Below are 114,046 nucleotides of genomic sequence, written 5' to 3' on the forward strand. Positions count from 1 at the left end.
CCACGCCGTTTCTCGACCAGTTCGATCCGGCCGAAGACCCGGCGCAGGTCACGCTGGATTGCCGTCACCTGAGCTTTGTCGATTACTCGGCCATCGCGGCCCTCAAGACCCTGCGCGAGCGCTACACCAAGGCAGGCAAACACCTGCGCGTGGTGCATTTGTCCGAGCGTTGCAGGCGGCTGCTCAAGCGCGCGGGCGTGCAGCACGCCTGAACCTGTATATGCTGAGTGTCTTTTCTGCTGCCAAAGGTGTGTGATTGATGGACGCCATGTCTCCTCTGGATGCTTACGAACGTGCGGTCCAGCGTGGCTTTCAGCCCGATGAGGCGCAATTGCAGGCGGCCCGGCAACTGCAGGCCTGCTACCTGGCGCTGGCCGAAGCACGTGGTCGGGCGCAGGGTGTCTATCTGTGGGGGCCGGTGGGGCGTGGCAAGACCTGGCTGATGGACCGCTTCTTCGAGAGCCTGACTGTCCCGGCCAGGCGTCAGCACTTTCATCACTTCATGCGCTGGGTCCACAAGCGCATGTTCGAGTTGATCGGTACCTCGCAACCGTTGACCGTGGTGGCCAGAGAGCTGGCCCGTGACGTGCGGGTGTTGTGTTTCGACGAGCTGTTCGTCACCGACATCGGCGATGCGGTGATTCTTGGCGGCCTGTTGCAGGTCATGTTCGAAGAGGGCGTGGTGCTGGTCTGCACTTCCAACCAGCCGCCCGAGCAGTTGTACAGCCATGGTCACAATCGCGAGCGCTTCATGCCGGCAATTGTCGCCATCCAGAAATACATGAACGTTGTCGCGGTCGATGGTGGCGAAGACCATCGGCTGCATCCCGGCCAGTTGCATCAGCGTTATTGGGTCGCCGAAGCCGGACGTCCCAGTGCATTGCAGGGGATCTTCGACGCGCTCAGCGCCGGCCAGCCGGTGCATGATTCACAAGTCATGCTTGGCTATCGCAGCATCAATGTGGTCCAGCACTCGGATACGGCGGTGTGGTGCCGTTATCGCGACCTGTGCGAACAGCCGCTGGCGGCGATGGATTTCATTGCCCTGTGTGACCGCTTTTCAGTGATCCTGCTCAGTGAAGTGCCGTCCCTGAGCGCCGCCCAGCGCGAATCGAAAATCGCCCGTGGCACTGAGGATGGCGTGGAGCAGGTGGCGGCGGGGGATCGTGAGCTGCCGCAGTTGTCACCTCACGATGACGGCGTGCGGCGCTTCATCGCGTTGGTCGACGAGTGCTACGACCGACGCATTCCGCTGTATGTCGAAGCCGCTGTGGCAATGGACGAGCTGTACACCGAGGGCTATCTGTCGTTCGCATTTCGCCGCACCCTGAGTCGCCTTCAGGAGATGCAACTGGAGCGTTTCACCGAGCATTGAGGCTCAGGCCGCATCCCGGCGGCGCTGGGCCAGCATGTGTTTGGCACCTTCCAGAATCAGCACGCCCACCGCCAGCCAGATCGGAATGTAAGTCAGCATCTCGTCACGGCTGATGCTTTCGCCCAGCAGCAGTGCGACGCCCACCAGCAGCACCGGCTCGACATAGCTGAGCAGCCCGAACAGGCTGAACGGCAACAGGCGGCTGGCGATGATATAGCTGACCAGCGCCGAGGCGCTGATCACGCCTAACAGCGGGATCAACAGGTACAGCATGGGCGTCTGTTGAATCGCCATCGGATCGCCGCGGGTGATGAACCAAAGGCCGATGGGCAGCATGAACAGCATGTCGAACCACAGCCCGCCCAGGTTATCGGTCTTGAGCTTGCGCCGTAGCACGAAGTACAGCGGATAGCCTCCAGCGACCAGCAGCGTCTCCCACGAGAAACTGCCCAGTCGCCACAGCTCATGGCCCACACCGATCATTGCGAAAGCGGCCGCGACCTTCTGCAGGTAAGACAGGTGTTCGCCGTACACCAGTCGGCCGGTGAGAATCATGCTCAAGGGCAGCAGGAAATAGCCCAGCGACACTTCAAGACTGCGGCCGTGCAGTGGCGCCCACATGAAAATCAGCAACTGTGCGCCCAACAATACGGACGACAGCAGCAGCCCGAAGAACAGCGCCGGTTGTTGGCGCAGCCTGGCTGCGAGCGCATGCACCAGCTTCCAGTCGCCGCTGATCACCATGAACAGTGTGGCGCAGGGCACGGTCAGCAGCATGCGCCAGCCAAAGATTTCCTGGCCGTCCAGCGGCTTCATCAGCGACGTATAGAAATACATGACCCCGAACAACACCGACGCGAGGACCGACAGCACGACACCTTTGTACACAGCGGCCTCTTTGTGGCATTCAGGAAAAGGAGCTGCCCCGGTTTGGGGCAAGCGGCTGCCAGTTTAGTGTGCGGGCGTGGAAAAAGCTTCAGGGCAAATGGACTATCACGCTGCCGGTTTAAGAAACTGCCACAGTGCATCCGCCTCGAAATCCCGGATCACACTGCGCGCACCGGCTTCGCGGAGTTGATCTTCCTGCAATCCTGAAAGCATGCCAAAGGTATGAATGCCTGCCGCGTGGGCCGATTGAACACCGGCCAGGGAATCTTCGAAGGCGATGGCATCCTCTGCGCTGACGTCGAGCAGTTCCAGTGCGGTCAGGTAGGGCATGGGGTGAGGCTTGCCGTGGGCCAGTTCCCCGCCGATCACGATGACCTCGAATCGATCGGCAATGCCCAGGCCGGTCAGCATGGCCAGGGCGTTTTCCCGAGGTGCGTTGGTGACGACCGCAGTGCGCAGCCCGCGTTGTTCTGCATGGTCGAGGAGGTGAAGTACGCCTGCGACGGGAATGGTTTCACCGAGCCGGGCGCGGAACATGGCTTCTTTTTCCGCAGCAAGGGCCGGGTAGTGCGAAGGGGCAAGGTCAGGAAAGAGACCGGCAAAAATCATGTTGTCAGGAAAGCCCATGACGTGTGCCTTGTAGTAGCCAATGTCCATCGAGCGGCCCCAGCGAGCCAGCAACTGGTTGAAGGCATTCAAATGCAGCTCATCGGTGTCGATGAGGGTTCCATCCAGATCGAACAACAGCGCAGACAGGGCCATTGAGTCTTGCTCCTTGTGATTGGGTGTCTTCGTGGCCTCCCCGCCGAATCTTGCAGCAACGGGCCGTGGGAGGGGAAATCTAGACCAGCCCCTCATTTTTTGCCATGCGCCGGGCGCTGTCTGAGGACAGGCGTTTGGTTAATCCATCAGCTTTGTTAGTCTGTCGCGCTGGCCGGCTCTTTTGCGCGTGGCCTTCAAACCGTTTCCACAAGGAGCATGCATGACCTCTTTCAGCACCGTAGCCCAGGATGCCAAGGCTCGGGCCGAACAGTCCTCGACGCGCATTGCGTTTTTCATCGCAGGTTTCAGCGTGGCGTCCTGGGCGCCGTTGGTGCCTTACGCCAAGCAGCGGATGGGGCTCGACGAAGGGACGTTGGGCTTGCTGCTGCTGTGCCTGGGGGTGGGTTCGATCATCGCCATGCCGCTGGCCGGGGCGCTGGCGGCGCGTTTTGGTTGCCGGCGTCTGCTGGTCTGCTCGACACTGCTGATCTGCCTGTGCCTGCCGCTGCTGGCAACGGTGTCGAGCCTGCCGCTGCTGATCGCTGTGCTGTTTCTGTTCGGTGCCAGTATGGGCGGTGTGGACTGCACGGCCAACGTGCAGGCGGTGATCGTCGAGCGAGCCAGCGGCAAGACCATGATGTCAGGCTTTCATGGCCTGTTCAGTCTGGGTGGTATCGTCGGTGCTGCCGGGGTCAGCGGCCTGCTCAGTCTGGGTATTTCGCCGTTTGCCTCAATGCTGGTGGTGGTTGCGCTGACACTGTTGGCGTTGGCCAAGGCCGCCCCCAATCTGCTGTCTTACGGCAGCCGCTCCGATGGACCTGCGTTCGCGATCCCGCATGGTGTGGTGCTCTTCATCGGGCTGTTGTGCTTCACGGTGTTTCTGGCCGAAGGCGCGATGCTGGACTGGAGTGCGGTGTTCCTCACCTCGCTGCGCGGCGTCGAAGCGTCCTATGCTGGTCTGGGCTACGCAGTATTCGCGGTGACGATGACACTGGGGCGCCTGTTTGGCGACGCAATCGTACGACGGGTCGGCTCCAATCGGGTCATCATTCTCGGCGGGCTCTGTGCGGCGGCTGGCCTGGCTGTGGCCACGCTGATCCCTGCGTGGGAAGCCGCGTTACTGGGCTATGCACTGGTGGGAGCGGGCTGCTCGAACATCGTGCCGGTCTGCTACAGCGCCGTCGGACGACAGAAAACCATGCCGCAAAGCGTGGCAATCCCGGCGATCACCACGGTGGGTTATGCCGGGATCCTGATCGGGCCGGCGGCCATCGGCTTCATCGCCCATGTCAGCAGCCTTGAAATCGCCTTCATGATCGTGGCTGTCATGCTGCTGGGCGTGGCGGTGGGCGGCAGCAAGTTGCGGACCTGAACCCTAGAGCCTGCGCGCCATGCCCGACACGCGGATCGAACTGCCGGTCTGTTCCGGTATCTCGGCACGCAGGCGCGAGCGGCTGCCCATGTCCTCGCCTTGCAGGACGTCAATCATTCCGCCATGCGGCCAGCCGATGTCGCGAAGATAGCCGCCCAGTGCCGCAGTCGCCGCGCCGGTCGCCGGGTCTTCGTACACGCCGCCGAAGGCAAACGGATTGCGGGTATGAAAAAACTGCTCGCGCTCGGCATAGGCCAGAAGAATCGTGGCCCAGCCTTCACGAACCATCAGGTCATGCCCGGTTTGCTGATCGTAGTGCATGGCCTTGAGCCTGGCCCGGCTGTTCAACGCCAGAATCAGGTGCCCGGCACCGCCATTAATGTGAGCAGGCGGGATACGCTGATCCAGATCGTCATGGGTGTAACCGAACAGCGCCAGGGCCTCGTCCAGCACCTGTGTGCTGATCGGCTTGCTGTGGGTTGCAGGTGATTGCAACGCCGCCGAGGTCAGCGAGCCCTGCGCGTGGCCTTCGACGGTAATCTGCGCGTGATTGAGTGTCAGGTTGAACACTCCGTCGCCTTCCCGAGCCGCCAGTGCTGCACCCAGCGCGATGGTCGCGTGACCACAGAACGGCACTTCCGCCAGCGGCGAGAAGTAACGCACCCGCCAGCCATCGTCGACAGGTGCTGCAAATGCCGTCTCGGAAAATCCGACCTCAGCGGCGATCTGCTGCATGACCTGCTCGTCGGGCAACGCTTCGCCGATCCATACGCCAGCCGGATTACCACCCTGATCCCCGTCGCTGAACGCAGCCAGTTTGAGTATTTCAGTCGCCATTATTGCGGGTCCTTTGCCGTGGTCGTGGGCTGACAGTGTGCTTGAGTGGCGAGCCGATAATCCAGCCAGACGTTTTGATGCTGCGCATCTGCGGGATTGATGGATGACTGGTCCTCAAAGCGCTTCGCATTTCGCAGGACGGCGCTGCGAGACCCGCTCACGTACCTTGTCGTAGGCCCAATTGAACAGCATGGTGTACGGCAGGAACATCAGCAGCAGGCCGATATCCAGCAGGAAGGCCTCGAACAGGCTGATCGACAGCCACCATGCAGCCAGCGGCACGACCACCAGAATCAACCCGGCCTCGAAGCCCATCGCATGCAATGCGCGGGTCAGCAGGGTCATGGCGAAGCCGAACCGGGTCCGCAGGCGGTCGAACAGAGCGTTGTAAACCATGTTCCAGAGCATGGCCACCGTGGAGATCATGATCGTCATCGCACCCATCATTGCCAGCGAGTGGTTCATCAACCAGGCGAGCAGTGGCGCGACCAGAATGACGCCGCCCACTTCGAACAGGGTGGCGTGCAGCGCGCGCTCCTTGATGGATTTGCTCGGTACTTCAGTCTGGTCCCGGGTGGTTTTGACGGTGCGACTCATGACGCGTCTGTCCTTTTTGCTCATTCGTGGCCGCATTATCATCGGTCATTGCGTTAAGCTGAAAATCATTACCATCGGCAAAACCGATAGAGGCGACCATGAGTTACTCACCTGAAGCACTGGAAGCGTTCGCGCAGATCGCGGCATTGGGCTCGTTCAGCGCCGCTGCGCGTCGTCTGGGCAAGAGCCAGTCGACCATCAGCGAAGCGATTTCCCGGCTGGAAATTGATCTGGGCCTGGAGCTGTTTGATCGCTCCTCGCGCCAGCCGGTGTTGACCGAGGCAGGCAAGGTGATGCTCGGTCGGGTTGACGACGTGCTGTGCGCGGCCGACCGGTTACGCCGGGCGGCTGGCCGACTGGTCGAAGGCGTCGAACCGCGGTTGACGCTGGTGCTGTCGGATGCCAACCAGTTTGCCGATTTCGAACGGCTGATGACTGAACTGGATCAGCGCTTTCCCGAGCTTGAGATGGAGTGTGTGTTCGCCGAGCACGGCGATGCGATCAGCCTGGTGCAGTCGGGCAGGGCGTCGTTGGGATTGCTTTCGGCACAGGCCAGTTATCCGCCCGAAATCGGCCATGCAACCATCGACGAGAGCGCGGACTTCGGTCTGTTCGTCTCGCACAACCACCCGCTGGCCGCGCTGGAGCGGGTGGATTATCAGCAACTGGCGCGCTACCGGGCACTACGCCTCAACACACTGGTCGAGCAAAGCATTCCCACCGACGACTTGCCGACCAGTGGCCACCGGCACTGGTCAGCGCCCAATTACCTGTTGCTGATGGACATGGCCGCGTTTGGCTTCGGCTGGTCGGCATTACCGCGCTGGCTGGTGTCGCGCTACTCGGGTGGACTGTTGAAGGAACTCAAGGTTTCCGGCTGGCCAAGACGCTCGGCGGTGGACGTGATCTGGTCCTTTCAACGCAGCCTGGGACCTGCGGGGTCGTGGTTGCTGGATTCGCTGGTGCCGTTTGCCGGGGAGTAAGCAGGGGCACAGCCACGCCTGCGCCGCCAATCGCAGGCGATGAGTCAAAGTGATAGCCGTCTGCCATAATGCCGCCGTCGCAAGCACTCCCCACCATGAAGTCGCCCCATGCTCCTGAACGATCCTTTCACCTTGCTGCTGCTCATCACGCCGTTCGGGTTGATGACGGCGATTCTGCTGTGTCTGTCCTGCATGAGCCTGAGCCGCCGTAATGCGCCGCTCTACTGGTGGCTGGCCGGTGACCTGGTGTTGACCGCCTACCGCGTGGCGGACATGCTTCAACCCGGCCTGCTGGCACCCGATTATGCCTGGCTCGGTATCTTTTCCCCGGAGCAGGCATTGCTGGCCAGCACCGGCTTGCTGCTGGTGGCCATCGGTTGCCATACAGCGGCGCTGATCCAGTTTCACGAGCGCACCGGTGACCGTTATTTTTACGCCACCGTGGTGCTGACGCCGGCACTGCTTTACTGCGTGATCGCCGTGCTGATCCTCAGTACTTCCTGGCTGCTGCCGTGGTTTTCATTCATGGCGCTTTTGGTCATCGGCTATCAGTTCAAGGTGTCCCTGGGGTTGAAGGACCGTTATCGCGGAGCGTGGGGGTTGTTGGCCGGGCAGGCGGTGGTCATGTATTTTCATGGTTCTTCAGCGCTGCAACTGATCATCGAACCCATTGGTCCGCTGCCATTCGACGAACCTGACATGCTTTCAAAAGGCGCGCTGGCCATGGACTTCATGGTCTCGTTCCTTTTTACCTTGAGCTTCGCCTTGATGCTGCAAGAGCAACTGCGCATGCAGCTCTACACGCTGGGCGTCACCGATGCGCTGACCGGCGCAATGAACCGCCGCGGTGCTGCTGCCACGCTGGACCGGGAATGGGCCCATGCCTCAAGTGGCAAATACCCGTTGGCGGTGGCCATGATCGACCTGGACAATTTCAAGGTCATCAACGACACGTTTGGTCATGCGGTGGGCGATACGGCACTGCAATGCTTTGCCCAGACCGTGTTCACGCTCAAGCGCAGCCCCGACATTTTTGTGCGCTGGGGCGGTGAAGAGTTTCTGTTGGTGTTCCCGCGCACCAGTGCCCGGCAGGCGCAGGATTTTCTTGATCGATTGCGCGATGTACTGAAGGCCCGCGAGCTGGAACCGGGCCTGCCGTTACGTATTGGGTTCAGTGCCGGGCTTGCCGAAACCACCGTGGATCATCACCCCAGCTTCGAGCGCCTGCTGAGCGCCGTCGACAAGGCGTTGTATCGCGCCAAGCAACACCGTGACCGGATAGAGGTTGTGACGACAGCTGACCTTTGAAACGGCCTGCCCGCCTAGGTTTGTAAGGTTTCCTGCATAAGGCTCAGAAGCGTCTGACAGATCCCCTTGAGTATCTCCTTTAGCTTCATCACCCCCTGCATCTGCGCAGGGTTTGCGTGATGAACAAAAGGACCCCGCATGATTCCCTCCGCACGCCAGGGCGACCTGCACGTCTGCCCGATTCCGGGTCACATCCCGACACCTATCGTTACGGCCTCCAGCGATGTACTGGCCAACGCCATGAACGTCGCGCGGGTCGGCGACGTCTGTGCCTGCGGCGCTGTTATCGTCGCGGGCTTCCCGTCGATACTGGTCAACGGCCGCCCCATGGCCCATCTGGGCAGCCCCAGCAGCCATGGCGGAATGATCGTCAACGGCAGCCCGGATGTGGTGGGTGGGTTTAACGCGGGTGTTGACGGTGGGGACCGTGTGGTGAATTTTTCGCGGCTTGGGATGTTGCGTGACGACGGCACTTTGGATGAGTCGCGTTTGAGTGAACTGGTGAGCGATCCGGAGTTGCTTCTTAAGGCGCAGGCGGCTGGTGCGGTGGTTGACTCCGACAAGCATCAGGACGCAGATATGTCGCGGTGACTTGTATTCATCCTGATGAGCTGAATGATTTGTCTTGTTATATCGCTGGAGAAATCAACCGCAATCGGTGCCATGCCGTCGTGTTGAATATGAGGAAACTGCTTGATTATGACGTTGCAGAGGAAACGCGGAAGTGGATGGAGTTACCTTGGTATTCCAAGGTAGGAAGTGCAAATAATCCACAGGTGATGGGGAACACCTACAAGGTTGCTGCGTTGATGATGTGGACGGAAAAAGTTGGCCAAAATAGACCCTGGGACCACAAATCGCTGATAAGAAAGATGTATCGCGGACGTGCTTGGCATAAACAGGGTGCCTACATGTATTTTCATGATATCTGGTCGAATATTCATTACGGATACGTGGGTATGGCTGCTGGGTTGTCTGAACAACTCCTGCTGGACGGAGCCGGTTTGGAGCAAATAGGTTCTGATACCTTGCGCAAAATGCAGAATTGGAAAAAGAACCCTGGCCCTCATCGCTCAGATGATATCACCGGATTTCGCGCCTGGGACGATGCACCTGATCGGATCTCGATTCAAATCGGAGTTGATTTATACACATGTTGTCCTGATGGCGTTAGTGCAAGCCAGGTGATGAAAAGCGTCATGTCGGTAAGCCCCGAAGCCTGGGGCGAAGGCATTAGGTTTCATGATTGCAACAATTCGAACCACACACGCTGATGGACGCCAGGTTCAAATTCCTGATGCTGCTTTCACCTTTCGCGGTGTGGCAAGTCTCTACGCCAAGTGTGACGCTTCATTACTCTGAAAGCGCAACGAGCGAGTTGAGTTATATCTGGAATACCCATCATCGTACATTCAAACGCCGTTTGCTTCCGGGCGAAACGACGGGTGATTACGGAGCGATTTATGAGGGCGAGGACTTCTTCATGGAGGTCTATTGGTGGGACAACGGGAATATCAGCGACTGTGTTCGAATCGATCCCAAGTGGCACGAGACGCATATCTATCTGAAAGCTGATGGTCGAGTTGATACATCGCCTGCAGGTGGCACGGATGTGGACCGGCTGTACCCTTGCCTTGGGAGCGATATTTAGCGCAGGCGGATTGTATTTGCAGGTGTGCCCGGTTTCGTCATGGAGATCTCTGTCGTTGGCCCGCAAACGCATGCGCGCTCACGGGCCACGACCTCATCTTACGCGCTGATCTCGATCTCGACCCCGCTCAGCCAGAGGTCGTTCACGGTCTTGGCCAGTTCGACCAGATGCGTGACCGCGAACGCCAACTGGCGATCGGTTCCGCTCAGACGGTCGCCGCTTTCGTAAGTTGTGGCAGCGGCGCGGCAGAGCAGTTCGGCGTCGTAGTTCAGGGATTGTTCGAGGGTGGCGAGAGGGCGTGGCGGGTTGGCGCAAGGGGGCAGGGTTTTCTCGGAAATTTCATTCAAGAGAAAGAGAAATGTCCATTCAAGGGCCTGAAATGAACTGACGAATTACCTACAGTGAAGGGCTTTTGCTCTCATGTGAACAGCGCCTGACTCGTGGTTACGTCAGAATCGCGCTATAACAGATCGCGTTTCCTTTATGGATGAATCGGACATGGCATTCGACTGGCATAGCGATGTGATTACCCGCGACACCGCTGTAGATGCGCACTATCGAAATACTCAGAACGTGCGGCGTTTCATGACCGAGCAGTGCGGTTCGCAGTTCAGGTTCGACAGACCCTTCATGGCGTGGATTATCGACGACACACCCAAAAGCATGGGGCAGGTAGTGGATGAGTGGCTGCGCAGACATGCGATGGCACACTGATGAACCTGTGTGCACTCATAAAGGTGACCGCAGCGTCATGATCGGCCTGCCCGCGTAGAGACCCGTACATCCAGTCGAGATGTTGCGTGTGAAACATGGGCACCGATCATCGCTCTTCACCGCTTTTTTGCGCAGCAAATTGCCATTACTTTTGCCAGCGAGGCGTTTTTCTCGTAGCGTGCTCATGCCGGCCTGTTGAATGGGAAAACGGCGACGATCATTCCCCAGGTGCCGCTGCTTTGACCCCGACTGAATTGCAAGATCTCCAGAACCGATTAAAGGCGCTGGAAGATGAAAATACCCTGCTCAAAGAACGACTGAGTGTCGATGGTCGCAACGCCGAGCATGCATTGGCATTGTCTCAGGAACGCTACCGTTTTCTGTTCGACGCTATGGACGAAGGCTTTTGCGTCATCGAGTTTTTTGACGGTCCGCATGGCCCGCTCAGTGACTACATTCACGTCGAAGCGAACCCGGCCTACGAGTACCACGCCGGCATTCCCAACGTGGTCGGCAAGAAGCTGCGCGAGATGGTTCGCGAAGAGGCCGATGACTGGGTGCGGTTCTACGGCAAGGTGCTGGCCACCGGCGAGCCTATCCGTTTCGAGCGTGAGCTTGAGGCGACCGGACGCTTTCTGGCCCTGACTGCTTTTCGCATTGAACCTGCCAGTCGCAAGCAGGTGGCCGTGCTGTTTCAGGACATCACCGAACGCAAGCGTGCCGAGCGTGCTCTGCAGCAACTCAATGAAACCCTCGAAGCCCGCGTTGTCGAGGCTGTCGCCGAGCGTAACGTGCTGGCCGATGTGGTGAACGGCACCAATGCCTTCATTCATGTGATTGACTTGAATTATCGCTGGGTGGCCATCAACGGCTCGGCAGCGCGCGAGTTCGAACGTCTGTTCGGCGTTCGGCCCAAGGTGGGCGACAACATGCTTGAGTGGCTTGACGACCGGCCCGAGAGCAAGGCGGGGATGCGTCAGCGCTGGGCGCGAGCGCTGTCGGGCGAGGAGTTTGCGGAAAGCGTGAATTTTCCCGATTCGACCGACCCCGCCCGTCATTTCGAAATGCGCTACAGCACGTTGCGCAACGCCGATGGCCAGCCCATCGGCGCCTACCTGTTTGCCTACGATGTCAGCGAACGACGGCGCGAGCAGGACCGACTGAGTCAGGCCGAAGAAGCCTTGCGCCAGTCCCAGAAAATGGAAGCCGTTGGCCAGTTGACCGGCGGTATCGCCCACGATTTCAACAACCTGCTGACCGGTATCACCGGATCTCTGGAACTGCTCAAGAGCCGCCTGAGCCAGGGTCGCTTCACCGAAATCGATCGTTATGTGGCCGCTGCCCAGGACGCGTCCAAGCGGGCCGCGTCGTTGACCCATCGCCTGCTGGCGTTTTCCAGGCGCCAGACGCTGGACCCCAAACCGGTCGATATCAATCGACTGGTGGCGGGTATGGAAGAATTGATCCGTCGTACCGTGGGGCCGCACATTACGGTGGAAGTGGTGACATCGGTCGGGTTGTGGTCAACCTTCATCGACGCGCCGCAACTGGAAAACGCGCTGCTCAACCTGTGCATCAATGCCCGTGACGCCATGCCGCAAGGCGGGCGGATCACCATCGAGACGGCCAACAAATGGATTGATGAGCGCGGCTCCCAGAGCCGCGATCTGTCGCCGGGGCAATACCTGTCGCTGTGCGTCAGCGACACCGGCACGGGCATGACCCCTGAGGTGATGAACCGCGCCTTCGATCCGTTCTTCACGACCAAACCGCTGGGGCAAGGCACTGGGTTGGGCCTGTCGATGGTCTACGGCTTCGTACGTCAGTCCGGCGGGCAGGTGCGTATCTATTCGGAGCCTGATCAAGGCACCACGATGTGCCTCTACCTGCCGCGTCATTACCTGGGCGCGCCGGAAGAGGTCGAGGCTGTGGAGGCGTCCGGGGACGTGCGTACTCAGAGTTCGCGCACCGTGATGATCGTCGACGACGAGCCGACCATTCGCATGCTGGTGGCCGAAGTGCTCCAGGATGAAGGCTATATCGCCATTGAGGCGGGCGAGGGTGCATCGGCGCTCAAAGTGCTGGAAACCGATACCCGTATCGACTTGCTGGTCACCGACGTCGGGCTGCCGGGGGGCATGAACGGCCGACAACTGGCCGATGCCGCACGCGTCGTCCGGCCTGACCTGAAGGTGCTGTTCATCACCGGTTACGCCGAAAACGCGATCATTGGTAACGGTCATCTTGACCCGGGCATGTGGGTGCTGACCAAGCCCTTCACCATGGAAGCGTTTGCCAGCCGCATCTACGAAATGATCGAGCGCGAGGGCTGATCGCGCAAAGCTTTCTGTTGCATCAGTCATCCCGATTGCCGGCCCTGAATCTCAGCGCGTCGGCAGCGCCTGGAATTCGCCTTTTGACAATCCCTGCACATCGTTGCCCATGCTATCGCGCAGGCTCAGGTCGGCGCCTTTGTCAGTCAGCTCCTTGAGCACTTCGGTACGCTTGAACAGCGCTGCGTACATGGCGGCAGTCTGGCCGGCATTGTTGGTCAGGTTTGCTCCGCAGTCGGCCTGCACCAGACGTTTGGCGATGCTCAGCTCACCCTTGAAAATCGCCCCCATCAGCGCAGTATTGCCGCGGTTGTCCTTGGCGCAAGGGTCGGCGCCAGCGTCTATCAGGCGCACGACGGAATCTTCATGACCATGGTAGGCCGCGAGGATCAGGCCGGTGTAGCCTTGTTCGTCCCGAACGTTGAGGTCGTAATGCGCTTCGATGAAGGTATCCAGCATGGGGTTATTGCCTTCGCGAGAGGCATCGAAGAACAGCGTGCGCAACTGGTTTGCGGTCTGTTGCGCATCAAGAGGCTGCGCCGCTGTGGGTTGTTCTGCCTGAGCAACGGCGCTCAACAGCAGCAGCCCGTATAGAAAGGTTCTCACTGGCGTTCTCCGGGTCTGAACCACCCCTGCACGCATGCGCAGGGGCGGGACATCAGATCATCAGTCTTTGAGGCTGGCAGCCAGCGATTTGACTTTGCTCAGATCGCCTTTGGCCACTTCGGTCACCCGGGTGCCGTAGGTGGGATCGGCCTTGTACAAGAACGACAGCATGATGTTCTTGCTTTCGGTATCGGTGTCCGCCAGCGACTCGCCGAAGCTCTGAACCAGATCGGTCTGCTCTTTCGGGCTGTACGAGCGGTACAGATCGCCAGCCTGCTTGAAGTTCTGCTCGCGGGTGATCCTGGCCTGCTGGGTGGTGCCGCTGACCGGCAGCTGACTGTAACGCGCACTGTCTTCGGCAGGACGCGGTTCCAGACGGCTCGGCTCATAATTGACGCCGCTGGTGGTGTGGCCGGTGTTCAGCGCGCCGTCCTGGTTGCCATTGTTCACGGCTACTTTAGGCTGGTTGACCGGCAGACTCAGACCATTGGCGCCCAAGCGATACATCTGGGTGTCGGCGTAGGAGAACACCCGGCCCTGCAGCAGACGGTCTTCGGACGGCTCGATGCCTGGCACCAGGTTGGCGGGCGCCATGGCGACCTGCTCGGTTTCCTGGAAGAAGTTGTCGACGTTCTTGTTCAGGACCATCTGGCCGATTTTCTTCTCGGGAACGTCAGGCCAGATTTTGGTGGCGTCCAGGGGGTCGAATTCGAACTTGGCCAGATCTTCAGGTTTGAGCACCTGAATGTAGAGGTCCCATTTCGGGAAATCGCCTTTCTTGATCGCGCCGACCAGGTCGTTGGTCAGGTGGCTGTAGTCCTTGGACTGGACCTTGGCCACTTCGTCCGGGTCAAGGTTCTTGATGCCTTGCAGGGTTTTCCAGTGGAACTTGACGTAGTGCACTTCGCCTTTGGCGTTGACCAGTTTGTAAGCGTGTACGCCGTTGCCGTCCATGAAGCGATAACCGGCTGGCGTGCCTTCGTTGGAGTACAGCAGGGTCAGGGTGCGCGTGGCTTCCGGGACATGGGAAAAGAAGTCAAAGCGACGCGAGTCGTTGTCCAGGTTGGTGCGCGGGTCTGGTTTGAAGGCGTGAACCATGTCCGGGAACTTGATGGCGTCGCGGATGAAGAACGTCGGGAAGTTGTTGCCTACCAGGTCCCAGTTACCGTCGGCCGTATAGAACTTGGTCGCGAAACCGTGAGGGTCACGCAGGGTTTCAGGCGAGTGATTACCATGCACCACGGAAGAGAAACGCACGAAGACCGGGGTTTTTTCACCGGATTTGAAAACGGTTGCCTTGCTCAGGTCGCTGATATCCGCCGATGCGGTAAATTCGCCTTTCACGCCTGTACCACGAGCATGCACCACACGCTCAGGGATGCGTTCGCGGTCAAAGCGCTGCAGTTTTTGCAGCAACTGCACGTCTTGCAGCAATACCGGACCCTGGGCACCCGCGGTCTGGGAGTTCTGGTTATCTCCCACTGCCGCGCCATTGTCGCGGGTCAGGGTATCGGCTGCGTAGGCAGTCGGGATACTGATAAGGCCGACTGCAGTTAAACAAACCATGTTTCTGGACCAGTTTAATAACGGCATTTTGATTCCCTCATATTTTTTTAGTAGGCCGGGCAATGTTAGGCGCGCGGGAGGGAAGTCGATGATTATAAAAATCAATCGGGGTGATTAAGATAAATATTGAGCGGGAGCGGGAACCGCGCGATGACGCAGCTTAGAGGGAATAACCCGCGCCGTTAACATCAGCGATGCGGGAATTTAAAAATGTTTTTCTTGTACTTTCTATGATGCTCGTAATTCTTTAACCTGTTGAATTTTAATGCATTTAAATTCTATTTGATCTGGTGGTTGCTTCCATTGATTAGCGTTATCAGGGTTGCATCACCTTAATCATGAGTGTCGATTAATGGCTGGATTTTTGATAGTAGTCTTGTAAGTTTCAGTACGGGCGTGCCAGTTTAAGTCACACTTTATTATTGGGTTGATGGCGTGTTGATATTATTTTAGAGGTGGAATGAAGTTCAAGCGACCGTGGGTGACAGCGCAGTAGGAAATAAGACCGTCATGGACAACACACTACGGCAATCCTGTTCTGGCCTGCGGTGACTGCGATCTGCTCTCCACACCCTGACGCGGTATCATGGCGCGTTACCCGCCTCAGGCACGCCTTACCCCTTGGAGCCAGACGTTCAATGTCTACCGTCATGCTGTTGCAAAGCCCGCCACCCGAATTCATTCGTAGCCAGATCCAGCAGATGGTGGTCGATTACGTCACCGACATCAGTCTGGTGGCCATCGCGCCGGGCAATCCGCTGTACAACCTCTATCAGTATGGCGTTGGTTATGAGGTGCATCTGTACCTCAATGCAATGGATGGCTCCGGCAGCATGGCCGTCGAACTGATCGTGGCACTGGATGACGATGACCCTGAAACCGTGCTGGGTTTCCTGCTTTATCTGCCCGTGCAGAACGATCCGAACGCATGTGCCGTTACCTACCTGGCGGTCCGGGAGAGTCATCGGGGTCAGGGTATTGCACGCGCGATGCTCGACAAAATGATCAGTCGCTATCCGCATGCCGAGTTGTACTGTGTGGTCGACAAGGTGCCGTATTTCGAGTCGCTGGGCTTTCAGGTGCTGGGTACACGCGGGCCGCATGTGGTCATGAACACCCGTGATCACGGCACTGAAGGACTCCTGGCGGTGATGGACATTGCGCCGATCTACAGCTCGGTTGAGGTGCGGCAAATCCATGCCTACCTGCTCAAACAGCATGGAGAAAGAGCGATGGCGGAGGCCGAGAAGGAACGCGATCAACGTCTCGACCGGATGACGCGAGAAGCGAAGGTCTTTGTGCAGCAGCGGCCGGCCCAGGACGGGGCGCGTCAGCCGAAACTGCTTCACTGATCATCAGCCCCTTGTATTCCTGAGGCTCAGACGAATGCTTTGCAGCAGATTCTGCTGATCTGTAACTTATTTTGTACCGTTTGGAACGTTTGCTTTATCGGTGAAGTCACTATGACATCATTGCTGAATGGGTAAACCCTTTCAGCTTAGTCGTCATTCCCCATTAAGCAACGGCCCACCCTATGAATATCCTGCGTCAGTCAAAGTTTTCGACCAAGCTCCTCTCTGCGTTCATCATTTGTGCGCTTATTACGTTGGCAGTGGGCGGGTTGGGCATGACGGGTGTGACCCGTCTTGGCAATGCGCTGGAGCTGACGTTTTCCAATAGCCTGGTGTCGGTGAGCAACACCAACGAAACGCTGACCAGCCTGACGGCGCATAACCGTGGTCTCTATCGCCTGCTGGATGCGCAGGACGGCGGCGTTTCGGAAACCGACAAGGAGCGCGTCAGGCAAGCCCTGGCCGATGACCTGGCCCGCGCTCAGAAAGTGTTCTCCATCTACCGCGCAACGCCATTGGAGGACGACGAGCGTGTTGCCGGCGACCAGCTGGAGCAATTGCTGCCCTCGTACATTGCCGGTTCCCAGCAGGTGGTCGAGCTGATTCGGGCTGGCGATCTGGATAACGCACGTTCTCGCCTCAATACACTGTCTAGTGAGGGCTTCGTCAAGGTTCGCAGTTACCTGCGCACCATGATTGACTCCAACAATCGTCAGATCAAGGAAGGCGCCGTTGCCGCCGCAGAGCTGAGGAACAGCTCTGTGCTGATGCTGGAAGCCGGCGTTGTGATTGCTTTTATCGTGGCCATTCTGTTGGGGATCTTCATTACTCGCATGATCACCCGGCCGTTGGCAGTGGCCGTGGTCAGCGCTCAACGCATTGCTGGCGGTGACCTGACTCAGCCGATCGTCTCCACCAGTGGCGATGAAGCCGGGCAGTTGCTTGATGCGCTTTCGCACATGCAGACCGGTTTGAAAAACACGATTCAGCAGATCGCCAGTGCTTCCGATCAGTTGGCATCGGCGGCCGAAGAGCTGAGTGCCGTGACCGACGAGAGCACGCGTGGATTGACCCGCCAGAATGACGAAATTCAGCAGGCCGCGACTGCGGTGAATCAGATGACGGCGGCTGTGGAAGAAGTGGCGCGTAATGCGGTGTCTACCTCCGAAGCCTCGAAGACCGCGACCGAAGATGCTGTCGATGGACGTGGACAGGTTGACCATACGGTCAAAGGCATCACGACCATGGTGCATGAAATCACCGAGTCCACCGAGGCCGTTTCCGAGCTGGCCGGGCATGTACGTGAAATCAGCAAGGTGCTGGACGTGATCCGCAGCATTGCCGAACAGACCAACCTGCTGGCGTTGAACGCGGCCATCGAGGCTGCACGTGCCGGTGAACAGGGTCGCGGTTTTGCGGTGGTGGCTGACGAAGTGCGCGCACTGGCTCACCGCACCCAGGCTTCTACGGTGGAAATCGAAGGCATGATCAGCACCGTGCAGTCAGGTGCTGACGGCGCTGTGGCGGCCATGGGCAAGAGCCTGTCGCTGGCCACCAATACGCAGGAGCTGGCGTTGCGTGCAGGCTCTGCGCTGGAGAAGATCACTCAGGGTGTTGCGACGATCAACGAGCGTAACCTGGTCATTGCCTCTGCCTCTGAAGAACAGGCCCAGGTGGCCCGCGAAGTGGACAGAAACCTGCTGAACATTCAGGACCTCTCGACCCAGAGCGCGGCGGGTGCCAACCAGACCAGCGCGTCGAGCCAGGAGCTGTCGCGTCTGGCCACGTCCTTCAATGCGCTGGTGGCGCAGTTCAGGCTGTAAGCGATCAGACGATACGTTTTCGTCCACAGACAACGCCTGGTTAGTAGACGAAACACTACTGCTGGCGATGGCATCTGCTCAGTGGATGAGCGGATCGTTTGAAGGGCCGTATCACCGGCAAGCCGCCTTCCACCTTCGGGTTTGTGCTTCGAAACAGCGCAGATTCCGAGAAATATCACTGCGTTTTCTGCCTGCTCACTGGGCAGTAAACGCGGTAACAGTCGAAAAAAGCAGTTGCACGCCACCGGGTGAGGTCGCGCATGATAGGCGCACTCAATTCGCCGGAGGTTTTCATGCGTTTCACCACGTCCATCTTGCGCATAGCGACGTTGTCGTTGGGGGTCTTTATGGCCCAGTCGGCTCTGGCCTCCGATGAGACGCAACTGATCGATTCGCTCAATACCTGGCGGGGTCAGGTGCAGCGTTGCGGTGATCAGGTGTCCATGGAGCTGCCGCCGCTGGTGAGCGACGCGCGTCTGGTTCTGCCTGCCAGTGGCAACCTGAATCTGCAACAGGCGTTGTCGCGCACCGCGTATCCGATGGTCACCGTACAGGCCATCACCCTGTCCGGACCGCGCGATGCGGCCTCGGCCTTGAAGGCCGTTCAGGAAACGTTCTGTCACGTGGTGCTGGATCCGCAGTTCATTGATATCGGCGTAAGCCGGGAAGGGCGCGACTGGCGCATCGTGCTGGCGCGCTCGCTGTTGGCGGCGCGTCTGGGTGACTGGCAGGCTGAGGGGCAGAAGGTGCTGGAGATGATCAACGTTGCCCGCGGCACGGCACGTCAGTGCGGGGCTCAGTCCTTCGCCGCAACCACACCGCTCACCTGGAACGCTATGCTGGGCACGGCCGCCCAAGGCCATTCCCAGGCGATGGCCAACCTGCACTTTTTCGATCACAAGGACCGGGAAGGGCGCACGCCCGGTGATCGTGCCGAACTGGCCGGTTATGTCGGTCAGCAGGTGGGCGAGAACATTGCGGCGGGTCAGGACTCGGCACGCAAGGTCGTGGATGGCTGGCTGGCAAGCCCGGGGCATTGCGCCAACCTTATGAATGCAGGGTTCCGGGAGCTGGGGGCCGCTTACGCAACCGATCCCAAGAGCGATGCAGGCATTTACTGGACTGCGATGTTCGGTACGCAGCAGTGAAGGGTTTCGCTCGCTGCGTACCGGCTGACGCGTGTCAGAAGCGGAATGCCTGGCGGCCGATCAACAGCCACTGACCTTTCTGCTTTTGCCAGATCTGGAAGTTCTCGATTTCGGTGGGCACCACTTTGCCGCTGTTCACGGCCTGGGCCGAGAAGTGGTTGCGTACCAGGGCGACGTCGTCGGACATCGTGATCTTCTGGTTGAGCATTTTCAGGTCATTGAAGGCGCTCTTGCCGGTTTCGATATCGGCAATGAACGCCTGCTTGTCCTGAATAGTGCCGCTGGAATGTCCGTAGGTGAGGTTGTCGGCGGTCAGCGCCTGAAGCTGCGCGATATCCTTGTGCCACATGGCCTGGGTCAGCTTATCCACCGCCTGGGCGACATCTGCCTCATCGGAGGGCGCGGCAACCACATAGCCGGTAAACAGGCACACAAAACCCACCAACAGTTTGAGCTTTCTCATGTTCGGTCCTTTTTCTTGTCGTTGTCTGGCGTGAGCGAAGCGCGACAGAATTACACTCTTATCTGTCGTCGTACAACTTAGTTCAAGGTCGTGGCTGTGACAAGAGGATTGCAGGACAGAGGAGCGCTGAGGGTGTGAAGCAGGCTGCCGAAACCCGATGTTCCGGCAGCCGTTCGTTCAGGACATCCTGAATTGGCGGGTCAGGCGGTTGAGGTCGGCAGCCAGCGTCGACAGTTCCGCTGTGGCGATGGCCGTCTGGTTGGAGCCCTCCGAGGTCTGGCTGGACAAGTCGCGAATGCTGACCAGGCTGCGGTCCACTTCTCGCGCAACCTGCGCCTGCTCTTCTGCCGCAGTGGCGATCATCAGATTGCGCTCGTTGATCTGGCTGATGGAGTCGGTAATGTCGAGCAACGCCTTGCCTGCGCCATTGGCCATTTCGAGTGTCTTCTGCGCCTGAACGCTGGTCTGCTCCATCGCAGTGACGGCATTGCCGGTACCAGACTGGATCGAGCTGACCATCGTTTCGATTTCCCGGGTCGACTGTTGAGTGCGATGGGCAAGCGCTCGCACCTCGTCAGCTACCACGGCAAAACCGCGTCCTGCTTCGCCTGCACGTGCGGCCTCAATGGCCGCATTGAGTGCCAGCAGGTTGGTCTGTTCGGCGATTGCCCGGATCACGTCCAGCACTTTGCTGATGTCCGTGGCCATGACAGCCAGACCCTGAACCTCGGTCGAGGTGATCTGCACCTTGGACACCATCAGATTGATCGCCGTGACCGTCTCGTCGACCTGCGTACGTCCGGCCATGGCCGCCGTGCTGGACTGGGAGGTCACTTGCGAGGCAGAGGCGGCGTTGCTGGCCACTTCCTCGACCGCAGCGCTCATCTGATTGACCGCCGTGGCGGCCATTTCGATTTCGTTGCTTTGACGCAAGATAGTGCGTGAGGCGTCTTCGGTGACCGCGTGCATCTCTTCCGACGTAGCCGCCAATTGCGTCGAGGAGTCTGCGATCAGCGTCAACGCATTACGCAGGTTGGTCTGCATCATGGCCAGTGCGGTGATCAGTTTGGCTGCCTCGTCGCTGCCTTCAACCTTGATGTCCTTGCTCAGGTTATTGGTGGCGATGCGTTCGGCAACCTCTAGGGACTCACCGATAGGTACGGTCAGGCTGCGGGTATAGAGCAAGGCAAGCAACAGCGTCGTGAAGACGCCGACGGCAATGAAAATACCGACCAGCCAGATCGTCTGATCGTAAGCGGCGTCTGCACTGTCTCCGGCTTTTTGTGCCTTGAGTTCGTTAATCCCGATCAGTTTCTTGAGTGAGGCCTCGACCTGGTCGGCCGCGCTTTTCATTTCGTTGTTGGAAATGGCCACCGCATTTTCGAGATTTCCGCCGGAGACGGAGGCCAGGTAGCTGTTCTGAGTACTCTGGTAGTCGGCGCTTGCCTTGTTGAATTCATCGAATGCCTGACGCCCTTGAGGCGTCACGATCAGTTTGCCCAACCCTGTCGAGTAGTCGCTGATCAATGAGCGTGACTGCTGAATATCAGCGAGCGCCCTGGTTTTGCGATCCTGAGGTTCAAGAGGATTACGCAGGCGGGCGTTATTGCCGCGTATCCCGACGAACTCCCGGTCCAGCGACCCGAGCAGCTTGACGCTGGGCAGTACATTGGTTTCGATGAATTTTTCGGCTTCGTTGAGGATCTGGGCTTGCCGAAGTGATAGCAGGCCCAGCGCTACGATTATCAGACAGAAAAAACCGAAGCAGAGGGCCGAGCGTGGGGCGAGGTTAAGTTTGCGCAGGATCATGAGCGTTCTCCGAGAGCGACCTAATGCCTATCGCCTGTCCCGGACGTTTCTTGACCAGATTGCGCAAATGAGTCGTGCCGTGTGTCGGAAGTGCAATGTTGCACCCAAAAAGAACGCACTCAGGCCTGGTGGATCAGCGCTGTCCCATACCGAGCAGGAACGTATCAACGGCTCGCCCGACCATCTGATGGATACGCTCCAGGCTCAATGGCAGCGGATGTTCCTGGTACAGACGAATGTCGGTCTCGGCCGTCAGGAGAGAGGTCAGTTGCAAGGCCGCCACATGAGGATCGGCGGTGCGCAGTTCTCCACGCTGCATGGCCGATTCCAGCAATGTGGAGATGGTCTGCAGGCACTCGCGAGGCCCTGATTCATAGAACAGCATGCCGATGTCCGAACGGCCTGACTCGGCGACGACCATCCGGTAGACGGCCAGCGCGCTGTTGTCGTTGATCAACACCATCAGCATGCGCTCACCGAAGCGTGTCAGGATCTCCCTGAGATCGGCTTCCTGAGCGCAGGGTGAAGCAAGTTCCGAGACGGCATCCGCCAGGTGGGCCGTGGCATGCCTGTTGACCACCGCGATGAAAAGTTCTTCTTTGGAAGGAAAGTAGCTGTAGATCGTTGCCTTGGAGCCGCCCATTCGTTTGGTGACTTCATTCATTGAAGTCCGCTCGTAGCCCATCTCAAGGAAAACGCTTGCCGCCGCGTCGATAATGGCTTCGCGACGAGCTTCGGTACGCACCTTCATTTGAATTCTTAATCCTTCAGTGATCAGCATCTGCAGCTGGAAAGCAAAAATAACATGGACGAAAACTAAACCGTTCGGTACGATTTCTTTCGTCTCTGTGGAGCTTACTGGAAACCAGGCTTCAAATAAACGTCGCTGCATGGACGCGTAGTGAGCAGGTCGTCAGGTGCATTGCTTTTTGCCACCTCAGCACTGCGTTTTATCGAACCATGGAGTGAGCAGACCCATGAACATCATTGATTTCAAGAAGCCGCGTCACCCGTCGGTGCGTGAGGCGAGAGCAAGCAAGGCTCCGTTGCTGGAAAAAGTGCTGACGGTGTTGCTGAGAACCGACATACCCACATTGATGGGCATCTGCAGTGGCGGGTTGCGCAGTAATCGCTCAATTCTGGGGGGAGAATTCCACGGGGAAGGGATTCGCGGTTCCGTACTGCCTGGCGGCAGTGATTTTTTCGTGGAATTGTCGAGCGATCTTGCCTTCTTCAATGCACGGTTTACCCTGCGAACCCAGTTGGGCGAGTTGATCAACGTGGAAAACCGAGGGACCCTGCTGATGGATGAAGTGGGCCAGGATCAGCTCCAGAGCGGTGTGTGGCCCATCGCTGAAGGCCATTACCAGTGCACGTGTACTCCGAAGTTCCAGGTGTCGCTCGGGCCTAATGACTGGCTGGAAAAGAGTGCGTTCATTGGCAAGGTTGACTACCTGAACGCCCAGGAACTAGTGATCAACTTCTACCGGATAAAGTATTGAACACAGGCGGTCTGCGGCGGCTGGCTTAACGCTCCTGTGTGTTTATAAGATCCTCCCGGGTGCTCATGTTTCAGCATTGTTTTCCCAGCCTGTTAGTTGCCTGATAACTCAACGTTCCGCCAGGCAGGCACACCTGAAACAAATTCGTTACAATCGCCGCCGATCTGACGCGGTGTCAGTTCTTGCATGCCATGGACCGGCAAAGACTGGCGGCATGCCATCATTTACTGATAGCAGATGTCGCTTCGGCTACTTCTCAAGGACGTTCATGAACAAGTTGCAGTACATGGCCGCGGCTCTATTGAGCCTGGCGCTGACGGGGTGTGTGTCCTTTGTGCCCGCAGGGCCTATAAGCCTGCCCGCCAAGGCCGTCGAGAACACATTGCCGATCGGGGCGATGGTCAAGGATGTTCAGGTCAGCGACCCCGCTATAGACGTTCTTCAGCGACGTAACATCAGTTCGCAGCTCACTGCGCAGATCGGTGCACATATCGAACGTGGCGAATACTTCCAGAAGATGATCGTATTCCCGGCAAAGCTTGGCGAGAAAGATGTCGAGCTGGCGTTCAACTTCACAACCCTCAAAGGCAAACGCACGCCGCATCCGGCGTATATTCCCGGCGCATTGCTGACGTTGACGATCTGGATCTGGGTGAATGGGCCGATTTACGTAGACACCTACGATCTCGCCGCCGAGCTGCGTGTCAACGACAGCCATGGCAAGCAGTTGGCGCTCAGCAGAAAAGAATTCAAGCGCGACATCAATACCGGGTTCTGGGACCGCGACTACTTCAACCCTTCAATGGGCGGTGCGCAGATGACTGACCTGGTTGAAGCACTGCTCTCGGACGCCACTCAACAATTGCCTCGCTGATAGGGATATCCCGCATGAACAAGTTTCTTATCTTACTTGCTGTACTGTTTTCTCTCTCGTTGCAAGGTTGCATGACCTATTCGCATCACGAACTCGCTCAGGCCCGGCAGTGGCCGCTTGCCCAGCCTGCCAAGCCAAAGCATGCGGCTTACCTGAAGGTGCAGTCCGAGTACGCGCTCAATGAAGACCGCGCCAATAGCAATGCTGATATCGCGGCGCTGGAAAAAGTGTTGCAGGAGGAGTTTCTGAACAGCCAGCGGTTCAGCAAGGTGACGACCCAACAGCAAGCCAGCGATGTCTACGTGACGGCCACCTTACGCAATCACGAAGAGGGCAGTCTTGGTCTGGCCTTCGTGACGGGTTTCACGTTTTTTCTGATTCCGAGCAAGGCGGACAACACTGTGTCGCTTGACCTGACGTTCCGCGATGTGGATGGCAAGAAACTGGGTCAGGTGAGCAAACAGGAAAAGCTGACCACCTGGAGGCATCTGGTGCTCGTCTTCGCCGTGCCTTTCAACGATTCCAGTGACCGGCTGATCCGGGAACTGGCGCGCAGTGCGCTTGAAGAGGCGGCAGGTAAAGGCTTGATTTGAGGGCGACGCCTGGCTGGAGCACGCTGTTGGCTTGCTCCAGCCATGCACGCATCAGAACGTGACGCTGGCGCTCAGGCGAGCGGTGCGCGGCTCTCCGACATTGACTTGCAACTGGCTGCCGGTGCTGGACGGGTAATACTGCTTGTCAAACAGGTTGTCCACGTTCAGTTGCAGGCGAGTCTTGTACCCGGCCATCGGCACATCCCATCGCAGGAATGCATCGGCCACGGTGTAGCTGCTCATGTAAAACGAGTTGGCGTCGTCACCGGCGCGTTCACCCACGTAACGTGCGCCACCACCGGCATGCCAGTCGCCCAGACCTGATGGCACTTGCAGGTGGTGGGAGAGGTAAAGGCTGGCGGTGTGCTTGGGCGCCTGACTCAGGCGATTGCCTTCGTTGCTTGGATCGTCCAGCACTTCAGTGTGGGTATAGGCGTAGGTGCCGATCATGTCCCAGCGTTCGGCGATGCGCCCGGTGACGTCCAGCTCGACGCCTCTCGAGCCAACCTTGCCAGCCGCCTCGCTTACACCTGTCACGCCAGTGGGGGTGACAACGTTTTTCTTCTCGATGTCAAAGACCGCCATGTTGAAGTCCAGGCCTGGCGCGAGGGCGTATTTGGCGCCGACTTCGTAACTGCGGCCTTCCTCTGGATCAAAGGTAGTGCCATCGTCGTTCACGTCCTGGTTAGGCACGAACGAACGGCTGTAATTGCCATACAGGGAAAGGTCTTCGTTGACCTTGAACACCAGCCCGGCCATGGGCAGGAATACATCATCGTTCGTGTCCAGGTTCTTGACCCGGTTAGCACCCAGGCCTTGTGCGATGTATTGGTCGTAATGCTGGTAGCGACCGCCGAGCACCAGAATCCAGCGATCGTTCAGGTGCCAGTTGTCCTTCACATAGAGCGAGGACGAGGTCAACTGGTTGCTCAGGTTGCTGGTGGTCGGACTGACCACGCTGGGCTCGGCCAGGCTGCCATACACCGGGTTGAAGATGTTGAAGCCGTTCTGCGCGGTATTGCGGTAGGTCTTGCCGCGAAACTTGTCGGAGTCTTCCTGCTCGGCACCGATCAACAGGTCGTGCTCCTGTCCCAGGAATTGCTGCTTGCCGATGAAGTCCCAGCTGGCGTAACGCGTTTCATAGTCGTAATGCCCGCCATTGGCCTGGCGACGCAACACCCCGGTGCTCGACAGGGTGCTGGGCTGTGCGATGGACAGGCTGTAGCGGTCGTTATTCCAGCCGTAGGTCAGACGGGTTTTCCAGTCATCACTGAGCTGATACTCGAAGCGCGCTGTGGCCGTTTCGCTGATGCCGACGGTGTTCGCCCATTTCTCGTCCAGGCGTTTGTTATAGCTGATGTCGCTCGGGTGGCCGCCCGTGAACACGGTGCCACGGTCGAACGGGCTGACGTAATCGTTGTACTCGTAAGCCAGTGTCAGACTTGCACGTTCACCCGTCCAGGACAGGGAGGGCGCTATGAGGGTGTGTTGATCGACGCCGTAGTTACGCCAGTAATCCTCACTCTTGCGCTCGGCGACCAGGCGGTAGGCCAGGCCGCTGTCGCCCAGCGGACCGGTGGTGTCCACGCCAAAGCTGCCGCCGCCTTGACTGAACGCCGAGCCACTGAGCGTCGTGCTTTGCACATATTGAGGCTGCTTGCTGATCACGTTGATCACGCCGCCCGGTTCCATTGCACCGTACAGCAGCGAGGCTGGCCCCTTGAGCACCTCGACCCGGTCGGTGGTGGCGCTGAAGTTCTTCGAGACGACGGAGCGCACACCGTCACGCAGGATCGAGCCATCGTCGTTGGTACCGAAGCCGCGCTTGACCAGCGAGTCCTTGGTGTTGCCCAGTGTGTTGCCCTGGCTGACTCCGCTGACAAACTTCATGGCATCGTCCAGCGAGCGCACGTTGTAATCGGCGATGGTCTGCGGGGTCACGACGTTGACGGACTGCGCCTCTTCCTTGAGCGGCACATCGCTCTTGCTGGCAGTGCTGGCGCTTTTGGCGCTGTAGCCGTCTTCGACTGTCGAAGCTGCGGCAGACACCTCGGTTGCAGGCAGGGTGGCGATCTGTGCTGCGTGAACTGCACCGTCGGGGAGCACGGCCAGCGACAGTGCAGACAACAGAAAGGGGCCGGAGTAGCGAAGGCGTTGGGAGGCGTTCAAGGAAGGTGCTCTATCGGGACGTTAATAGCAATAATTGTAGTTTGATACTAATTCTCATGTAAACGAATGAATTATCTGACACCTTTCTCGCCGGATTCTTACGTATTAGGGGTGGACATGAATGCGATCCGCTTGCCCATGCTGATCAGGGGCTCCTGGAAATATCCGAGTGATTCGTAAAAGGCCTGCACGCCTTCGTTGCTGGTGCGGATCTGCAGATTGATCTTGATGCAGCCTCGGTCAACCAGTGCCTGCTCGGCATGCAGGACCAGCAGGGTGCCCAGGCCCTGGCCGCGGTATTGTGGATCCACTGCCACCGAGTAGAGCCAGCCGCGATGGCCGTCGTAACCCGCCAGCACGGTCCCCGCAACATGGCCATCGGCGATGGCCACGAAGAACAACTGATCGGCCACGGCCAGTTTCATGTCGATCGACAGGTCAGGCCGGTTGTGGGGTGCGCTGTCGTTGAATACGGTCTTCCAGAGTGCAACGACAGCCGAGCGATGGTGTTGGTCTGAATAGTGGATAACGGCGTTCATGGGGCAACCTTCGATAGAGTGCGCCAACGCTAATACGTGAGGGTGCCGTTGTCTATTCATCGGCGGCGTCGGGTTGCGCACCGCCCTGGTGGACGTGATGGCAGACCGGGTTAAGGGATAACGCTCACGAGGCACGACAGTATCGAAGGACATGCCCGAAGCAGACTGAAGCAGCATCAGCCGGCCTGATTGCGCTTTACGTCCTTGCGGTTCACCTGCGGCAGCGTTGATGGGGTCTTGAGCAGTGCCTGTATCGCCTGGCTGTAGGCCTGTCGTCCCAGGCGCATGCTGTTGTTATGCGTGCCACCGGGCACCAGCAGCAGATTCTTGGGCTCTCTGGCGGCCTCGAACAGTTCCTTGCTGAAGCGCGCCGGGACATAACGATCGTCAGTGCCGTGTACGATCAATACGGGCATATGAATGTCAGCGATCTTGTCCACCGAATCGAATTTCTGCGACAACAACCAGCGCACCGGCAGCGACGTATTGGCAATTGCGGTCGCCACATCCCCCAGACTGGTGAAGGTGGACTCGATGATCAGTCCGCGTGCGGCTGGGGCTGTGTTGTCTTTTTCAGCGTCGCGGCCCAGTTCCGCTGCCAGGTCGACGGCGACAGCGCCGCCCAGCGAATGGCCATAAATCAACCTCTTTTGAGGATCCGGTTGCAGTTGCTCAAAGCGCTCCCAGGCGATGCGTGCATCTTCGTAAACGGTCTTTTCAGAGGGCAACTGGCCCATGCTTTGACCGAAGCCGCGGTAGTCGATGGCCAGTATCGAGAAGCCCAGCGCCCGGAGTTGCTCGATACGGAACAACTGGCCGGTCAGGTTCCAGCGCGAACCGTGCAGGTAGAGGACGGCAGGGGCATCCTTGCGCGAGGCAGGCCACCACCAGGCATGGATGTTCTGCGATGTGCCGAAGCTGGGGGCCTTGAGTTCAAACTCCTGGACATCGGACGGCAAGCCGCTGTACCAACTGGCGGTGCCTGGCTCGATGCGAAACACCAGCTCACGCTCTTTGTGTTCAAGCACTGCGCAGCCCACCGGTAAACCGATAATGACCGCGGCCATGCACAACCACCTGAGAGGGCGGGCCTTGAGACGCTCCAGAGAGAAAGAGGGCATGAGGGAGGTGTTCCGGTAAACAAAGTGAAATAAAGCCGTTTCCTCGCGGACGTTGCAAGTGTGCTGGAGAAAATGTCGGTAACAGGATATTGCGCACAGCGCGCATTTCCGAGGCAAGTGAAACAGCCGCCTCGCAGGGGAGCGGTCTGGAGCATGAACACCGCAATCAGGATGATGATCGGGACAGGGCGTCAGGCGTCTGAGAGAGCGATCTTTAGTCCCGTTTGTTATTGAATTAGCCCTTTTTGATAGCCTCGGATTATGCTGTGCCCCCTTGGGTGCTGTATTTCTGTCGGTGAACAGCGCCCAGTCCGCGATTTTACGACTAGCCTGCGTTGCAGGTTATTCAATTTCTTCAAGAGGTTACCGCCTATGTTTCTACATCGCCCCCTGGAAGAAAAAGACATCCCCATCGTCTGCGAGCTGCCTCAGAATGCGGACGAGCTGTTCTACATGTTCCCGCGCGCAACCTGGCCGCTGACACCCTCGCAACTCCGTGACGCGCTGGATACACGCTACGACTCGACCGTTATCGAAATGAGCGGAGAAGTGGTGGGTTACGCGAATTTCGCCCGCTGTGACTTTCGCGGTCGCTGCGCGCTGGGGAACGTGATCATCGCGCCCAAGGCCCGTTCGAAAGGGGTCGGGCGCTACATGATCAGTTGCATGATGGACATCGCTTTTGACAAGCATGAAGGCACCGAACTCATCGCCTCCTGCTACAACCATAACGTGCCGGGCCTGTTGTTCTATCCCCGCATGGGCTTTCGCCCTTATGCCATCGAAGAACGACGCGACAAGCAGGGAGCACGGGTGGCTGTCATCCATTTTCGTCTGCCCCGATCCCACGAGTAAGGCGAGGCGTGCGACCACAGGCTGCAATGGCCGTGGTCGCGAACATCTGTTTTTATCTCCCGGAAAGGAAAATAAAGACGGGATGACAACGTCCGAAAACTGAGCGTCCTTTTCAAGTTTCATGACCGTTCGTCATCCGGAGAGTGGCCGAAAATCCACGTTCTACGGATTTATTGATACTGATCATGTTGTTCGCCGCTTGAATCTATAAAGTGAATCGTTTCTTCTGGCTAAAGTTACAAATAAATACAATTAGACCTGCGCATTCAGGCCCGCTGCGTGTATTGCTTATCTGCCGGGCTTGAGCGTATAAAGGGCCTCTGGGAGCAAGTTAGTGGCGACAATTAATTGGCAGGCAAGGGTTGGCTGGTTTCAGTTGATTAGCGGTAACGCGCCACGAAAAAGTTAGTGGCCTGCCTGTTCATGGCAGCGCTTACACACTATGGAGATAACAAATGATCGCCTGTGGACTGTCTACGCTAGAACTTCGAAGCCTCGTTGAGGGTTCTTTTCTGCCACTGCATTGTACGTGCAGCGTTGCGCCTGACTATTCGATGACCGTCAAGGTCGACGACCCTGCATCGGGTCGAGTCGAGTTATTGGTTGCCGGTATCTCGTTGCACCGTTTGAAGACCAGTCGTGACATCTCTGATCTGGTAGCGGAACTGCGCAATGAGTTGCAACACACCGGTGCGACTCAAGTGTATTACCGGACGGCCTGAAACCGTTTTCAACCCGGTCTCCTGTTCGGTCCCTCCCGGCCGCCGGCCAGCTGCTGGCTGAGGCGACGCAATTATTCACCGCATTCAGAGCGTTTTCGCGAGAGACGCTCTGTTTCGTGTCGTTCGCGTTTTGTCGCGTGTCTATCGGCATTACGTGTGTCGTCAATTTGTCGGCGCTGTGTTTTTGTAAGTTTTAATGCGCGCGATGGAAAAATAAAAAAAGCCGTTTGCGGGCTGTTCTCCGCTGCCACATTCCCTGCGTGAGTCCATAAGGGACTGCAGAACGATTAAAATCAGTGACTTGCATCGCCCGGTGATACAGTTCACTTCGCCGGGGTGTTATTTGACACCCTGCGGTTTCTTTGCAACTATCCCATTGGCCTGTCCGCTTTATCTGCTTTGATAAACTTTTGGTTCGGAGGTCTTTTGATTAAAAAGAACCTCAGGGTCTGGCGGTAGCATGGCGTTGTTTTTCTGACAGTGACTTCACATTGAGGTGTCTGTCTGTCTCAGTGCGGGTAACCGCTCATTTCTATTGATAAAACTCACGGGGCTTTTAAATAGCTTCGATGACGCTGCGCGTGCGGTGTTTGTTTTATTGCCTTGTATTTAAATCGTGCATGGACGCTGGTTCGCAGTACTGGCCAGGCAATCGATCATCCAGAACTTCTGGAGTGCACCAACGTATTGATACGACGATGGAGCATCAACATGTTTGAAGATCCTTTGGAAACAGTCTGCGGATGCGTGGTGGGCGGCGCAGGGCTGGCGGGTATGGGCTTTTTGTTCAACGCACTGAAGAGCGGTGCGCTGGCCGACCTTGCCGCGAGCGGCATGATCGTCATTGATGCCAGCGATAAACCCGGTACGGGCGTACTGGGGCAGTACCGGATCACTGCGAATTCGGTGGGCGACGTTTTTATCGACTGTCTGCGCGACCCGGCCTTGCGCGAGATCTTCGAGCCTCTGGAGTATTCATCCGCTTATTGGCGTATCCGCGGCCAGGCTCAAGGGGCTCCGCAATTATCGGACGTGGGCCATTTGATGGCTGAAGCATCAACGCTGGTGCTGGAGCACATCATTCGGCACTACGGGGTCAGGGTCTGGCACAGCACGACCATCACCGAGGTGGTCAGTGAAGATGACGAGTTTTATCTGAGTGTAGAGACCGAGGGCTGCGCCAGGCGTGTTCGTTGTCAGACACTGGTCATGAACCTGGGCGGTCGACAGGACCCGCAGCACTTGATCGACAGTCTGGCCCTGCAAGGACTCGCACTGTCGAACACAATGAATATCCAGAGTGCCGACCGCCTGTTGCGCATGAACGCCGTGCAATTGCGCGAAGCGTTTGCGCTGGCGTTGGCCAGTGAGGGACGGATTACCGTAGTCGGGGGCTCGCACAGCGCTTTTTCCACACTGGAAAACCTCGCTGATGCCCTGGAGTTCGCAGGGCTCCGTGAGCTGACCCTGATTCATCGCAGCCCCATCAGACTGTTTTATGAAAGCCCCGAGCATGCCCGTGAAGCAGACTACGCATTCAACGCTCAGTTGGACGTATGCCCGGTTTCGGGCCGTATCAACCGCTCTGGAGGCTTGCGTTACCGTGCGCTGGACATTGGTCGCGAGGCGCTCAAGAGCGGGCGTATCGGCAAGACCGGGGTGCATGTGCGGATGCTGCAGACACAGGACGGCCCGCCGGCAGACTTCGAACAGGCCGGGCGTGCGCTCGCCGACGCCTGTGTGGTCGTGCAGTGCTCGGGCTATCAGCCTCGGTTACCGGCCTTGCGTTACGGTGACGGGAGTCCTGTGACGTTGCGTGAAACCAAGGGCGGTCTGGACTCGGACGCCTCGGGATGCCCGATTGATCAGAATGGGCGGCGTCTTAAAGGGCTTTACCTGTTTGGCCTTGGTGCAGGGCTTGGCGCGGATCCGCAACTGGGCAGCGAGCCTTCGTTCGATGGGCGGATCTACGGTGTCTGGCAATTTCATCACGATGCCAGCACTGCGGTGATTCAAGCTGTGCTTGCGCGATTGCATCACAAGGCCTCTGCCGTCGATACTTCATGCCTGACCGGTTTCATGCAACTGGAAACGCGGTTCCAGGCCTGACGGCGGATGCTGCGTATGCCTGGCGCTGCAGGACGGATCACAGCACAACGGGAGATCCAGGCCATGCGTATCTTGATCGTGGGTGCAGGTGCTATCGGTGGCTATTTTGGCGGTCGTCTGCTTGAGGCAGGGCGTCAGGTAACCTTTCTGGTCCGGCCGGGCAGGGCGCAAGAGCTTGATCGAGACGGGCTGGTGGTGCGCAGTCCGCTGGGTAATTTCCACTACCCCTCTCCACCTTACGTGCTGGCCAATGCATTGAGCGAGCCATACGACCTGATCGTGCTCAGTTGCAAGGCTTTCGATCTGGAGGCGTCCATGGACGCTTTCGCATCGGCGGTCGGGCCCGACACATTGATTCTGTCGCTACTCAACGGCATGGCGCATCTGGAGCGCCTGAGCGAGCGTTTCGGTGCCCAGGCCGTGCTGGGCGGGCAGTGCCTGATTTCGGTGGATCGCGACGCGAGCGGTGCCATCCTGCACCTCAACGAAACGCACCAGCTGTCGTTCGGCGAGCTGAGCGGTGCGCTGACACCGCGTATTCTGCGGGTTGCCGAATCCCTGGCAGATGCCGGTTTCGAAGCCAATCTGAGCCAGCACATTGTGCAAGGCATGTGGGACAAGTGGTGCTTTATCGCCACGCTGGCGGCCATTACTGCCAGTATGCGTGCACCCTTGTGCGATGTTCTCAGTGCGGGCGGCGAAGGTCTGATCATGAAAGTGCACGGTGAGTGCGCAAACATCGCGCTCGCGTCGGGCCACCCACTGGATGCCAGGGTCAGGCAGCGCCATCTGCAGATGCTGACTCAAACGGGCTCGACGCTCACGGCGTCCATGCTCAGAGACATCGAACGGGGTTCACGCACCGAGGTCGAACAGATTCTGGGCGATATGCTTGTCAGGCGTAATGCCCTCGGCGTGGTTTCCAGCGAACTGTCCGTGCTGGAGTTCTCCTGCGCCCATGTCAGGGCCTACGAGGCGCGTCGCGTTCGGGAGCACCCGTGAGACCCTTCACAGGTGCTCATTGCATTCAAGTAGTCAACTGGAGGTGCTACTCATGCCAGTCAAACACGATTTGTTCGCGGATTTGGAGTTGACCAGGGAAGAGATTTTCGAGCGCAGCAGCGCCGATGCCACGTTGAGTCTGTTACTCAAAGAGTACGACAGCGCCGATGACGAAGTGCTGAATGCCGAAAAGGGGACCGCAGGAGGTATTGGCGATGACGCGCTCAAAAAGCTCAAGGAAAAACGCCTCCTGGTGAAAGACCGGATTGTCCAGCGTCTTTCCAGACCACAGTAATCGCTGCGCGTACGACGGGCTGTTCCAGCCCCGGAAAACACATGACATACGGCCCCTCAATGGGGCCGTTTGTCGTTTCAGCCATCAGCCAAGACCAGGTGTGGCCGGCGGTTGAGGCGTAGCTGATGCCGCCACGCCACTGCCGTTCCGATCAAGGCCGTGGTAGCCGGTCGTCGAATGGTTGGCAGGTGTTGCGGCCTTACGTTGCGCGGGGCTCACGCCGCTCAGCTTTTCACGTGCCTGACGGACCCACCGTTTTTCGCCATCGGTCGCAGGTAAAGCCGCCCCCATCGCAGCGCCCACTGCAATACCCAGCACTGCCAGGGTCAGGGGCTGTTCGTTGAGCAGACGGGTGGCACTGGACTGCAGCCTGATGCGCTTTTGCTCGAAGGTACGGCCTGTCTCGTGCAATAAGCCGGAGGCTTGCGAGCGCTTTTCATCCATGCTGTCCGTGAAGTGCGTGGTTTTGTCCTTGACCTCGCTGACCCTGTCTTTCATAAGGGCAACGGTTTCCTGCACACGGGCCTTGGCACTGCTCAGGCTATCGCTGACCGCGCCCACAACGTTTTCGGCCCGCTCGCTGACACCCTCCAGCAGCGACGGTCCTGCGGACGAAGGGTCAGTCGGCGTGCGGTTACCCAGCATCAGCCAGACAATGCCGATGGTGGTCAGCACCGCAGGCACTGGATTGGCCTTGACGTTGTTGCCCAGATTGCCGAAGAACTCGCCGCCATTGTCCTTGGCATAAGTCAGTGCCTGGTCGACCAGCTGGCCGGGTGACATCTTCCTTTCCAGGGCATCGACAATATTGCCAATGCTGGAGCGTTGCTGATCGATTTCACGCTCCAGGGTTTCAGGGCTTTTTTGCGACGCGTGCTCGAAGTGCTCGGGTGTGTCGAAGCTGCTGTCTATGCTCATGAGACTTTCCTCTGAATGGCGTCCTTATCCTTTTGCAGGGTACTGGCTGTGCGTTCAGGGACCAGGTTGGCGGGTTCGAGTTTTTTGTTGCCGGCCTGAACCATGAAAAAGCCGAAGACCAGGGCGGCGATCCCCACGAGCAGCGCAGCCAGCCAGGACTCCATTACCTGGCTCAGCGCATAGACCGCTGCCATAAGCACCATGATCAAGCCGCCAAGCATCACAGCCGCGCCGAGAGCAACGGCGGTGATGCCTTGCCTGGTGGTCTGGACCGACGTTCTCAACTCCGCCTTGAACAACGCCATTTCCTTGCTGACCAGTGCGGGAATCTCATGGGCCAGTTGCCGGATCAGGCTCAGCACCGACACACTGCTCTCAGGTGTCGGGCTGTCAGGCGTGTGGGCCTGTTGTGTATCGGGTGTGGTGGTGCTCATCACACGTCTCCCTTAGGCGGACCTGATCTGGACGGTGTCGCGCTGGGGCCGTCGTCGTCTCTATCGTCGTTCAAAGGATTGGCAGGCGGGCTGTCAGCAAGGCCGGTGCCGGGCCGGTTGCTGTGCAGATCCTCGTCGTGAGGGTGAGTTGCGGCCATTTCCTCGGCTGACAGCGGGGATGGGCTGACGGGGTCGTAAGGTCCCGACGGTTCGATGTCCGACAGGTCGCTTTCGGTTTGAGCGCCCTGAGTGGAAGCACCGGACGAAGGCGCAGTGGCGTGGACCGGGCGGGAATCGTCGCTTGATGGCGCAGTCGCTTTCAACAGCCGCGACAATCCCATGCCCAATGCAACGCTGCCACTGATGAACAGCACCGGATTTTCCCTGGCAAGCTGGCCTGCGTCCTGCAAAAGCTGTTCGACATTCCTGTGTCGCAAATTTTCCGCCAATGTGGTCATGCTCTGCGCGAGATCTGTCACGTAGCCGGACAGGCCAAGCGTGTCGCTTCCCTCCATCTGCCTGGCCGCCGTTTTGGCATTCTCGGCAAGGTCCTCGATTTGCTGCGCAGCGTTTTCGCGATAGTGGTCAAATTGCGCACCGGCTTGTGCTTCGGGGCTTTCAGGCTGCCCATGACTGTCGTCCTGCGCCCCCTGCAAGTGATCCTGATTCGCCTGGCTGTTGGTATGGGCATTGCTGCTCATGGGAGTTTCGTGGGTGGTCACCATCGTCATTCACCGTTTTCTGTTACCAGATAAAGAGAATGCTCGGCTCACTGTCTGACTACGGGCTGGCATTGATTGACACGCTTGCCCACTGTCGACTGGTGGATTTTCAACGGTGTTCCGGGCGAGTGACCAATGGTCAATCAAGGCGTGGCGGGAAGCGTCGCGCATAAAAAACGGCGCCTCGAGGGGCGCCGTACAACTGATGATCCGCCAAGGGGGCAGATCATCATTGAATGAGGGGGTGTGGCGTGGTCGTTATTGTGGGTCCTGGTTAGGAGCCAGTTCAGCCTGAATGCGTTTGTAGATTTCTTCGCGATGCACGGAAACGTTTTTCGGTGCATTGATGCCCAGCCGGACTTGAAGCCCTTGAACGCCAAGAATCGTCACAGTGATCTCATCACCGATGTTTATGCTTTCGCCTACTTTGCGAGTGAGTATCAACATAATCTTTTCCTTGATGGCCTCTTGAAAATGCCTCTCTCAAGAGGCTGGCGTTTGCCTTTGCGTGGTGATTGTTGCCGAGTGCATCCAAATGCATCCGTCCTAAGACGTCGCGGTGGTGAAATTAATTCCCTCGGTTCATTTTCTTGTCATCCAGATTTGCATCCGCGATATGACGAGTGCGCCAATTCTGCCCGCTTTGACCTGAAAATGCCCGTATTTACTGGCGTGACTTAAAAAGTAACGTGACCAGGAGCACATTCGGGGCAGCGCTCGCCCTTCTGACGAAGCGTAAGCGGGCGTATCTCAGAATGTTTCTAAGCGTAGGCAGTGCTGCGAAACATTGCCTGAGCTTTCTGAAAATTCAATAGAAAGAGATGTAAATAGGTGTAGGAAACAGCATTTGGACAGCTTTGCAGATAAACGATGCTCGTCAGGAGCGTGCTGTGCAAACGGGAAGAGGGGGGAGAAGGAGGCGGTGCGCAACGGATTACAGCAGAACCTTCGCGGGCAGGGCGCCCGCAAAGGTCCAGTACCGGTGTAGTCAGATCGCCATCGACAGCAACATGATGAAGATCAGGCCTACGACCGAGAGGATGGTTTCCATCACGGTCCAGGTCTTGAAGGTTTCGGCCACGGTCATGTTGAAGTATTGCTTGACCAGCCAGAAGCCTGCGTCGTTGACGTGCGAAAGAATCAGCGAGCCTGCGCCGGTGGCCAGCACCAGCAACTCGCGATTCACGCCCGGAATCAGGCCGACCACAGGGGCCACGATGCCTGCACCGGTGATGGTTGCCACGGTTGCCGAACCCGTGGCCACGCGAATCACCGCAGCCACCAGCCAGGCCAGCATGATCGGATTGATCTGCGCCTGTACCGCCATGTGACCAATCACATCACCCACGCCACTGGCAACCAGCATCTGCTTGAAGCCGCCGCCAGCACCGACGATCAGCACAATGGCTGCCACCGGGGCCAGGCTCTGGTCCAGCAGTTTCATGATCTTGGAACGGTCGAAGCCACGCGCAGCACCGAAGGTGTAAAACGCCAGCAGCAAAGCAGCGAGCAGGGCGGTGATCGGGTGGCCGATCAGGTCCATCCAGATGCGGAACAGGTTGCCTTCCGGCAGCGCAACGTCAGCAAATGTCTTGAGCAGCATCAGGAAGACCGGCAGCAGAATCGTCACCAGCGTGATGCCGAAGCCGGGCAGGTTTTCGGTGCTCGATTCCTTGGCGATCTGGTCCATCAGTTCCTGCGACGGTGTGCCAGGAATGTACTTGGAAATCCATTTGCCGTAGATCGGCCCTGCAATGATTGCAGTCGGCAGGGCGATGATCAGGCCGTAGAAAATGGTCTTGCCAATGTCAGCGCCGAAGATGCCGATGGCCAGCAGCGGACCCGGGTGCGGCGGAACCAGACCGTGCACCGCCGAGAGACCTGCGAGCAGTGGAATACCGATCTTGACGATGGAGACGCCGGTGCGACGCGCCACGATGAACACCAGCGGGATCAGCAGCACGAAGCCTATTTCGAAGAACAGCGGGATGCCGACCAGGAACGCCGAGAACATCATGGCCCAATGCACTTTCTGCTTGCCGAAGGTGCGAATCAGGGTCTGCGCGATCTGATCCGCGCCGCCCGAATCGGCCATCAGCTTGCCGAGCATGGTACCCAGCCCGAGGATGATGCCGACAAAACCCAGTACGCCGCCGAAGCCGTCCTGGAAGGATTTCATGACTTTTTCCACCGGCATCCCGGAGGTCAGGCCGAGGAAGCCAGCCGCCAGTGTCAGCGCGACGAAAGGGTGAACCTTGAATTGGGTGATCAGCAGCACAAGGCCAACGATGGTCACCAACGCATCGACGAGCAGGAACGTCTCATGGGTCATACCGAACATGGGTGTCTCTCCGGTTATTATTTTAAGGTGCCGCCAACAGCTACAGCGCCCCTTCGTGTGTGCAAGACAGCGCTGTCTTTTGCACTCACGCCTTTATCAGGCGTGGGAGTCTTTCCACCAGGCTGCCGCTTGCGTGCCAATCTGTTCAATGGACTGGGTTGCATCGACCACCAGGGTCAGCGGTTCGCCATAGGGCGCTTCGAGCGTTGCAAACTGGCTGTCCACCAGGCTTGCAGGCATGAAATGCCCAGGGCGGTGCGAGCAGCGTTCGACGGCAAGCTCCTTGGTCAGTTCCAGAAACACGAAGCCCAGCCCCGGAACAGCATCACGCAGGCGCTGGCGATAGATCAGCTTGAGGGCCGAGCAGGTCAGAACAGGGTGTTCGCCTCGGGCAAGGGACGCCGCGAGTTCTTCACCCAGGCGGGTCAGCCAGCCGGCGCGGTCCTGATCGTTGAGAGGGGTCCCGGCGCTCATCTTCTCGATGTTGGCCGGCGGGTGGAAGGCATCACCTTCGATGAGGCGACCTCCGCTTTTGAGTGCAATTTCGGCACCTACGGCACTTTTGCCGCAGCCCGAGACACCCATCACCACAAGGGCTGAAATAGCAGTATTCGCAGTTGTCACAGTAGGCACCTCATCTGGAGACAGCGCTGTCTTTGTCCGATGGACATCAAGACCAGCTCAAGCTGTTCCAGTTCTTGTCGTTGTTTTAGGTTAAACACAAACATCGGAGGCTGTTCTCCGTGGCGACCCTGCGCGGGCGGCAAATATGAAACCAGCGATAAAGCATTGTCACGGTCCGTGAGACAGCGCTACCTTATGGGGCATTAGACACATTTGGCAACCCCTATATTAGTTGGCAACGCATGACGCGCATTGGTTCCCGATCTACCGGTCGTCCGACCCTCAATGAAGTGGCCCGTCTGGCTGCCGTTTCTCCCATTACAGCGTCACGGGCGCTGCGGGGTGTCGCAACTGTTGCGCCAGAGCTGGTGGAAAAAGTTCGCGCAGCCGCCCACAGTCTGGGCTATGTCGCCAACCCTGCCGCTCGCGCCCTGGCGTCGTCCTGCAGCCAGACGGTCGTGGTGCTGGTGCCTTCGCTCTCCAACCAATTGTTCATTGAAACGCTGGAGGCCATTCAGGATGTCTTGCGCCCTCGCGGCCTGGACGTGGTGATCGGCAACTATCACTACTCGGCCGAGGAAGAGGAGAAATTGCTGCGCAACCATCTGGTCAATAGACCGCGCGGTATTTTGCTGACCGGTTCCGACCGCACCCAGGCTTCGCAGCAGATGCTGGAAGCCAGCGGCATTGCGTGCGTGCACATGATGGAGCTGGACCCACGCCCAGGCACCTACAGCGTGGGGTTTTCCCAGGAACAGGCGGGGGCGCAGGCTGCCCGACACTTGCTGGGCAGAGGTCGCAAGCGACTGGCCTACATGGCTGCTCAGCTCGATACCCGAGTGTTGCAGCGTGGCGCAGGATTTCGTCAGGTGTTGGAAGACGCTGGCCTGTTCGACGCCGAACTGCAGGTCACGACTCCTTTGCCATCGTCGATAGGCCTGGGCGGCGAGCTGTTCGCTCGGCTGCTGGACGAGCATCCTGATGTCGATGGCATTTTCTTCTGCAACGATGACCTGGCACAGGGCGCATCGCTCGAGGCCTTGCGTCTGGGTGTCGCCATTCCCCGGCAGGTCTCGATGATCGGTTTCAATGATCTGCCAGGCTCGGCGCACATGGTGCCGCGCCTGACCTCCATCCGCACCCCGCGGCAGGAAGTCGGCCAACGTGCGGCCCAGGTGTTGCTGGGGCTGCTGGACGGCGTTGTCCAGCAATCGCGGGTGGATCTGGGATTCGAGCTGGTGGTGCGCGAGAGTTCATGAGTCCCCCATGAGCAGGTTGCAGACCAATGGCGAGCGACCTGCTCAGGCCACCGCCGCCCTGACGCGAGCCCGCGAACGCCTTGCCTCTCGACCTCCGAAAGCTTTTTTGCCACCACCTGGAACCCTTCTTTTACTGTCATTTCTGTCAGTACCCAACCCGTCTCGGTGAGTATTCAATGACCTCAGGTTTTTGGATCCGGGTGGCATAAGCGACGTTGCCACATCGTTTGTTGATGGGGCCATACCTTCTTATCTTTCCCCCATCGTGGCGGTCTCGCGGGACCTATTCTCAGGTGAGTGACATGCACAAAAAAGCATCTCAGGACGTAAGAGCTTTTACCCATATGGCAGACCCGGACGGCGCAGGAGTGCCGCTGGACGTTGCATGGCTGACAGGCATCATTCCGCTGGGCTTCGTTCCCAGGGAAATCGCCATCAGCCCCGATGAAAAAACACTTTATGTGCCTCACGAAAACGGCAGAGAAATCAGTGTGGTCGACGTCGAGACCGCAAGCGTGGTGAATTGCATCAAGGGGGTGGGGCCGGGCGAGGTCACCCTGAGCCCCGACGGCAAACGGCTCTACAGCGCCGGCTATAACAAGTGCTTTGTGATCAGCACCCTGACCTGCGAAGTGATCAGGGTCATTGCCTCAGGCAACGTCAACAGGATCGTCTGCAGTCTGGATGGCCGATTCATCTTCCTGTCGTTCAGGTACGCACCAGGCGGGCTGATTCGCCAGATCGAAACGCAGCACTACAGTGTGGTCAACGACTTCGATCTGGGTACGCTCTCCAACGCTTCGCGGGTGCTGGGTGTCAGCCCTGAAAACGATCGCGTGTACGCCTCGGCGCTGGTCACCGGCACTGACGCCTCGACGGTGTCGGCCATCGGTACGGTCGATTATCTGCAGCACGATATTCAAGGCTTTACCGAGCCGCAATCGCTGGCCGTCAGCTCGGACGGGACTCGGCTGTATGTGGGCGGTATCGATGAGGTGTATGTGGTCGATGCAACCACCTGCAGAATGTTCTATCGAGAAAAGATCGGCTCGCAGGGCTATCCCGTCAAGGTTATCGGCATCACGCCGGATGATCGCTATGTATACGCGGTCTGCACCTGCAATTTCGACGTGTACAGGATTGATACGCTCAAGGGCACGGTTGCCTGCGTAGCCTTCTTCCCGTCCCTGGGTGGTTCGGTGTTGAACGCATCTGGAACCCTTCTCTACAGCACTCATACCGACATGAACTGGATCTCCATCTACAAGCTGTAGCGTTACCTGCAACGACCTCGCCGCCGTCAGCGTTTCGAACATCTTCCTTCAGACAACGGCCGAATGTTTCTCCGGGCACCGCGCACGGGCCTGAGAAACATTCGGTTCTGCCGCGTGGGTTATCGATCGCTGTCCTTGAACGCCAGCCTCGATTCATGCAGCAGCGGCTCGGTGTAGCCGGCCGGCTGTTCGCAGCCCTTGAACACCAGGTCGCAGGCAGCCTTGAAAGCTACCGATTGCTTGAAATCCCTGGCCATGGGCCGGTAATGCGAGTCCCCGGCGTTCTGCTTGTCCACCACTTTGGCCATGCGCTCCAGCACGCTTTGCACGTACTCCTTGTCGACCACTTTGTGCAGCAGCCAGTTGGCCATGTGCTGACTGGAGATACGCAGCGTGGCGCGATCTTCCATCAGCCCGACATTATGGATATCCGGCACCTTGGAGCACCCCACGCCCTGTTCGACCCAACGCACCACATAGCCGAGCAGGCCTTGTGCGTTGTTCTCCAGTTCCTCGCGAATCTGCTCCAGGGTCCATTGCGGTTCAGCGACCACCGGGATGGTCAGCAAGTCATCCAGCAATGGGTCACTCACGTCGGCCAGGCTGATCTGTTCAAGTGTCTGCTGAACGGCCCGTACATCGACTTGATGATAGTGCAGGGCGTGCAGGGTGGCGGCGGTTGGCGAAGGCACCCAGGCCGTGGTGGCACCGGATTGTGGATGAGCGATTTTCTGCTCCAGCATGTCGGCCATCCGGTCGGGCATCGCCCACATACCTTTGCCGATCTGTGCCCGGCCGCGCAATCCGCAGGACAGTCCCACCAGCACGTTGCTGCGCTCGTAAGCCTTGATCCAGGGCGTGTTCTTCATGTCGCCCTTGCGCAGTACGGGGCCTGCCTGCATGGCGCTGTGAATTTCATCACCGGTGCGGTCCAGAAAACCGGTATTGATGAACGCGACCCGTGCCGAGGCCGCTTCGATGCAGGCCTTGAGGTTGACGCTGGTGCGCCGTTCCTCGTCCATGATGCCCATCTTTATCGTGTGGCGCTCAAGCTTGAGCATGTCCTCTATTCGGCTGAACAACTGGTCGGCAAACGCCACTTCGTCCGGGCCGTGCATTTTGGGTTTGACGATGTAAATGCTGCCCGCCCGGGAATTGCCGCGTCGGGTCAGATCGTGCAGGGCAATCAGGCTGGTCATGACGCCGTCCAGGATTCCCTCGGGAATCTCGTGCCCGTCGCGGTCGACGATCGCGGGGTTGGTCATCAGATGGCCGACATTGCGAATGAACAGCAACGAACGCCCGCGCAACTTAAGCTCGCCGCCCCTGGCCGCCGTATAGCTACGATCGGGATTCAGGCGTCGGGTGACAGGTTTGCCGCCTTTGTCGATCGTCTCGACCAGATCACCTTTCATCAGTCCCAGCCAGTTGCGATACACCAGCACCTTGTCGTCGGCATCCACGGCGGCAACCGAGTCTTCGCAATCGATGATGGTCGAGAGCGCCGACTCCAGCAGCAGGTCCTTGATCCCGGCCATGTCGCTGCTGCCGACCTTGTGATGCAGGTCGATCTGGATTTCGATGTGCAGGCCGTTGTTCTTCAGCAAAATGGCGTCAGGCTTGTCGGGCTCGCCTTGAAAGCCCACATACTTTTCCGGCTGTTGCAAAGCGGTCCGGGTGCCATCGGCCAGTGTGATGTGCAACTGGTTGTCTTCGATGTGATAGCGGCGGGCGTCGATGTGGCTGCCCTTGGCAAGGGGGGCGCTGGTGTCGAGCAGTTGACGGGCGACCAGGATCACCTTGGCACCGCGCAGCGGGTTGTAGCCTGCGCTGATCTCGGCACCATTGGAGACGGGGATTGCGTCGGTGCCGTAGAGCGCATCGTACAGCGACCCCCAGCGGGCATTGGCGGCATTGAGTGCGTAACGCGCGTTGCTGGCGGGAACCACCAGTTGCGGGCCGGCCTGTTCGCTGATTTCCAGATCGACATTGGAGGTCGTCGCGCTGACGTGCTCAGGGACTGGACGCAGATAGCCGATCGATTTCAGAAACTCGCGGTAGGCGGGCATGTCGCTGATCGGGCCGGGATGCTTTTTGTGCCAGGTGTCGAGCTCGGCCTGCAAACGTTCACGCTCGGCCAGCAATTCGCGGTTGCGCGGCGCCAGTTCATGCACCAGCGCATCGAAGCTGCCCCAGAACGTTTCCGGGTCCAGACCGGTGCCGGGCAGGACTTCTTCATCGACGAAGCGTTGCAGATTGACGGCCACCTTGAGGTCTTGGCATTTGATGATGTCGGTCATGGGAAGAGGTCCTTGGTTAAGGTTTTTTTCGCGCCAGTGCTCGGCCTCAGACCTGAGCCTTGCTGGATGACTGCAAGGCTTAGGTGGAGGCGAGGTGGCTCGCGAAAGCGACGTGCGGATGCCGGATCTTCAGGCGCAGAGCCTTTAGTGGAGGTACCGGTCTGTTCATGAGCAAGCTCACACCTGCGTAGCCCGGTGTTGTCCTTTCAGACCTGCGTATAAAAACAATCGCCCACGCACGGGAATGATTTATAACGCCTGTTCAATCGGCATTCAGCGCTGCAATACCCGCCTTGGCGACCTGGGCATCCTGATCCGCCTTCACGCCGGACACGCCCACTGCGCCGATCACCTGGCCATCGACAATCACCGGCACGCCGCCTTCCAGCGAGGTCAGCAACGGGGCGCTGAGAAACGCCGTGCGGCCACCGTTGACCATGTCTTCGTAGCCTTTGGATTCGCGTTTGCCCAACGCCGAGGTGCGGGCTTTTTCGATGGAGATATAGCTGCTGATCGCGGCAGCGTCGTCCAGTCGCTCGAAGGCCAGCAGATGGCCGCCGTCATCGACAATCGCAATCGACACGGCCCAGCCATTGGCATGCGCCTCGTTGCGGGCGGCGATGAGCATCTGGCTGACTTCGTTCTGGGTCAAAACGGCTTTTATTTTCATGGGAGCTCCTGAGAAAAAGTGGGGTGAGAATAGTCAGTGCGTACCGTTCAGCGCCTGGTCGATCAGCTCGATCCAGTGCCTTACGGGTGTTCGATGGGCGCTGGCCAGATGGGTCTGGCAGCCGATGTTCGCGGTGGCGATGACCTGCGGTTTGCCGCTCTCCAGGGCGTTCATGCGGTTGTCGCGCAACTGGCGGGCCAGCACCGGTTGTGTGACTGAATAGGTGCCTGCCGAGCCGCAGCACAGATGGCCATCCGGTACCGCAGTCAGGTTGAAGCCTAGACGAGACAGCACCTTTTCGACTTCGCCACCCAGCTTTTGCGCGTGCTGCAACGTGCAGGGGCAATGGAATGCCAGCCGCGTGTCGGTTTTGATGTCCAGCGTTTCCAGAGGTTCGTCGCGCAGCACCTCGACCAGATCACGCGCCCTGGCGCTGACCTGCGCGGCCTTGTCGGCGTAGGCCGGATCGTGGCGCAGCAAATGACCGTAATCCTTGACGAACGCTCCACAGCCACTGGCCGTCTGGACAATGCTCTGCGCGCCGCCCTCGATAGCGGGCCACCAGGCGTCGATGTTGCGCCGGGCGCGATCCAGTCCCGCGTCCTGTGCGTTGAGGTGATAATCCACCGCGCCACAACAGCCCGCTTCGCGGATCGGGGTGACGCTGATGCCCAGCCGGTCCAGCACCCGTGCGGTGGCCGCATTGGTGTTGGGCGACAGTGCCGGTTGCACGCAGCCTTCCAGCATCAGGACCTGACGAGAGTGGCGCGTGTCCGGACGAACGCCTGCGGTATGAATCGCGGACGGCAGCTTGTCTTTGAGCGTGTCCGGCAGCAGTGGGCGGAAGGTAGTGCCCAGGCGGGTCAGCGTTTTGAACAGCCCTGTATTGGGCACGACGTTACGCAAGCCTTCGCGCAACAGCCGTTGGCCCAGTGGCCGCGGCACGGCGGCATCGACCACTGCGCGGCCGATGTCCAGCAGGTTGTGATAGTCGACCCCCGAAGGACACGTGGTCTCGCAGTTGCGGCAGCTCAGGCAGCGGTCCAGGTGCAGTTGGGTTTTTTCGGTGACCTCATGGCCCTCCAGTACCTGCTTGATGAGGTAGATCCGTCCCCGTGGGCCGTCCAGTTCATCGCCCAGCAATTGATAGGTCGGGCAGGTGGCGTTGCAGAAACCACAGTGCACGCAACTGCGCAGAATGCGTTCGGCTTCTTCAGCGCGGGGCAGTTGTCGGGCCTGTTCGCTCAGGGTGGTCTGCATGGTCAGAGCTCCGCGTACAGTCGGCCGGGGTTGAAGATTCCTTGCGGATCGAGCCGGGTCTTGAGTTGATGGTGGTAGCGCATCAAAGGCGCAACCAATGGCTGGAATGGGCTGTCATGGTGGCCTGGCGTGTAACAGGTTGCATGCCCGCCGACCGCCGTTGCCAGGCTGCGAATGGTTTCACCGCTGGCGTCGGATTTCAGCCAGCGCTGAGCCCCGGCCCAGTCGATGAGCTGCTCGCCCGGCAGGTTCAGCACGCCGGTGTCGGCCGGTACGCAGATGCGCCAGAGCGGGCGCGGGTCGGCGAAGAATGGCAGGCGCTGTTCATTGAGTGTCTGCCAGTACTTCGGGTCCAGTTGTTCGCCACCCAGCCTGTCATGTGCAGCGGCCACCGAACCTTCGCCACCTTCAAGGCGCAGACGCAACACTTGTCCATCATGGCTGGCGGCGCTGATCGGTATCGGCTGCTGGCCCCATTGCGTCAAACACGCCAGTGCGCGGGCGCTGTCCATTTGCAGCGCGATGCTGCTGCACAGGCGTGGTCTGGGCAGGACCTTGAGCGAAACTTCGGTCAGCACACCCAGGCAACCCATGCTGCCCGCCATCAAACGCGAGACGTCGTAACCGGCGACGTTCTTCATCACTTCGCCACCGAACCTCAGGTGTTTGCCGTGACCGGTAATCACCCGGGTGCCCAGCACAAAATCACGCACCGACCCGCTCCACGGACGCCGCGGTCCCGACAGCCCGGCCGCCACCATGCCGCCCAACGTGGCATCGCCGAAGGTTGGCGGCTCGCAAGGCAGCATCTGACCCGCATCATCGAGGGTCTGCATCAGCTCGCTCAACGGTGTGCCGGCGCGGGCGGTGATGACCAGTTCGGTCGGGTCGTAGCTGACGATGCCGCAGTGACCGCGCATGTCCAGCACTTTGCCTGGTGCTTCACGGCCGAGAAAGGCCTTGCTGTTGCCGCCCTGAATGCGCAGTGCAGTCGCGTCGTGCAAGGCCTGGTTGACCTGATCAAGCAGCGCGGCGCTGGCGTCCGTGTCTTGTGCAATCATCAGAAGCGCTCCAGGTCAGGGAAGGGCAGTTGCCCGGCATGCACGTGCATGGCACCGAACTCTGCACAGCGGTGCAGCGTCGGGATGTTCTTGCCAGGGTTGAGCAGGCCGCCGGCGTCGAAAGCAGCCTTGATGGCATGAAAAAGGGTCAGTTCGTCGCTGTTGAACTGTGCGCACATCTGGTTGATTTTTTCTCGCCCCACGCCGTGCTCCCCGGTGATGCTGCCGCCAACCTTGACGCACAATTCGAGAATCTTGCCGCCCAGCTCCTCGGCGCGCTCCAGCTCGCCCGGCTGATTGGCATCAAACAGAATCAACGGGTGCATGTTGCCGTCACCGGCGTGAAACACATTGGCGACGCGCAGGCCGTAGTGCTCGGACAACTCGGTAATGCCTCGCAAAACACCGGGCAGCTCACGGCGCGGGATGGTGCCGTCCATGCAGTAATAGTCCGGCGACAGGCGGCCGACCGCCGGAAAGGCATTCTTGCGACCGGCCCAGAAGCGCACGCGCTCGGCTTCGTCCTTTGCCTGACGCACTTCTGTGGCACCCGCCTGCGTCAACACCTGACACACGCGCTCGCAGTCGTCGTGAACGTCCGCTTCGACGCCATCCAGTTCGCACAACAGAATGGCTTCTGCCTCCACCGGATAGCCTGCGTGGATGAAGTCTTCAGCGGCGCGGATCGCCAGGTTGTCCATCATTTCCAGACCGCCGGGAATGATGCCCGCCGCGATGATATCGCCCACCGCACGCCCGGCTTTTTCCACTGAATCGAACGCCGCCAGCAGCACTTTGGCGACCTGCGGTTTGGGCAGCAGCTTGACCGTCACTTCAGTGATGATGCCGAGCATGCCTTCGGAGCCGGTGAACAGCGCAAGCAGATCAAAACCGGGCGAATCCAGAGCATCGCTGCCCAGCGTCATGTACTCGCCTTCGACGGTCAGGATCTCGACCTTGAGCAGGTTATGCACGGTCAGGCCGTACTTGAGGCAATGCACACCGCCTGCGTTTTCAGCGACGTTGCCACCAATGGAGCAGGCAATCTGCGAAGAAGGGTCCGGCGCATAGTACAACCCATGAGGTGCCGCAGCCTGGGAAATGGCCAGGTTGCGTACGCCAGGCTGAACGCGGGCCAGGCGAGCAGCGGGGTTGATCTCCAGGATACGGTTGAAGCGCGCCATCACCAGCAGCACCCCTTGCTCCAGCGGCAGCGCGCCGCCCGACAACCCGGTGCCAGCGCCGCGCGCAACTACCGGCACGCGCCGTTCATGGCACAGCTTGAGCAGCGTCTGCACCTCCTCGATATGGCGCGGCAGCACCACCAGCAACGGCGTGGTGCGGTAGGCGGACAGCCCGTCACACTCGTAAGGCCGCAGCTCTTCGGCGCGGTGCAGGATGTCCAGATCAGGTAACTGCTGCTTCAGGTCGTGCAGCAACTGTTGCTTGTCGACAACAGGCAGCACGCCGTCGAGACGTTCGTCGTAAAGAATATTCATCAGGCAACCCAGGATTGTTGTTATCGGGCTAGCGGTTGACTTGCATCATTGGGGGTATGAGCCGTAGTGTCTATGAGGAAAAGGGCTGGTCGAACCAGTTTTTCAGCGTTGGCTTTCAGCGTCTATTTTTTTAGTCCTTTAAAATCAAAAGGTTGTTTTGCATTTGATCAGGTCGCTTCTCGTCCCGTTTTACTGGTCATACCAGTTGGGCTGTTCGCGCTTCATCAGGCAGCACGCAACTTACTGACTGAATGCAACTGAGTGTAGGTCCGGGGTTTGCCGAAGGGCCATGTTGTTTCGGCCATATCCTGCAAAGAAAAAGTCGCGCGCCAGCGGAGATCTCATGAACAACGCATCCACCCCAAGGCCTCCGCAAGTCGCAGACGTGGTCTGCGAGCGGATCGAGCGTCTGATTGTCGACGGTGTGCTGAAGGTCGGACAGCTCCTGCCGTCCGAGCGACGCCTGACCGAAAAGCTTGGCGTGTCGCGGACCGCATTGCGCGAAGGCCTGAAGCTGTTGCGGGCGCGGGGCATTATCGAGACGCGGCAGGGCAAGGGTTCGTTTGTTGCACAGATGAACGCCGACCAGCAGACCTCGCCGCTCATGCACCTGTTCGGCTCGCAGCCTCGCACGCTGTACGACCTGTTCGAAGTGCGCAGCCTGCTGGAAGGCGAGTCGGCACGACTGGCGGCGCTGCGTGGTACGGCCGCTGATTTCGTGCTGATCACCCGCAGTTACGATGCGCTGGTTGCGGCACAAGGCAGCGAGTTGTCGGCCAGTGAGCATGCACGCCTGGATCATGCCTTTCATCTGGCCATTTGTGAGGCCTCGCATAACCCCGTACTGGTGCAGACCCTGCGTTCACTGACCGACCTGTTGCTCAACACGGTCTTTGCCTCGGTCAATAACCTGTATCACCGTGAACCGCAAAAGCGTCAGATCGACCGCCAGCACGCCCGTCTGTACAACGCGGTCACCGGCCGTCTGCCGGAACAGGCGCGCAAGGCTGCGCTGGCGCACATTCAAAGCGTCAGCGAGAACCTGCGCGAGATCGAAAACGAAGAGCAGCGTCTGGTTCGCGCCACCTTGCGCCTCGAGGGCTGGAACTGATCCGGGCGCAGACGTGTGTTGACAGGCGCGCAGCGATCCCGCAGTTTACGCATTACGTAAACCAATTACGATAATCGCCGGTAACGACACCAAAACAATAACAACAGGCAACGCCATGCGCGTTCCAGCAGGCAGCTTCCGTGGACCTATTCACCTACTACCGCTCGACGTCCAGTTACCGCGTACGCATTGCGCTGGCGCTCAAAGGGCTGCAGCCCACTGCGATCCCGGTCAATCTGATTCGCGACGGCGGTGAGCAGCACAAGTCCGACTACCGTGGCGTCAACCCGCAAGGCAGAGTGCCTGCGCTCAGGCTCGACGACGGTACGGTCATCACCCAGTCGCCTGCCATTATTGAATACCTTGAAGAGCGCTATCCCGATCCGCCCTTGCTGGCCTCGGAACTGGCCCTGCGTGCCCGCCAGCGTGCGGTCGCTGCGACCATCGCGTGTGACATTCATCCGTTGCACAACGTGTCGGTGCTCAACCGGTTGCGAAGTATGGGGCATGACGAAGAGGCTGTTTCAGGCTGGATTGGCCACTGGATCAGCGAGGGTCTCGCTGCTGTCGAGCAACTGATCGTCGGCGACTGTTTCTGTTTTGGCGACACGCCCAGTGTCGCCGATGTTTATCTGCTGCCCCAGCTGTACGCGGCGCGCCGCTTCAATGTTGATCTCGGCTCATTGTCACGTATTCAGCAGGTGGAACAGCGAGCCTTGCAGCATCCGGCCTTTTTGCAGGCGCACCCGGATGCACAATCGGACAAGCCGGAGTAGGCTGGCCTTATGAGAACGCTTGGACTGCAATTGATTTTCGGTGATTTCCTCGCCCGCAGTGTGCGAGGGATTCCGTGTGCGCCACCCGCAGGACGGTGACGACTTTTTTGTTATCCCACTTTCCTGCAAGGAGCCAGACATGGCTGATCTCTACGAAAACCCGATGGGCCTGATGGGCTTTGAATTCATCGAATTTGCATCGCCAACCCCCAATACCCTTGAGCCTGTGTTCGAAATCATGGGCTTCACCAAAGTGGCGACCCACCGCTCCAAGGACGTGACCCTGTATCGCCAGGGCGCGATCAACATCATCCTCAACAACGAACCGCACAGCCTGGCGTCTTATTTTGCGGCAGAGCATGGGCCGTCGGTGTGCGGTATGGCGTTCCGCGTCAAGGACGCGCAAAAAGCCTACAACCGCGCGCTTGAACTGGGCGCGCAGCCACTGGAAATCGCGACCGGGCCGATGGAGCTGCGTCTGCCGGCCATCAAGGGCATCGGCGGCGCGCCGCTGTACCTCATTGACCGTTTTGGCGAAGGCACGTCTATTTATGACATCGACTTCAATTTCATTGAGGGCGTGGACCGTCATCCGGTCGGTGCTGGCCTCAAGTTCATCGATCACCTGACCCATAACGTCTATCGCGGCCGTATGGCGTACTGGGCGAACTTCTACGAGAAGCTGTTCAACTTCCGTGAAATCCGCTACTTCGACATCAAGGGCGAATACACCGGCCTGACCTCCAAGGCCATGACCGCGCCCGACGGGATGATTCGTATCCCGCTGAACGAGGAGTCCTCCAAGGGCGCCGGGCAGATCGAAGAGTTTCTGATGCAGTTCAACGGCGAGGGCATCCAGCATGTGGCGTTCTTCACCGACGATCTGATCAAAACCTGGGATGCGCTCAAGGCCATCGGCATGCGTTTCATGACCGCGCCGCCGGAGACCTATTACGAGATGCTCCAGGGCCGTCTGCCCGATCATGGCGAACCTGAAGACGAGCTGAAAACCCGAGGCATTCTGCTCGACGGTTCTTCCGACGGTGGCGAGCGACGTCTGCTGTTGCAGATATTCTCCGAAACCCTGATGGGCCCGGTGTTCTTCGAGTTCATTCAGCGCAAAGGTGATGATGGCTTCGGTGAAGGTAACTTCAAGGCGCTGTTCGAATCCATCGAGCGGGATCAGATCAAGCGCGGTGTACTGACCGCTGACTGAGGATCATCAATGCCCGGCGCCTCAGGCGCCGGGTACGACCTTCAGGCAGGCATCGTACCGCCCATACGTTCGCTGATGGCGGTCGCCGTTTCCAGCAGGCGTGTGGCGGCGATGCTCTGTACCTGATCAGTCAGGATCGAGCCCGGACCGACAACCGTGATCACGCCGACCAGCTTGTCGCCCATGGCAAACAGCGGGCACGATGCTGCGTTGATGCCTGGCATCAGCAGCCCTTGAATCTGATGCACACCCATCGTGCGGATCTGCGTCAGATGAAGGTCGATCTCCTTCAACTGAGCGGCATTCAGGTGTGGAGCTTCCCGTGCGCGCAGCGGCGCGGTTTCCGGCGTTTTCAGGAAACTCTCGAACACCATGCCCGTGGATGAACTGAGCAGCGGCAGCACCGAGCCGATCTGCGTGACCAGTGTCACCGCACCCATCGACGGCTCGACGTACACCACGGTCGGCCCCTTGTTGCCCCACACCGCCAGAAAGCAGGTCTGGTTCAGCTCGTCGCGCAGGTTCGCCAGCCAGGGTGCAGAGACTTTCAGCACATCCAGCTTGCCCAGTGAAGCCAGACCGACCTGCAAGGCCTCGCGACCCAGACCGTAGTGGCTGGTCACAGCGTCCTGTTCAGCGAAGCCACTGGCGACCAGCGCCTGCAGATAGCGATGAACCTTGGCGGCAGGCATGCCCAGATGCTCGGCCAGTTTCGACAGCGAAGTGGCGGGTGACAGTTCAGCCAGCGCCTTGAGTACGCCCAGGCCCACTTCAGCGGCCTGCACCTTCTGTTGGCGTCCGCTGGCCGTACGTTCTGTCTCTTGAGTCATGGGATCGTGCGCCGGTCTGGAAAGGCAGCTTTATAGCTTGACCGGTCTGCAAACTCAAATTACGTTATGCGTAATTGATTTACGATTTAAGCAATACATCGACAGTTGAGTGACCCGATAACAACACTCGATAACAACAAGAGGTCCAGATGCCTGCACATTTCCCTCACGAGCCGCTGGTCTATCAGACGGGGTTCGGTAATCAGTTCAGCAGTGAAGCGCTGCCCGCTGCATTGCCGGTCGGTCAGAATTCACCACAGAAACATCCTTTGGGCCTGTATGCCGAGCAGTTGTCAGGCACGGCCTTTACCGTTTCGCGCGGCGAAGCGCGCCGCAGCTGGCTGTACCGGATCAAGCCTTCGGCGGCGCATCCCGCCTATCAGCGCATGACGCGGCAGATCACTGGAAGCGGGCAGGGACCGATCACGCCCAACCGCTTGCGCTGGAATGCTTTCGATATTCCGGCTGAACCCGCTGACTTCCTTGACGGCCTGATCTCGCTGGCAAGCACCTCGGCCGCCGATCAGGCCGACGGCGTCAGCGTCTATGTGTACGCGGCCAATACGTCGATGCAGCGGGCGTTCTTCAACGCTGACGGGGAATGGCTGATCGTGCCGCAACAGGGCCGCCTGCGATTGATTACCGAGCTGGGCCTGCTGGACATCGAGCCGCAGGAAATTGCCGTACTGCCGCGTGGCATGAAGTTCAGCGTGCAATTGCTCGACGCCAGCGCGCGTGGTTATGTGTGCGAGAACCACGGCTCTGCCCTGCGCCTGCCTGACCTGGGGCCGATTGGCAGTAATGGTCTGGCCAACCCGCGAGATTTCATCGTCCCGGTGGCCTGGTTCGAGGAGCGTGACGAGCCTGTAGAGCTGGTACAGAAGTTCCTCGGTGAGCTGTGGGCCACGCAACTGGATCACTCGCCGTTCGACGTGGTCGGCTGGCATGGCAACAATGTGCCGTACAAATATGACCTGCGCCGTTTCAACACCATGGGCACCGTCAGTTTCGATCATCCCGACCCGTCGATCTTCACGGTTTTGACTTCGCCCGGCGCTGTTCATGGTCAGGCCAATGTCGATTTCGTGATCTTTCCTCCGCGCTGGATGGTGGCGGAAAATACCTTTCGGCCGCCCTGGTTCCATCGCAACCTGATGAACGAATTCATGGGTTTGATCGACGGTGCCTACGACGCCAAAGCCGAAGGCTTCATGCCCGGCGGCTCTTCTTTGCATAACTGCATGAGCGCGCACGGCCCCGACAACATCACGGCTGAAAAAGCCACGGCTGCCGAGCTCAAACCGCACAAGATCGAAAACACCATGGCGTTCATGTTCGAGACCGGCAAGGTGCTGCGTCCGAGTCGCTACGCCCTGGAGTGCGCGCAATTGCAAACCGATTACGACGCCTGCTGGAACGGCATGGCCAAGACTTTCACCAAGGAACTGCCCTGATGACTATCGCTTCGAACCGCCGCAGCTGGGTGACGTCTGCCAATGGCCACGCTGATTTCCCTCTGCAGAACCTGCCGCTGGGGGTGTTCAGCCACGCAGACTCCGGGCCGCGTGGCGGCGTCGCCGTTGGCGATAGCATTCTGGATCTGCAGGCTGCCGTGCAGGCCGGTCTGTTCGACGGTCCGGCTGCCGAGGTCGCCGATATTGCCAGTCGCGATCAGCTCAATGACTTCTTCGCCCTCGGCGCGCCGGCGCGTCGAACCCTGCGTGCCGCACTGCTGCAGTTGCTGGATGAGGCTAACCCGCTCGCGCAAGCCACTGCCGATCAGGTGTTGCTGCCCATGAAGGACTGCCGCATGCACGTGCCTGCCAGGGTGGGCGACTACACGGATTTCTACGTCGGCATCCATCACGCGCTGAACGTCGGCAAGCTGTTTCGTCCCGACAATCCGTTGTTACCCAATTACAAATATGTGCCCATCGCCTACCACGGCCGCGCCTCTACGCTGTGCGTTTCCGGCACGGCGATCAAGCGTCCGAAGGGTCAGACCCTCGCGCCGGGCCAGGATGCCCCGACCTTCGGCCCCTGCAAGCGGCTGGACTACGAACTGGAAATGGGTGTCTGGATCGGGCCGGGCAACGCCCAGGGCGACGCCATCGATATCGCACACGCCAGCCAGCATATCGCCGGGTTCTGCCTGCTCAATGACTGGTCGGCACGCGACATTCAAGCGTGGGAATACCAGCCTTTGGGGCCGTTCCTGTCCAAGAGTTTCGCGACCACGATTTCGCCCTGGGTGGTCACCGCAGAAGCGCTGGAGCCTTTCCGTATCGCTCAGCCAGCACGCCCGGAAGGTGATCCGCAGCCGTTGCCGTATCTGCTCGATCCTTCGGACCAGGAGAGCGGGGCGCTGGACATCGAGCTTGAAGTCCTGCTGCTGACCGAAAAGATGAAGGCTGATGGGGTCGGCGCGCACAGGCTGGCCCTGAGCAATTCTCTGAACATGTACTGGACCGTGGCGCAGATGGTCGCGCACCACAGCGTCAATGGCTGCAAGTTGCAGCCGGGTGATCTGTTGGGCACTGGCACCTTGTCCGGTCCGCAGGCAGGCCAGCTCGGCAGCCTGCTGGAGATGACCGAGGGCGGCAAACAGGTAGTGACGCTGCCCAATGGGCAGGAGCGACGTTTCCTGGAGCCTGGCGATGAGGTGATTCTGCGTGCGCGCTGTCGTCGTGAGGGGCAGGTGTCCATCGGCTTTGGCGAGTGTCGTGGCACCGTGATCGGCTGACGGCGGGACACCCTTGTTCAGCGCTGCGCGAAACCGGCAAGCAAAGAGCCCGAGCGGGGCAAAAACTGCCCCCATCGTTCAGGACTCGCCTGACCGTCTGCATAGCTCGCCCTGCCATTGACCCACACGCGGTCGATGCCCTCGGCGGCGCGCTGCGGGTCGTCGAAGTCGGCAATGTCCTTGATCCGCATCGGGTCGAACAGCACCAGATCCGCCCAGTAGCCTTCACGTATCAAGCCGCGCTGGTGCAGACCGAAACGTGCAGCCGAAAGACCGGTCATCTTGTGCACGGCCGTGTGCAGCTCGAACAGCTTCCGGTCGCGACTGAAATGCCCAAGTACCCGTGGAAACGCCCCCCACAGACGTGGATGCGGAAAGGGGTCTTCCGGCAGCCCGTCAGAGCCGATCATGGTCAGCGGATGGCTGAGAATGCGTTCCACGTCCGCTTCATCCATGCCGTAATACACCGCGCCGGCAGGCTGCAGACGACGTGCGGTCTCCAGCAGGGACAGGCTCCAGTCAGCAGCGATGTCTGCAAGGTCGCGCCCGCTCTGATCCGGGTGCGGCGTGGACCAGGTGATGGTGATGCGGAACGCATCGGTGACCTGTTTGAGATCCAGCGTCGAGGAACTGGCGGCATAGGGATAGCAGTCGCAGCCTACCGGGTGGGTCGCGGCAGCGTTTTCCAGCGCCGCCAGCAACTGCGGACTGCGGCCCCAATTGCCCGCACCCGCACATTTGAGGTGTGAAATGATCACCGGCACCCTGGCGTGGTGACCAATGCGAAACGCTTCGTCCATGGCTTCCAGTACCGGCTCGAACTCGCTGCGCAGATGAGTGGTGTACACCGCGCCGACGCTTGTCAGCTCTTCGGCCAGTTGCATGACCTCGTCCGTTTCGGCATCGAACGCCGAGGCATAGGCCAGCCCGGTGGACAGCCCCAGCGCACCGTCCGCCAGGCTGTCGTGCAGTTGCTTGCGCATGGCCTGGATCTCGCTCGCGCTGGCGGTACGCAGCAGGTTGTCCATGTGGTTGCTGCGCAGGGCGGTGTGGCCGATCAGGGCCGCGACATTGACGGCAGGCCGCGCTGTTTCGACGGCGGCGCGGTAATCGGCAAAACGCGGATAGACAAACGCACTGGCTGAACCCAGCAGGTTCATCGGGTCGGGCGGCTCGCCGGCAAGGCTGACGGGCGAGGCGCTGATCCCGCAATTGCCGACGATGACAGTGGTCACACCCTGACTGATCTTGGGCAGCATGGCGGGTTTGCGAATCACCACGGTGTCGTCGTGGGTGTGAACGTCAATGAAACCTGGCGCCAGTACGCGGCCGTTGGCGTTGACCCGTTCTCTGGCAGCGACGTCATGCAGTGCGCCGATTCGCTGGATGCGACCCTCATGAATCGCCACGTCGGCGCGACAGCCCGGCGTGTCGCTGCCATCAATCACCCAGGCGTCGCGAATCAGCAGGTCGTACAGCATGTCGGTCTCCGGCAGGGCGTTTGGAGCCGATCAGGGCTCGGTCGGTTTTTCGTACCAGCCCAGGAACAGGTTCAGTGCAGATTCCACGACCTCGTCCTGTTTTTCTGCGCTGAGCAGCTCGGCATTGAACGTCACCTGCGGCCAGAAGGCGAAGGACTTGAGCAGTGCGTGCATCTGTGTGGCAGCAAAACCTGGATCGACGGCCTTGAGGCGCCCGTCCTTCTGTGCGGCACGTATCCAGGCGCTGAAGGTTTCTTCACGCTCGTTGATGCGTGCCAGCCAGACCTGAGCCCGCTCGGGGGAGTGGATGGTTGCCCCGACCACCACCCGTGCAAGGTCCAGAAAACTGCTGTCGTTAAGCGTGCGCATCTTGCCCCACAACAGATCGCGTAACTGTTCACGCAGGCCCACATCGGCGTGATACACCACGTTCGACTGAGGAGGAGAGCAGTTCCACAGGCGCTGGAGGATCTCGGCAAAGAGCTCTTCCTTGCTGGGGAAATGGTTGTAGACCGTGCGCTTGGAAACCTCGGCGCGTGCGGCGATGCGGTCCATGCTGGTGACCTCGAATCCACGGTCACCGAACTCGGCAATAGCTGCCAGGACGATGGCTTCGCGTTTCTGATCGGTGAGGCGCATGGGTGCTGTCATAGGTTCGCTTCAAACGTGCGTTTAGAGAAAAATTACACTCGGCAGTTTACTTGTCGCGGCCGATCATGCAAGCTTAAAACTACACCGTGTAGTGTAAAAAACTGTTACACATTTGATGCGATATATTTGATGCTACGTTATTGACATCGAACATCCCGCAACGGGATCGCGTAAGAATTGTGCACGGCTGAGCCTCAACCTGTCCCAGGGAGTCAGCAAACCATGGCCACGACACACCAGAAAACGGATGTTTCTTCACTGCCCGTCCTGTCTCGTCACGAGGGGCGTTATCGTAATCATGCGCCCATGAAGCCGTTCAGTCTGGTGCGAACACTGGGTATCTTCTGGGACCAGGCGTTCAACAAACCCAAGGATACGCGTCCGGCTGGCGAGGTGCCGGTGCAGCCGCTGTCGCGCCAGCAACTGCTGGCCGCGCCTGACAATACGGTGTATCGCCTTGGGCACTCGACGGTTTTGCTGAAGCTGCGTAACCGCTTCTGGCTGACCGATCCGGTGTTTGCCGAGCGCGCATCGCCGGTGCAGTGGGCCGGGCCGCAACGCTTTCATCAGCCGCCCATCAGCCTGGACGACCTGCCGCCCATTACTGCGGTGATCCTCTCGCACAACCATTACGACCACCTGGACCGCATGGCGATCAAGGCATTGACGGCCAAGACCGAGCATTTCATCGCGCCGCTGGGTGTGGGTGACACGCTGATCGAGTGGGGGGTGCCTGCGCACAAAGTGCGTCAACTGAACTGGTGGCAGTCCACCGAGGTTGCAGGCATGACGTTTGTTGCCACGCCGTCGCAGCATTTCTCCGGCCGCACGTTACGCGACAGCAACCAGACGCTGTGGGCGTCCTGGGTCATGATCAACGATCAGCAACGGATTTTCTTCAGCGGTGACAGCGGCTATTTCGATGGTTTCAAGACCATCGGCGAGCAGTACGGGCCTTTCGACCTGACGCTGATGGAAACCGGTGCCTACAACGTCGAGTGGCCGCAGGTGCACATGCAGCCGGAAGAAACGCTGCAGGCGCATCTCGACCTGCGCGGGCGCTGGTTGCTGCCGATCCACAACGGCACGTTCGACCTGTCGATGCACGCCTGGCACGAGCCCTTCGACCGGATTCTGGCGCTGGCCTGGGAGCAGAACGTGACCATTACCACGCCCATGATGGGCCAGCCGTTCTACCTGGATTATCCCTGCCGCGGGATGACCTGGTGGATGGGGGTGGATGAGATGGCCGCGCCGGACATTGAACCTGAAAGCCATAGCGCCTCCTGCACTTGCCGTCGACAAAGCGCCTGAGAGGGTTTTTGCAACAGCGTGATCTGATTTCTCGATAGCAGCGCCCAGATTTTGATTTGCCGCCCACACGCAGCGCCTGCCTAATCATCGCCTCGATTCAGTCAGGAGGTGATATGCAAGGTGTACGCGGCTCTACAGTTCCACCTGCCACGTTTCAGGGTGTCTGGTTGATGGTTGGTGTGGTGCTGGTGGCGTTGAACCTGCGCCCTTCAATGGCAGCGATCGGCCCTTTGTTGTCGGCCATCCGCCTGGACATTGCAATGGGCTTTACAGCCGCCTCGCTGCTGACCATGTTGCCGGTCATGACCATGGGGCTGGCGATGTTCGTCGGTATGGGGATTGCCCGGCGCATGGGCTCGCATCGCACGGTGATGCTGTCGCTGGCGCTGATCGGCGTCGCCACCCTGGCCCGGCTGTTTCTCGATTCTGCCGCTGAACTGATTGCCAGTGCCGTCCTCGCAGGGCTGGGTATCGCGATGATTCAGGCGGTGATGCCTGGTTTGATCAAGTCGCGCTTCACGGCCAATGTCTCGCTGTGCATGGGGTTGTACGTCACCGCAATCATGGGCGGGGCGGCCATTGCCGCGTCCTTCAGTCCGATGATGCTTGCGCGCACTGGCAGTTGGCGTTTCGGGTTGGCGATCTGGGCTGTGCTGGCGTTGCTGGCGCTGTGTTTCTGGTTGGCGCAGCGCACCGCGTTCAGAGACCTCATGCCTTGCGGGCCATCGCGCAAGCCATCATTTTCTCGCCTGCCACGGGCCTGGACTCTGGGTGTCTTTTTTGGCCTGGGCACCGCGTGCTACACGTGCGTGCTGGCCTGGCTGGCGCCGTACTGCCTGGAAAATGGCTGGAGTGAGCAGGACGCCGGTTTGCTGCTGGGCTACCTGACGCTGATGGAAGTGGTGTCCGGCCTGTTGACACCCGCGCTGGCCAATCGCAGCCGCGACAAGCGTCTGGTGCTGACGCCGCTGTTAAGCCTGATGGTGGTCGGGTTCATGGGCCTGATTCTGATGCCGCACCACTTCAGCCTGGTATGGACCGGACTGCTGGGCTTGGGCATCGGCGGTCTGTTCCCCATGAGCCTGATCGTTTCCATGGACCACTACGATGATCCTCGGCAGGCGGGCAGCCTGACGGCGTTCGTTCAAGGCGTGGGCTATCTGATCGCGGGGCTGTCACCTCTACTGGCAGGCATGGTCCGTGACGTGACGGGCAGCTTTTCCGGCGCCTGGTGGTCGTTGATCGGGCTGATTGCCGTGATGCTGCTGATGGTGGCGCGCTTCAATCCACGACACTATGCCGGGCATCTGCGCGGGTCAGCGGCGCATACCCGTATCGCTGACGAGAAGACGGCCTGATTGCGTTTTGATGTTATCTTGTGGGCGATGGTCCGATCGCAGTGCCTACGAGATCGCTCGATGCTCAACAGTAATGCCCTTAGAAAGCTGGACATGCAGGACCTGATGGTCTTTGTATCGGTCTTCGAGCAGCGCAACCTGACCCTGGTGTCGGAAGCGCTGCACGTCAGCCAGTCCACGGTCAGCTACTGCCTCAAGAAGCTGCGGGCCAATTTCGAGGATGACCTGTTCATCAGTACCCGCAACGGCATGCGCCCCACGCGCAAGGCCATTGCCATGCACAGTCATGTGCAGCAGATCCTGCACAAGGTCAATCTCTGTCATAACGGGCTGAACCTGTTCGACCCGAGCAACGGACAAACCACCTTCAGCGTGTGCGCCCCCGAATACTTCGAGTTGCTGGTACTGCCGCATCTGCTGCGCGGGTTCATCGCGTCAGGCTTTTCGGTGGCGGTCAGCGTTCAAAAGCTCGACAGGCACCTGCCGGTCGAGCCGCTCAACGATGGCCTTATCGATCTGGCGCTGTGTTTCGGGCCGGGGTTTCATGGCGTGCCGGAGAGTCTGATCTCCCATGTGCTGCTTGAGGATGATCTGGTCTGCGTGATGGACAGCCAGCGCGCGCCACTCACAGCGCTGATTGACCTTGAGACGTTTACCACGCGGCCTCACGTGTACCCGACGCCGTGGACGTCCGAGACCAATATGGTCGATGGCTGGCTGCAGCGTCAGGGGCTGGGACGCCAGATCGTCGCGCGGGCCAATAGCTATCGCGCAGCCTTGCAGTTGCTGGAAGGCACGGATTTCATTCTGGTGCTGCCACGGCGCATCCAGACCCTGCTGGGCAGCGAGCCTTGGGTGGCGGTGTTTGAGCTGCCACCGGATCTGCCTGGCTTTACCCTGGACATGGTGTGGAGCGCCCAGGTCGATCAGGATGAAGCCAACGGCTGGTTTCGCGAGCAAGTGGTCAAGGTCTGCGCCGAGCAGGGGTTGCTCTGATCAGGGGGTTTTCTGCGGATCAGGTTCGGCGGGAGCCCTTGGCTGTTCGCCTTCTTCGTTGAGTCGCTTGTGCTTCTCGCCCACCTTGCCAGCGTTTTCCGGCTTGTGATCGAGGTCTTCGCGTTCAGATTCTTTGGGCATGACCAGTCTCCAGATTAATGAGCTCTCTGAGTATTGGTCAGCGTGGGACGTACAAGATTCGATTTATCGTGATGACGACCCGGCGGCTGCACTGTGCATCGCCGGGTCGGCGTGGTCAGCTCAGCAAGGTGATCAGGTCCTTGGCCGCCTGAGCGGAGCTGGCAGGGTTCTGCCCCGTGACCAGCTTGCCGTCGGTCAGTACGTGAACGCCCCAGTCGTCGGTTTTGGAGTAATCGCCGCCCAGCTCCTTGAGCATGTCTTCGACCAGAAACGGTACGACGTCGGTCAGGCCGACCGCTTCCTCTTCGGTGTTGGTGAAACCGGTGACGCGGCGGCCCTTGACCAGCGGCGCGCCGTCTTTTCCACGCACCTTGCGCAGCACGCCGGGTGCGTGGCACACCAGTCCGTGCGGTTTGTCGGCCTTGGCGAAGGCTTCAATCAGGGCAATGGATTGCGGATCTTCGGCCAGGTCCCACAGCGGGCCATGGCCGCCTGGGTAAAACACGGCGTCGAAGTCGTCAGCTTTGACGTCAGCCAGACGGCCAGTGTTAGCCAGCGCTTTCTGTGCCGCAGCGTCTTCGCGGAAGCGTTGGGTTTCAGCGGTTTGCGCGTCCGGCTCGTCGCTCTTGGGATCCAGCGGGGGCTGTCCGCCTGCGGGTGAGACCAGCGTGACATCGGCACCGGCGTCTTTGAACACGTAGTAGGGCGCTGCAAATTCTTCGAGCCAGAAACCGGTTTTCTTGCCGGTATCGCCCAGTTGGTCGTGTGAAGTCAGAACCATCAGGATTTTCATCGTCGCGCTCGTCATTGAGGGATTGAGAGGGTGTAGACAGGCGAAAGCGTCAAGTGTTGTGCGCGCTGAATGAAACAAGGCCGGATTCGACGACAGTACGTCCAATCCGGCCTGGGTGTGTAACAGCGATTTAACCTCGTCAGAGGCGTGCGATTACTCCTTGGTCAGGTCCACCAGCGGCTCTTTGCGCACTTCGGTGTCGCGACCCGCCTGAATGGTCTTGATCTGGCCCAACACCTTGTCGACGGCACCCTTGTCTGCCAACAGGCTGTAGCTGATCTGGAACTGACGCTGTTCTTTCGGTGCGATGGTCGGTACCAGTTTCAACGGACGCTGGAAGCGGCGGTTGTAGGAGAAGCTGGTGCCAGGCTCAAGACCGGTCACGTAGCCCTGGCCCTTGGTGTCGGTATTTTTCCACAGCGAGAACACCGGCAATTGCTGGGTGTTGAAGCCGACCGCCACGCCCAGGCTGCCGGCCTTGTTGTGCAGCACGGTGACGGTGTCGCCCTTGGCATCGCCATACGGCACGACGTTGTAGACCGTTTCGTCATAGTCAGGGGTCGGCCCACGGTAGGTCTGCCAGTCGCCCAGATCACCCTTGGCCTTCTCGTTGAACGGCGACACTTGTTTGACCGGCGCTTCGAAGCGCGCGCCCTGTTCGAGGAACGGGGTACTGAAGTTGCTGTGATACAGCGCCTGGTATTCCTTCGGATAGTCGCCGTTGTTGGTCAGTGTGTCGTTCAGCGAGAAGCTCGTGCTGCCTGGCTCGGTGACCAGTTCGGTCTGCACCGAGAAATCGACTTTCTTGAATGCCTGTTCCTTGAGTTCGCCCTTGAGGCGAATCGCGTAAGGCGGTTTCTCATCGATATGCAGTGTCACCTTGCTGGCCGGAATGTTGGCGGCACGACCGTGCAGGGTCAGCAGTTCGCCATTGTCCATGCCTGGATGGCCGACCCACTCATACCCGCAGCGGGTGACCAGCTCATTGAAGCCTTCCAGCCAGCCCAGACCGCCCCGGCCGTTAAGCTCGATGAACGCCGGGTTGACCACATCCTTGACCGGTGAATCCCAGCCCATGCGTACGTCGCCGACCGAGGCTTGCAGCACGTTCATGCCACGCGTCGGCACCACCGAGAGCTTCATGGTGCCGTTGTCGATATCGATGATACTCACGCCTTCCTGACGACCACCGTGCAGCGTGCGCATCGTGATGGTGAACGGCTTGTCGGTCTTGACGCCCAATTGCGCGCTGGTGATCTGCTGGTTCTGCGCAGCCTTGTCGGCGTCAAGCAGAACGTAGTCCCAGGCGAAAGTACTTGAAGCGGCGGCGAGGGCGCTGAGGCCCACCAGCAGGGGAAGGGTTTTCATGATCGGTTTATCCTTGTGAATTATTGGAATTATGGGTGTGCTGGACTGGATTAAACGTTTCAGCAGTCAGCGGAGTCTAGCCAAAGTCATGGGCGCTGTGGAGCAGAATTTATCCAGGTCTACGCTGGGTCCGCCAGAAAGCGCTATTTACAGAGGATCCGGCGGTCACGTTGACGAAGGCGCTGGCGATCGGGCGTGCGGTGTTTGTGCAGGCGTGAAGCCTGGGGTTCAGCGCCTGCGGGGTTCAGTGCTCGCGTATCTGCTTCCATTCGATCCCGAAGCGGCCGAGGTATTTACGCAGCCTGTCCGCATCATTGGGGTTCGCCTTGTTCAGGCGTGAAACCCCGAACAACTGGCGTCCGGCGCTCGACAGGCTGTCGGCTTTTTTGCAGGCCTCAAGCACTGCATTGAGCTGCAGCCGGTCGAACAGGTCCAGTTCGAGGTTGTCATCCAGCAGTGCTGTCGTCGTTTCGCGCGGCTGATTCAGGCCCCAGGCATAGCGCAGCCGGTCGATTTCTTCTGCAACCTGATCCTCATTAATGCGGCCGCTGTCTGCCAGTGTGGCCATGCGTGTAATGGAGGCCGACAGCTCACGGAAGTTGCCCAGCCAGACCGCTTCGCTGGAGCAGGCGAAGGTGACATAGCGCCTGCGCGCCTGCTGATTGAAGCCGACCATGCTACCCAGTTCCCGTGCATGGCGCTCCAGCTCGAAATCAATGTTGGGCTCGATGTCCTCACGGCGTCCCGCCAGGCCTGGCAGTTCGAAGGTCCAGAGATTTATCCGTGCATACAAATCTTCCCGGAAGAGACCTTGCAGCACGCGTTCGCGCAAGTCTCGGTGGGTGCCTGCGATGATCACGAAGTCGCTGGCCACCTCCTTGTCGGAGCCCATGGGGAAAAACCGTTTTTCTTCGATGGCCTTGAGCAGCATGGCCTGCTCGTCGGCGCCCAGTTCGCCGATTTCATCCAGAAACAGCATGCCGCCATCGGCAGAGCGCAGCAGGCCGTCGCGTGCGTTCTGGGCCCCGGTGAACGCACCTTTGACATGACCGAACAGCGCCGACATGGCTCCGTCGCCTCGCAGGGTGGCGCAGTTCACTTCCACGAAGCGCCCCTGAACCTGATGCCGATTGCGCTTGAGCTCGTGGATTCGCCTTGCCAGAAATGACTTGCCCGCGCCGGTCGGTCCGATCAGCAGCATGGGAGCCTTGGAACGTACCGCTACGCGCTCGATCTGTTCAATGGAACGATTGAAGGCCGGATTGCGTGTGGCGATGCCCGACTTCAGGAACGCCAGGCCTTCCAGGCGCTTGCTGGCAAACCGCGAGGCGATGCGGTCATAGCGAGACAGGTCCAGGTCGATGAGCGTGTATTTGCCGGAGGCGGGTTGGTGTGGATCGCTGCGTTTTGACGGTGATGTCTGAATCAGGCGGGCCGGCAGGTAGCGGGCTTCGGTCAGCAGGAACCAGCAGATCTGGGCGACGTGAGTACCTGTGGTGATATGCACCAGATAATCTTCGCGGTCGGTGTCGAAGGTGTAGGCCGTGGTGAAGTCGTGCAGAGCACCATAGACCTCTTCGAAATCCCACGGATTTTTCAACGTCATGGGGTGCAGGCGTACCTCGGTTTCCGGCGAAATTTGCCGGATATCGGCCGCCACGCGCTGAGCCAGGCTGACGTCTCGGGCGTCAATCCCGTGGATCAGTTCCAGGCGATGGATCAGCACATCGTCCTGCTGACACAGGCTGACGCTGGGGCGCCAGTGATTCCAGCGATTCGCACCTTTGCCCACGCGATCAAGGGTTGCGCCGATGAAGCCGATCGCAACGGTGCGTCTGGATGTCATATTTATACCTTGAGATAAAAGACGATAAAAAATAATAGATTTTTAACGCGATGCTGTCTCGGGTGTTCACGACATTAAGAGCTAATTGATTTTTTAATCATTTAAAAACAATAAGTTATGAATAAAAGCCTGGGTTGCTGGAAAGCTGGCACGGCCGCTGCAATACCTTATCCATGGAAATCGCCGGCTTTACCATACGAGCGCCGGCCAGTCAGTGCGCCGAACCCTCGGCATGAAGAGAGTAGAAAACATGGAAAAGACCACCTACCAATTGCTGGAAGTCGCAAACGGCAAGCCTATCAAGATGTGGACCCAAGGCGTTCCTGTGGAAAGCGAGGCGCGCCAGCAGTTGATGAATACGGCCAGCATGCCCTTCATCTTCAAGCACCTGGCAGTCATGCCTGATGTCCACCTGGGCAAGGGATCGACCATTGGCAGCGTGATCCCCACCGTGGGGGCAATTATTCCGGCGGCGGTGGGTGTGGATATCGGTTGCGGGATGATCGCTGCGCGCACGTCACTCACGGCAAACGACCTGCCGGACAACCTGTTCGGTCTTCGTAGCGCGATCGAGCAGGCTGTGCCTCATGGCCGGACCTCGACACGTGGCGGTCGGGACAAGGGCGCGTGGGGCGATATTCCACAGCAGGCCGATCAGGTGTGGGAGGCGTTGGCGCCAGGTTTCAAGGCGCTGACGGACAAGTACCCGCAACTGGCCAAAAGCAACAACCGTCAGCATCTGGGTACGCTGGGCTCGGGCAACCACTTCATCGAGGTCTGCCTGGATGAAGCCGACCGGGTCTGGTTCATGCTGCACAGCGGCTCGCGTGGCGTGGGCAATGCAATCGGTACGCTGTTCATCCAGATGGCACAGGCCGATATGCGTCAGCACATCGCCAACCTTCCGGACCGCGATCTGGCGTACTTCGAGGAGGGCAGTCAACATTTCGATGATTACGTGCAGGCCGTCGGCTGGGCTCAGGATTTCGCCCGGCAGAACCGCGAACTGATGATGCAGGCCGTGATTCAGGCGACTCGCAAGGTCATCAGCAAGCCCTTTGAGGTGGCGCTGGAAGCGGTGAACTGTCACCACAACTACGTGCAGAAAGAGCGGCATTTCGGCGAAGACGTGCTGGTCACCCGCAAAGGTGCTGTGTCGGCGAGGAAGGGTGAACTGGGGATTATTCCGGGTTCCATGGGCGCGAAAAGCTTCATCGTGCGCGGACTGGGCAACGAGGAATCATTCTGCTCCTGCAGCCACGGTGCCGGTCGCACCATGAGCCGTACCAAAGCCAAGAGCACGTTCACGGTCGAGGACCAGATCCTTGCCACGGCGCACGTGGAGTGCCGCAAGGATGCGGCGGTCATTGATGAAATCCCGATGGCCTACAAGGACATCGACAAGGTCATGCATGCGCAGCGTGAACTGGTGGAAGTGATGCACACCCTGCGGCAGGTGGTGTGTGTGAAAGGTTAAATCGTAGACGGGGCACAGGGTGCTTCGTCTGGTAAGGAATGAAGGAAAATGAAAAGGGAATCTACCGAGTCTCATCCGCTTGACGACGCCATGCGTGCGCGGGTCCTGAATGAGCTTGCGCGCATCGAGCGTGAGCGCAATGTCACGGTGTTGTACGCCTGCGAGTCGGGCAGTCGTGCCTGGGGGTTCGCCTCCACCGACAGCGACTACGACGTGCGCTTCGTCTATGTGGAAAAGCCTGAATGGTTCGTTCAGGTTGACTCAGGTCGGGATGTGATCGAGCGTCCGCTTGATGACGAGCTGGATGTGAGTGGCTGGGAGCTTCGCAAGACCCTGGGGTTGTTGCGCAAGTCCAACCCGACGTTGCTCGAATGGCTCGACTCGCCGCTGGTGTATCGCAGCGAAACCGAGGCAACCGCACGGCTGCGGGCATTGGCCGAGGCGTTCTACAGTCCGCCTGCTGCGCGTCACCACTACCTGTCGATGGCCCGAAAGAACTTCCGCGGTTATCTGCAGGGTGAAAGCGTGCGTTTCAAGAAATACTTCTACGTGCTGAGGCCTTTGCTGGCAGTGCGCTGGATCGATCAGGGGCGAGGCAGGCCGCCAATGACCTTCGCAGAACTGTTGAGTACGGTGGATGACCCGCTGCTACTCGATGAGGTCTCTGAGCTGCTGGTGCTCAAACGCAGCGCCGATGAGGCTGCCTATGGGCCAAGGCGTCCGGCACTGCACGCGTTCATCGCGGCGGAGCTTGATCGTAGCGTGCCCGCGTTGCCGAGAGCCCGGGGCGACAGTGCGTTGCTGGATCGCTACCTGAGGGACACTGTCGCGTGTTACGCACGGAGCCAGACATGAACAGGGACATCATCGAACTGGATGGCTCCACAGGCGGTGGCCAGGTCCTGCGCAGCGCCTTGAGCCTGTCCATGGTCACCGGCCGTGCGCTGCACATTCATCACATCCGCGGTCAGCGCAGCCGGCCTGGCTTGTTGCGTCAGCACCTGACGGCGGTGCTGGCGGCCGCTACTGTGTGCGGCGCGCAGGTCAGCGGTGCCGAGCTGGGCGCTCAGGCGATCTGGTTCGAGCCGGGAGAGGTACAGGCCGGTCAGTACGAGTTCGCGATTGGCAGTGCAGGCAGTTGCACGCTGGTATTACAGACACTCCTGCCTGCGCTGCTGCACGTTGCCGAACCCAGTCAGATTGTGATCAGTGGCGGGACGCATAACCCGATGGCGCCTGCGGTGGACTTTCTGCAACAGGCATGGCTGCCACAGCTACGACGTATGGGGGTGGATATCGAGCTGAAGCTGCTGCGCCACGGATTTGTTCCTGCCGGAGGCGGGCAGGTGCAGGCCGTTATCAAGCCATCCCGGTTGACGCCCCTGCATGTGCATGATCGCGGAGAGCAACGTGGGCGTTATGCCGTGGCGCTGTCGGCAGGCCTGCCTGAACAGGTCGCGATGCGTGAGTTGGCCCGCGTCGGTCAGCGCCTGTCGATGCTGCCTGAGCAATTGCACACGGTTGTGCTGGACCCTGAGCAGGGGCCCGGCAACGCGTTGTCACTGGTCTTCGATTATGAGCAGGTGACCGAGGTCTTTACGGCGTTTGGCCAGTCGAACCTGCGTGCAGAAGCTGTGGCGGACTGCGTCATCGTGAAAGCTGCCGAATGGTTGCAGAGCGGTGCAGCGGTGGCCGAGCACCTGGCGGATCAGTTGCTGTTACCGATGGCACTGGCTGGCGGCGGCAGTTTCAGCACGCTACGAATGACGAACCACCTGCGAAGCAATATTGCAGTGATCGAGCGTTTCCTGCCGGTCCGCTTTGACTGCCGTGAAGAAATCCCGCATCGGTTGCTGATCGAATGTCGCGCTGCCTGAATGCAAACTCACGCGTCCTGATGACCCAGCAGTCGTTCGATCTGCGCCTGCTCCCATCCGCTGAGCAGGCTCACCGGGTCGGTACGTGACCAGTCTTGCGCCGACCCTTGCTGGCCGTGCTCATTTACACAGCGCAGGCATCGGGTCACCCGGTCGCCTGCCATTTCCAGCGTCAGGTGCCAGCCCTCGATGTCGGCGTGTATCAGGGTCGACTCGCCCTGATCCAGGCGGCGCAGCGAGCGTACGCCCAGCGCTGCCTCTTTCAAGCGTTGATAAGCCTCACGGGCGCTCAAGGTGGGGGCAGGTGTCATGGCGTATGCGATCAGGCTGAAAAGGGCGCTCAGCATAAAAGCCGTTCTCCCCGCTGTCACCCGGCGGGCTTTTCATCGACGGTCGCTGCACCAAAGAGCGCTTCGACTGCGGGCTGCGTCTGGTTGATCGCGCCCAGTTGGCGAATCAGTTCGGCCTGTCGGCTGCCGCGAATACCCGCCGTCGTCATGACCCCGTCGCGTACGTAGGTGTAGACGCCGCTGACGCCGAAGGGCGTGATGTGGCTGACATGGGCGCTGATGCCGTGGGTCATCGCCTTGAAGCGCTCGCTGGCGTAGCACGTGCGTCGGGTCCAGGCTGACTCGAAGGTCAGTTCCATGAACACGATGTTCAGGCGCGGTTCGCTGGCGTAATGGGCGACATCCGGAGCGGGCGGTGCGGGCTGTTCGTTGTTGTAGGGGTCTGCAAGGTGCAGGCGCAGCTTGAGCACCTCGTCCAGACCGGCCAGGTCACGGGCCAGCGTGTCGATGGCTTGACGTGCGGCGGCAAGGTTGCCTGGGTTCAGATGCAGGTGCAGGTGCAGACGATCCAGTGTCGAGGTTTCATTGGGTGCCGGGTCAGGCAGGCGATCCATCAGGGTGCTGGAACCGTCCGGCACATCGTAGGCCAGGGTTTCCTCGAACATGTTCTGCTCATCGGAAAACAGAATCGCGCTGGCCTTCTGAAAGCGCTGCTGGTCCTCGGCAGACAGAAAGCCGATCTCCACGCCACCGTCCAGCACGTAGCCTTCCAGTGGCTGGACGTCTTCGATGATGGGCCACAGGTGAGCGTCCTGTTCGCGCGATAAATGGTGTTGCACGTACCAGCCCAGCCCGTCCAGACGGGCGCACAACGGGCCATGTACATCGCGCCAGTACGTGGCGAACAGTTCGTGCGGGACGCCAGGTCTGCGCAGTACAGTGGTGTACGTATTGATGACGATGCGCTGATCGCGCGCACCCTGGTTGTCGGCGAAGCGGGATGTGAGCATGAGGGCTCTCTCGGCTGGAAGTGTCTGAGTGAGGCGTCCGCGCCGCAGGTTAAGTTCAAGGAATAAGCCGGACGGGGCATGACACGCAGGCCTGCCGCCGCGTGTCAGTCGCGTTATCATCAGCGCGACCTTGCCAGCGGATAGCCCTATGCAGTTGCCTGACCTGAACCTGTTGATCGCCCTGGATGCCTTGCTCGACGAAGGCAGCGTGGTGGGCGCAGCGCGGCGCATGCACCTGAGTCCGGCGGCCATGAGCCGCACGCTGACGCGCATTCGCGAGGCCACCGGCGATCCGGTGCTGGTGCGTGCCGGGCGCGGGCTGGTGCCGACGCCCCGTGCGTTGGCCATGCAGGCGCAGGTGCGTGAGCTGGTCGAGCAGGCAGCGCAGGTGTTTCAGGCGCGTGACGACGTGGACATGACCACCCTGGAGCGCTGCTTCAATGTGCGCTCCAACGACGTGTTCTTCGGCTCTTTCGGCGCGCGGGTGCTGGAGGCGATCCGCGTCGGTGCGCCCGGCTGCACCTTGCGTTTTGTGCCCGAAGGCGCTGGCGATGATGACGCATTGCGTGAAGGCAGGATCGATCTGTACATCTCGTCACGGCTCAATTTCGGTCCAGAGATCAAGATTCAGAATCTATTCAATACACGCTTCTGCGGGCTGGCGCGGGAAGGGCACCCGATCTTCGACGGGCCGATTACACCCGAGCGGTTCGCTGCCTTCGATCACGTCAGCGTGTCGCGCAGAGGGCTTGCCCGAGGACCGATTGATCCAGCCCTGGCAGAACTCGGGCTGGAGCGGCGCATCGCGCTGATCACGCCGCATTTTCACTCGGCGATTTTTGGTGTTGCCGAGTCCGACCTGATCCTGTCGTTGCCTGAGCCGGTGCTCTGGGGCCTGAAAAAAATGGGTCTGAAGATGCGTGCCTTTGCGATTCCGCTGGCGCTGGAAGGCGTATCGGTCAATCAGGCCTGGCACCCACGCTTCGACAATGACCCGGCGCACCGCTGGTTGCGGCAGACGCTCAAGCAGGTCTGTTCAGTGCCCCGGCAAATGAAACTCTAGGCTCTGTACGACAAGTGGTCGCGCTCGCCGACTTTTCGTCTAGGCCTAACGTCCCACGTTAGGGCAGGTGGCAATGCACGGTGAAACAAACAGATGGCCGCGCCATGCGCCTGCGACGGTCCTGGTCGCGACCAGCGTCCACATCATGGCCAGCAGAGCCACCAGTGCCATGCCGACGCTGTCGAAAAAGCCCAGTTGCAAGGTCGCTCCCAGCTTCAACGTCGCCAGCGCGTACACCCCCAGTGGAAAGGTAAAGGCCCACCAACCCAGGTTGAACTCAAGACCGGCCTTGAAGTAACGCAGCGTAATCAGCGCCGCCAGCGCCATCCACCACAAGCCCAGCCCCCAGAACAGCAGGCCGACGATCACGCCAACACCTGCAGCCACGTCGCCGATAGACGCCAGGCCGTGCGCGGCGAACACCCGAGGCGCGTCGCTCCCCATCACCAGCATGCCCAACGCGCCCGTTCCAATCGGTCCCAGTGCCAGCCAGCTGGATGCCGCCATGCTCTCATGCGGCAATTTGTGCAGCGCCAGGCGCAGCAACAGGATCACCAGAATGCTCAGCGCCACCGGCACTGAGTAGGCCCACAGCACGTAGCTGGTGATGAGCACCGTAAACTGCGATGCGCTGTCGGTCAGGTGCGGTGTCAGCAAGCCTCCGCAGGCGGCGGCCACTTCTGCGGCCACGACGGGCAGCAACCAGACGGCTGTCATCTTCTCGATACTGTGCTCCTGGCGCGTGAACATCATGAACGGAATCAGCACGCCGCATGCCAGGGCCATCGCCACGTCCAGCCACCACAGGGCTTCGGCCACGGCAAACACGTCATCGCCCCAGTGTTCTGGTCCGAACACCAGCAGGCCACTGATGATCGTCGCCAGGCCCATGGGGATCGTGCCGAAGAACATCGAAACCGTCGAATGCCCGAACACTTGCCGCGCCTCGTCGAAAAACATCAGCCAGCGGCTGGCGTACATCACACTGAAGAGCACAAACAGGGCGACGGTGAAGAACCACAGCACCTCGCCCATGTCGCGCAGCAGGGCGATGTTGCCCGGCAGTTGCGCAAGGGCCAGGGACAGGACGCCGGTGCCCATGGTCACAGCGAACCAGTTGGGCGTGAACTGGCGAATCGCTTCTCGCGGGCTTGATAGCGAGGCGAGGGGAGCCATGCCTTCGATCACGGTTGCAAACCTGCTCATTGCGTTCTCCTGCTGACGGTTCTGGTTGTTGGGGTCAGTTTAAGGAGGTGCGGATAATTCTCTAAACGGGTAATCTCGATTCCCGTTACCTGTTATTCAGGTTGATTAGCATTCGGGAGTTATCGTTTGAAACTCAACCTGCGTCAGTTGCAGATTTTCTGCGCCGTCACCCAACATGGCAGCACCGTGGGCGCGGGACTCGCCGTTTCGCTCTCTCAATCGGCAACCAGCGCTGCCCTGAACGAGTTGGAAAGCGCGTTGGGCACTCGCTTGTTCGATCGCGTCGGCAAGCGGCTGGTCCTTAACGACAACGGGCATGCGCTGCTGCCAAAAGCCAGGCAATTACTGGAAGGCGCTCAGCAAATCGAAGACAGTTTTCTATTGCCCGATGCGGGCCTGGATACGCGTTTGCGCATTGGCTGCAGCAGCACCATCGGCAACTACGTATTGCCGCAGATCGTCGCAGCGTTACGTGCCTCGGCACCCTCGTTGCGGGTGGACATGGACATCGGTAACAGCGCCCTGATCGCACGCAAGGTCGCGCAATTCGACATCGATATGGGGCTGATCGAAGCGCCCTGTCATCTGCCCGAACTGATCGCCGAGCCCTGGCTGGTGGACGAAATGCTCATCGTTGCCGGGCGTGATCACCCGCTGGCTGCGCAGGAGCAGGTGTCGCTGAGCGATCTGCAACACGCTGAATGGCTGCTGCGCGAGCCGGGCTCGGGGACTCGCGAAGAGGTCGAGCACTTGCTGCTCAGGCATCTCCATGACCTGGAAGACATGCGCCAGATGGGCAGTTCCGAAGCGATCAAACGCACGTTGGCTCAGGGGATCGGCATCAGTTGCCTGTCTCGCCGAGTGGTCGCTGATCTGTTGGCGAGCGGGGACCTGCAGATGCTCAACAGCCCCTTGCCACCGCTGACCCGCCGGTTTTTTCTGATCCGCCACCGCGACAAGTTTGTCTCGACGAGTCTGCAGCGGTTCAGTGAGCAGTGCAGAACGTCGGCAGGCGGGGCTTGAGCGCAGGAAAACGTACTGTCGCCCACCCGACAGAATGCAGCCTGCCGAGCAGACGCTTTTCTGTGTCAGGTGCTGCTGGCGGGGCTTACGGCACAGAGACGCAGGCGTGAACGATCACGACGGGCTCGTGGCTCGCCACGGCTTCAGCCACAGCGCCAGGCCCACCAGCAACAAGGCGCCATACGCGCAACTGAGCCCCAGTTGCAGCCAGGTGTTCTGCAATGGATGCAGCACTAACGCAGCAACGGTCATCAGCCCGGCCGCCATCAGCCAATGGCTGCGCCACGGCAGAACGTTCAGCAGCGATTGGCGGCGCATCAGCAGCACGCCGGTCACCAGCGCGCCACCCAGCGCGGCGAGGGCGATGCCGGTCAGCCCCAGCACAAAGGGCAAGAGGGCAAGCAGTACGGCATTGCACAGGCTGCCGATCAGTTCGCAGTTGAGCGGCAGCCGGGTGTCTCCGGCTGCGTAGGCGTAACGGGCCAACAGGGCATTCCAGGCACCGAACATCAGTGGCACGGCGAACCAGGCGAGCAACCCCGGCAGCGGACCTTCGTGTGTCTGGTTGGGCAGCAACAGGACCACCAGGGCTCCGGCCGCACCGATCAGACCAGTCACAGCCGGAAGGGTCAGCAGCGTGGCACTGCCCAGGCCTCGTTTCAGCAGGCTCAGACGTTGATCGCCCGCGCTGCCGCTCATCAATCCGAGCAACACCTGATTCAGGCTCATCAAGGCGATCAGCGGCAGGTTGATCAGCTTGCGCGCCAGATTGACCCATGTCACTGCGCCTTCGCCCAGCAGCGAGGCGACCATCCGCTCCAGCAGTGCCAGGCCCTGACTGGCCAGGTTACTGCTCAGCAGCGGTCCGATGCGCTCCAGCAGTTCTCGCACGACGCCGGTTTCTGCCTGCCATTGCCAGGGCCGCCAGCCTGAGCGATACAGGCTTGGTAGCAGCACGCCCGGCATCAGCACGCTACCCAGCACACAGGCACTGGCCAGCCCCGCAGGCGTGGCGGCGTGGCTCAGGGTGGCGAGATAGATCACTGGCGGCAGGTTGAACAGTAACGACCCCAGCCCGGCCAGCACAAAGCGTGAGCGCGCCTGCAAAGGCACGCAGAATAATCCGTGCAGCACAAAACCCGGCGCGCACCAGGCCAGCCAGCGCAGCCCGCTGCCGGCCTGTGCGTAGCCGTCTGCATCCAGCCCGGGACCGATCAGGCGCACCAGCAGATCGGCAGCCAGTGCGAGCACCATGCTGAAGAGTACGCCGATCAACGCCAGCCTCGGTGTCATCGCGCCCAGCCAGCGTTGCTGGCCTTCGGCTGTGCGTTGCTGGTACAGCGGCAGGGCGGCAGCGCTGAGCAGTCCGGCGGCCAGCGACATGCGCAGGGCTTCGGGCAGAAACATCGAGACCAGAAAGGCGTCGCTCTGGCTGCCTGCGCCCCAGGCGGCGACCAGCAGCCACTCGCGGGCGAAGCCGGCGGCCAGCCCGGTGAGGGTGGCCAGGGTCAGCCACAGTGTCGAACCCAGCATCGTCGTCGTGTCTGTCAGTGAAATAGGGTGAACAGGCCTTTGCCGCCCACCTTGTAGTTGAGATGACGGGCGCGCTCGCCTTTGATTTCAGCATTGGGTCCGCTGACGATGGCGTAGGGCGGCACGGGCTTTGAGACCACGCTATTGCCGCCGACCACCGCGCCTTCGCCAATGTTGGCACCGAACGAAAGCAGCGCCCTGCTGCAGATCCAGGCGTAGTCACCGATGAACACCGGCCCGCCGACGGCCCAGAACTCCGGCTCGTTCAAATCGTGTCCACCCGCGATGATCAGCACGTGAGAGGCAATGGTGACGTGATCACCGATCACCAGACCTCCTCGTGCATCCAGCTGGCAATGCCAGCCCACCGTGGTGTCGTTGCCAATGCGCAGGCTGTCCACGCCCAATATCTCGGTATTGCGCCACACGGTCGAGCCTTTGCCGATCTTCGCGCCGCCCAGGCGCAACCACAGCAGTCGCAGGGTATGACTGGGGATCTTGCAGATGATCATGTTGTACAGCTGCTCCCAGGTGCGCAGCATGCGGTCGCGCAAGGTCGGCCAGTTGATCCCGTACAGCGGAATCAGCGCGCCGAGCGTTTCGCTGGCCAGCAACCGGTAGAAGCGCCTGGCCAGTGGCGGTTCGATACGGGGCTCGATGTTCAGGTAGCAGATGAACGACAGAGTGGTGTCCTTGATGCGGGTCTCGAAGCAGACCTCGTTGTCCAGCATCCACTGGTAGGTCGCTTCCAGTTCTTCCAGCGGGACCGCCATCTTGCGCGCGTAGTCGGGCAATGCCTCTCGCAGGTTATGAGAATGCATCATGCGATGTTTCATTTAAGGGCTCCCTGCTCGGGTAAGGCAACGGTGGATTGGGGCGGTCTTGGCGCAGTCACGCGCAAACGCCTGCTTTCGTGCAGGCTGATGCCGACAAACAGCCAGAACAACGCGACCAGCACGTTGGTGAAACTGAAATAGTGGTCGAAGAGGCCGCTGAACAAAGCAGACAGCACCCCGGTCATGCAGCCCAGACTGATGGCGTTCTCCGGCGTCAGGACAATCCTGCCCGCAGCGGGGCGCACTTCTTTCCACCAACTGATCGTCACCGCAATGAACAGCAGCATGCCGGGCAGCCCCATCTTGTAGACGAAGTTGAGCCACAGATTGGAAATCCCGAACTCGGTATAGCCGGGGACCGGCGGGTCGACCTTGAAGCCGATCCCGAAGGGAAAGGTCGCCATGGCGGCGGGGAAGTGACTGTATTCCAGGAAGCGAATCGCGGTGCTGGTGTCGTCGTCGGAGAACAGCCCCATGATGCGATCCTGCAAGGGCGGGTAGAACATCACAAACACCAGGCCCATGGCCACGCCTGCCATCAGCATGCGTCCCAGGTGCGGAATGCGCCGGCGCGTCATCCACAGCATGATCGCTACCAGACTCAGCAGTGCGCCCCGCGAGCCGGTCAGCAATAGCCCGATGGCACCCAGCGCCGCCACCGTCAGGCCCAGGGTGCGCGATGAACCGGTGCGTGTCATGCCGAAGCAGAACGCCAGCGGCAGCAGCATCGCCAATGCGCCCCCCGCCACGTTGGGGTGCATCCAGGGTGAACCCATGCGACTGGACAATGACAGCAGCGCTTCGCCGAGTACATCGGCACCGCTGTAGCCCATGACCCTGAGAATCGGCGTGATGGCCAGTGCCGTGCCACTGACCAGGTACACCGGTATCGACAGCAGCAGCATCAGCAGGGTGCCGCCAAGCAGGGCGATGATCAGGTGTTCAAGGGTGCGCAGATCGGTCAGCAGGCGCGGCACCAGAAACAGAACCGACAGATTGAACAGCCAGCGTACCCAGTTGATGGGGCCATTGCCTTCGGCCACGATGGTCAACTGGCCGATCAGAAACGGGAAGGCACTGAACATCATCAGCGCCACCAGCAGACGCTCGGTACGCAGCATGTTCGGAATCCGGGTCTGATGCTGAACCACGGCCTGAAACAGGTAGCTGGCCCAGGTCAGCATGATCAGTGCTTCGGACACCGTGGTACGAATCCCGATCTGCACCGTCGAGTACGGAATAAACGTGCCGATGACGCAGAACAGCAACAGGCCGCGCACCGGACGCCGGATCACCGTGATGATCGAGGCCGTACCGACGATTGCCAGCAGTACCAGAGGCATTGGCAACAGCCACATCATCACGCCGAACAGCAGACTGAAAAACAGCCCGATTGGCATGGCCAGCGACATCAGCGCAACTCCTCGAGTGTGGCATGCACGTGTTTGCAGAACGCGTCCAGGTTGTAGCGTGCGGCCCATTGCCTGGCCAGCGCGGGGTCTTCAGCGGGAGCATTCGACAGCGTGCCCATCAGCCGGATCAGATTGCCGCTGTCCGTGGGCGAGAAGTGCGGGCTGTCCGGCGGTGCGATCTCATCCAGCGACGAGCCGGTCGCCACGGCGACCCGCGTGCCGACGCTCAGTGCCTCGATCACCGGCAGGCCAAAGCCTTCGCAGCGCGAGGGCTGCCACAACCGGTCGGCATCGCGATACACGGCCTGCAGCTCGGCATCGGTCAGCCCGCTCAGTACGTGCAGGCCGGGCAACTGGCGTTGAGCGTCGGTCAACGGATCGTCGCCGCCGACCAGCACCAGGTCGGGCGTGTCGACAAACTGCATGCGCGCGGTCTGCCAGGCATCGACGAACCATTTGATGTTCTTGCGGGGCTCACGGGTGCCCACGCACAGCCAGTAGCGCTCGGGCAGTTGCAGCAGGCTGATGTCCGCCGCCTCGCCATTGAAGCCTTCGACCAGCAGCGGCACGATGCGGATCTTGTCCCGTGCCTTGGGAAAAAGACGCAGCACTTCGCCTGCGGTGTACTGCGAGGGCAGCCAGACCTGATCGGCAACCCGGATCGAATGGGCGATCGAAAGATAATCGGTCAGCCGGTAGAGACGCGCCTTGAGCCGAGAACCGTGATTGTTCTGTTGCGTGATCTGAAACAGGTCGTGCAACTGCAACACATAGCGCACGCCCGCCGGTTTGCGCCCCAGGGGCAGGCCCATGTTGATGTTGGCGAAATAGATCTGGATGTCCGCATCGCGCAATGCCTTGGGCAGGTAAGCGCCTTCAAAACGTAGCCGGTCGGGCAGACGGTGCACCGAGTCCACGGGCGCAGCCCACCTGGGAACGTGAATCAGGCGTCGGATCGGATGGTCGTAGGGGGCCACGCCGAACAGCTGTAATTTAACGTCGGGATGGGCGCGAAATGCGGTTTCCAGTGCGACGTTCTGGCGGCCGATGCCGCTGGTGGGATAACCGGCTGCTGCGCGGTAATCAAGTCCTATACGCATGAGCGCGATCCTTGCTTGGGAGCGTAAGTCGGGTGTAGATGACTTCCAGTTGTGCGGCCGACACGGACCAGTCGTGCCGGGCGCGCGCATAAACGCGTCCGGCTTCGCCGATCCGTTCCAGACGCGCCGGGTTGTCGATGTTGTCAGTAATCAGTCTGGCCAGCCCGGCGGCGTCTTCACTGCCCAGATAGTGCTCGCCGTTGGTCACGGCAAGGCCCGACACACCTTGCGCGGTGGTCACGATCGCAAGCCCGGCCGCCATGGCTTCCAGTGTCTTGAGCTTTGAGCCGCCGCCTTGGCGCAACGGGGCAAAAAAGATCGCCGCTGTCGCTTGAAGCGCACGCAGGTCGGGTACAAAGCCCAGCCATTCAATACGCGGATCGGGCCAGCGCTCGCGCCAGTTCTGGGGCATGGCGAAGCCGCCGATGGCGAAGCGCACGTTGGGCGATACGGCCCAGACCTGCGGCAGGATTTCATCCAGCGCCCATTCGATGGCGTCGATGTTGGGCCCGTATTCGTAGTTGCCGATGAACAGCAGCCGCTGGCTGGTGCGGTCGGCATGGACGCTGGCGTAATAGCCGCAATCCACACTGTTGACCACGTACGAGGTGGCTCTGCCACTCAGTCGTGACAACGCCTTGGCGTCGTCTTCGGTAACGGCAACCAGCTCGCCTGCCTGCTGGAAAACGCGAATCTCCCAACGCCGGTAGCGCCAGTGGTCGTAGACAGCAAACGCGTTGGCCCAGCGCGGCAGGCGTTCATAACTCGCCGAGCCCAGGTCGGACTCAACGTTGTGCTCGGTCAGTATGAACGGCTTGCCCGAGCGTTGCAGCGCACGCTCGAAGGGTTGAAAGGCGTAGGTGTGCTGTAACTGGATCACGTCCCAGTCTTCTTCGAGCAATTGCGCGAACGCCTTTTCGAGCGGCGAAGAGTAGCCATTGACGCTCGCCAGCATGGGCGGCGGCGCAAAGGCGACTGCCAGCAACGTCTTGAGGCTGAACAGCGGACGTCGGTCAATCACGATCAGCCGTTCCAGCCAGGGTTCCAGCGCCGAGCGGCAACTGTCGTCCAGTGCGGTCTTGGACTGCACCAGCAAGGTGATGCGATGGCCGCGTGCCGCCAGGTTGCGCAGCAAATGATATTCGCGCGTCTTGCCGCCGCTGGTGGTGGGCCAGGGCAGGTACGGGAGTGTCCACAGTATCCGCATGGTCAGGGCTTCCATTCCAGAATCTGCAGGGTCGGCTTGAGCGCCAGGGTAATGCCCTGGGTGCCGGATAACGGTATCCGGCTGCCGGTCAGCGGGTCATGCAGTACCGCATCATTGATGGCCGGGAAGTTGAGCGTGACGCCTTTGGCGCTCCAGAACATCAGCAGACGGCTGCCGTCGTCGCGGCTCCAGGTGACTGCGTACAGGTCCTCGGGCACCTGACTCACTGCCGGCGGATCTGCCGGTGTCAGGCGCGGCCCGGTCGTGTTCAGGAAGCGCTTGAGCGCGGCATACACCGGTTTGGGATTGGCCTGCAGGTCGAGCAGACCATAGCCCTGATCCCTGGGCGAGGCGCGCTCATCCAGATCGCTGAGGTTGAACAGGAAGATGCGCTGAAAATCCAGAGCGCTCATCAGCGCCAGACGTCGCAACGTGTAGTCCGCCTGACCGGAGGTGCCGATCAGTTGCTGCATCTCCACCGGGCCGTCGTAACTGGACCAGCCCCATTCGGTGGCCCAGACCTGGCTGACGCCGTTGTCGTGCAGCAGCTGGTTCATGGCGTTGGCACGGACCAGAAAATCCCGGTCCGCGACCGAGTCGCCTTCCGGGTACTCGGAGTACGGGTGGTAGGCAGCCACGATATTCTGGGTGCCCAGGCCATTGTCGAGCAGGGTCTGCAGCATGTAGCCGGGTGTGCTGTGCATCTGGCTGTAATACGCCATGCCTGCGGTGACGATGGTCTTGTCCGGGAGAACCGCGCGAATGGCATCGGCGGTCGTGGTCAGCAATCGCCCGTAGGCTGCCGGGTCTTCCTTGGGCAGCCAGACGATGTTGGGCTCATTCCACACCTGCCAGTTGGCAACCTGCGGATAGCGTTGGGCCAGATCGGTCATGCGCGCAGCAAACGTGGCAAAGTCCTTGGGGGGATACTGATCGCGGCCCTGCGCGTTGGGCGGTGCCGTGCTGGCAAAGGGCGCAGAGCCCACCAGGTAGGCGAGGGTGTTGTAGCGGTGCGCCTTGATCGCCGCCATCGCTGCGTCCAGCTCGGTCAAGACCAGTTTGTTTTTCTGTGGCTCGATCACCGGCCAGTGAACAGTCAGGCGGACCCAGTTCAAGCCCAGCTCGTCAAGCCGCGCCATCTGCTGCTCGTACACCTGCGGCGCAAAATACTGGAACTGCACATTGACGCCCAGAAAGTCCTGCCACACCACCGCTCGCGGGGCCTTCAGCACGGTCGAGGCCTGGGCCGGGCCGGTCAGCGTCAGGCTGAGCAGGGCCGCAGTGATGGATGACCACGCGAAAGATCGACGTTGCATTTCATTTCACCTCGCAGGCGGTGCGAAACATGTCCCTGAAGCGCTCGGCGGTATGGTTCCAGACTCGGGTCTTGCCCATCACCGCAGCCTTCTCGGCCCATTGAGTCACTCGTTGCGGATCTGAGCACACGCTGCCCAGTGCCGCCGAAAGTGCCTGGATATCGCCTTGCGGGTAAATCATCCCGTTGCCATGCGACACCTCCTCGGCAAACGAGCGCGCATCCGAGGTGATCACGCCGCGCCCGCAGGCCACGGCCCAGGACAATGCGCCGCTGGTGCCGCGCAGCTTGCCGAGGATTTTCAGTTTGCTGGATTCGCGGTATGGCAGAACCATCACGTGGTGGGCCTGAATGACGTGAGGAATCTGCTCGGCAGGCAGGTCCAGTTGCCAGTCGATCAGGTCGACCAGCCCCAGTTGCCTGATGCGCAGGCGCAACTGATCGAGATAGCTGCCCGACGGACCGAACGCCATCTCTGGCTCGCTGCCTCCGGCAAGGGTCAGGCGGACTGTTGCACGCAAGGCTGGCTGGGCGGTGAACAGGTCTGCCAGTGCGTCGAGCAAGTCCTCGATGCCCTTGCCACGGTAGATGAAGCCGAAGTACAGCAGGCGCATCGGTTGCAGCGGGGGCAGCGCAACGGGTGCAATGGCCAGGTTGCCATGGCTGATGACCTCCATCTGCGCAGGCCTGAGCCCCATGCGCTGGCGCAGGCTCTGGCTGCCTGCCTGGGTGAGCGTCACCAGACGGGTCATCTGTCGCGCCAGTTGCCGTTCTTCATGCAGACACAAAGGATCTGCCAGCACGGTGGCGATTTCTGGCAAGGGAGAGCGCATGCCACTGGCCATTGACAGCGGCCAGGGCAGTTTTTCCCTGCGCCACACCAGCCGTTCCGGGTCATGCACCGTGGCGGTCAACGGCAGCGCCGGGAAGCGACGGCGCAGGGCACGCAACGCTTCGAACTCCGCCAGTCGTCCGCCACCCAGTTCGGCATGCACCAGATCAATGCCGTTCCAGTCGGCTTGCTTCACACGTTCGACAGCCGCTTGCGGGTCATTGCCCACGCCTTGCAACGGTGTACTGATTTCCAGGTCCAGCCCTTCCAGAGCGTGCCTGAGGTGACCGGCATAGTCAGCGATGCCGTTCTGCTCCGGTGGCAGTGGGGCAAGCAGGGCAATGCGCATCAGCCACGGCTCCCTATTCGTTTCAGGACATTGAGAACCTGCTCCGGCACTTCGAAGCGGCGACGGTTGAAGATCACGCCGTCGACTTTCTTGAACGCGGTATTGAGGTTGTGCAGGGTGTCTTCCAGCATCGGCACGGTGGTTTCTTCGGCGCGGACCACCAGCAGAATCAGGTCGGCATTGCGCAGCAGCACAAAGGCTTCCTGGTTGGTGGAAACGCCCGAGGCGTTGATCAGCACGATCTCGCCCGGTCGTGCCGGCGCGCGGCTCTCGGTGCGCACCAAATGGCCCTGCTCGACGAGCAGTGTGGCGAGTCGCGAAATCACGAAGCTCACACCGGCACCGGACTTGACTGACGTGAAGCCCAGGGTGAGGCCTTTCTCGTCCACCTGATCCAGCGGCAGGATGCCGTACACCCTGTGCAGGTTGGAGGTGAACGCAGCACTGCGCTCCTGGGCACGCTCCAGGTCCGGAAGACTGGTCCAGACCGGCACGCCGAAGCTGCTCTCGATCTTGTCGCCGTCGTGGATGCGTTGGTCCAGCAGGTAGAAGAAGTAAAGCGCCAGACCGCCGACCACCACGCTCAGCGGGAAGGCCAGCAACACCATCATCAGGCTTTTCGGGAACACTCGGCTGGGGTTGTAGGTGGCGTCTTCGATGGTCGCGATGTTGCTGATCTGGCTGTTGTCCAGTTCGCGGTCGATACGCGCCTTTTCCAGGCTGTCGGTGTACAGCGCGTAGCTTTTCTCAGCGGCGTCCAGTTCGTTCTGTAGACGCGACAGCTCGGGTTCCAGATTCAGCGCCAGTTGCCGATCAGCTTCCAGTTGCGCGATCTGCGCGTTTTGCTGGGCGAGCTGAGTCTGCAAGCGGGCATAGCTGGTCTGCTGGTCGGCATACACGTTCTGCATGCGGTTGTAGATCGGGTTGGGCGTTATGCTTTCAGAGCGCTGGATCGTAGCGTCCTGCTCATTGAGCAGTTTCTTGAGGTTGTTGATTTCCTCGTTCACGGCACGGATCGGAGGTGCCTGCTCCTTGAATGAGCGCAGCAGTTCCTGACGCTCGACCTCCTTGCCGTTGATGCGGTTCTGCAGGTCCTGGCGGTTGGGGTTGAGTGACAGCTCGCGTCCGGCTGAAACCGTCTTGGGCTGCTCGCTCAGTTGCTTCTTCAACAGGTCCAGACCTGCCTTGGTGGAGGCGATGGCCCGGGTGGTGTTGTTACGCTCGGTGCGCAGGTCGTTCAGCCCCTGGGAAGTGTCGGCCAGGCGCTGAGCGATGCTCACCGCGCTCAACTGGTTCAGGTAGGTCTGGATCTGTTTCTTGTAGGAAAAGATGTTGTTGCCTGTCGATTTCACTTCCGATTCATAGAAGGCATAGAGGCTGACGCGACCCAGCGTCTTGGTGCGTTGCACCTGATACTCCTCGATCCAGGTCTTGAGCACGGTTTGCGCGGTGGTCGGGTCGTTCCAGGTGAATGTCAGCTCCATCACCGAGGAGCCCGGTTCATGGCTGACCTTGAAGTTCTTCTCCAGATCCTCGGCCATCCGCTCGGCCGGGGTGCGTTTCTCGACCAGCCCGATGAACTGCAGAATGCCACGGCCGACGTCCACCACCGAACCGATGGCAGACTTGAGTGTATTTTTCACAGACGCGAGAAACCCGGTCTGGGGTTCGACTTTCGACAGCTCGGCCAGGTATTTTTCGGACACCGTGCGCATGATCGGTCGACCGGTCAGCATGCGTTCTTCGTCGAGCAACGGATCGCGCAGGGCGCTGGGCACTACGATGGCCTGACGGTTGGACAGCTCAATGGGCACGGTGCTGGTGTCGCGTCCCGGCTTTACCAGCAGCAGTGCTGTGGACTCGTAACGGTTGGGCAGCAGCAACGCGCCCAGCAACACGATGATGAACGTTGCCAGTACCGTGATTTTGACTTCGCGCTTGAAGATGAAGAACAGGCGCAACAGGTCGCGAAATGAGCGGATATTGATCATGTCTGGTTCCCTGACAATTAATTGTTGCCGCGCAGCTCGTAGTTGAGGCCCAGGCCGATCGACTTCGCGAAGGGGATCAACTGGTTGAAATACAGGCTGACGCCATCAACTTTGTTTCCCACCGAAGATTTGGGAACGAACACGATGTCGCCACGCTTGAGCAGCACCGGAGCCGTCGGGCCGCCCGCTGTGCCGGCCCAGAGAAACTTGCTGTAGTCGAACAGGTAGGTTTTATAGAGGCCATTTTCTTCCTGGCGCAGCAGCGCTACCTGAGCGGCATCGCCGTCGAGTGCGACGCCACCGGCTCCGATGATTGCCTGCTCAAGGTTGGTCGCGACGTTGGCGGGCAGGGTGACCGAATTGCGCACCGCCCCGCCGACGAACACCGTGTTACCGGGCGACTGGGAAATGTTGATGGTCAGCGCCGTCTCGCGATAGACGTTCTGCAACTTGCTCTCCAGCGAGTCGTTGAGCTGTTGCAGCGTCAGCCCGGCCGCCTTGACGGTGCCGATGTAGGGGTAGGAAAAGGTGCCGTCGTTGAGCACCTGAAACAGGGTCAGCTCATAAATCGAGTTGGCGGTGAAGGCCGAAATGGACGGCGATTCCCCCGTGTTGCGCACGATACGAAGGACATCGCCGGCGCGGATTCTTTCCGCCGGGAGGGGCTTGCCTGCCAAGGCGCGGCCAGCGGCCTGGCTGGCTTCCACCATCGCCCGATCCTCTGGCAAGCCGACCCGTGAGGGTGTATTGCACCCGCTCAGCAGCAATACGCCGACCATCAGCATCATGCTTCTCATTTATCCTGAACTCCTGTCATGCACGAATACGGCTCCCTTTCGGGTAATAAAATCATGTTGGCAGGTACTGCCAGGTGCTGCGGTAGTGGTCTAAGGGCCGGGGGAGGGCCGGATCAACGGCCTTGCCCGGCTGTGTTTCAGCTTTTCACTGCGGCCTCGGGTACGCGCCCATAGATATCGGTGAAACGCACGATGTCGTCCTCGCCAAGGTATTCGCCGCTCTGCACCTCGATCATGACCAGGTCAATCACGCCGGGGTTGACCAGGCGGTGGGTGAAGCCTGGCTTGATGAACGTCGATTCGTTGGTGTCGAGCATGAATTCGCGCTCACCGTTGGTCACGCTCGCCATGCCGCTGACCACAATCCAGTGTTCGCTGCGGTGGTGGTGCATCTGCAAGGAGAGTGAAGCTTGCGGGCGCACCACAATGCGTTTGATCTTGAAGCGTTTGCCTTCCTCAAGCACGGTGTAGGTGCCCCATGGGCGTGTCACGGTGCGATGCAGACGGTAGGCGTCGTGGCCCTGACGCTTGAGCTCCTGCGCGATGATCTTCACGTCCTGACTGCGCGCGCCGTCAGCGACCAGTAATGCGTCGGGCGTATCGATGATGATCAGGTTGTCCAGGCCGATGGCACCCACCAGCCGCTTGGGCGAGTCGATGTAGCAGTTGGTCACATCGTGCAGCACGGTCTGCCCGTTGCACTGATTGCCCTGCGCGTCGACTCCGGTCAGCTCGCGCACCGCTTCCCATGAGCCGATGTCGCTCCAGCCCAGCTGGCATGGCACAACCGCCACTTTGCTGGAGCGCTCCATCAGCGCGTAGTCGATGGATATGTCAGGTGTCAGACCGAACGACTCGCTGTCCAGCTCGACCTGCAATTCGCGATTCCCTTCCTTGCTCGTGCTCGACGCCAGGCACGTGCGCACTGCGCTCAAGACGTCGGGGGCATGGATTTCCAGCTCGTGCAGCACGGCATCTGCCCGCATGCAGAACATCCCGGCATTCCAGAGGTGCAGGCCGCCATCCAGGTAACCTTGCGCCGTCAGTGCATCGGGCTTCTCGACGAAGCGTGCCACCTGATACGCATCGGCGTTGAGTGACTGGCCCTTTTCGATGTAGCCGAAACCGGTTTCCGCCTTGGTCGGCACTATGCCGAATGTCACCAGCCAGCCTTGTTCGGCCAGCTCACGGGCCTCCATCACGGCACGCGAAAATGCCTCGACATCGGTGATCAGGTGATCGGCCGGCAGCACCAGCAACTGAGCGTCGCCGCCGTACAGGCGAGTCACATGGAGGGCGGCGGCGGCCACGGCCGCTGCGGTGTTGCGCCCGAAGGGCTCAAGGATAAAGTCCAGCCTGACCTTGCCCTTGTTGAGCTGCCGATAGTCATCCACGGTGCGGAAATACACTTCCCGATTGGTCACTGTCAGCAGGCGCTCGACCTGAGGCAGGCCGGTGGCACGCTTGAAGGTTTTCTGCAGCAGACTTTCGCCATCGGGAAGGCGCATGAACGGCTTGGGCATGGCTTCACGAGAGACGGGCCACAAGCGAGTGCCTGAGCCGCCAGCGATGATGCAAGGAATGAGGGTGCTCATCAATAAACCTCACGGGTGAAAATCACTGCCGGAACAGTGCGCATTAGGATGTACAGGTCGAACCAGACAGACCAGTTTTCTATGTACTCAAGATCGAATTCGACGCGCTTTTCGATTTTTTCCACGGTGTCTGTTTCACCACGATAGCCGTTGATCTGAGCCAGACCGGTGATCCCGGGTTTGACTCGATGTCGCGACGTGTACTCCTTCACCGCTTGCTCGAAAAGAATGCCTGCTGCTTTGGTTGCCGTCGCATGGGGGCGCGGGCCGACCATCGACATGCTGCCCGCTACCACATTGAACAGCTGTGGCAGTTCATCCAGGCTGGTCTTGCGGATGAAGCGTCCCACTCGCGTCACCCTGGCATCGCCGCGAGTGGTCTGTTTTTCCGCTGTAGCATCGGCCTGGTGCTGATGCATGGAGCGAAACTTGAAAACCTCGATCAGCCGGTTGTTGTAGCCGTAGCGCTTTTGACGGAAGAACACCGGCCCCTTCGAATCGAGCTTGATCGCCAGTGCAACCAGCAGCATCACCGGGGAAAGCGCCAGCACCGCCAGCGAGGACAGCACGATATCTTCGGCGCGCTTGATGAACGGCGACCAGCCGTTGAGCGGTACGTCCGAGGCATTGAACATAGGCAGGCTGGCGACTTCGGTGATGCGGTTATGGCTGTGACGAAACGCGACCATGTCCGGCACCAGCAACACATTGACCGGCAGACGACGCAGCTCGTGAATGATGTGATCCATGCGGTTTTCCGCCGTCCACGGCAGGGCGACGAGTACCTGGGTCACTTTTTCTTCGCGAATCAGGCGCTCCAGGTCACTGGTGTTGCCCAGCAGCGGAAGGTTGGCGACGGTCTTGGGCATACGGCCGATACGATCGTCGATGAACCCCATGACCCCGGAACGAATGTCCTGGTGGCGAAGCAGGTATTCAGCCAGGCGCAGGCCGTTTTCGGTGGCCCCCAGAATCACTGAGTTCTGCAAAAACACGCCTTTGCGCATCTGGTGCCTGAACACCATGAGCAACAGCAGGCGAATGACGCAGAACAGTGTCAGGCTGGCCAGATACCAGATCAGCAACTGCTCGCTGGTGAAACTTGCGAACAGCCCCAGCGTGCGCTGCATGAACAGCAACAGGCCGAAGGAAGCCGACCAGGCGATGATGATCCCGCGCAGTCGCAAAGCGTTGCTGAACAACGCTTCTGAATACACCCCCATGGCCTGAAAAATCAGGACCACGACGACCCCGAAAAAGACCTGCATCGCCAAATGGCTCTGCACTTCCTGCTGGATGCCCTGCTGCATGAACGTGACAATCAGCAGCCCTGGCAGAATGCAGGCAAAGGCGTGCGCCAGGCGAATGCCAAGCAGAAAGTACTCCACCAGGCTGGTGCGAGTCAGCGAGAGACTGTCTACCGGTTGCAACCTCATAAAACTCCCTGGCCTGTAAAAAGGTTCTCATTGCCTGTCTACGTTGCCTGTTTGTGACTTGATTCGGTCATTGCAGGACCGAGTCAAAAAAACATCTTTATTAAGGTTCTTTCGAAAGATAGCCAATTAGTTGTCGAGTGGATGGCTTTTCAGTTGCGTCAATTGTGAATATCACTTTTGGTATGTCGGCGGCTTTTGGATTTAATGTAAGACTTTTCAGTCATTTGTGAGTGAAAACCCTTGGCTGGCTGATTTGGCTTTAGTAAAGCCCATGTAACGCAAAGCGTAAGGGGGAAATATTCATTTGCGGGTACAGGGCCCTGGTCAGTACATCCATCCGGCGGCCAAAGGCCAGTAAATACGGGGGAAAACCACGGAGTGTGCAGCTGAAAAAAATTATCCGGATCGAGGGGCTTTTTTGATCTCACCGGGGTCACATCCTTGCGCTGTGCCAAATGCAGTCAGGCGCTGGCAAACAAGCGTCACTCACAGGCGGTACTCGTACAGGTCACCAAAGGGGGTTTCATGACACAACGCAGGGCAATGCTCATTCTTCACGGCAAACAGTCGCTCAATGAAGATGTTCGCAACGGCGTCGCTGAAAAACGCCGGCAAGGCTGGGAGCTGGATGTTCGTCTGACCTGGGAAGCCGGCGACGCACAACGTCTGGTCCACGAGGCGCTAGCTGCAGGGCATCGTCATATCGTGGCCGGGGGAGGGGACGGCACCTTGCGGGATATCGCCGAGGCACTGGCGCTGGCAGAGGATTCGGGCGCCAGCCTGACTATTCTGCCGTTGGGGACAGCCAACGATTTTGCCAGGGCTGCGGGCGTACCGCTGGAAGTGGCTCAGGCGCTCGAACTCATGGAGGTCGCGCCACGTCCGGTGGACCTGGGTGAAGTGGGCGGCAAGCTGTTCCTGAACATGGCCACCGGGGGATTTGGCAGCCAGGTCACGGCCAATACGTCAGAGGACCTCAAGAAAGTGCTGGGCGGTGCGGCTTATCTGTTTACCGGCCTGACGCGCTTCGGTGAGCTGCACGCTGCCCATGGGGAGCTGATCGGTCCGGATTTCCACTGGCGGGGCGACCTGCTCGCGCTGGGCATCGGCAACGGACGGCAGGCGGGCGGTGGCCACGTGCTATGCCCTGCGGCGCTGGCCGATGACGGGTTGCTGGACATCAGTATCCTGCCCGCGCCTCAGGAAGTGGTCAGTACGCTCAAGAGTCTGCTGGAAGGAGGGCTTGGTTTCGACAACATGTTCATCCGTGCGCGGCTGCCGTGGGTCGAACTCAAGTCTGCACAGGGTCTGGACATCAATCTGGACGGCGAGCCGCTGTCTGGCGAAGACCTTCGCTTCGAGGCTCGGCCGGGCGCACTCAATGTGCATCTGCCGGATGATTCACCGGTGCTGAGCCAGTCGTCGGGGTTGCTCAGTCGTCCAGACTGATAATCTGCTCGCGCACGCAAAACAGCACCAGACCGGCGACGTCGAAGATCTGCAGACGCTTCATGATCTGCGAGCGGTGGGTCTCGACAGTCTTGATGCTCAGGTCCAGCCCGGCGGCTATTTCCCGTGTGGATTTGCCGCGCACGATCAGCCTCAGAATTTCCAGCTGGCGCGCGGTGAGGTTGTACTTCTGCTGCGTGATGGCGGGCTTGTCCGGGCGGGGACCTTGCAGGGCGCGGTTGATGACGGTGTGAGCGATGGCGGGGCTCAGGTAGCGTTCACCGTTGCGCAGGGCTTCCAGTGCCTGCTCCAGCTCGGTCGCGGTAGCGTCCTTGAGCAGATAGCCATGGGCGCCTTGCTCCAGGGCGCGCATGATCATGTCCGGGTCGGTATGCATCGACAGGATCAGCACCTTGCAATCGGGTTGCACCTTGAGTAACTGCTCCAGGGCGTCGAGTCCGTCGACCTCCTTCATGAAAATGTCCAGCAGGATGATGTCAGGCTTCAGGCGCTGTACCAGGTCCGACAGGTGCGCGCCGTCGGCCGCTTCACCGACGATGGTGTAGCCGGGAATGTCTGACACCAGCGCACGGACGCCGGCTCTGATCAGTGAGTGGTCATCGACCAGTAACAGAGTGCAGGTCATTGTCGCTTCTTGTGTGAATGGGCTCGCCCATCTGTGCGAGGCGCCCAGGGAAACAATATGTCGATTCGGGTGCCTGATCCGGGGCTGCTGTAGAGCGACCAGGACCCGTCCAGCAGAAGCACGCGCTCACGCATTCCTGACAGACCACTTTGGCCATGCTGTGCAGGACGGTTTGCAGGGTCGAAGCCTGTGCCGTCATCGGTAATCAGCAGCGACAAACCGGCGGGCAGGCGTTGAATGCGTATGAGCACATTAGTCGCCTGGGCATGGCGAAGCATGTTGGTGACCGCTTCCTGAGTGATGCGGTAGGCCGCCACGGCCATTTCCTCGGGAATGCCGGTCAACCGCTGTTTGCACTCCAGGCTCCAGCTTATCTGGCTGTTGGCCAGAACTGACACCAGATGAGCGCGTAAGCCGGCTTCCAGTCCCAGGCTCGACAGTTGGCGCGGGTTGAGGATCGCGGAAAGGTCACGCACCTTTTCCAGTGTTTCTGCCAGCGTGCCAGTGAGCTGTTCGGCAGGGGAATGAAGTTCCGCAGGCAGTCGGCGTTGCAACCAGGCGCATTGCAGCTGCGCGGCCGTCAGCATCTGGCCAATGTCATCATGAAGCTCCCGGCTGAGTCGGTGACGCTCTGTTTCCTGAACTTCGAGCATTCGTTCGGCCAGTTCGCGAGGCTGCAACTGAATCAGCCGGCTGGAACGCCATTGGTACAGCCAGACCGTCACGAACGTGATCAGGTTGAGCCCCAGAAGAGTGGCTGAAAGTTGGTAGGCGTTTATGTACAGCGCGATATTGGCGAGCGCGGCCACCAAGCACAGCACGCCCGTAGCCCACGCAATGATTCTGGAGAGCGGAGGCTTGAGCGATAGATACCTGGAACTGGCATGCATGACAGATGGCGCCGTAAAGAGTCATGACCGATAGTTTTATGAATTGATATCACAGTGCTATCGGATAACGAGTGAATAACTGTTCAAGTATATTCAAAGCAGCGGGATAGGGCACCTTTCACTCTTTTCGGGCAACGGAACGAGACAGTACGGTTGTCGGAACGAGCGGGGAGTGTCGATCTAACCCCGTGTGTGGTCCGGGGTGGCAGGAGGTTGAGCGGAAAGGCTGGCAAGGCGATGCAGCAACATCTGCTGTTCTTCGTTATCCATGATCAGTTCGCCTGTCCGGGGATCAAGGAGTTCCAGTTGCCAGGAAATCAGCGACAGACAGCTTTTCAGCGTGCTCAGTGTTTCCAGTGACAGACCCTCTGAACAGCCTGTGTCGTCGAGCAGGCTGCGCAACTGGCGAGAGAAGTCGGCAATGCACTGTACCGAGGCAGTGTCGGCCTTTTCGGCCAGCAGACGCAGCGATCTCAGTAGGCAATCGATGGCGTCTTCGTCATGACCGATCAATTCAAGGTGTGAAAGACACTCTTCCGACTTGTAGAGAAGCGCCTGGGACTCGATCAGAAACTGATCATGTTTCTGGTGCCAATCGTTGCTGCTCAGCATCCTTTAACTCCACACATCATGGATAGCGAACGTCCGTCCGCGGCGAATGGCTGACAGTAAATGTCGATTTCATCTGAAAGTCTGTAGGGCGTTTCCGAATGTATCTCGATGATGTCGTATTGATGTTCAGCGAGTGTCGTTTCGGAGAATTCCACCCCTTTACCCGTGATTGAATCACGCAGTGTGTGGTGTGCAACGACGACCCGAATATCTGAAACAGCGATGGCTGCCGGGTTGGCCGAATGCGAGGGCTGGAACGCTGACAAAAGCCTGACTCCATTCATGCAATGAGAATGGCGTCACAATAGTGGCAATAAGATACCGATCATATCAGGATGTCCCTGATAGACATTAGGGCTCACCCCTAGTATGCGAAAGAGGAATCTTGCCTTGCCGGAAGGCAGCGATGGGCGATTTTGTCATCGCGATGCGCGTCTTGAGTGCGACATCAGTAAAGCATGATGGTAATGTGACATCAATGGTCGCGAATAGCCTTTCATCGCCATTAAGGTCCGGCTCGTTTCAGCCGATACACGTTAAGCAGACTCATCGTGACCAACGCTTCAGGAGCTAAAATGGCTGGCATTCTCGACACAGTAGATCAACGCACACAGCTGGTGGGCGAGAATCGCCTGGAAATCCTCATGTTTCGCCTTGCCGGTCGGCAGTTATTCGCGATCAACGTGTTCAAGGTCCAGGAAGTGCTGCAGCTCCCCAAACTGACGCTTATGCCGCAACGACACTCCTTTGTCTGCGGAGTCGTCAACCTGCGTGGCCAGACCCTGCCGGTGATCGACCTGTCTCAGGCCATCGGCATGCGTCCGCTGGTGCCAGGGCCTGGCAGCACTATCATCGTGACAGAGTACAATCGCTCCGTTCAGGCGTTCCTGGTCGGCGGTGTGGACCGTATCGTCAACATGAACTGGGACGCGATCATGCCACCGCCTGCCAGCGCCGGCCGTCAGCACTACCTGACCGCGATCAGCAAGGTCGATGACCAGTTGGTGGAGATCATTGACGTCGAGAAAGTCCTGGCCGAAATCGTGCCTTACAACGCCAAGGTGTCCCGCGAGAAGCTGGAAGACCCTGTGCTGGAAGATGCACGTGGTCGCGAGATTCTGCTGGTCGACGATTCCAAGGTCGCCTTGTCCCAACTGCGTGACACGCTTTCGCAGCTCGGTCTGAAGCTGCACGTGGCCAGCGACGGTCTCAAGGCCCTGAACATGCTCAAGGGCTGGGCTGACGCCGGTGAAGACGTGCAGAAAAAACTGCTGATGGTCTTTACCGACGCTGAAATGCCGGAGATGGACGGCTATCGTCTGACCACCGAGATTCGCAATGACCCCCGTTTGCGCAGCCTGTACATTGTCCTGCACACCTCGCTGTCGGGCAGCTTCAACGAATCGATGGTGAAAAAGGTCGGTTGCGACAACTTCCTGTCCAAATTTCAGCCCGACAAGCTGGTCGAGGTCGTGCGTGAGCGTCTGATGATGCTCGCCAACAGCTGACAGGGCTGATCGTCTACAGATCCAGGCTGCCTGCCGGGTCGTTGTTCGTATAAGCTTTGGCCCTCACGTCAAGGCTTATCGAGCCACCCAAGGATCAGGTCATGCTACGTCTGCGCTCTCTCTATCGCTATCCTCTTAAATCCTGCAAGGCGGAAGTCCTGCAGCGAGCGTCGTTCGACAGCCTTGGGCTGTCAGGTGATCGACGCTGGATGCTGGTTGATGAGAGCGCGGGTCGTTTCCTGACCCAGCGCGCAGTCGCTCACATGTCGCAACTGTCGGTGTTGTGGAACGCCAGCGGCGGGGTGACGCTCAGTGCGCCTGGCTTCGCGCCGCTGGATGTTGCCGTGCCGGCTGATGTTCCGGACACGCTGCGTGGCGTGACGGTCTGGCGAGATTCGTTGCAAGTGCCCGATGCGGGTGAAGAAGCAGCCGAGTGGGTCAGCCGCTTCATCGGCAAGCCGACACGCCTGGTCTACATGCCGGTCGAGCGTGCTCGCTGGCTGCCCGGCGGGTACGGATCCATCGATAACCGGGTCAACTTTGCCGATGGCTTTCCGCTGCTGCTTATTGGGCAGGGTTCGCTCGACGATCTGTCTGCCAGGCTCGGCAGGCCTGTGGAAATGCTGCGCTTCAGGCCAAACCTGGTGATTGAAGGTGCCGAGGCGTTCGCTGAGGACAACTGGAAGCGCATCCGTATTGGCGCGATGGAGTTCCAGTTGCTCAAGCCCTGCGCGCGCTGCATTCTCACCACCATCGACCCTGCCACTGGCGAACGCAGTCCCGACCGTGAACCTTTCACCACGCTCAAGACTTACCGCGAGGTCGAAGGCAATGTCATGTTCGGCCAGAACATGCTCAATGTCGGGCCGGGTGAGCTCGAGGTGGGGATGGACGTTGAGGTGCTTGAGTGATTGCCTTACGCCGCTGTCCACTCTGAGTCCGTTGGCTTGCCAGGTCATCGTTCTCGGGAGTCGCACGCATGGACGTCATACATTCGCCGCCGTCGCTCAGTGCTCCTGACGGGACGGGCACCGCCGTGTCAGGTTCACAGCATCCTTCGAAGTGGGACTGTCCGGATGAGGTGCCCAGGCCGGGATCTCTGGGACGGTGTTGTACGTTGTGGCTATCTTGTTTGCCTTGCCGGTTTACGGTCTGGTGGTGCTGACCATCAACCTGATCTACCCCGGACAGGGTCTGGCGGCGGAGCAGTTAAAGGTAATCGATAATCCGCTGATCTGGATGGCAATGTTCATCTGCGTGCTGGTGGCCGTCTGGGTGCTTCGCTGGCTTGCTTCAGAGCCCGAAGCGCTGGGCTTCTGCTTTGATGAGGACCAGCAGCGTCTCACGTTCACTCAGTGTCGCCCTGCCCGGACACCGACCGTGCAGAGTGTGCCTTACAGCGACATCCTGCGCATTACGCCCTGCAAGATGACCACTTTCGGATTCATCTGCCATTTTGCGGTGTGCTTCGTCGGTGCTGACGGCAAGCGGGCCACGCGTGAGTTGCCGATCTATCTCACGGAGCAGGAGACGCAGTTCCACGCCGATTGGTTGAGGCGATCGATCGGCGAGCGAATGCAAGAAGTGTCGGATCTGGATAAGTAGCGACACAAGATCAGCATGACCGTTGCCAATCTGACTGGAAGCCAGGTAGGCGCAAGTAAACGATGATCCTGAAGCGCGTACCCCTGCAGGGCATGGGCACGCGCGCGTATGGATGGTCGTAGGGCGGTCAGCGCCCGGCGTCAAAGATCGTCAAAAAACCTTTCATGCCAGTCCACCAGCGGCTGGGGCGAATTGAGTTTCTGGCCGTAGATCACCGAATACGACAGCACGTTCTGTACGTACTGACGGGTTTCGTCGAACGGGATGCTCTCCACCCACACATCGAAGGCCAGGTGGTTGGCACCCTTGAGCCATTGACGTACGCGGCCGGGGCCGGCGTTGTAGGCGGCAGAGGCGAGCACGCGGTTGCCGTTGAACTGACCGTGCACTGAACTCAGGTAGGCGGCGCCGAGCTGGATGTTGGTGTCCGGGTCGAGTACCTGCTGTGGCGAGGCCAGCGGGATGCTGAACTTGCGAGCGGTTTCCTTGGCGGTCGCGGGCATCAACTGCATCAGGCCGCTGGCGCCAACGCCTGAGCGTGCATCGTCCATGAAGGCGCTTTCCTGGCGGGTGATTGCAAATACCCAGCTGGAATGCAGGCCGCGGATCTTGGCTTCGCGGACCAGTGTGTCGCGGTGCGCCATCGGGAAGCGGATATCCAGGTCATCCCAGTACTGCGCCTGGCTGATGGTGCGGATCGCCGGGAAATACCATTTCAGGTCGTAGGCCAGTTTGGCCTGGGCGACCATTTCATCGCGGTTGAACAGGCGGCTGACGTGATACCACTCGCGTCGGCCATCGACGATCTCGCCACGGTCATGAAATTCCAGCGCGCGGCGTACACCCGGTGTATTGCGAACCTTGTTGATCAACGCCTGACTGAGTACCAGCGGCTTGTTGTTCAACTGATAAGGGCTCTGGGTGCGGTCGGCAGCCAGAAAACCGTAGAAATCACGCTCTTTGGCCACGTCCTTGTACAGCGCCGCAATGAGTGGGCTGTTGGGCTGGGCCAGTTCAAGCGCCCGGGCTTCCCAGTAGCGCCAGCGGTTGGTGCTGGCCAGGTCTTTGGGCAGGCGACGCGCCAGTTCGTAGGCATCCTCCCAACGACCCAGGCGCAGCAACAGGCGCAGGCGCCATTCAGTGACGGTGTTGTCGCGCAGGTCAGGGTCATACTTGGTCATGACCTCCAGCGCGCGATCATCATAGCGACGCGCCAGCGTCAGGCCGATCTCTTTGGCGATTTCCACCTGTTCTTCGCGGGAGAAATGCATGGTAATCGCGTAGCTGTCCAGCATTGCGAGGGCTTTCTGCGGGTCCTGGCGCGCCAGTCGACGCAGGCCGAGGCCCACCACGTCGGACATCGCTTCATCTACGGGCACGAACTGTCCGGGGTTGTTGATCATTTCCGGCTTTTGCGCAACCGCCACCAGCAACTTGCCCTGCGGCGCCAGTGAATTGAGGCTGTTGACCAGGGTATTGGCCAGGCTGTAGTTGCGAGCCTGAGCTGCCAGCTTGGCTCGCTGCCAGCGTTTCTGTTCGGTCAACTGGCCTGCTGCGGCCCATTGAGCGAAAAAGCCGTCGCAGGCACCCGGCAGGGTCTTGCCGGTCATCCAGAGCTTCTCGGCACTGGCGTAGCCTTCGGCGCGCTGATTGTTGTTCAGCTGGTACTGGCCATACAGGCAGTCCAGTTCGACGAAATTCATCTTGGGATCGTAGTACTTCACGAACGGCTGCCAGTCGCCACGCTCGGCCAGCCAGCGCAACCAACGCAACTTCATCCAGTTGGCCTGGGGAAGGTCGCCGTGCTCGGCGAGAAATTTCTCGATCTCGGCGTTGCTGGCGGTTTTCAGACGTGCGGTCAGCTCGTCGTACTCCAGATACGGCTCGAGCGGGTAGTCGGCGAGGGCAGTGCTGTACATCTGATAAGGGCCTGAGTCGCCCTTGGCCAGTGCGCGTTTTGCCTCGTCGTAGTATTTGCGTTGCTGGGTGATATCGACCGCATGGGCAGACTGGACGGCGGTGGCGGAGAGGAGCAGGCACGATAAAAAGCTGAACAAACGACTGCGCATGAGACTTCCGAGCAGATGAGTCGTGAAAAGTGCGGCTAGCTTAGCCTTTTGCCAGCTCATGGTGAAAGCACTCACGACAACGTTGTCTCATGTAGAAATAATTAGCCGTTATAAAGAGAGAGCGACGCTGACGGCACCTGCGACGAATCCCGACATCCACCGGCTATCTCAGGTAGAATGCGCGCCCGGTTTTTGGAGAAGCTCATGACCCTGCTCAAATTCAGCGATGTGTCCCTTGCTTTCGGCGCCATGCCGTTATTGGACAAGGTGTCCTGGCAGATCGCCCGTGGTGAGCGGGTGTGCATCATTGGCCGCAATGGCACTGGCAAATCCAGCATGCTGAAGCTGGTCAAAGGCGTTCAGAAGCCCGATGACGGCGCTGTCTGGCGCGCGCCGGGCCTCAAGATTGGCGAATTGCCCCAGGAATTGCCGGTAGCCGACGGACGGACAGTGTTCGACGTGGTGGCCGAAGGTCTGGACGGCGTTGGCGCATTGCTCGCCGAGTACCACCATCTGGCTCAGAACTGCGTGACCGAGGAAGACCTCAACAAGCTCATGCATGTGCAGCAGGACCTCGAGGCCCGCGATGGCTGGCGCTTGCAGCAATTGGTCGAAAGCACCCTCAGCCGTCTGCAGTTGCCTGCCGACAAGACCCTGGCCGAGCTGTCCGGCGGCTGGCGTCGCCGTGTCCTGCTGGCTCAGGCACTGGTTTCAGAACCTGACCTGCTGCTGCTCGACGAACCGACCAACCACCTGGACATCGGCGCAATCGCCTGGCTTGAAGAAGCCCTCAAGGATTTCCAGGGCGCCGTGTTGTTCATCACGCACGACCGGGCATTCCTGCAAAACCTGGCGACCCGTATTCTGGAGCTGGACCGTGGCGGACTGATCGACTGGGACGGCGACTACGCCAGCTTCCTCGTGCACAAGGAAGCGGCGCTGGCGGCCGAAGAAACCGCCAACGCACTGTTCGACAAGCGTCTGGCCCAGGAAGAAGTCTGGATTCGCCAGGGCATCAAGGCCCGCCGTACCCGTAACGAAGGCCGCGTGCGCGCCCTGAAAGAGTTGCGCGTTGAGCGCAGCGAGCGCCGCGAACGCACCGGCAAGGCCAATATCCAGCTCGACACGGCCGAGAAATCCGGCAAGCAGGTCATGGTCCTGGACAACGTGAGCTTCGCGCATCCGGGCGGTCCGATGCTTATCAAGGACTTCTCCATGGTCCTGCAGCGCGAAGACCGTATCGGTCTGTTGGGTGCCAACGGCACGGGCAAGACCACACTGCTCAAGCTGATGCTCGACAACCTGCAGCCCACTGGCGGCAAGGTTGAAGTGGGTACGCGTCTGGACGTTGCCTACTTTGACCAGTTGCGTCACCAGCTCGACCTGGAAAAGACCGTGATCGACAACGTGGCCGAAGGTCGCGATTTCATCGATATCGATGGCCAGAGCCGTCACGTACTGAGCTACCTGGGTGATTTCCTGTTCAGCCCGCAGCGTGCCCGCACGCCGGTCAAGGCGCTGTCCGGTGGCGAGCGGGCCCGTCTGTTGCTGGCCAAGTTGTTCAGCAAGCCGGCCAACCTGCTGGTCCTCGATGAACCGACCAACGACCTGGACGTTGAAACCCTTGAGCTGCTTGAAGAAGTGCTGTTGACCTTCAAAGGCACGGTATTGATGGTCAGTCACGACCGGGCATTCCTCGACAACGTCGTCACCAGCACGCTGGTGTTCGAAGGCGAGGGCAAGGTGCGCGAGTACGTAGGGGGTTATCAGGACTGGTTGCGTCAGGGCGGCTCTCCGCGCCTGCTGGGTGTGGCGGACACCAAGTCCGGCAAGGCCGAGCTGGCCAGTGCTGTCGTTCAGGCTGCCCCGGTAGCCGCTCAGGACATGCCGGTCGCCAAGAAGAAGCTCAGCTACAAGCACCAGCGTGAGCTGGAAGCCTTGCCGGGCCAGATCGACGAAGTTGAAGGCAAGATGGCTGCTCTGACGGCTGAAATGGCCGCGCCGGGCTTCTATCAGCAGCCCGCCGAACAGACCACCGCAGCACTGGCTCAGATGGAAAGCCTGCAGGGCGAGCTGGATGCGTTGCTGGAGCGCTGGGCCGAGCTGGACGAGTGATCGTCTGACTCGTCAGGCACTAAAAAGCCCGGATCATGTCCGGGCTTTTTAGCTATTGCGCCAAGCTTATTCCGGCTTCTTGAGGCGTACAGCCAGCACATCGCAAGGTGCGCCGTGCAGCACGTCATTGGCGGTGGAGCCCAGCAGCAAAGCCAGGCCGTGACGGCCGTGGCTGCCGACGACAATCAGGTCGCAGTGCTGAATCTTGGCCAGATGGTGAATTTCCTGGCGCGGCTGGCCGTAGACCAAGTGGCTTTCACCTGCTTTCATCTGCGGGTATTTGATCTTCAGTTTTTCCAGCTTTTCCTTGGCTTGATCGAACTGCTGTTGTTGCAGTTGTGACAGGTCCATCGGGACGTCGCCTCCGAAGGCCATCGCCATGGGTTCCACGATATGCACCATCGACAGCGTCGCGCCACTGGCTTCTGCCAATTCTCGGGCGCGGCGAATGACCGGGTCGCATTCGTCGGTGAGGTCAATGGCAACCAGAATATGTTGATACGACATGAGGATGTCCTCTGAGAGGGTGGCGATGGGGTGAGTATGGCGCTTTCGTTCGCATCTGGGCAGACCCCGTGCAAGCCACTGTTTTCAAATTGTTGTTTTTAGCCTGAGTCGGGCGGGGGCAAGAAATATGACGGTCTGGATAGTCCTGTCAATCATTTGTGTGATGCTGAGCCCACTTGTCTGGTTGCGCCCCTCGCGTCATCAGAGTGGCAGAATGGCGTTGCGCATGGAGGCGCGGCGTATCGGCATGGCCATGCAACTGGCACCTCAGGAGTGGCCGCACTGGCTTGCCAAGGAGCCTCCCAGCCCGTGTGCGCAATACCATCGTCCACGCCGAAGCTCGAAACCGGATGTCTGGGTGTACTGGCAGCGTGAGCCGGGAGCTTGGGTCAACCGCTGGCGTGAGCCGTGTGAGGACGCCGCTTTGCTCGACCACTTCAGCACGCTGCCGGCTGATGTCTTCAAGGTCGAGGCGGATGCACAGATGATTGCTGTGTACTGGTCAGAGCGGGGCGAAGCAGAAGTGTTGCAGCGTATTAATGCAGTGCTCAAAGCGCTCGCCTGACCATTGGCTGAATCGCAGGCAATAAAAAGCCCGATAACAACATCGGGCCGGGGTTGGCCAGGCAGGCCGATAATTCCTGGTATGCCGGCACCCAGATCGCTGAATGCCGGTTATCACCGCTGCGCGCCCGCCACCAATTGCATCGCGGGCCTCTTGTGGCGCAGTGCGCTGACTGTAGACCTTCTGCTCTCTTTTGTCGCGTTTTTCTCGACACTTCCCGCAAATGAGCCTCAACGGTGCAGAATCTGCAGGCTTTGGCCTTATCTGCACGTTATCAATTCGTTGAATGATGACAAATCAAACATCGGTTGACGGGTCAGGAATCGCTTGTGCCTTTTGCAATCCGCCGTTTTTATTGGCGTTTTGGCGAATTGACAATTATCCGCTTTTGCCTGATGGTGTGCGTACCCAAATCAAACGGGCGTATGAAATGAGCGTTTGGTCGTCAGACGGCTCTGACAGAATCCTGGCTACCGCGTCGCAGCGGATGTATGTGTGATTTGGCGTGTTCATCGACGGCGACGTCGTAGTCTCGTTGAACGTTAATGTTCAGCGAGTATTGTTCAGCTTCCATATTGTGGAGATCAGTTGATGATTTACGAAGGTAAAGCCATCACGGTTAAGGCTCTTGAAAGTGGCATCGTCGAATTGAATTTCGACCTCAAGGGTGAGTCCGTCAACAAGTTCAATCGCCTCACCCTCAACGAGCTGCGTCAGGCAGTGGATGCCCTCAAGGCTGACGCGTCGGTTAAAGGTGTGATCGTCAGCAGCGGCAAAGACGCATTCATCGTCGGCGCTGACATCACCGAGTTCGTCGACAACTTCAAGTTGCCCGAAGCCGAACTGGTCGCCGGCAACCTGGAAGCCAACCGGATCTTCAGCGATTTCGAAGACCTCGGCGTGCCGACAGTCGTCGCCATCAACGGCATTGCGCTGGGCGGCGGTCTGGAAATGTGCCTGGCCGCTGATTATCGCGTGATGTCCAGCAGCGCCAGGATCGGCCTGCCTGAAGTCAAGCTGGGCCTTTACCCGGGCTTCGGTGGTACGGTTCGTCTGCCTCGTATCATCGGTGCCGACAACGCCATTGAGTGGATTGCATCCGGCAAGGAAAACGCCGCTGAAGATGCCCTGAAAGTGGGCGCTGTGGATGCCGTTGTCGCGCCTGAAAAACTTCAGGCCGCGGCCCTCGATCTGATCAAACGCGCCATCTCCGGCGAGTTCGACTTCAAGGCCAAGCGTCAGCCTAAGCTGGACAAGCTCAAGCTCAACGCCATCGAGCAGATGATGGCGTTTGAAACCGCCAAGGGTTTTGTTGCCGGTCAAGCCGGTCCTAACTACCCGGCACCGGTCGAAGCGATCAAGACCATCCAGAAAGCCGCGAACTTCGGTCGTGACAAGGCGCTGGAAATCGAAGCTGCCGGTTTCGTCAAAATGGCCAAGACTTCTGCTGCGCAGAGTCTGATCGGCCTGTTCCTGAACGATCAGGAGCTGAAAAAGAAAGCCAAGGGTTATGACGAAGTCGCCAAGGACGTGAAGCAGGCTGCCGTGCTCGGCGCCGGCATCATGGGCGGCGGCATCGCTTACCAGTCAGCGGTCAAGGGTACGCCGATCCTGATGAAGGACATTCGGGAAGAGGCCATTCAACTGGGCCTGAACGAAGCGTCCAAACTGTTGGGCAACCGCGTCGAGAAAGGGCGTCTGACGCCTGCGAAGATGGCCGAAGCGCTTAACGCGATTCGTCCTACGCTGTCCTACGGTGATTTCGGTAATGTCGATCTGGTCGTCGAAGCCGTGGTCGAGAACCCCAAGGTCAAGCAGTCGGTACTGGCCGAAGTCGAAGCACAGGTAGGCGAACACACCATTCTGGCCTCCAACACCTCGACCATTTCCATCAGCCTGCTGGCTCAGGCGCTCAAGCGCCCGGAAAACTTCGTGGGCATGCACTTCTTCAATCCGGTGCACATGATGCCGCTGGTGGAAGTGATCCGCGGTGAAAAGTCTAGCGAAGAGGCCGTTGCGACGACCGTCGCTTACGCCAAGAAGATGGGCAAGAACCCGATCGTGGTCAACGACTGCCCGGGCTTCCTGGTTAACCGCGTACTATTCCCGTACTTCGGCGGTTTCGCCAAGCTGGTCAGTGCGGGCGTCGACTTCGTACGTATCGACAAAGTGATGGAGAAATTCGGCTGGCCGATGGGCCCTGCGTACCTGATGGACGTGGTCGGTATCGACACCGGCCACCATGGCCGTGATGTCATGGCCGAAGGCTTCCCGGATCGCATGAAGGACGACCGCCGTTCGGCTGTCGACGTGCTGTATGAAGCCAAGCGTCTGGGTCAGAAGAACGGCAAAGGCTTCTACGCCTACGAGATGGACAAGAAAGGCAAGCCGAAAAAAGTCAACGATCCGGCAGTGCTGGATGTGCTCAAGCCGATTATTTTCGAACAGCGTGAAGTGACCGACGAAGACATCATCAACTGGATGATGATCCCGCTATGCATGGAAACCGTGCGTTGCCTGGAAGACGGGATCGTTGAAACCGCTGCTGAAGCCGATATGGGCCTGATCTACGGTATTGGTTTCCCTCCATTCCGTGGTGGTGCACTGCGTTACATCGACTCGATCGGTGTTGCCGAATTCGTTGCCCTCGCTGACCAATATGCCGAGCTGGGTGCCTTGTATCAACCGACCGCGAAGCTGCGTGAGATGGCCAAGAACGGCCAGAGCTTCTTCGGTTAAGCGCCTTTCTGAGGAATGAACGTATGAGCTTGAATCCAAGAGACGTCGTGATTGTCGACTTCGGTCGCACCCCGATGGGCCGCTCCAAGGGCGGCATGCACCGCAACACTCGTGCCGAAGACATGTCCGCGCACCTGATCAGCAAACTGCTGGAGCGAAACGACAAGATCGACCCGGCCGAGGTCGAGGACGTGATCTGGGGTTGTGTCAACCAGACCCTGGAGCAGGGCTGGAACATCGCCCGTATGGCGTCGTTGCTGACCCAGATCCCGCATACTTCCGCTGCGCAGACCGTAAGCCGCCTGTGCGGTTCGTCCATGAGCGCGCTGCACACTGCTGCCCAGGCGATCATGACCGGCAACGGTGATGTGTTCGTGATCGGTGGTGTTGAGCACATGGGCCACGTCAGTATGATGCACGGCGTCGATCCGAACCCGCACATGTCGCTGTACGCCGCCAAGGCATCCGGCATGATGGGCCTGACCGCCGAAATGCTGGGCAAGATGCACGGCATCACCCGCGAGCAACAGGATGCCTTCGGCCTTCGCTCTCACCAGTTGGCCCATAAGGCGACGCTGGAAGGCAAGTTCAAGGACGAGATCATCCCGATGCAGGGCTATGACGAAAACGGCTTCCTCAAGGTCTTCGACTACGATGAAACCATTCGTCCTGATACCACCCTGGAAAGTCTGGCGGCGCTCAAGCCGGCGTTCAATCCCAAGGGCGGTACTGTGACGGCGGGCACGTCTTCGCAAATTACCGACGGCGCTTCGTGCATGATCGTGATGTCCGCGCAGCGTGCCAAAGACCTCGGCATTCAGCCGATGGCCGTGATTCGTTCCATGGCTGTTGCCGGTGTAGACCCCGCAATCATGGGCTATGGCCCGGTACCTGCTACTCAGAAAGCACTCAAACGTGCCGGCTTGAGTATCTCGGATATCGACTTCTTCGAGCTTAACGAAGCGTTCGCTGCACAGGCCTTGCCAGTGCTGAAAGATTTGAAAGTGCTCGACAAGATGAACGAGAAGGTTAACCTGCATGGCGGCGCCATCGCTCTGGGCCATCCATTTGGATGTTCCGGTGCGCGTATCTCCGGCACCTTGCTCAATGTCATGAAGCAGAATGGCGGCAACCTTGGGGTTTCCACCATGTGCATCGGACTGGGTCAGGGCATCGCGACCGTCTTCGAACGCGTCTGATTGCCTGGCGTGACGCAAGCCGGGGCTTGATGCCCCGGCTTTTGTATTTTTGAAAAAGCAGTTTTTTGCCAGATGTTTTGGCTTTGTTTCTGTTTTGAACCTGTTTGACGAGGGCTGCACCATGCAACTGCAACCAGGGCTCTATCGCCATTACAAAGGCCCGCAATATCGCGTGTTCAGTGTGGCGAAGCATTCCGAGACCGAAGAGGACGTGGTGTTCTACCAGGCGCTCTACGGCGATTTCGGTATGTGGGTTCGTCCTCTGGAAATGTTCCTGGAGGTCGTCGAGGTTGACGGGGAGCAAGTCCCGCGCTTTGCTTTGGTCCAGGCGGAACCGAGCCTGTTTTCCGGGTCGTGACTCGGAAATTCACAACAGGCTGTGCTTGACCTCACCTTGTAGCCACTATATATAGCGTGGCCTTTACAAGCTCGTCATTGTCTTTCATCTAGTATTCAGGAATTTTCTGATCCATGGGCAAATCGCTGGTCATCGTGGAATCCCCGGCTAAGGCCAAGACCATCAACAAGTATTTGGGCAACCAGTACGTGGTGAAGTCGAGTATCGGCCATATCCGAGACCTGCCCACCAGCGGTTCGGCCAGTGCTGCCAAAGAGCCCGCCGCCAAGCGTGGCAAGGCCGCCGCTGGCGAGGGCCCGGTACTGACGCCGAAAGAAAAGGCGCAGCGCCAGCTGGTGTCGCGCATGGGCGTCGATCCGGAGCATGGCTGGAAAGCCAAGTACGAGATCCTTCCCGGCAAGGAGAAGGTGATCGATGAGCTGCGCAAGCTCGCCAAGGATGCCGACACCATCTATCTCGCGACGGACTTGGACCGCGAAGGGGAAGCCATTGCCTGGCACCTGCGCGAAGCCATCGGTGGCGATGACAGCCGCTACAAGCGCGTGGTGTTCAACGAAATCACCAAGAAAGCCATTCAGGAGGCTTTCTCCAAGCCCGGCGAGCTGGATATTGCCCGGGTCAACGCCCAGCAGGCACGTCGCTTCCTGGACCGCGTCGTCGGTTACATGGTCTCTCCGCTGTTGTGGCAGAAGGTCGCCCGTGGCCTGTCTGCAGGCCGTGTGCAGTCGGTTGCCGTGAAACTGGTGGTGGAGCGTGAGCGCGAGATTCGTGCGTTCATTCCCGAAGAGTATTGGGAAATCCACGCTGACCTGGGCACCGCCAAAGGCGCCAATGTGCGCTTTGAAGTCGCCCGTGAAAACGGTGAAGCCTTCAAGCCGCTGAACGAAGCGCAGGCCATGGCCGCGCTGGAAAAGCTCAAGGCTTCCAGCTACAGCATCGTCAAGCGCGAAGACAAACCGACCAGCAGCAAGCCGTCGGCGCCGTTTATTACGTCGACCCTGCAGCAGGCGGCGAGCAATCGCCTGGGCTTCGGCGTGAAGAAGACCATGATGATGGCTCAGCGCTTGTACGAGGCTGGCTATATCACCTACATGCGTACCGACTCGACCAACTTGTCGGCAGACGCGGTAAGCATGGCGCGCGATTACATCGAAACCGAGTTCGGCAAGAAGTACCTGCCGGAATCGCCGAACGTGTACAGCAGCAAGGAAGGCGCACAGGAGGCGCACGAAGCGATTCGTCCCTCCGACGTCAACATGCATCCCTCCAAGCTTTCGGGCATGGAGCGCGACGCCGAGCGCCTTTATGAGCTGATCTGGCGTCAGTTCGTCGCTTGCCAGATGCCGCCTGCGCAATACCTGTCGACCACGGTCAGCGTTGCCGCGAGCGATTTCGAGCTGCGTGCCAAAGGCCGCATCCTCAAATTTGACGGTTACACCCGTGTGCTGCCGCAGATGGCCAAGCCTGGCGACGATGACGTGCTGCCGGACATGGCGCAGGGCGAAACCCTGAAGCTGAACAAGCTCGATCCGACCCAGCACTTCACCAAGCCGCCTGCGCGTTACTCCGAAGCGAGCCTGGTCAAGGAAATGGAAAAACGCGGTATCGGTCGTCCTTCGACTTACGCCGCGATCATCTCGACCATCCAGGATCGTGGCTATGTCGCGCTGCATAACCGCCGCTTCTACTCTGAAAAGATGGGTGACATCGTCACCGGACGTCTGTCGGAGAGCTTTGCCAATCTGATGGATTACGGCTTTACCGCCGGCATGGAAGAAAACCTCGACGACGTTGCTCAGGGCCAGCGCGACTGGAAAAACGTGCTGGACGAGTTCTACGGCGATTTCCGCAAGAAGCTGGAAGTGGCCGAAGCGCCTGACGGCGGCATGCGTGCCAATCAGCCGGTCATGACCGATATCCCGTGCAAGGTCTGTGGGCGTCCGATGCAGATCCGTACCGCCTCGACAGGTGTGTTCCTGGGTTGCTCCGGCTACAGCCTGCCGCCCAAGGAGCGCTGCAAGGCGACCGTCAACCTGACGCCTGGCGACGAGATTGCCGAGGATGACGAGGGTGAGTCGGAGTCCAGGGTTCTGCGTGGCAAGCATCGCTGCCCGATCTGCAGCACGGCCATGGACGCTTATTTGCTCGACGAGAACCACAAGCTGCACATCTGCGGTAACAACCCGGATTGCACAGGTTACGAGATCGAGAAGGGCACTTACCGGATCAAGGGCTACGAAGGTCCGAGTCTGGAGTGCGACAAGTGCGGCAGCGAGATGCAGCTCAAGACCGGCCGTTTCGGCAAGTTCTTCGGCTGTACCAACCCTGAATGCAAGAATACCCGCAAGCTGCTCAAAAGCGGCGATGCGGCGCCGCCGAAGATGGATCCGGTCAAGATGCCGGAACTCAAGTGCGACAAGGTCGATGACACCTATATTCTGCGTGACGGCGCTTCGGGGCTGTTCCTTGCCGCCAGCCAGTTCCCGAAAAATCGTGAAACCCGCGCACCGTTGGTGATCGAGATTGCACCGCATAAGGACGAGATTGATCCGAAGTATCACTTCCTCTGCGAAGCGCCGAAGAAGGATCCGGATGGCCGTCCGTCGGTGATCCGTTACAGCCGCAAGACCAAGGAGCAGTACGTGCAGACCGAGGTCGAAGGCAAGCCCACCGGCTGGCGCGCGTTCTATGATGGCAGCGTCTGGAAGGTCGAAGACAAGCGTTGACGGGCAGGCGTCCGGCACTTGGAAGCCGGACGCCGGTCTGACGCTATGCGGTCAGGCTAAGCTGGTCTTATTCGATTGTGATGGAGAGTGTTGCCATGGCTCATGAACTCTATACCCGCACCAACCAGAAGATCTATTTCGCAGGGCTTGCACTTGAGGCGCTGGGCAAGGCTGAAAACGGCCAGGTCATCAACGCGCAAGCGTTGCAGCAGGCCGAGCGCGAGTCCGTGCTGTTTCATTTGTATGGCGCCCTGCTGGGGCTTTGCCACGAGATTGCCGGTTTCTATCGTCTGCCCCAGGCGGGCGCCCCTCGTGCAGAGCTATTGCTGACTCAGGAAGTACTGGACGCCATTGCGATTCCGGAAATGGCTGAGCTGGTCGAGCTGGCTCATCATCGCGAGACCTGGCTGGCCAGGCTGCTGGCTGCGTATAACGCTCTGTTCCTGCCACCGCGCGCTCCCGCGAAACCCAAGGGTGACGTGACTCAGCCGATGATCGTGGCGGTGAATCTGGATAACGAGCAAGCGCCGGAACTGACGCGTGAGGAGCTGGAAAGCTGGCGTCAACAGCTTAAAAGTCTGGCCATTCGCTTTCGTGAAGGCTTGAGCGAGTGCTGAAAAGCAATGATTGATGGGCTGGCAGGCTGTTACAATGCCAGCCTATTGCGGAGTAACTGTACCAATGCCTACCTCTTTTCTTGAAATTGTCGAACTGCCTGATGGCCGCATCGAGCTGCGCCGCGCTGATGACGAGGGCTCTCTGGTTACGCTGGATTTCTCGGCAGATGCCAAAGCGTTCATGCAGGGGCAGCACGTCGAAGTCGCCAAGGCCATGTTGAGCGTAGGCGTGCAGATGGCCGGTCGCCTGGCTGAAGGCGAAGTCGAAAAGGATGACGGACCACGCGTTCTGCACTGATCGCAGCGTTGAGCAGCGACCGGGTGTTCAGCCCAGTCGAATATTCAGGCTTTGCGCTTCCCCGACCTTCGCTGCACTGATCAACTGCTGGCGCGCTGCTGTGCCGAGAGGATTGATCCAGCTCACCACTGTGTGGCTACGTCCAAGCCTCAGCGCTTCGCGAGTCAACTCCAATACGCTTTGAGTGCCGCGTGGCTGAAGCAGCAGAATGCGTTCCCGGTTCAGTCCCGCATCCCGCAGCCATGTTTGAGTAAGGCTTGACGGCGGTGCGATGAGCGTCAGCCAGCGTGCATCGGCTTCCTGGCTCAGTTCTCGAAGAATAGGGGCAAGCAGGTTCAGGCAGTTCCCGGCGGCACCACGTAAGGACAGTTCGCTGAAAGGCTCCGGCTCGTTGCTCCAGGGCGATTCGACGACATCTGTCAGCATCGGGGCAATAGGCTGGGCCATGAACGCCTCGAACAGCGGCAGTTGCGAATGCGGTGCTTGATGGAACTGCATAACGTCTCCTTAGCGGCGAATGACGCCGACGCTCAAACCTTCGATCACCAGATCCTGATCCTTGAGGTCGACCTCGATGGGTGCGAACTCCGGGTTTTCAGCCAGCAGCCACACTTTGCTGCCTTCACGCTTGAAACGTTTGACCGTGACTTCGTCGCCGATCCGGGCAACGACGATCTGACCGTTACGTGCCTCGCGGGTGGTGTGCACCGCCAGCAGGTCGCCGTCCAGAATGCCGATGTCCTTCATGCTCATGCCATGCACGCGCAGCAGGTAGTCGGCACTCGGGTGGAAAAAGGTCGGATTGATGTTGCAGGACTCTTCGATGTGCTGTTGCGCCAGAATGGGGGCACCCGCAGCAACACGGCCAATGATCGGCAGGCTGCTTTCGTCGGATTTCGCTTCAAAGCCGGGAATACGAATGCCGCGCGAAGCGCCGGGAGTCATTTCAATGGCACCCTTGCGGGCAAGCGCCTTGAGATGCTCTTCAGCAGCATTGGGCGATTTGAAGCCCAGCTCCTGAGCGATTTCCGCACGGGTCGGGGGAAAGCCGTTGTCTTCAAGACAGCGTTTGATGAAGCCCAGGATTTCAGCCTGGCGTGGCGTCAGTTTGATCATGTTGAGCGCTCTGTCTTTTTATACAGTGACTGGGATTATATACAGTGAAGGCGGCTTGGCAATCGTCCATTTCGTTTTTACCGTCCGGCGGTGCTGTTGAAGACGGCCAATTTGATTCGAGAAAGCCTGAGCAAGGCACGCACACCAGCGATTCATGGCTGTTTTCGTGACTGTCTGGCCATAAAATGAACGCGTTTGCTTGACAACAGGGCAGCCTGATACGTATGTTTCAAACGTTCGTTTGTTAGGCAGAGAGCCATGGCACAGTCGGAAACCGTTGAACGCATTCTTGATGCTGCGGAGCAGTTGTTCGCAGAAAAAGGTTTTGCTGAAACCTCATTGCGTCTGATCACCAGCAAGGCCTCTGTCAACCTGGCTGCGGTGAACTACCATTTCGGGTCCAAGAAAGCCCTGATCCAGGCGGTTTTTTCGCGCTTTCTCGGCCCTTTTTGCATCAGTCTGGACCGTGAGCTGGAGCGCCGTCAGGCCAGGCCCGAGCACAAGCCTTCGCTTGAAGAGCTGCTTGAAATTCTCGTTGAACAGGCGCTGGTTGTACAACCGCGCAGCGGCAACGACCTCTCCATTTTCATGCGTCTGCTGGGTCTGGCTTTCAGCCAGAGTCAGGGCCACCTGCGACGTTACCTCGAAGACATGTACGGCAAGGTGTTTCGCCGCTATATGACGCTGGTCAACGAAGCGGCCCCGCGTATTCCCCCCATTGAGCTGTTCTGGCGCGTGCACTTCATGCTCGGAGCCGCCGCTTTCAGCATGTCTGGTATCAAGGCGTTGCGCGCCATTGCCGAAACCGATTTCGGCGTCAATACCTCGATCGAGCAGGTCATGCGTCTGATGGTGCCGTTCCTGGCGGCCGGCATGCGCGCCGACACGGGTGTGACCGACGCAGCCATGATTGCCGCCCAGCTCAAGCCTCGCAACAAGACCAGCAGCGCGGCCGCGCCTGTCGCTGCCAAGGCCTGAGAATCGCCCAGATCTGAACAGGGTCCAGCCCCTTCGCATTGCACAGGGCTTCAGGATCAAGCACCATGCCCGCATTGAAATTGGGCACTGGTGTATAAGGGTTTTTCTATGAGTTCTGGCCTGCAAGGCTCCCTGATGGTCGACGTCGCTGGCACCTGGCTGACCAGCGACGACCGTCAGTTTCTGCGTCAGCCCGAAGTGGGCGGTCTCATCATCTTCGCTCGAAACATCGAGCATCCCCGCCAGGTTCGTGAACTGAGCGCAGCCATTCGCGCCATTCGACCTGATCTGCTGCTGGCGGTGGACCAGGAGGGCGGGCGAGTCCAGCGGTTGCGTCAAGGTTTCGTGCGTCTGCCCGCGATGCGCGCCATCGCCGACAAGCCCGACGCCGAGCGACTTGCCGAGCATTGCGGCTGGCTGATGGCGACCGAGGTGCTGGCAGTAGGGCTTGACCTGAGTTTCGCCCCGGTCCTGGATCTGGATTACCAGCGCAGCGCGGTGGTTGGCACGCGTGCCTTTGAAGGTGATCCGGAGCGTGCCGCGCGGCTGGCGGGTGCCTTCATTCGTGGCATGAACGCGGCAGGCATGGCCGCTACCGGCAAGCATTTTCCGGGTCATGGCTGGGCGGAGGCCGACTCCCACGTCGCCATCCCGACCGATGAGCGCACTCTTGAGCAGATTCGCGCCAATGATCTGGTGCCGTTTGCGCGCCTGAGTCAGCAACTGGCGGCAGTCATGCCCGCTCACGTGATTTATCCGAAGGTCGATTCGCAACCGGCTGGCTTCTCGCGACGCTGGTTGCAGGGCATCCTGCGCGACGAACTGAAATTTGATGGCGTTATCTTCAGCGATGACCTGTCGATGGCCGGCGCGCATGTGGTCGGTGATGCGGCGAGGCGCATCGAAGCGGCGTTGACTGCCGGTTGCGACATGGGGCTGGTCTGCAACGATCGGGCAGCCGCAGAGCTGGCACTCAGTGCGGCGCAGCGTATGAAGGTCAAGCCTTCAGCGCGCATCGCGCGCATGCGCGGCAAGGCCGTTGCCAGTACTGACTATCGACAGCACCCTCGCTGGTTGACCGCGCTTGCGGCACTGCGCAGCGCCCAATTGATCGACTAAGGATTAACAATGACTGTTTACGCGATTATCGGCGGCACCGGCCTGACTCAGCTCGAAGGGCTGAACATTCGTCAGTCGCTGCCTATGAATACGCCTTATGGCGCGCCGTCGGGCGATATCCACATGGGCGAATATGCCGGGCGCGAAGTGATGTTCCTGGCACGCCATGGTCATCCGCATCGCCTGCCGCCTCATCAGGTCAACTACCGCGCCAATATCTGGGCCTTGAAGCAGGCCGGCGCCGAGGCCATTCTGGCAGTGAATGCGGTAGGGGGTATTCATCCGGCCATGGGCACTGGACATTTTTGCGTGCCGCACGACCTTGTCGACTACACCAGCGGTCGCCAGCATACATTTTTCGCGGACGACCTTGAGCAGGTGACGCACATTGATTTCAGCTATCCCTACAGCGAAGCGCTGCGTGCGCGTCTGATTGCTGCGCTTGCGGCAGGCGGCTGCGAGTTCAGTGAGCGCGGTGTCTACGCCTGTACGCAGGGGCCACGTCTGGAAACCGTGGCAGAGATCATTCGCCTGGAACGCGACGGATGCGACATCGTGGGCATGACCGGCATGCCTGAAGCGGCGCTGGCCCGTGAGCTGGAGCTGGATTACGCCTGTCTGGCGCTGGTGGTCAACCCTGCGGCAGGCAAATCGTCGGCAGTGATCACCATGGCCGAGATCGAGCAGGCGCTGCATGACGGTATGGGCAAGGTAAAGGCTGCGCTGGCCCACGTATTGTCGGCTCAGTAGTCAGTCGAGCCGCGCCTCAAGGGCTGCCGTATGCAGCCCTTGAGGTGCCCTGGTCACAGCATTCGTTTGAGCGTGTTGTCCTTGCGCACGACGTGATGCCAGACAGCAGCGAGGACGTGCAGGCCGATCACGTAGTAGAAGATCGAACCCAGCAGCTTGTGCAGGTCTTCAAAATTTTCGGCGAGATGGTCGGACGTCGCAAAAGGCCAGGGTATCTGCAGGGCAGTAAGCGGGATGGGCAGCGCCCCTTTTTCCACCATGACGGTCAGCAGTCCCAGTAACGGCTGGATGAACAGAAAAGCGTAAAGCGCGTAATGCGTCAGACTTGAGGCAACGCGCAAGGCGCCTTCCAGGGGCGGCGTTATGCCTGGCGGCCGATGACGGCGTCGTTCCGCCACTCGAAAGAAGGCCATTGTCAAAATCACAATCCCGACCCAGAAATGACTCTGTACCACCAGTATCCGGTACTCGGATCCCTTGCTGAATTGAGTACGGCTGAGAATCAGTACGTAGGCAAGCACAATCAAGGCCGCCATCAGCCAGTGAAACCAGCGCGCCTTGGCTGTGTAGCGTTGAGACGACGGTACATCCACGGTTGAGTTCCTTGTCACGTTTTCAGGCTCGGTGCATGGGTTGCATAATTGTCGGATAACGATACGCGTAATGCGCGTAGTGCGAAATCTGCTTTTACGGGCGCGCGGCTCCTGAGGGGCAGGTGCGCAGCCTGCGCGTTTCTCGTGGCGTCGATCCCTTGCCTTCGTTACCGCAAGACTAGTCGATGAATGGACACTCATGGCAAGGAGGCAGCATTGCCAGAGACCAATGGAACCTGTGCCATCACGAGGCTTCATATGAGGTGAATATTCACTCAGGAGTCGCTCTTGACCACTGCCAATACGCCCACCGGCCCTCTTGCGCCGGTCTCGGCCAGCCTTTCTTTGAATGTACTGACGATGAACATGCACATGGGCTTCGGCATCTTCAACCGTCGCTTCATTCTTCCCGAATTGCGCGAAGCAGTGCGAAGCGTCTCGGCTGATGTGGTGTTCCTGCAGGAAGTGCATGGCGAGCATCATAGCCATGCCCGGACAGTGAAAGACTGGCCGACCATTTCGCAGTACGAGTTTCTGGCCGACAGCATGTGGAGCGATTTTGCCTACGGTCGTAACGCGGTCTATCCGGACGGCGACCACGGCAATGCGCTGCTCTCCAAATACCCGATCGTGAGCCATGAGAATCTCGACATCTCCATCGACGGAACAGAGCAGCGCGGTTTGCTGCACTGCATCATTGATGTGCCGAACCATGGTCATATGCACGCGGTCTGTGTGCATCTGGGGTTGCTCGAGAGCCATCGGCGCAAACAGCTGACGCTGCTTGCCGAACTGATGCACCGTTTGCCTGCGGGAGAGCCGGTAATCGTTGCCGGGGATTTCAATGACTGGCGTCAGCGTGCCGACGCCTTGTTGCAGGGCACTGGGCTGCATGAGGTTTTCGTCGAGCGCTTCGGCGCGCCGGCAAGGAGCTTTCCCGCGCGTTGGCCATTGCTCAGGCTGGACCGAATCTACGTACGCAACGCCACGACCCACAGGCCCAAGGTGCTTTCCAATCGACCCTGGTCTCATCTTTCCGATCATGCACCGCTGGCGGTGGAGGTGACCTTATGAGCAACACGACTGGCCGCACCAGAGAACAGTGGCGCGATGGCAACTCGGTAGAGTTGCTGATCAACGGTGAGGACTTTTTCACCCGGGTATTCGAGTGCATCCGTGCGGCTCGAAAGGAGGTCCTGATCGAGACCTTCATCATTTTCGAAGACCGGATCGGCACCGGTCTGCAACAAGCCGTGATCGAAGCTGCCAATAACGGGGCCAAAGTCGTCATCACGGTGGATGACTACGGTACGTCTGACCTCAGTTCTGCGTTCGTCAGAACCATGATTGACGCGGGCGTGCAGATTCAGCTGTTCGACCCGCGTCCCCGGTTCATGGGCATGCGCACCAATCTGTTTCGCCGTCTGCATCGCAAGGTGGTGGTGATCGACGGCGAAACCGGTTTTATCGGCGGCATCAACTACAGCGTCGATCACATGACCGACACCGGCCTGACTGCCAAGCAGGATTACGCTGTGCGGGTGCGTGGCCCGATCATTGAGGACATTCATCGCAGCGCCGTGCGCATGCTCAGCGATGCTGTGCGCGCCAGGCTGACGCCGGTCCCTCTCAAGCTGGAGCCCGCCGGCAATGCCCGGATGCTGCTGGCCGAGCGCGACAATGCCGAGCACACCACCGACATCGAAGAGCGATACCTGGAAGCCATTCGTGGCGCAAAGCAGCGCATCACGCTGGCCAATGCCTATTTCTTCCCCAGTTATCGCTTCCTGCGAGAGCTGCGCAATGCGTCGCGGCGCGGCGTCAAGGTCACGCTGATCCTGCAGGGCAAGCCGGACATGCCATTTGTCAGGGTCTGCTCGCGACTGACCTACACCTACCTGCTGCGTGATGGCGTGATCATCCATGAATACAAACAGCGTGCCTTGCACGGCAAGGTTGCGCTGATTGATCAGGACTGGTCCACCGTGGGTTCCAGCAACCTCGACCCTTTGAGTCTGGCGCTCAACCTGGAAGCCAATCTGTTCATTCGCGATCAGTCGCTCAATGATCGGTTGCAGACGCATCTGATGGAGCTGGCGGCGGCACACAGTACCCAGATGAGTCTGAAGGGGGCTGCGCGTGGTCAATGGTGGCGTGCGCCGATGATTGTGTTGAGCTTCTTCTTTCTGCGGCGTTTTCCGGCCATTGCCGGCCTGTTCCCTGTGCATGGCATGCGCCTCAAGCCCTTGCGGGCAGGTGATGTCGTGCCGGAGGCCAAAGTGATCCAGCAACAGGCGCACCATGAACTGGATCAGGAGAAAACATCATGACCCAGGCAGCCAGTGCATCTTCGCAGGGCGCGAAGGGCGAGAAAAAAAGCGATAAGTGGAAGTGGGCAAAACGGGCGTTCAACCTGTTTTTCTTCATCGCGGTGCCGGTACTGCTGTTTCTGCTGGTCAAGAATCTTGACTGGCAGGAGGTCAAGCAGGCGCTGCAGTCCTACAAACTCAGCACACTCCTGATGGCCGCGTTCGTGGCACTGCTCAGTTACCTGACCTATTGCGGGTTCGACGTCCTGGCCCGCTATTACACAGGGCACAAACTGTCGATTCAGCAGATCGTACCGGTGACGTTCGTCTGCTATGCCTTCAACCTCAACCTGAGTTCCTGGGTGGGCGGTATTGCGTTGCGCTACCGGCTGTATTCGAGGTTGGGGCTTGAGGTGTCGACCATCACACGCATTCTCAGCCTGAGCCTGATCACTAACTGGCTCGGCTACATGCTGCTGGCAGGCTTTGTGTTTTCGATGCGGTTTCTGTCGTTGCCCAAGGAGTGGTCGATTGGCACCGACACGCTGCAACTGATCGGCTTCGGTCTGCTGGCT

At 59.6% G+C, this 114,046-nt stretch carries 106 protein-coding genes and 2 pseudogenes (2 of these 108 cut by a window edge); 54 read left to right on the top strand and 54 right to left on the bottom strand.

The window, feature by feature from the left end:
- Together BUB69_RS09435 and zapE are read left to right on the top strand one after the other, a co-directional pair.
- Positions 1-212, top strand: the 3' end of a protein-coding gene (locus BUB69_RS09435) for a SulP family inorganic anion transporter (protein WP_073165685.1). Its footprint begins 1,234 nt before the window's first position; the window shows 212 of its 1,446 coding nt (coding positions 1,235-1,446); the start codon falls outside the window, past its left edge; it ends in the stop codon at positions 210-212.
- A gap of 47 nt (positions 213-259) precedes the next feature.
- Entirely contained in the window at positions 260-1,375 is a 1,116-nt protein-coding gene (zapE, locus tag BUB69_RS09440; RefSeq protein WP_073165131.1) for a cell division protein ZapE, read from the top strand.
- A 3-nt stretch (positions 1,376-1,378) separates the two neighbouring features.
- On the opposite strand, the gene rarD is transcribed toward zapE, so the two are convergent.
- Both rarD and BUB69_RS09450 read right to left on the bottom strand, forming a co-directional pair.
- Positions 1,379-2,263: an EamA family transporter RarD gene (gene rarD, locus BUB69_RS09445; RefSeq protein ID WP_073165134.1), complete on the bottom strand. Its 885-nt coding sequence runs from the start codon at positions 2,261-2,263 to the stop codon at positions 1,379-1,381.
- A gap of 105 nt (positions 2,264-2,368) precedes the next feature.
- On the bottom strand, positions 2,369-3,025 hold the full coding sequence (locus BUB69_RS09450) for an HAD family hydrolase (protein WP_073165138.1): 657 nt from the start codon (positions 3,023-3,025) through the stop codon (positions 2,369-2,371).
- Positions 3,026-3,245: 220 nt separating this feature from the next.
- Here BUB69_RS09450 and BUB69_RS09455 point away from each other — a divergent pair, with 220 nt between their 5' ends.
- On the top strand, positions 3,246-4,397 hold the full coding sequence (locus BUB69_RS09455; protein WP_073165143.1) for an MFS transporter: 1,152 nt from the start codon (positions 3,246-3,248) through the stop codon (positions 4,395-4,397).
- A gap of 3 nt (positions 4,398-4,400) precedes the next feature.
- Here the strand turns inward: BUB69_RS09455 and BUB69_RS09460 are convergent, their stop codons facing one another.
- A complete protein-coding gene (locus tag BUB69_RS09460; protein WP_073165146.1) occupies positions 4,401-5,234 on the bottom strand; it encodes a PhzF family phenazine biosynthesis protein in 834 nt (277 codons plus the stop codon).
- A gap of 114 nt (positions 5,235-5,348) precedes the next feature.
- On the bottom strand, positions 5,349-5,831 hold the full coding sequence (locus BUB69_RS09465; protein ID WP_073165686.1) for a multidrug/biocide efflux PACE transporter: 483 nt from the start codon (positions 5,829-5,831) through the stop codon (positions 5,349-5,351).
- Positions 5,832-5,929: 98 nt separating this feature from the next.
- On the opposite strand from BUB69_RS09465, the gene BUB69_RS09470 reads away from it, so the two are divergent.
- The 4 genes and pseudogenes from BUB69_RS09470 to BUB69_RS09485 all read left to right on the top strand — a co-directional run bounded on the left by BUB69_RS09470 (position 5,930) and on the right by BUB69_RS09485 (position 9,773).
- Complete coding sequence (locus BUB69_RS09470) at positions 5,930-6,814, top strand: LysR family transcriptional regulator (protein ID WP_073165149.1); 885 nt, start codon at positions 5,930-5,932, stop codon at positions 6,812-6,814.
- A gap of 108 nt (positions 6,815-6,922) precedes the next feature.
- Positions 6,923-8,122 carry a GGDEF domain-containing protein gene (locus BUB69_RS09475; RefSeq protein ID WP_073165152.1) on the top strand — a complete coding sequence of 400 codons (1,200 nt, stop codon included), beginning with the start codon at positions 6,923-6,925 and terminating at the stop codon, positions 8,120-8,122.
- A gap of 138 nt (positions 8,123-8,260) precedes the next feature.
- Positions 8,261-9,396 (top strand): annotated as a pseudogene (locus tag BUB69_RS09480) (polymorphic toxin type 44 domain-containing protein).
- Complete coding sequence (locus BUB69_RS09485) at positions 9,369-9,773, top strand: hypothetical protein (protein WP_245825271.1); 405 nt, start codon at positions 9,369-9,371, stop codon at positions 9,771-9,773. Before BUB69_RS09480 ends, BUB69_RS09485 begins: the two are co-directional and overlap by 28 nt.
- Before the next feature lie 98 nt (positions 9,774-9,871).
- Here the strand turns inward: BUB69_RS09485 and BUB69_RS09490 are convergent, their stop codons facing one another.
- Positions 9,872-10,120, bottom strand: coding sequence for a DUF6124 family protein (locus BUB69_RS09490; protein ID WP_342744029.1), 249 nt, complete (start codon positions 10,118-10,120; stop codon positions 9,872-9,874).
- Between the two features lie 151 nt (positions 10,121-10,271).
- Between BUB69_RS09490 and BUB69_RS09495 the strand changes: the two genes are divergently transcribed.
- Complete coding sequence (locus BUB69_RS09495; RefSeq protein WP_073165158.1) at positions 10,272-10,487, top strand: DUF6434 domain-containing protein; 216 nt, start codon at positions 10,272-10,274, stop codon at positions 10,485-10,487.
- A gap of 239 nt (positions 10,488-10,726) precedes the next feature.
- Positions 10,727-12,820 (top strand): hybrid sensor histidine kinase/response regulator, encoded by a 2,094-nt coding sequence (locus BUB69_RS09500; protein WP_163032228.1) that lies wholly within the window; start codon positions 10,727-10,729, stop codon positions 12,818-12,820.
- Positions 12,821-12,871: 51 nt separating this feature from the next.
- Here BUB69_RS09500 and BUB69_RS09505 read toward each other — a convergent pair whose 3' ends face one another.
- Positions 12,872-13,426, bottom strand: a complete 555-nt coding sequence (locus BUB69_RS09505) for an ankyrin repeat domain-containing protein (RefSeq protein WP_073165161.1) — start codon at positions 13,424-13,426, stop codon at positions 12,872-12,874.
- A 60-nt stretch (positions 13,427-13,486) separates the two neighbouring features.
- Complete coding sequence (gene katB / locus BUB69_RS09510; protein ID WP_163032229.1) at positions 13,487-14,992, bottom strand: catalase KatB; 1,506 nt, start codon at positions 14,990-14,992, stop codon at positions 13,487-13,489.
- 638 nt (positions 14,993-15,630) lie between these two features.
- Between katB and BUB69_RS09515 the strand changes: the two genes are divergently transcribed.
- The 4 genes and pseudogenes from BUB69_RS09515 to BUB69_RS09525 all read left to right on the top strand — a co-directional run bounded on the left by BUB69_RS09515 (position 15,631) and on the right by BUB69_RS09525 (position 19,315).
- Positions 15,631-16,344, top strand: coding sequence for a GNAT family N-acetyltransferase (locus tag BUB69_RS09515; RefSeq protein WP_073165167.1), 714 nt, complete (start codon positions 15,631-15,633; stop codon positions 16,342-16,344).
- Positions 16,345-16,526: 182 nt separating this feature from the next.
- Positions 16,527-17,309, top strand: a pseudogene (locus tag BUB69_RS29570) (MCP four helix bundle domain-containing protein); the annotation flags it as partial.
- The gene (locus BUB69_RS29575; protein ID WP_425439360.1) at positions 17,304-18,167 is read left to right on the top strand and encodes a methyl-accepting chemotaxis protein; all 864 of its coding nucleotides are present in this window, start codon (positions 17,304-17,306) and stop codon (positions 18,165-18,167) included. The pseudogene BUB69_RS29570 and the gene BUB69_RS29575, both read left to right, overlap by 6 nt.
- Positions 18,168-18,460: 293 nt before the next feature.
- Positions 18,461-19,315, top strand: a complete 855-nt coding sequence (locus BUB69_RS09525) for a CAP domain-containing protein (protein ID WP_073165173.1) — start codon at positions 18,461-18,463, stop codon at positions 19,313-19,315.
- A gap of 34 nt (positions 19,316-19,349) precedes the next feature.
- Here the strand turns inward: BUB69_RS09525 and BUB69_RS09530 are convergent, their stop codons facing one another.
- The 3 genes from BUB69_RS09530 to BUB69_RS09540 form a co-directional block, all read right to left on the bottom strand.
- Positions 19,350-19,778 (bottom strand): nuclear transport factor 2 family protein, encoded by a 429-nt coding sequence (locus tag BUB69_RS09530; protein WP_073165176.1) that lies wholly within the window; start codon positions 19,776-19,778, stop codon positions 19,350-19,352.
- Between the two features lie 177 nt (positions 19,779-19,955).
- On the bottom strand, positions 19,956-21,587 hold the full coding sequence (locus tag BUB69_RS09535) for a methyl-accepting chemotaxis protein (protein WP_073165180.1): 1,632 nt from the start codon (positions 21,585-21,587) through the stop codon (positions 19,956-19,958).
- A 133-nt stretch (positions 21,588-21,720) separates the two neighbouring features.
- Positions 21,721-22,338 (bottom strand): TetR/AcrR family transcriptional regulator, encoded by a 618-nt coding sequence (locus BUB69_RS09540; protein ID WP_073165183.1) that lies wholly within the window; start codon positions 22,336-22,338, stop codon positions 21,721-21,723.
- Positions 22,339-22,564: 226 nt separating this feature from the next.
- Between BUB69_RS09540 and BUB69_RS09545 the strand changes: the two genes are divergently transcribed.
- The 3 genes from BUB69_RS09545 (at position 22,565) to BUB69_RS09555 (ending at position 24,556) form a co-directional block, all read left to right on the top strand.
- On the top strand, positions 22,565-23,089 hold the full coding sequence (locus tag BUB69_RS09545) for a DUF3237 domain-containing protein (RefSeq protein ID WP_073165186.1): 525 nt from the start codon (positions 22,565-22,567) through the stop codon (positions 23,087-23,089).
- Positions 23,090-23,357: 268 nt separating this feature from the next.
- Positions 23,358-23,963, top strand: a complete 606-nt coding sequence (locus BUB69_RS09550; protein WP_073165190.1) for a hypothetical protein — start codon at positions 23,358-23,360, stop codon at positions 23,961-23,963.
- Between the two features lie 14 nt (positions 23,964-23,977).
- Positions 23,978-24,556 (top strand): hypothetical protein, encoded by a 579-nt coding sequence (locus tag BUB69_RS09555; protein WP_073165193.1) that lies wholly within the window; start codon positions 23,978-23,980, stop codon positions 24,554-24,556.
- A gap of 51 nt (positions 24,557-24,607) precedes the next feature.
- On the opposite strand, the gene BUB69_RS09560 is transcribed toward BUB69_RS09555, so the two are convergent.
- From BUB69_RS09560 to BUB69_RS09570, 3 genes are all read right to left on the bottom strand, one after another.
- Positions 24,608-26,662 (bottom strand): TonB-dependent siderophore receptor, encoded by a 2,055-nt coding sequence (locus BUB69_RS09560; RefSeq protein WP_245825273.1) that lies wholly within the window; start codon positions 26,660-26,662, stop codon positions 24,608-24,610.
- A 161-nt stretch (positions 26,663-26,823) separates the two neighbouring features.
- On the bottom strand, positions 26,824-27,264 hold the full coding sequence (locus BUB69_RS09565) for a GNAT family acetyltransferase (RefSeq protein WP_073165200.1): 441 nt from the start codon (positions 27,262-27,264) through the stop codon (positions 26,824-26,826).
- Positions 27,265-27,440: 176 nt separating this feature from the next.
- Positions 27,441-28,385 carry an alpha/beta hydrolase gene (locus tag BUB69_RS09570; RefSeq protein ID WP_073165203.1) on the bottom strand — a complete coding sequence of 315 codons (945 nt, stop codon included), beginning with the start codon at positions 28,383-28,385 and terminating at the stop codon, positions 27,441-27,443.
- Positions 28,386-28,757: 372 nt separating this feature from the next.
- On the opposite strand from BUB69_RS09570, the gene BUB69_RS09575 reads away from it, so the two are divergent.
- The 5 genes from BUB69_RS09575 to BUB69_RS09595 all read left to right on the top strand — a co-directional run bounded on the left by BUB69_RS09575 (position 28,758) and on the right by BUB69_RS09595 (position 33,368).
- Entirely contained in the window at positions 28,758-29,240 is a 483-nt protein-coding gene (locus BUB69_RS09575; protein ID WP_024688360.1) for a GNAT family N-acetyltransferase, read from the top strand.
- A gap of 455 nt (positions 29,241-29,695) precedes the next feature.
- On the top strand, positions 29,696-29,962 hold the full coding sequence (locus BUB69_RS09580) for a DUF1652 domain-containing protein (RefSeq protein ID WP_073165207.1): 267 nt from the start codon (positions 29,696-29,698) through the stop codon (positions 29,960-29,962).
- A gap of 711 nt (positions 29,963-30,673) precedes the next feature.
- Positions 30,674-32,071 (top strand): NAD(P)/FAD-dependent oxidoreductase, encoded by a 1,398-nt coding sequence (locus tag BUB69_RS09585; protein WP_073165210.1) that lies wholly within the window; start codon positions 30,674-30,676, stop codon positions 32,069-32,071.
- Positions 32,072-32,134: 63 nt separating this feature from the next.
- Positions 32,135-33,073: a ketopantoate reductase family protein gene (locus BUB69_RS09590; protein ID WP_073165689.1), complete on the top strand. Its 939-nt coding sequence runs from the start codon at positions 32,135-32,137 to the stop codon at positions 33,071-33,073.
- A 52-nt stretch (positions 33,074-33,125) separates the two neighbouring features.
- Positions 33,126-33,368 (top strand): DUF465 domain-containing protein, encoded by a 243-nt coding sequence (locus tag BUB69_RS09595; RefSeq protein ID WP_073165214.1) that lies wholly within the window; start codon positions 33,126-33,128, stop codon positions 33,366-33,368.
- Positions 33,369-33,452: 84 nt separating this feature from the next.
- On the opposite strand, the gene BUB69_RS09600 is transcribed toward BUB69_RS09595, so the two are convergent.
- The 6 genes from BUB69_RS09600 to BUB69_RS09625 all read right to left on the bottom strand — a co-directional run bounded on the left by BUB69_RS09600 (position 33,453) and on the right by BUB69_RS09625 (position 38,368).
- A complete protein-coding gene (locus tag BUB69_RS09600; protein WP_073165217.1) occupies positions 33,453-34,286 on the bottom strand; it encodes a DUF3618 domain-containing protein in 834 nt (277 codons plus the stop codon).
- The gene (locus BUB69_RS09605) at positions 34,283-34,720 is read right to left on the bottom strand and encodes a phage holin family protein (protein WP_073165220.1); all 438 of its coding nucleotides are present in this window, start codon (positions 34,718-34,720) and stop codon (positions 34,283-34,285) included. Before BUB69_RS09605 ends, BUB69_RS09600 begins: the two co-directional genes overlap by 4 nt.
- Entirely contained in the window at positions 34,720-35,421 is a 702-nt protein-coding gene (locus BUB69_RS09610) for a hypothetical protein (RefSeq protein WP_141121838.1), read from the bottom strand. The genes BUB69_RS09605 and BUB69_RS09610 overlap by 1 nt, the downstream gene beginning before the upstream one ends.
- Before the next feature lie 279 nt (positions 35,422-35,700).
- Entirely contained in the window at positions 35,701-35,889 is a 189-nt protein-coding gene (gene csrA, locus BUB69_RS09615; RefSeq protein WP_002554157.1) for a carbon storage regulator CsrA, read from the bottom strand.
- A 541-nt stretch (positions 35,890-36,430) separates the two neighbouring features.
- A complete protein-coding gene (locus tag BUB69_RS09620) occupies positions 36,431-37,783 on the bottom strand; it encodes a GntP family permease (protein ID WP_024688355.1) in 1,353 nt (450 codons plus the stop codon).
- Positions 37,784-37,879: 96 nt separating this feature from the next.
- Positions 37,880-38,368, bottom strand: coding sequence for a gluconokinase (locus BUB69_RS09625; protein WP_073165226.1), 489 nt, complete (start codon positions 38,366-38,368; stop codon positions 37,880-37,882).
- A gap of 281 nt (positions 38,369-38,649) precedes the next feature.
- Between BUB69_RS09625 and gntR the strand changes: the two genes are divergently transcribed.
- Together gntR and BUB69_RS09635 are read left to right on the top strand one after the other, a co-directional pair.
- A complete protein-coding gene (gene gntR, locus BUB69_RS09630) occupies positions 38,650-39,666 on the top strand; it encodes an HTH-type transcriptional regulator GntR (RefSeq protein ID WP_073165229.1) in 1,017 nt (338 codons plus the stop codon).
- A 302-nt stretch (positions 39,667-39,968) separates the two neighbouring features.
- Positions 39,969-40,940, top strand: a complete 972-nt coding sequence (locus BUB69_RS09635) for a YncE family protein (RefSeq protein WP_073165233.1) — start codon at positions 39,969-39,971, stop codon at positions 40,938-40,940.
- Positions 40,941-41,059: 119 nt separating this feature from the next.
- On the opposite strand, the gene BUB69_RS09640 is transcribed toward BUB69_RS09635, so the two are convergent.
- The 5 genes from BUB69_RS09640 to glcD all read right to left on the bottom strand — a co-directional run bounded on the left by BUB69_RS09640 (position 41,060) and on the right by glcD (position 47,730).
- Positions 41,060-43,240, bottom strand: a complete 2,181-nt coding sequence (locus BUB69_RS09640; RefSeq protein ID WP_073165238.1) for a malate synthase G — start codon at positions 43,238-43,240, stop codon at positions 41,060-41,062.
- A gap of 262 nt (positions 43,241-43,502) precedes the next feature.
- Positions 43,503-43,910 (bottom strand): heme-binding protein, encoded by a 408-nt coding sequence (locus tag BUB69_RS09645; protein ID WP_073165241.1) that lies wholly within the window; start codon positions 43,908-43,910, stop codon positions 43,503-43,505.
- A gap of 33 nt (positions 43,911-43,943) precedes the next feature.
- Positions 43,944-45,170, bottom strand: a complete 1,227-nt coding sequence (gene glcF / locus BUB69_RS09650; protein WP_073165244.1) for a glycolate oxidase subunit GlcF — start codon at positions 45,168-45,170, stop codon at positions 43,944-43,946.
- A 2-nt stretch (positions 45,171-45,172) separates the two neighbouring features.
- A complete protein-coding gene (glcE, locus tag BUB69_RS09655) occupies positions 45,173-46,231 on the bottom strand; it encodes a glycolate oxidase subunit GlcE (RefSeq protein WP_073165249.1) in 1,059 nt (352 codons plus the stop codon).
- Positions 46,231-47,730 (bottom strand): glycolate oxidase subunit GlcD, encoded by a 1,500-nt coding sequence (glcD, locus tag BUB69_RS09660; protein WP_073165252.1) that lies wholly within the window; start codon positions 47,728-47,730, stop codon positions 46,231-46,233. Before glcD ends, glcE begins: the two co-directional genes overlap by 1 nt.
- 343 nt (positions 47,731-48,073) lie before the next feature.
- Between glcD and glcC the strand changes: the two genes are divergently transcribed.
- The 3 genes from glcC (at position 48,074) to hppD (ending at position 50,833) form a co-directional block, all read left to right on the top strand.
- The gene (gene glcC / locus BUB69_RS09665; RefSeq protein WP_073165255.1) at positions 48,074-48,841 is read left to right on the top strand and encodes a transcriptional regulator GlcC; all 768 of its coding nucleotides are present in this window, start codon (positions 48,074-48,076) and stop codon (positions 48,839-48,841) included.
- Positions 48,842-48,981: 140 nt separating this feature from the next.
- Complete coding sequence (maiA, locus tag BUB69_RS09670) at positions 48,982-49,617, top strand: maleylacetoacetate isomerase (protein WP_073165258.1); 636 nt, start codon at positions 48,982-48,984, stop codon at positions 49,615-49,617.
- 139 nt (positions 49,618-49,756) lie between these two features.
- A complete protein-coding gene (gene hppD / locus BUB69_RS09675) occupies positions 49,757-50,833 on the top strand; it encodes a 4-hydroxyphenylpyruvate dioxygenase (RefSeq protein WP_024688344.1) in 1,077 nt (358 codons plus the stop codon).
- 41 nt (positions 50,834-50,874) lie between these two features.
- On the opposite strand, the gene BUB69_RS09680 is transcribed toward hppD, so the two are convergent.
- Positions 50,875-51,663 (bottom strand): IclR family transcriptional regulator, encoded by a 789-nt coding sequence (locus tag BUB69_RS09680; protein WP_073165261.1) that lies wholly within the window; start codon positions 51,661-51,663, stop codon positions 50,875-50,877.
- A 149-nt stretch (positions 51,664-51,812) separates the two neighbouring features.
- Between BUB69_RS09680 and hmgA the strand changes: the two genes are divergently transcribed.
- Complete coding sequence (hmgA, locus tag BUB69_RS09685; protein ID WP_073165264.1) at positions 51,813-53,117, top strand: homogentisate 1,2-dioxygenase; 1,305 nt, start codon at positions 51,813-51,815, stop codon at positions 53,115-53,117.
- Positions 53,117-54,406, top strand: coding sequence for a fumarylacetoacetase (gene fahA, locus BUB69_RS09690; RefSeq protein WP_073165268.1), 1,290 nt, complete (start codon positions 53,117-53,119; stop codon positions 54,404-54,406). The genes hmgA and fahA overlap by 1 nt, the downstream gene beginning before the upstream one ends.
- A gap of 17 nt (positions 54,407-54,423) precedes the next feature.
- On the opposite strand, the gene BUB69_RS09695 is transcribed toward fahA, so the two are convergent.
- Together BUB69_RS09695 and BUB69_RS09700 are read right to left on the bottom strand one after the other, a co-directional pair.
- Entirely contained in the window at positions 54,424-55,887 is a 1,464-nt protein-coding gene (locus BUB69_RS09695; RefSeq protein WP_073165271.1) for an N-acyl-D-amino-acid deacylase family protein, read from the bottom strand.
- Between the two features lie 30 nt (positions 55,888-55,917).
- On the bottom strand, positions 55,918-56,538 hold the full coding sequence (locus tag BUB69_RS09700; protein ID WP_073165275.1) for a TetR/AcrR family transcriptional regulator: 621 nt from the start codon (positions 56,536-56,538) through the stop codon (positions 55,918-55,920).
- A 222-nt stretch (positions 56,539-56,760) separates the two neighbouring features.
- Here BUB69_RS09700 and BUB69_RS09705 point away from each other — a divergent pair, with 222 nt between their 5' ends.
- From BUB69_RS09705 to BUB69_RS09715, 3 genes are all read left to right on the top strand, one after another.
- Positions 56,761-57,852 (top strand): MBL fold metallo-hydrolase, encoded by a 1,092-nt coding sequence (locus tag BUB69_RS09705; RefSeq protein ID WP_073165279.1) that lies wholly within the window; start codon positions 56,761-56,763, stop codon positions 57,850-57,852.
- A 113-nt stretch (positions 57,853-57,965) separates the two neighbouring features.
- Positions 57,966-59,210 carry a cyanate transporter gene (locus tag BUB69_RS09710; RefSeq protein WP_073165282.1) on the top strand — a complete coding sequence of 415 codons (1,245 nt, stop codon included), beginning with the start codon at positions 57,966-57,968 and terminating at the stop codon, positions 59,208-59,210.
- A 60-nt stretch (positions 59,211-59,270) separates the two neighbouring features.
- Positions 59,271-60,206 carry a LysR family transcriptional regulator gene (locus BUB69_RS09715; RefSeq protein ID WP_073165284.1) on the top strand — a complete coding sequence of 312 codons (936 nt, stop codon included), beginning with the start codon at positions 59,271-59,273 and terminating at the stop codon, positions 60,204-60,206.
- Here the strand turns inward: BUB69_RS09715 and BUB69_RS09720 are convergent, their stop codons facing one another.
- The 4 genes from BUB69_RS09720 to rtcR form a co-directional block, all read right to left on the bottom strand.
- Positions 60,207-60,347: a hypothetical protein gene (locus tag BUB69_RS09720; RefSeq protein ID WP_073165286.1), complete on the bottom strand. Its 141-nt coding sequence runs from the start codon at positions 60,345-60,347 to the stop codon at positions 60,207-60,209. It abuts the gene before it with no gap.
- Between the two features lie 115 nt (positions 60,348-60,462).
- A complete protein-coding gene (locus BUB69_RS09725) occupies positions 60,463-61,140 on the bottom strand; it encodes a type 1 glutamine amidotransferase domain-containing protein (protein ID WP_073165288.1) in 678 nt (225 codons plus the stop codon).
- 153 nt (positions 61,141-61,293) lie between these two features.
- A complete protein-coding gene (locus BUB69_RS09730; protein ID WP_024695576.1) occupies positions 61,294-62,508 on the bottom strand; it encodes an aldose 1-epimerase family protein in 1,215 nt (404 codons plus the stop codon).
- A gap of 244 nt (positions 62,509-62,752) precedes the next feature.
- Positions 62,753-64,354 carry an RNA repair transcriptional activator RtcR gene (rtcR, locus tag BUB69_RS09735; protein WP_073165290.1) on the bottom strand — a complete coding sequence of 534 codons (1,602 nt, stop codon included), beginning with the start codon at positions 64,352-64,354 and terminating at the stop codon, positions 62,753-62,755.
- 250 nt (positions 64,355-64,604) lie between these two features.
- Between rtcR and BUB69_RS09740 the strand changes: the two genes are divergently transcribed.
- Genes BUB69_RS09740 through rtcA form a run of 3 tightly spaced genes read left to right on the top strand, consistent with a single transcriptional unit; the run spans position 64,605 to position 67,708 of the window.
- A complete protein-coding gene (locus BUB69_RS09740) occupies positions 64,605-65,831 on the top strand; it encodes an RtcB family protein (protein WP_073165294.1) in 1,227 nt (408 codons plus the stop codon).
- Between the two features lie 48 nt (positions 65,832-65,879).
- Positions 65,880-66,686 carry a nucleotidyltransferase domain-containing protein gene (locus tag BUB69_RS09745; RefSeq protein WP_073165297.1) on the top strand — a complete coding sequence of 269 codons (807 nt, stop codon included), beginning with the start codon at positions 65,880-65,882 and terminating at the stop codon, positions 66,684-66,686.
- Positions 66,683-67,708: an RNA 3'-terminal phosphate cyclase gene (gene rtcA, locus BUB69_RS09750; RefSeq protein ID WP_073165300.1), complete on the top strand. Its 1,026-nt coding sequence runs from the start codon at positions 66,683-66,685 to the stop codon at positions 67,706-67,708. The genes BUB69_RS09745 and rtcA overlap by 4 nt, the downstream gene beginning before the upstream one ends.
- A gap of 8 nt (positions 67,709-67,716) precedes the next feature.
- Here the strand turns inward: rtcA and BUB69_RS09755 are convergent, their stop codons facing one another.
- Positions 67,717-68,055, bottom strand: coding sequence for a DUF7693 family protein (locus tag BUB69_RS09755; RefSeq protein WP_240033522.1), 339 nt, complete (start codon positions 68,053-68,055; stop codon positions 67,717-67,719).
- 20 nt (positions 68,056-68,075) lie between these two features.
- A complete protein-coding gene (locus BUB69_RS09760) occupies positions 68,076-69,008 on the bottom strand; it encodes an EthD domain-containing protein (RefSeq protein ID WP_073165303.1) in 933 nt (310 codons plus the stop codon).
- Positions 69,009-69,156: 148 nt separating this feature from the next.
- Here BUB69_RS09760 and BUB69_RS09765 point away from each other — a divergent pair, with 148 nt between their 5' ends.
- A complete protein-coding gene (locus BUB69_RS09765) occupies positions 69,157-70,071 on the top strand; it encodes a LysR family transcriptional regulator (RefSeq protein ID WP_073165306.1) in 915 nt (304 codons plus the stop codon).
- 45 nt (positions 70,072-70,116) lie between these two features.
- Here the strand turns inward: BUB69_RS09765 and BUB69_RS09770 are convergent, their stop codons facing one another.
- On the bottom strand, positions 70,117-71,277 hold the full coding sequence (locus BUB69_RS09770; protein WP_073165309.1) for a TDT family transporter: 1,161 nt from the start codon (positions 71,275-71,277) through the stop codon (positions 70,117-70,119).
- A gap of 126 nt (positions 71,278-71,403) precedes the next feature.
- Here BUB69_RS09770 and BUB69_RS09775 point away from each other — a divergent pair, with 126 nt between their 5' ends.
- Complete coding sequence (locus tag BUB69_RS09775) at positions 71,404-72,300, top strand: LysR family transcriptional regulator (RefSeq protein WP_073165314.1); 897 nt, start codon at positions 71,404-71,406, stop codon at positions 72,298-72,300.
- Positions 72,301-72,414: 114 nt separating this feature from the next.
- Here the strand turns inward: BUB69_RS09775 and BUB69_RS09780 are convergent, their stop codons facing one another.
- The 11 genes from BUB69_RS09780 to BUB69_RS09830 form a co-directional block, all read right to left on the bottom strand.
- A complete protein-coding gene (locus BUB69_RS09780; RefSeq protein WP_073165317.1) occupies positions 72,415-73,833 on the bottom strand; it encodes a lipid II flippase MurJ in 1,419 nt (472 codons plus the stop codon).
- Between the two features lie 14 nt (positions 73,834-73,847).
- Positions 73,848-74,669 (bottom strand): acyltransferase, encoded by an 822-nt coding sequence (locus BUB69_RS09785; protein WP_073165320.1) that lies wholly within the window; start codon positions 74,667-74,669, stop codon positions 73,848-73,850.
- Positions 74,666-76,081 (bottom strand): O-antigen ligase family protein, encoded by a 1,416-nt coding sequence (locus tag BUB69_RS09790; RefSeq protein WP_073165323.1) that lies wholly within the window; start codon positions 76,079-76,081, stop codon positions 74,666-74,668. The genes BUB69_RS09785 and BUB69_RS09790 overlap by 4 nt, the downstream gene beginning before the upstream one ends.
- Positions 76,081-77,181: a glycosyltransferase family 4 protein gene (locus tag BUB69_RS09795; RefSeq protein WP_073165326.1), complete on the bottom strand. Its 1,101-nt coding sequence runs from the start codon at positions 77,179-77,181 to the stop codon at positions 76,081-76,083. Before BUB69_RS09795 ends, BUB69_RS09790 begins: the two co-directional genes overlap by 1 nt.
- Positions 77,165-78,388 carry a glycosyltransferase family 4 protein gene (locus BUB69_RS09800; RefSeq protein WP_073165691.1) on the bottom strand — a complete coding sequence of 408 codons (1,224 nt, stop codon included), beginning with the start codon at positions 78,386-78,388 and terminating at the stop codon, positions 77,165-77,167. Before BUB69_RS09800 ends, BUB69_RS09795 begins: the two co-directional genes overlap by 17 nt.
- A gap of 2 nt (positions 78,389-78,390) precedes the next feature.
- A complete protein-coding gene (locus tag BUB69_RS09805; RefSeq protein WP_073165329.1) occupies positions 78,391-79,704 on the bottom strand; it encodes a cellulase family glycosylhydrolase in 1,314 nt (437 codons plus the stop codon).
- A 1-nt stretch (position 79,705) separates the two neighbouring features.
- Positions 79,706-80,884: a glycosyltransferase gene (locus tag BUB69_RS09810; RefSeq protein WP_073165332.1), complete on the bottom strand. Its 1,179-nt coding sequence runs from the start codon at positions 80,882-80,884 to the stop codon at positions 79,706-79,708.
- The gene (locus tag BUB69_RS09815; protein ID WP_073165336.1) at positions 80,884-82,875 is read right to left on the bottom strand and encodes a GumC family protein; all 1,992 of its coding nucleotides are present in this window, start codon (positions 82,873-82,875) and stop codon (positions 80,884-80,886) included. The genes BUB69_RS09810 and BUB69_RS09815 overlap by 1 nt, the downstream gene beginning before the upstream one ends.
- A 17-nt stretch (positions 82,876-82,892) precedes the next feature.
- Positions 82,893-83,672 carry a polysaccharide biosynthesis/export family protein gene (locus tag BUB69_RS09820; protein ID WP_073165339.1) on the bottom strand — a complete coding sequence of 260 codons (780 nt, stop codon included), beginning with the start codon at positions 83,670-83,672 and terminating at the stop codon, positions 82,893-82,895.
- Between the two features lie 137 nt (positions 83,673-83,809).
- Positions 83,810-85,267 (bottom strand): mannose-1-phosphate guanylyltransferase/mannose-6-phosphate isomerase, encoded by a 1,458-nt coding sequence (locus BUB69_RS09825; protein WP_073165342.1) that lies wholly within the window; start codon positions 85,265-85,267, stop codon positions 83,810-83,812.
- Complete coding sequence (locus tag BUB69_RS09830) at positions 85,267-86,703, bottom strand: undecaprenyl-phosphate glucose phosphotransferase (protein WP_073165345.1); 1,437 nt, start codon at positions 86,701-86,703, stop codon at positions 85,267-85,269. Before BUB69_RS09830 ends, BUB69_RS09825 begins: the two co-directional genes overlap by 1 nt.
- Before the next feature lie 525 nt (positions 86,704-87,228).
- On the opposite strand from BUB69_RS09830, the gene yegS reads away from it, so the two are divergent.
- Positions 87,229-88,152 (top strand): lipid kinase YegS, encoded by a 924-nt coding sequence (gene yegS / locus BUB69_RS09835; RefSeq protein ID WP_073165692.1) that lies wholly within the window; start codon positions 87,229-87,231, stop codon positions 88,150-88,152.
- Here yegS and BUB69_RS09840 read toward each other — a convergent pair.
- The 4 genes from BUB69_RS09840 to BUB69_RS28465 form a co-directional block, all read right to left on the bottom strand.
- Positions 88,136-88,798, bottom strand: a complete 663-nt coding sequence (locus tag BUB69_RS09840) for a response regulator transcription factor (protein ID WP_073165347.1) — start codon at positions 88,796-88,798, stop codon at positions 88,136-88,138. The genes yegS and BUB69_RS09840 overlap by 17 nt on opposite strands.
- Positions 88,795-89,688, bottom strand: a complete 894-nt coding sequence (locus BUB69_RS09845) for a sensor histidine kinase (RefSeq protein WP_073165351.1) — start codon at positions 89,686-89,688, stop codon at positions 88,795-88,797. Before BUB69_RS09845 ends, BUB69_RS09840 begins: the two co-directional genes overlap by 4 nt.
- Before the next feature lie 180 nt (positions 89,689-89,868).
- Positions 89,869-90,300 (bottom strand): hypothetical protein, encoded by a 432-nt coding sequence (locus BUB69_RS09850; protein WP_073165354.1) that lies wholly within the window; start codon positions 90,298-90,300, stop codon positions 89,869-89,871.
- Positions 90,294-90,566, bottom strand: a complete 273-nt coding sequence (locus tag BUB69_RS28465; RefSeq protein WP_141121840.1) for a hypothetical protein — start codon at positions 90,564-90,566, stop codon at positions 90,294-90,296. Before BUB69_RS28465 ends, BUB69_RS09850 begins: the two co-directional genes overlap by 7 nt.
- A 309-nt stretch (positions 90,567-90,875) precedes the next feature.
- Here BUB69_RS28465 and BUB69_RS09855 point away from each other — a divergent pair, with 309 nt between their 5' ends.
- From BUB69_RS09855 to BUB69_RS09865, 3 genes are all read left to right on the top strand, one after another.
- Positions 90,876-91,808: a chemotaxis protein CheV gene (locus BUB69_RS09855; protein ID WP_073165357.1), complete on the top strand. Its 933-nt coding sequence runs from the start codon at positions 90,876-90,878 to the stop codon at positions 91,806-91,808.
- Positions 91,809-91,909: 101 nt separating this feature from the next.
- Positions 91,910-92,719, top strand: a complete 810-nt coding sequence (locus BUB69_RS09860; RefSeq protein ID WP_073165360.1) for an MOSC domain-containing protein — start codon at positions 91,910-91,912, stop codon at positions 92,717-92,719.
- A gap of 208 nt (positions 92,720-92,927) precedes the next feature.
- The gene (locus tag BUB69_RS09865; protein WP_175561683.1) at positions 92,928-93,413 is read left to right on the top strand and encodes a hypothetical protein; all 486 of its coding nucleotides are present in this window, start codon (positions 92,928-92,930) and stop codon (positions 93,411-93,413) included.
- A gap of 140 nt (positions 93,414-93,553) precedes the next feature.
- Here BUB69_RS09865 and BUB69_RS09870 read toward each other — a convergent pair whose 3' ends face one another.
- Complete coding sequence (locus BUB69_RS09870; protein WP_073165363.1) at positions 93,554-95,482, bottom strand: transglycosylase SLT domain-containing protein; 1,929 nt, start codon at positions 95,480-95,482, stop codon at positions 93,554-93,556.
- Between the two features lie 204 nt (positions 95,483-95,686).
- Here BUB69_RS09870 and BUB69_RS09875 point away from each other — a divergent pair, with 204 nt between their 5' ends.
- On the top strand, positions 95,687-97,597 hold the full coding sequence (locus tag BUB69_RS09875; RefSeq protein ID WP_073165366.1) for an ATP-binding cassette domain-containing protein: 1,911 nt from the start codon (positions 95,687-95,689) through the stop codon (positions 97,595-97,597).
- A 66-nt stretch (positions 97,598-97,663) separates the two neighbouring features.
- Here BUB69_RS09875 and BUB69_RS09880 read toward each other — a convergent pair whose 3' ends face one another.
- Positions 97,664-98,104: a universal stress protein gene (locus tag BUB69_RS09880; RefSeq protein ID WP_073165370.1), complete on the bottom strand. Its 441-nt coding sequence runs from the start codon at positions 98,102-98,104 to the stop codon at positions 97,664-97,666.
- A 127-nt stretch (positions 98,105-98,231) separates the two neighbouring features.
- Here BUB69_RS09880 and BUB69_RS09885 point away from each other — a divergent pair, with 127 nt between their 5' ends.
- From BUB69_RS09885 to BUB69_RS09925, 7 genes are all read left to right on the top strand, one after another.
- Positions 98,232-98,669, top strand: coding sequence for a hypothetical protein (locus BUB69_RS09885; RefSeq protein WP_073165373.1), 438 nt, complete (start codon positions 98,232-98,234; stop codon positions 98,667-98,669).
- A gap of 591 nt (positions 98,670-99,260) precedes the next feature.
- Positions 99,261-101,408 (top strand): fatty acid oxidation complex subunit alpha FadB, encoded by a 2,148-nt coding sequence (gene fadB / locus BUB69_RS09900; protein WP_073165379.1) that lies wholly within the window; start codon positions 99,261-99,263, stop codon positions 101,406-101,408.
- A gap of 23 nt (positions 101,409-101,431) precedes the next feature.
- Positions 101,432-102,607, top strand: coding sequence for an acetyl-CoA C-acyltransferase FadA (gene fadA / locus BUB69_RS09905; protein WP_073165382.1), 1,176 nt, complete (start codon positions 101,432-101,434; stop codon positions 102,605-102,607).
- Positions 102,608-102,728: 121 nt separating this feature from the next.
- Complete coding sequence (locus BUB69_RS09910; RefSeq protein WP_073165703.1) at positions 102,729-102,965, top strand: DUF1653 domain-containing protein; 237 nt, start codon at positions 102,729-102,731, stop codon at positions 102,963-102,965.
- A 113-nt stretch (positions 102,966-103,078) separates the two neighbouring features.
- Positions 103,079-105,691: a type I DNA topoisomerase gene (gene topA, locus BUB69_RS09915; RefSeq protein ID WP_073165385.1), complete on the top strand. Its 2,613-nt coding sequence runs from the start codon at positions 103,079-103,081 to the stop codon at positions 105,689-105,691.
- A 95-nt stretch (positions 105,692-105,786) separates the two neighbouring features.
- A complete protein-coding gene (locus BUB69_RS09920; protein ID WP_073165388.1) occupies positions 105,787-106,308 on the top strand; it encodes a DUF6586 family protein in 522 nt (173 codons plus the stop codon).
- Positions 106,309-106,372: 64 nt separating this feature from the next.
- Positions 106,373-106,606, top strand: a complete 234-nt coding sequence (locus tag BUB69_RS09925) for a hypothetical protein (protein ID WP_073165391.1) — start codon at positions 106,373-106,375, stop codon at positions 106,604-106,606.
- Positions 106,607-106,633: 27 nt separating this feature from the next.
- Here the strand turns inward: BUB69_RS09925 and sulA are convergent, their stop codons facing one another.
- Complete coding sequence (gene sulA, locus BUB69_RS09930) at positions 106,634-107,104, bottom strand: SOS-induced cell division inhibitor SulA (RefSeq protein ID WP_073165394.1); 471 nt, start codon at positions 107,102-107,104, stop codon at positions 106,634-106,636.
- 9 nt (positions 107,105-107,113) lie between these two features.
- Positions 107,114-107,722 carry a transcriptional repressor LexA gene (lexA, locus tag BUB69_RS09935; RefSeq protein ID WP_024689271.1) on the bottom strand — a complete coding sequence of 203 codons (609 nt, stop codon included), beginning with the start codon at positions 107,720-107,722 and terminating at the stop codon, positions 107,114-107,116.
- Between the two features lie 258 nt (positions 107,723-107,980).
- On the opposite strand from lexA, the gene psrA reads away from it, so the two are divergent.
- The 3 genes from psrA to BUB69_RS09955 all read left to right on the top strand — a co-directional run bounded on the left by psrA (position 107,981) and on the right by BUB69_RS09955 (position 110,569).
- Positions 107,981-108,700: a transcriptional regulator PsrA gene (gene psrA, locus BUB69_RS09945; RefSeq protein ID WP_073165397.1), complete on the top strand. Its 720-nt coding sequence runs from the start codon at positions 107,981-107,983 to the stop codon at positions 108,698-108,700.
- Positions 108,701-108,820: 120 nt separating this feature from the next.
- Positions 108,821-109,819 (top strand): beta-N-acetylhexosaminidase, encoded by a 999-nt coding sequence (gene nagZ / locus BUB69_RS09950; protein ID WP_175561693.1) that lies wholly within the window; start codon positions 108,821-108,823, stop codon positions 109,817-109,819.
- A 9-nt stretch (positions 109,820-109,828) separates the two neighbouring features.
- Positions 109,829-110,569 (top strand): S-methyl-5'-thioinosine phosphorylase, encoded by a 741-nt coding sequence (locus BUB69_RS09955; RefSeq protein ID WP_073165403.1) that lies wholly within the window; start codon positions 109,829-109,831, stop codon positions 110,567-110,569.
- A gap of 53 nt (positions 110,570-110,622) precedes the next feature.
- On the opposite strand, the gene BUB69_RS09960 is transcribed toward BUB69_RS09955, so the two are convergent.
- On the bottom strand, positions 110,623-111,162 hold the full coding sequence (locus BUB69_RS09960) for a cytochrome b (RefSeq protein ID WP_073165407.1): 540 nt from the start codon (positions 111,160-111,162) through the stop codon (positions 110,623-110,625).
- A 288-nt stretch (positions 111,163-111,450) separates the two neighbouring features.
- On the opposite strand from BUB69_RS09960, the gene BUB69_RS09965 reads away from it, so the two are divergent.
- The 3 genes in view from BUB69_RS09965 to BUB69_RS09975 are tightly spaced (each overlapping or abutting the next) and all read left to right on the top strand, a layout consistent with a single transcriptional unit that may run on beyond the window.
- A complete protein-coding gene (locus BUB69_RS09965; RefSeq protein ID WP_073165410.1) occupies positions 111,451-112,236 on the top strand; it encodes an endonuclease/exonuclease/phosphatase family protein in 786 nt (261 codons plus the stop codon).
- On the top strand, positions 112,233-113,492 hold the full coding sequence (clsB, locus tag BUB69_RS09970) for a cardiolipin synthase ClsB (protein WP_073165413.1): 1,260 nt from the start codon (positions 112,233-112,235) through the stop codon (positions 113,490-113,492). The genes BUB69_RS09965 and clsB overlap by 4 nt, the downstream gene beginning before the upstream one ends.
- Positions 113,489-114,046, top strand: the 5' portion of a protein-coding gene (locus BUB69_RS09975) for a lysylphosphatidylglycerol synthase domain-containing protein (RefSeq protein ID WP_073165416.1). It continues 453 nt past the right edge of the window; only the first 558 of its 1,011 coding nucleotides appear in the window; the start codon lies at positions 113,489-113,491; the stop codon falls past the right edge of the window. Before clsB ends, BUB69_RS09975 begins: the two co-directional genes overlap by 4 nt.

Origin of the sequence: Pseudomonas asturiensis, from assembly GCF_900143095.1 — a bacterium.
Taxonomy (GTDB): Bacteria; Pseudomonadota; Gammaproteobacteria; order Pseudomonadales; family Pseudomonadaceae; genus Aquipseudomonas; species Aquipseudomonas asturiensis.

Coding starts and splice junctions, on each gene's coding strand:
- zapE (WP_073165131.1), top strand. CDS start 260: ATGGACGCCATGTCTCCTCTGGATGCTTACGAACGTGCGGTCCAGCGT.
- BUB69_RS09450 (WP_073165138.1), bottom strand. CDS start 3,025: ATGGCCCTGTCTGCGCTGTTGTTCGATCTGGATGGAACCCTCATCGAC.
- BUB69_RS09455 (WP_073165143.1), top strand. CDS start 3,246: ATGACCTCTTTCAGCACCGTAGCCCAGGATGCCAAGGCTCGGGCCGAA.
- BUB69_RS09460 (WP_073165146.1), bottom strand. CDS start 5,234: ATGGCGACTGAAATACTCAAACTGGCTGCGTTCAGCGACGGGGATCAG.
- BUB69_RS09465 (WP_073165686.1), bottom strand. CDS start 5,831: ATGAGTCGCACCGTCAAAACCACCCGGGACCAGACTGAAGTACCGAGC.
- BUB69_RS09470 (WP_073165149.1), top strand. CDS start 5,930: ATGAGTTACTCACCTGAAGCACTGGAAGCGTTCGCGCAGATCGCGGCA.
- BUB69_RS09475 (WP_073165152.1), top strand. CDS start 6,923: ATGCTCCTGAACGATCCTTTCACCTTGCTGCTGCTCATCACGCCGTTC.
- BUB69_RS09495 (WP_073165158.1), top strand. CDS start 10,272: ATGGCATTCGACTGGCATAGCGATGTGATTACCCGCGACACCGCTGTA.
- katB (WP_163032229.1), bottom strand. CDS start 14,992: ATGGTTTGTTTAACTGCAGTCGGCCTTATCAGTATCCCGACTGCCTAC.
- BUB69_RS09515 (WP_073165167.1), top strand. CDS start 15,631: ATGTCTACCGTCATGCTGTTGCAAAGCCCGCCACCCGAATTCATTCGT.
- BUB69_RS29575 (WP_425439360.1), top strand. CDS start 17,304: ATGCAGACCGGTTTGAAAAACACGATTCAGCAGATCGCCAGTGCTTCC.
- BUB69_RS09525 (WP_073165173.1), top strand. CDS start 18,461: ATGCGTTTCACCACGTCCATCTTGCGCATAGCGACGTTGTCGTTGGGG.
- BUB69_RS09530 (WP_073165176.1), bottom strand. CDS start 19,778: ATGAGAAAGCTCAAACTGTTGGTGGGTTTTGTGTGCCTGTTTACCGGC.
- BUB69_RS09535 (WP_073165180.1), bottom strand. CDS start 21,587: ATGATCCTGCGCAAACTTAACCTCGCCCCACGCTCGGCCCTCTGCTTC.
- BUB69_RS09540 (WP_073165183.1), bottom strand. CDS start 22,338: ATGAAGGTGCGTACCGAAGCTCGTCGCGAAGCCATTATCGACGCGGCG.
- BUB69_RS09545 (WP_073165186.1), top strand. CDS start 22,565: ATGAACATCATTGATTTCAAGAAGCCGCGTCACCCGTCGGTGCGTGAG.
- BUB69_RS09550 (WP_073165190.1), top strand. CDS start 23,358: ATGAACAAGTTGCAGTACATGGCCGCGGCTCTATTGAGCCTGGCGCTG.
- BUB69_RS09555 (WP_073165193.1), top strand. CDS start 23,978: ATGAACAAGTTTCTTATCTTACTTGCTGTACTGTTTTCTCTCTCGTTG.
- BUB69_RS09565 (WP_073165200.1), bottom strand. CDS start 27,264: ATGAACGCCGTTATCCACTATTCAGACCAACACCATCGCTCGGCTGTC.
- BUB69_RS09570 (WP_073165203.1), bottom strand. CDS start 28,385: ATGCCCTCTTTCTCTCTGGAGCGTCTCAAGGCCCGCCCTCTCAGGTGG.
- BUB69_RS09575 (WP_024688360.1), top strand. CDS start 28,758: ATGTTTCTACATCGCCCCCTGGAAGAAAAAGACATCCCCATCGTCTGC.
- BUB69_RS09580 (WP_073165207.1), top strand. CDS start 29,696: ATGATCGCCTGTGGACTGTCTACGCTAGAACTTCGAAGCCTCGTTGAG.
- BUB69_RS09585 (WP_073165210.1), top strand. CDS start 30,674: ATGTTTGAAGATCCTTTGGAAACAGTCTGCGGATGCGTGGTGGGCGGC.
- BUB69_RS09590 (WP_073165689.1), top strand. CDS start 32,135: ATGCGTATCTTGATCGTGGGTGCAGGTGCTATCGGTGGCTATTTTGGC.
- BUB69_RS09595 (WP_073165214.1), top strand. CDS start 33,126: ATGCCAGTCAAACACGATTTGTTCGCGGATTTGGAGTTGACCAGGGAA.
- BUB69_RS09600 (WP_073165217.1), bottom strand. CDS start 34,286: ATGAGCATAGACAGCAGCTTCGACACACCCGAGCACTTCGAGCACGCG.
- BUB69_RS09605 (WP_073165220.1), bottom strand. CDS start 34,720: ATGAGCACCACCACACCCGATACACAACAGGCCCACACGCCTGACAGC.
- BUB69_RS09610 (WP_141121838.1), bottom strand. CDS start 35,421: ATGAGCAGCAATGCCCATACCAACAGCCAGGCGAATCAGGATCACTTG.
- csrA (WP_002554157.1), bottom strand. CDS start 35,889: ATGTTGATACTCACTCGCAAAGTAGGCGAAAGCATAAACATCGGTGAT.
- BUB69_RS09620 (WP_024688355.1), bottom strand. CDS start 37,783: ATGTTCGGTATGACCCATGAGACGTTCCTGCTCGTCGATGCGTTGGTG.
- BUB69_RS09625 (WP_073165226.1), bottom strand. CDS start 38,368: ATGGGTGTCTCGGGCTGCGGCAAAAGTGCCGTAGGTGCCGAAATTGCA.
- gntR (WP_073165229.1), top strand. CDS start 38,650: ATGACGCGCATTGGTTCCCGATCTACCGGTCGTCCGACCCTCAATGAA.
- BUB69_RS09635 (WP_073165233.1), top strand. CDS start 39,969: ATGCACAAAAAAGCATCTCAGGACGTAAGAGCTTTTACCCATATGGCA.
- BUB69_RS09640 (WP_073165238.1), bottom strand. CDS start 43,240: ATGACCGACATCATCAAATGCCAAGACCTCAAGGTGGCCGTCAATCTG.
- BUB69_RS09645 (WP_073165241.1), bottom strand. CDS start 43,910: ATGAAAATAAAAGCCGTTTTGACCCAGAACGAAGTCAGCCAGATGCTC.
- glcF (WP_073165244.1), bottom strand. CDS start 45,170: ATGCAGACCACCCTGAGCGAACAGGCCCGACAACTGCCCCGCGCTGAA.
- glcE (WP_073165249.1), bottom strand. CDS start 46,231: ATGATTGCACAAGACACGGACGCCAGCGCCGCGCTGCTTGATCAGGTC.
- glcD (WP_073165252.1), bottom strand. CDS start 47,730: ATGAATATTCTTTACGACGAACGTCTCGACGGCGTGCTGCCTGTTGTC.
- glcC (WP_073165255.1), top strand. CDS start 48,074: ATGAACAACGCATCCACCCCAAGGCCTCCGCAAGTCGCAGACGTGGTC.
- hppD (WP_024688344.1), top strand. CDS start 49,757: ATGGCTGATCTCTACGAAAACCCGATGGGCCTGATGGGCTTTGAATTC.
- BUB69_RS09680 (WP_073165261.1), bottom strand. CDS start 51,663: ATGACTCAAGAGACAGAACGTACGGCCAGCGGACGCCAACAGAAGGTG.
- hmgA (WP_073165264.1), top strand. CDS start 51,813: ATGCCTGCACATTTCCCTCACGAGCCGCTGGTCTATCAGACGGGGTTC.
- fahA (WP_073165268.1), top strand. CDS start 53,117: ATGACTATCGCTTCGAACCGCCGCAGCTGGGTGACGTCTGCCAATGGC.
- BUB69_RS09695 (WP_073165271.1), bottom strand. CDS start 55,887: ATGCTGTACGACCTGCTGATTCGCGACGCCTGGGTGATTGATGGCAGC.
- BUB69_RS09700 (WP_073165275.1), bottom strand. CDS start 56,538: ATGACAGCACCCATGCGCCTCACCGATCAGAAACGCGAAGCCATCGTC.
- BUB69_RS09705 (WP_073165279.1), top strand. CDS start 56,761: ATGGCCACGACACACCAGAAAACGGATGTTTCTTCACTGCCCGTCCTG.
- BUB69_RS09710 (WP_073165282.1), top strand. CDS start 57,966: ATGCAAGGTGTACGCGGCTCTACAGTTCCACCTGCCACGTTTCAGGGT.
- BUB69_RS09715 (WP_073165284.1), top strand. CDS start 59,271: ATGCTCAACAGTAATGCCCTTAGAAAGCTGGACATGCAGGACCTGATG.
- BUB69_RS09720 (WP_073165286.1), bottom strand. CDS start 60,347: ATGCCCAAAGAATCTGAACGCGAAGACCTCGATCACAAGCCGGAAAAC.
- BUB69_RS09725 (WP_073165288.1), bottom strand. CDS start 61,140: ATGAAAATCCTGATGGTTCTGACTTCACACGACCAACTGGGCGATACC.
- BUB69_RS09730 (WP_024695576.1), bottom strand. CDS start 62,508: ATGAAAACCCTTCCCCTGCTGGTGGGCCTCAGCGCCCTCGCCGCCGCT.
- rtcR (WP_073165290.1), bottom strand. CDS start 64,354: ATGACATCCAGACGCACCGTTGCGATCGGCTTCATCGGCGCAACCCTT.
- BUB69_RS09740 (WP_073165294.1), top strand. CDS start 64,605: ATGGAAAAGACCACCTACCAATTGCTGGAAGTCGCAAACGGCAAGCCT.
- BUB69_RS09745 (WP_073165297.1), top strand. CDS start 65,880: ATGAAAAGGGAATCTACCGAGTCTCATCCGCTTGACGACGCCATGCGT.
- rtcA (WP_073165300.1), top strand. CDS start 66,683: ATGAACAGGGACATCATCGAACTGGATGGCTCCACAGGCGGTGGCCAG.
- BUB69_RS09755 (WP_240033522.1), bottom strand. CDS start 68,055: ATGCTGAGCGCCCTTTTCAGCCTGATCGCATACGCCATGACACCTGCC.
- BUB69_RS09760 (WP_073165303.1), bottom strand. CDS start 69,008: ATGCTCACATCCCGCTTCGCCGACAACCAGGGTGCGCGCGATCAGCGC.
- BUB69_RS09765 (WP_073165306.1), top strand. CDS start 69,157: ATGCAGTTGCCTGACCTGAACCTGTTGATCGCCCTGGATGCCTTGCTC.
- BUB69_RS09770 (WP_073165309.1), bottom strand. CDS start 71,277: ATGAGCAGGTTTGCAACCGTGATCGAAGGCATGGCTCCCCTCGCCTCG.
- BUB69_RS09780 (WP_073165317.1), bottom strand. CDS start 73,833: ATGCTGGGTTCGACACTGTGGCTGACCCTGGCCACCCTCACCGGGCTG.
- BUB69_RS09785 (WP_073165320.1), bottom strand. CDS start 74,669: ATGAAACATCGCATGATGCATTCTCATAACCTGCGAGAGGCATTGCCC.
- BUB69_RS09790 (WP_073165323.1), bottom strand. CDS start 76,081: ATGTCGCTGGCCATGCCAATCGGGCTGTTTTTCAGTCTGCTGTTCGGC.
- BUB69_RS09795 (WP_073165326.1), bottom strand. CDS start 77,181: ATGCGTATAGGACTTGATTACCGCGCAGCAGCCGGTTATCCCACCAGC.
- BUB69_RS09800 (WP_073165691.1), bottom strand. CDS start 78,388: ATGCGGATACTGTGGACACTCCCGTACCTGCCCTGGCCCACCACCAGC.
- BUB69_RS09805 (WP_073165329.1), bottom strand. CDS start 79,704: ATGCAACGTCGATCTTTCGCGTGGTCATCCATCACTGCGGCCCTGCTC.
- BUB69_RS09810 (WP_073165332.1), bottom strand. CDS start 80,884: ATGCGCATTGCCCTGCTTGCCCCACTGCCACCGGAGCAGAACGGCATC.
- BUB69_RS09815 (WP_073165336.1), bottom strand. CDS start 82,875: ATGATCAATATCCGCTCATTTCGCGACCTGTTGCGCCTGTTCTTCATC.
- BUB69_RS09820 (WP_073165339.1), bottom strand. CDS start 83,672: ATGAGAAGCATGATGCTGATGGTCGGCGTATTGCTGCTGAGCGGGTGC.
- BUB69_RS09825 (WP_073165342.1), bottom strand. CDS start 85,267: ATGAGCACCCTCATTCCTTGCATCATCGCTGGCGGCTCAGGCACTCGC.
- BUB69_RS09830 (WP_073165345.1), bottom strand. CDS start 86,703: ATGAGGTTGCAACCGGTAGACAGTCTCTCGCTGACTCGCACCAGCCTG.
- yegS (WP_073165692.1), top strand. CDS start 87,229: ATGACACAACGCAGGGCAATGCTCATTCTTCACGGCAAACAGTCGCTC.
- BUB69_RS09840 (WP_073165347.1), bottom strand. CDS start 88,798: ATGACCTGCACTCTGTTACTGGTCGATGACCACTCACTGATCAGAGCC.
- BUB69_RS09845 (WP_073165351.1), bottom strand. CDS start 89,688: ATGCATGCCAGTTCCAGGTATCTATCGCTCAAGCCTCCGCTCTCCAGA.
- BUB69_RS09850 (WP_073165354.1), bottom strand. CDS start 90,300: ATGCTGAGCAGCAACGATTGGCACCAGAAACATGATCAGTTTCTGATC.
- BUB69_RS09855 (WP_073165357.1), top strand. CDS start 90,876: ATGGCTGGCATTCTCGACACAGTAGATCAACGCACACAGCTGGTGGGC.
- BUB69_RS09860 (WP_073165360.1), top strand. CDS start 91,910: ATGCTACGTCTGCGCTCTCTCTATCGCTATCCTCTTAAATCCTGCAAG.
- BUB69_RS09870 (WP_073165363.1), bottom strand. CDS start 95,482: ATGCGCAGTCGTTTGTTCAGCTTTTTATCGTGCCTGCTCCTCTCCGCC.
- BUB69_RS09875 (WP_073165366.1), top strand. CDS start 95,687: ATGACCCTGCTCAAATTCAGCGATGTGTCCCTTGCTTTCGGCGCCATG.
- BUB69_RS09880 (WP_073165370.1), bottom strand. CDS start 98,104: ATGTCGTATCAACATATTCTGGTTGCCATTGACCTCACCGACGAATGC.
- BUB69_RS09885 (WP_073165373.1), top strand. CDS start 98,232: ATGACGGTCTGGATAGTCCTGTCAATCATTTGTGTGATGCTGAGCCCA.
- fadB (WP_073165379.1), top strand. CDS start 99,261: ATGATTTACGAAGGTAAAGCCATCACGGTTAAGGCTCTTGAAAGTGGC.
- fadA (WP_073165382.1), top strand. CDS start 101,432: ATGAGCTTGAATCCAAGAGACGTCGTGATTGTCGACTTCGGTCGCACC.
- BUB69_RS09910 (WP_073165703.1), top strand. CDS start 102,729: ATGCAACTGCAACCAGGGCTCTATCGCCATTACAAAGGCCCGCAATAT.
- topA (WP_073165385.1), top strand. CDS start 103,079: ATGGGCAAATCGCTGGTCATCGTGGAATCCCCGGCTAAGGCCAAGACC.
- BUB69_RS09920 (WP_073165388.1), top strand. CDS start 105,787: ATGGCTCATGAACTCTATACCCGCACCAACCAGAAGATCTATTTCGCA.
- BUB69_RS09925 (WP_073165391.1), top strand. CDS start 106,373: ATGCCTACCTCTTTTCTTGAAATTGTCGAACTGCCTGATGGCCGCATC.
- sulA (WP_073165394.1), bottom strand. CDS start 107,104: ATGCAGTTCCATCAAGCACCGCATTCGCAACTGCCGCTGTTCGAGGCG.
- lexA (WP_024689271.1), bottom strand. CDS start 107,722: ATGATCAAACTGACGCCACGCCAGGCTGAAATCCTGGGCTTCATCAAA.
- psrA (WP_073165397.1), top strand. CDS start 107,981: ATGGCACAGTCGGAAACCGTTGAACGCATTCTTGATGCTGCGGAGCAG.
- BUB69_RS09955 (WP_073165403.1), top strand. CDS start 109,829: ATGACTGTTTACGCGATTATCGGCGGCACCGGCCTGACTCAGCTCGAA.
- clsB (WP_073165413.1), top strand. CDS start 112,233: ATGAGCAACACGACTGGCCGCACCAGAGAACAGTGGCGCGATGGCAAC.